This window comes from Tamlana crocina, from assembly GCF_012037625.1.
In genome coordinates, this window is record NZ_JAAVJS010000011.1 from 57,672 (window position 1) to 157,141 (window position 99,470).

At 38.7% G+C, this 99,470-nt stretch carries 81 protein-coding genes, 2 tRNA genes and 1 pseudogene (1 of these 84 only partly in view); 43 read left to right on the top strand and 41 right to left on the bottom strand.

Annotated features, from left to right (window positions below):
• The 8 genes from HC176_RS09325 to HC176_RS09360 all read left to right on the top strand — a co-directional run.
• Positions 1–415: the 3' portion of an NAD(P)H-dependent oxidoreductase gene (locus HC176_RS09325; RefSeq protein WP_167917919.1), read on the top strand. Its footprint begins 260 nt before the window's first position; the window shows 415 of its 675 coding nt (coding positions 261–675); its start codon lies off the left edge, out of view; its stop codon occupies positions 413–415.
• A 7-nt stretch (positions 416–422) separates the two neighbouring features.
• The gene (locus HC176_RS09330) at positions 423–1,256 is read left to right on the top strand and encodes a DUF4437 domain-containing protein (RefSeq protein WP_167917920.1); all 834 of its coding nucleotides are present in this window, start codon (positions 423–425) and stop codon (positions 1,254–1,256) included.
• A gap of 108 nt (positions 1,257–1,364) precedes the next feature.
• On the top strand, positions 1,365–1,526 hold the full coding sequence (locus HC176_RS09335; RefSeq protein ID WP_167917921.1) for a hypothetical protein: 162 nt from the start codon (positions 1,365–1,367) through the stop codon (positions 1,524–1,526).
• A 27-nt stretch (positions 1,527–1,553) separates the two neighbouring features.
• Positions 1,554–2,147: an NAD(P)H-dependent oxidoreductase gene (locus tag HC176_RS09340; protein WP_167917922.1), complete on the top strand. Its 594-nt coding sequence runs from the start codon at positions 1,554–1,556 to the stop codon at positions 2,145–2,147.
• 3 nt (positions 2,148–2,150) lie between these two features.
• Positions 2,151–4,037 (top strand): monovalent cation:proton antiporter-2 (CPA2) family protein, encoded by a 1,887-nt coding sequence (locus tag HC176_RS09345; protein WP_167917923.1) that lies wholly within the window; start codon positions 2,151–2,153, stop codon positions 4,035–4,037.
• 69 nt (positions 4,038–4,106) lie between these two features.
• On the top strand, positions 4,107–4,679 hold the full coding sequence (locus HC176_RS09350; protein WP_167917924.1) for a Crp/Fnr family transcriptional regulator: 573 nt from the start codon (positions 4,107–4,109) through the stop codon (positions 4,677–4,679).
• A gap of 125 nt (positions 4,680–4,804) precedes the next feature.
• Complete coding sequence (locus HC176_RS09355) at positions 4,805–5,557, top strand: type 1 glutamine amidotransferase domain-containing protein (protein WP_167917925.1); 753 nt, start codon at positions 4,805–4,807, stop codon at positions 5,555–5,557.
• Positions 5,558–5,594: 37 nt separating this feature from the next.
• Entirely contained in the window at positions 5,595–6,110 is a 516-nt protein-coding gene (locus HC176_RS09360; RefSeq protein WP_167917926.1) for a lactoylglutathione lyase family protein, read from the top strand.
• A gap of 123 nt (positions 6,111–6,233) precedes the next feature.
• Here HC176_RS09360 and xylA read toward each other — a convergent pair whose 3' ends face one another.
• The 5 genes from xylA to HC176_RS09385 all read right to left on the bottom strand — a co-directional run bounded on the left by xylA (position 6,234) and on the right by HC176_RS09385 (position 12,902).
• Positions 6,234–7,559 carry a xylose isomerase gene (xylA, locus tag HC176_RS09365; protein ID WP_167917927.1) on the bottom strand — a complete coding sequence of 442 codons (1,326 nt, stop codon included), beginning with the start codon at positions 7,557–7,559 and terminating at the stop codon, positions 6,234–6,236.
• A 26-nt stretch (positions 7,560–7,585) separates the two neighbouring features.
• Positions 7,586–9,073 carry a xylulokinase gene (locus HC176_RS09370; RefSeq protein WP_167917928.1) on the bottom strand — a complete coding sequence of 496 codons (1,488 nt, stop codon included), beginning with the start codon at positions 9,071–9,073 and terminating at the stop codon, positions 7,586–7,588.
• A 3-nt stretch (positions 9,074–9,076) separates the two neighbouring features.
• Positions 9,077–10,093: a GntR family transcriptional regulator gene (locus tag HC176_RS09375; RefSeq protein ID WP_342448678.1), complete on the bottom strand. Its 1,017-nt coding sequence runs from the start codon at positions 10,091–10,093 to the stop codon at positions 9,077–9,079.
• Positions 10,094–10,170: 77 nt separating this feature from the next.
• Entirely contained in the window at positions 10,171–11,760 is a 1,590-nt protein-coding gene (locus tag HC176_RS09380) for a solute:sodium symporter family transporter (RefSeq protein WP_167917929.1), read from the bottom strand.
• Positions 11,761–11,810: 50 nt separating this feature from the next.
• A complete protein-coding gene (locus HC176_RS09385; RefSeq protein ID WP_167917930.1) occupies positions 11,811–12,902 on the bottom strand; it encodes an aldose epimerase family protein in 1,092 nt (363 codons plus the stop codon).
• A 680-nt stretch (positions 12,903–13,582) separates the two neighbouring features.
• Between HC176_RS09385 and HC176_RS09390 the strand changes: the two genes are divergently transcribed.
• Complete coding sequence (locus tag HC176_RS09390; RefSeq protein WP_167917931.1) at positions 13,583–14,653, top strand: LacI family DNA-binding transcriptional regulator; 1,071 nt, start codon at positions 13,583–13,585, stop codon at positions 14,651–14,653.
• 88 nt (positions 14,654–14,741) lie between these two features.
• Here the strand turns inward: HC176_RS09390 and HC176_RS09395 are convergent, their stop codons facing one another.
• The 6 genes from HC176_RS09395 to uxaC form a co-directional block, all read right to left on the bottom strand.
• Complete coding sequence (locus tag HC176_RS09395; protein ID WP_167917932.1) at positions 14,742–16,349, bottom strand: UxaA family hydrolase; 1,608 nt, start codon at positions 16,347–16,349, stop codon at positions 14,742–14,744.
• A gap of 25 nt (positions 16,350–16,374) precedes the next feature.
• On the bottom strand, positions 16,375–17,820 hold the full coding sequence (locus HC176_RS09400) for a tagaturonate reductase (protein ID WP_167917933.1): 1,446 nt from the start codon (positions 17,818–17,820) through the stop codon (positions 16,375–16,377).
• A 24-nt stretch (positions 17,821–17,844) separates the two neighbouring features.
• Positions 17,845–19,146, bottom strand: a complete 1,302-nt coding sequence (locus HC176_RS09405) for a TRAP transporter large permease (protein ID WP_167917934.1) — start codon at positions 19,144–19,146, stop codon at positions 17,845–17,847.
• Between the two features lie 3 nt (positions 19,147–19,149).
• Positions 19,150–19,608, bottom strand: coding sequence for a TRAP transporter small permease (locus tag HC176_RS09410; protein ID WP_167917935.1), 459 nt, complete (start codon positions 19,606–19,608; stop codon positions 19,150–19,152).
• A gap of 44 nt (positions 19,609–19,652) precedes the next feature.
• Entirely contained in the window at positions 19,653–20,630 is a 978-nt protein-coding gene (locus tag HC176_RS09415; RefSeq protein WP_167917936.1) for a TRAP transporter substrate-binding protein, read from the bottom strand.
• A 91-nt stretch (positions 20,631–20,721) separates the two neighbouring features.
• Positions 20,722–22,125 carry a glucuronate isomerase gene (gene uxaC / locus HC176_RS09420; protein WP_167917937.1) on the bottom strand — a complete coding sequence of 468 codons (1,404 nt, stop codon included), beginning with the start codon at positions 22,123–22,125 and terminating at the stop codon, positions 20,722–20,724.
• Between the two features lie 818 nt (positions 22,126–22,943).
• Between uxaC and HC176_RS09425 the strand changes: the two genes are divergently transcribed.
• On the top strand, positions 22,944–27,602 hold the full coding sequence (locus HC176_RS09425; protein WP_167917938.1) for a LamG-like jellyroll fold domain-containing protein: 4,659 nt from the start codon (positions 22,944–22,946) through the stop codon (positions 27,600–27,602).
• A gap of 78 nt (positions 27,603–27,680) precedes the next feature.
• Here the strand turns inward: HC176_RS09425 and hisS are convergent, their stop codons facing one another.
• From hisS to rpsF, 5 genes are all read right to left on the bottom strand, one after another.
• A complete protein-coding gene (gene hisS / locus HC176_RS09430; RefSeq protein WP_167917939.1) occupies positions 27,681–29,057 on the bottom strand; it encodes a histidine--tRNA ligase in 1,377 nt (458 codons plus the stop codon).
• Between the two features lie 313 nt (positions 29,058–29,370).
• Entirely contained in the window at positions 29,371–29,841 is a 471-nt protein-coding gene (locus HC176_RS09435) for a DUF6495 family protein (RefSeq protein WP_167917940.1), read from the bottom strand.
• A 63-nt stretch (positions 29,842–29,904) separates the two neighbouring features.
• The gene (rplI, locus tag HC176_RS09440; RefSeq protein WP_167917941.1) at positions 29,905–30,366 is read right to left on the bottom strand and encodes a 50S ribosomal protein L9; all 462 of its coding nucleotides are present in this window, start codon (positions 30,364–30,366) and stop codon (positions 29,905–29,907) included.
• 13 nt (positions 30,367–30,379) lie between these two features.
• Complete coding sequence (rpsR, locus tag HC176_RS09445) at positions 30,380–30,676, bottom strand: 30S ribosomal protein S18 (protein WP_019388303.1); 297 nt, start codon at positions 30,674–30,676, stop codon at positions 30,380–30,382.
• Between the two features lie 2 nt (positions 30,677–30,678).
• The gene (gene rpsF / locus HC176_RS09450) at positions 30,679–31,017 is read right to left on the bottom strand and encodes a 30S ribosomal protein S6 (RefSeq protein WP_167917942.1); all 339 of its coding nucleotides are present in this window, start codon (positions 31,015–31,017) and stop codon (positions 30,679–30,681) included.
• Positions 31,018–31,228: 211 nt separating this feature from the next.
• Here rpsF and HC176_RS09455 point away from each other — a divergent pair, with 211 nt between their 5' ends.
• Positions 31,229–31,924: a LytR/AlgR family response regulator transcription factor gene (locus HC176_RS09455; RefSeq protein ID WP_167917943.1), complete on the top strand. Its 696-nt coding sequence runs from the start codon at positions 31,229–31,231 to the stop codon at positions 31,922–31,924.
• 142 nt (positions 31,925–32,066) lie between these two features.
• On the opposite strand, the gene priA is transcribed toward HC176_RS09455, so the two are convergent.
• The 3 genes from priA to nadC all read right to left on the bottom strand — a co-directional run bounded on the left by priA (position 32,067) and on the right by nadC (position 36,465).
• On the bottom strand, positions 32,067–34,520 hold the full coding sequence (gene priA, locus HC176_RS09460) for a replication restart helicase PriA (protein ID WP_167917944.1): 2,454 nt from the start codon (positions 34,518–34,520) through the stop codon (positions 32,067–32,069).
• Between the two features lie 23 nt (positions 34,521–34,543).
• Positions 34,544–35,503: a YihY/virulence factor BrkB family protein gene (locus HC176_RS09465; protein ID WP_167917945.1), complete on the bottom strand. Its 960-nt coding sequence runs from the start codon at positions 35,501–35,503 to the stop codon at positions 34,544–34,546.
• Positions 35,504–35,604: 101 nt separating this feature from the next.
• On the bottom strand, positions 35,605–36,465 hold the full coding sequence (gene nadC / locus HC176_RS09470; protein ID WP_167917946.1) for a carboxylating nicotinate-nucleotide diphosphorylase: 861 nt from the start codon (positions 36,463–36,465) through the stop codon (positions 35,605–35,607).
• Positions 36,466–36,596: 131 nt separating this feature from the next.
• On the opposite strand from nadC, the gene rlmH reads away from it, so the two are divergent.
• Positions 36,597–37,070, top strand: coding sequence for a 23S rRNA (pseudouridine(1915)-N(3))-methyltransferase RlmH (rlmH, locus tag HC176_RS09475; RefSeq protein ID WP_167917947.1), 474 nt, complete (start codon positions 36,597–36,599; stop codon positions 37,068–37,070).
• On the opposite strand, the gene hpf is transcribed toward rlmH, so the two are convergent.
• Positions 37,067–37,396, bottom strand: a complete 330-nt coding sequence (hpf, locus tag HC176_RS09480; RefSeq protein WP_425338198.1) for a ribosome hibernation-promoting factor, HPF/YfiA family — start codon at positions 37,394–37,396, stop codon at positions 37,067–37,069. The two genes, rlmH and hpf, sit on opposite strands and share 4 nt — an antisense overlap.
• 131 nt (positions 37,397–37,527) lie before the next feature.
• Between hpf and HC176_RS09485 the strand changes: the two genes are divergently transcribed.
• From HC176_RS09485 to HC176_RS09500, 4 genes are all read left to right on the top strand, one after another.
• Positions 37,528–38,103, top strand: coding sequence for a non-canonical purine NTP diphosphatase (locus tag HC176_RS09485; RefSeq protein ID WP_167917948.1), 576 nt, complete (start codon positions 37,528–37,530; stop codon positions 38,101–38,103).
• A 63-nt stretch (positions 38,104–38,166) separates the two neighbouring features.
• A complete protein-coding gene (locus tag HC176_RS09490; protein WP_167918013.1) occupies positions 38,167–40,392 on the top strand; it encodes a RelA/SpoT family protein in 2,226 nt (741 codons plus the stop codon).
• 27 nt (positions 40,393–40,419) lie between these two features.
• Entirely contained in the window at positions 40,420–40,875 is a 456-nt protein-coding gene (locus tag HC176_RS09495; RefSeq protein ID WP_167917950.1) for a Fur family transcriptional regulator, read from the top strand.
• A 13-nt stretch (positions 40,876–40,888) separates the two neighbouring features.
• The gene (locus HC176_RS09500; protein WP_167917951.1) at positions 40,889–42,163 is read left to right on the top strand and encodes an adenylosuccinate synthase; all 1,275 of its coding nucleotides are present in this window, start codon (positions 40,889–40,891) and stop codon (positions 42,161–42,163) included.
• Between the two features lie 356 nt (positions 42,164–42,519).
• On the opposite strand, the gene guaB is transcribed toward HC176_RS09500, so the two are convergent.
• The 6 genes from guaB to HC176_RS09530 all read right to left on the bottom strand — a co-directional run bounded on the left by guaB (position 42,520) and on the right by HC176_RS09530 (position 52,689).
• Positions 42,520–43,992, bottom strand: coding sequence for an IMP dehydrogenase (gene guaB, locus HC176_RS09505; protein ID WP_167917952.1), 1,473 nt, complete (start codon positions 43,990–43,992; stop codon positions 42,520–42,522).
• Positions 43,993–44,049: 57 nt separating this feature from the next.
• Positions 44,050–44,376 carry a hypothetical protein gene (locus tag HC176_RS09510; RefSeq protein WP_167917954.1) on the bottom strand — a complete coding sequence of 109 codons (327 nt, stop codon included), beginning with the start codon at positions 44,374–44,376 and terminating at the stop codon, positions 44,050–44,052.
• 225 nt (positions 44,377–44,601) lie between these two features.
• Positions 44,602–47,364: an outer membrane beta-barrel protein gene (locus HC176_RS09515; protein ID WP_167917955.1), complete on the bottom strand. Its 2,763-nt coding sequence runs from the start codon at positions 47,362–47,364 to the stop codon at positions 44,602–44,604.
• A 98-nt stretch (positions 47,365–47,462) separates the two neighbouring features.
• Complete coding sequence (locus tag HC176_RS09520) at positions 47,463–49,889, bottom strand: TonB-dependent receptor domain-containing protein (protein ID WP_167917956.1); 2,427 nt, start codon at positions 49,887–49,889, stop codon at positions 47,463–47,465.
• The gene (locus HC176_RS09525) at positions 49,870–51,252 is read right to left on the bottom strand and encodes an HTTM domain-containing protein (protein WP_167917957.1); all 1,383 of its coding nucleotides are present in this window, start codon (positions 51,250–51,252) and stop codon (positions 49,870–49,872) included. The genes HC176_RS09520 and HC176_RS09525 overlap by 20 nt, the downstream gene beginning before the upstream one ends.
• Positions 51,253–51,618: 366 nt before the next feature.
• On the bottom strand, positions 51,619–52,689 hold the full coding sequence (locus HC176_RS09530) for an FKBP-type peptidyl-prolyl cis-trans isomerase (RefSeq protein ID WP_167917958.1): 1,071 nt from the start codon (positions 52,687–52,689) through the stop codon (positions 51,619–51,621).
• 166 nt (positions 52,690–52,855) lie between these two features.
• On the opposite strand from HC176_RS09530, the gene HC176_RS09535 reads away from it, so the two are divergent.
• Positions 52,856–53,227 (top strand): RNA-binding S4 domain-containing protein, encoded by a 372-nt coding sequence (locus HC176_RS09535; protein WP_167917959.1) that lies wholly within the window; start codon positions 52,856–52,858, stop codon positions 53,225–53,227.
• Positions 53,228–53,253: 26 nt separating this feature from the next.
• The gene (locus tag HC176_RS09540) at positions 53,254–53,757 is read left to right on the top strand and encodes a phosphoribosyltransferase domain-containing protein (protein ID WP_167917960.1); all 504 of its coding nucleotides are present in this window, start codon (positions 53,254–53,256) and stop codon (positions 53,755–53,757) included.
• On the opposite strand, the gene HC176_RS09545 is transcribed toward HC176_RS09540, so the two are convergent.
• A complete protein-coding gene (locus HC176_RS09545) occupies positions 53,749–54,270 on the bottom strand; it encodes a shikimate kinase (RefSeq protein ID WP_167917962.1) in 522 nt (173 codons plus the stop codon). The genes HC176_RS09540 and HC176_RS09545 overlap by 9 nt on opposite strands.
• Before the next feature lie 146 nt (positions 54,271–54,416).
• On the opposite strand from HC176_RS09545, the gene HC176_RS09550 reads away from it, so the two are divergent.
• From HC176_RS09550 to HC176_RS09580, 7 genes are all read left to right on the top strand, one after another.
• Positions 54,417–54,489: transfer RNA gene (locus HC176_RS09550), tRNA-Lys, on the top strand.
• Positions 54,490–54,551: 62 nt separating this feature from the next.
• Positions 54,552–54,636 (top strand) — tRNA-Leu (locus HC176_RS09555).
• A 115-nt stretch (positions 54,637–54,751) separates the two neighbouring features.
• Entirely contained in the window at positions 54,752–55,651 is a 900-nt protein-coding gene (locus tag HC176_RS09560) for a MerR family transcriptional regulator (protein ID WP_167917963.1), read from the top strand.
• A gap of 41 nt (positions 55,652–55,692) precedes the next feature.
• Complete coding sequence (locus HC176_RS09565) at positions 55,693–57,165, top strand: phytoene desaturase family protein (RefSeq protein ID WP_167917964.1); 1,473 nt, start codon at positions 55,693–55,695, stop codon at positions 57,163–57,165.
• Entirely contained in the window at positions 57,162–58,001 is an 840-nt protein-coding gene (locus tag HC176_RS09570; protein WP_167917966.1) for a phytoene/squalene synthase family protein, read from the top strand. The genes HC176_RS09565 and HC176_RS09570 overlap by 4 nt, the downstream gene beginning before the upstream one ends.
• Before the next feature lie 9 nt (positions 58,002–58,010).
• Positions 58,011–58,460, top strand: a complete 450-nt coding sequence (locus tag HC176_RS09575) for a sterol desaturase family protein (RefSeq protein WP_167917968.1) — start codon at positions 58,011–58,013, stop codon at positions 58,458–58,460.
• Between the two features lie 8 nt (positions 58,461–58,468).
• Entirely contained in the window at positions 58,469–59,614 is a 1,146-nt protein-coding gene (locus HC176_RS09580; protein ID WP_167917969.1) for a lycopene cyclase family protein, read from the top strand.
• A 62-nt stretch (positions 59,615–59,676) separates the two neighbouring features.
• On the opposite strand, the gene HC176_RS09585 is transcribed toward HC176_RS09580, so the two are convergent.
• From HC176_RS09585 to HC176_RS09615, 7 genes are all read right to left on the bottom strand, one after another.
• Positions 59,677–60,546: an anti-sigma factor gene (locus tag HC176_RS09585; RefSeq protein WP_167917970.1), complete on the bottom strand. Its 870-nt coding sequence runs from the start codon at positions 60,544–60,546 to the stop codon at positions 59,677–59,679.
• Between the two features lie 81 nt (positions 60,547–60,627).
• The gene (locus HC176_RS09590; protein ID WP_167917972.1) at positions 60,628–61,293 is read right to left on the bottom strand and encodes a Crp/Fnr family transcriptional regulator; all 666 of its coding nucleotides are present in this window, start codon (positions 61,291–61,293) and stop codon (positions 60,628–60,630) included.
• 105 nt (positions 61,294–61,398) lie between these two features.
• Positions 61,399–61,830, bottom strand: a complete 432-nt coding sequence (locus HC176_RS09595; protein ID WP_167917974.1) for a DUF5606 family protein — start codon at positions 61,828–61,830, stop codon at positions 61,399–61,401.
• A 54-nt stretch (positions 61,831–61,884) separates the two neighbouring features.
• Entirely contained in the window at positions 61,885–62,475 is a 591-nt protein-coding gene (def, locus tag HC176_RS09600; protein ID WP_167917975.1) for a peptide deformylase, read from the bottom strand.
• 77 nt (positions 62,476–62,552) lie between these two features.
• Positions 62,553–62,963, bottom strand: coding sequence for a Holliday junction resolvase RuvX (gene ruvX, locus HC176_RS09605; RefSeq protein ID WP_167917977.1), 411 nt, complete (start codon positions 62,961–62,963; stop codon positions 62,553–62,555).
• Between the two features lie 116 nt (positions 62,964–63,079).
• On the bottom strand, positions 63,080–63,358 hold the full coding sequence (locus HC176_RS09610) for a hypothetical protein (protein WP_167917978.1): 279 nt from the start codon (positions 63,356–63,358) through the stop codon (positions 63,080–63,082).
• Between the two features lie 362 nt (positions 63,359–63,720).
• A complete protein-coding gene (locus tag HC176_RS09615) occupies positions 63,721–63,999 on the bottom strand; it encodes a hypothetical protein (protein ID WP_167917979.1) in 279 nt (92 codons plus the stop codon).
• 325 nt (positions 64,000–64,324) lie between these two features.
• Between HC176_RS09615 and HC176_RS09620 the strand changes: the two genes are divergently transcribed.
• On the top strand, positions 64,325–65,140 hold the full coding sequence (locus HC176_RS09620) for a 2,3,4,5-tetrahydropyridine-2,6-dicarboxylate N-succinyltransferase (protein WP_167917981.1): 816 nt from the start codon (positions 64,325–64,327) through the stop codon (positions 65,138–65,140).
• Between the two features lie 163 nt (positions 65,141–65,303).
• Positions 65,304–66,356, top strand: coding sequence for a glycosyltransferase family 9 protein (locus tag HC176_RS09625; RefSeq protein ID WP_167917982.1), 1,053 nt, complete (start codon positions 65,304–65,306; stop codon positions 66,354–66,356).
• Here HC176_RS09625 and HC176_RS09630 read toward each other — a convergent pair.
• Positions 66,353–67,177 (bottom strand): glycosyltransferase family 2 protein, encoded by an 825-nt coding sequence (locus tag HC176_RS09630; protein WP_167917983.1) that lies wholly within the window; start codon positions 67,175–67,177, stop codon positions 66,353–66,355. The two genes, HC176_RS09625 and HC176_RS09630, sit on opposite strands and share 4 nt — an antisense overlap.
• 41 nt (positions 67,178–67,218) lie before the next feature.
• Here HC176_RS09630 and HC176_RS09635 point away from each other — a divergent pair, with 41 nt between their 5' ends.
• A complete protein-coding gene (locus HC176_RS09635; protein ID WP_167917984.1) occupies positions 67,219–67,992 on the top strand; it encodes a glycosyltransferase family 2 protein in 774 nt (257 codons plus the stop codon).
• Here the strand turns inward: HC176_RS09635 and HC176_RS09640 are convergent.
• The 3 genes from HC176_RS09640 to HC176_RS09650 are packed head-to-tail and all read right to left on the bottom strand — an operon-like array spanning position 67,978 to position 70,465.
• Complete coding sequence (locus HC176_RS09640) at positions 67,978–68,991, bottom strand: glycosyltransferase family 4 protein (RefSeq protein ID WP_167917986.1); 1,014 nt, start codon at positions 68,989–68,991, stop codon at positions 67,978–67,980. The genes HC176_RS09635 and HC176_RS09640 overlap by 15 nt on opposite strands.
• A 15-nt stretch (positions 68,992–69,006) precedes the next feature.
• Positions 69,007–69,807 carry a lipopolysaccharide kinase InaA family protein gene (locus HC176_RS09645; RefSeq protein WP_167917987.1) on the bottom strand — a complete coding sequence of 267 codons (801 nt, stop codon included), beginning with the start codon at positions 69,805–69,807 and terminating at the stop codon, positions 69,007–69,009.
• A 7-nt stretch (positions 69,808–69,814) separates the two neighbouring features.
• Positions 69,815–70,465: a class I SAM-dependent methyltransferase gene (locus tag HC176_RS09650; protein ID WP_245234869.1), complete on the bottom strand. Its 651-nt coding sequence runs from the start codon at positions 70,463–70,465 to the stop codon at positions 69,815–69,817.
• 130 nt (positions 70,466–70,595) lie between these two features.
• Here HC176_RS09650 and HC176_RS09655 point away from each other — a divergent pair, with 130 nt between their 5' ends.
• The 6 genes from HC176_RS09655 (at position 70,596) to HC176_RS09680 (ending at position 76,303) form a co-directional block, all read left to right on the top strand.
• Entirely contained in the window at positions 70,596–71,519 is a 924-nt protein-coding gene (locus HC176_RS09655) for a glycosyltransferase family 2 protein (RefSeq protein ID WP_167917988.1), read from the top strand.
• A gap of 7 nt (positions 71,520–71,526) precedes the next feature.
• Positions 71,527–72,636, top strand: a complete 1,110-nt coding sequence (locus tag HC176_RS09660) for a glycosyltransferase family 4 protein (protein WP_167917989.1) — start codon at positions 71,527–71,529, stop codon at positions 72,634–72,636.
• Entirely contained in the window at positions 72,629–73,198 is a 570-nt protein-coding gene (locus HC176_RS09665; RefSeq protein ID WP_167917990.1) for an L-threonylcarbamoyladenylate synthase, read from the top strand. The genes HC176_RS09660 and HC176_RS09665 overlap by 8 nt, the downstream gene beginning before the upstream one ends.
• Before the next feature lie 87 nt (positions 73,199–73,285).
• Positions 73,286–74,710: a CCA tRNA nucleotidyltransferase gene (locus tag HC176_RS09670; RefSeq protein WP_167917991.1), complete on the top strand. Its 1,425-nt coding sequence runs from the start codon at positions 73,286–73,288 to the stop codon at positions 74,708–74,710.
• A 12-nt stretch (positions 74,711–74,722) separates the two neighbouring features.
• Positions 74,723–75,748 carry a COX15/CtaA family protein gene (locus tag HC176_RS09675; protein WP_167917993.1) on the top strand — a complete coding sequence of 342 codons (1,026 nt, stop codon included), beginning with the start codon at positions 74,723–74,725 and terminating at the stop codon, positions 75,746–75,748.
• A 39-nt stretch (positions 75,749–75,787) separates the two neighbouring features.
• Complete coding sequence (locus tag HC176_RS09680; protein WP_167917994.1) at positions 75,788–76,303, top strand: IS1096 element passenger TnpR family protein; 516 nt, start codon at positions 75,788–75,790, stop codon at positions 76,301–76,303.
• Between the two features lie 92 nt (positions 76,304–76,395).
• On the opposite strand, the gene HC176_RS09685 is transcribed toward HC176_RS09680, so the two are convergent.
• Positions 76,396–77,463, bottom strand: a complete 1,068-nt coding sequence (locus HC176_RS09685; RefSeq protein ID WP_167917995.1) for a hypothetical protein — start codon at positions 77,461–77,463, stop codon at positions 76,396–76,398.
• Positions 77,464–77,633: 170 nt separating this feature from the next.
• Between HC176_RS09685 and HC176_RS09690 the strand changes: the two genes are divergently transcribed.
• The 6 genes from HC176_RS09690 to uvrB all read left to right on the top strand — a co-directional run bounded on the left by HC176_RS09690 (position 77,634) and on the right by uvrB (position 94,612).
• A complete protein-coding gene (locus tag HC176_RS09690) occupies positions 77,634–78,539 on the top strand; it encodes an ABC transporter ATP-binding protein (RefSeq protein ID WP_167917997.1) in 906 nt (301 codons plus the stop codon).
• Between the two features lie 2 nt (positions 78,540–78,541).
• Complete coding sequence (locus tag HC176_RS09695; RefSeq protein WP_167917998.1) at positions 78,542–79,366, top strand: ABC transporter permease; 825 nt, start codon at positions 78,542–78,544, stop codon at positions 79,364–79,366.
• A 30-nt stretch (positions 79,367–79,396) separates the two neighbouring features.
• Positions 79,397–82,144, top strand: a complete 2,748-nt coding sequence (locus HC176_RS09700; protein WP_167917999.1) for a T9SS type B sorting domain-containing protein — start codon at positions 79,397–79,399, stop codon at positions 82,142–82,144.
• 145 nt (positions 82,145–82,289) lie between these two features.
• Complete coding sequence (locus tag HC176_RS09705; protein ID WP_245234870.1) at positions 82,290–87,191, top strand: T9SS type B sorting domain-containing protein; 4,902 nt, start codon at positions 82,290–82,292, stop codon at positions 87,189–87,191.
• 169 nt (positions 87,192–87,360) lie between these two features.
• A complete protein-coding gene (locus HC176_RS09710) occupies positions 87,361–92,493 on the top strand; it encodes a T9SS type B sorting domain-containing protein (RefSeq protein WP_167918000.1) in 5,133 nt (1,710 codons plus the stop codon).
• Positions 92,494–92,608: 115 nt separating this feature from the next.
• Positions 92,609–94,612, top strand: a complete 2,004-nt coding sequence (gene uvrB, locus HC176_RS09715; RefSeq protein ID WP_167918001.1) for an excinuclease ABC subunit UvrB — start codon at positions 92,609–92,611, stop codon at positions 94,610–94,612.
• 86 nt (positions 94,613–94,698) lie between these two features.
• On the opposite strand, the gene HC176_RS09720 is transcribed toward uvrB, so the two are convergent.
• Positions 94,699–95,112, bottom strand: coding sequence for a TerB family tellurite resistance protein (locus HC176_RS09720; RefSeq protein ID WP_167918002.1), 414 nt, complete (start codon positions 95,110–95,112; stop codon positions 94,699–94,701).
• 371 nt (positions 95,113–95,483) lie between these two features.
• On the opposite strand from HC176_RS09720, the gene HC176_RS09725 reads away from it, so the two are divergent.
• On the top strand, positions 95,484–95,741 hold the full coding sequence (locus HC176_RS09725; protein ID WP_167918003.1) for a DUF1456 family protein: 258 nt from the start codon (positions 95,484–95,486) through the stop codon (positions 95,739–95,741).
• 39 nt (positions 95,742–95,780) lie between these two features.
• Here HC176_RS09725 and sucC read toward each other — a convergent pair whose 3' ends face one another.
• Positions 95,781–96,971 carry an ADP-forming succinate--CoA ligase subunit beta gene (gene sucC / locus HC176_RS09730; protein WP_167918004.1) on the bottom strand — a complete coding sequence of 397 codons (1,191 nt, stop codon included), beginning with the start codon at positions 96,969–96,971 and terminating at the stop codon, positions 95,781–95,783.
• A 204-nt stretch (positions 96,972–97,175) separates the two neighbouring features.
• Between sucC and lysA the strand changes: the two genes are divergently transcribed.
• Together lysA and HC176_RS09740 are read left to right on the top strand one after the other, a co-directional pair.
• Positions 97,176–98,414 (top strand): diaminopimelate decarboxylase, encoded by a 1,239-nt coding sequence (gene lysA, locus HC176_RS09735; protein ID WP_167918005.1) that lies wholly within the window; start codon positions 97,176–97,178, stop codon positions 98,412–98,414.
• A 92-nt stretch (positions 98,415–98,506) separates the two neighbouring features.
• Positions 98,507–99,296 (top strand): annotated as a pseudogene (locus HC176_RS09740) (transposase family protein).
• Positions 99,297–99,470: the final 174 nt, after the last annotated feature.

Genomic DNA, 99,470 nt, shown 5'->3' on the forward strand with positions numbered 1-99,470 from the left:
AGGTTTAGCCATGAAAGCGCCTATGGTAAAACACGATGCAGCATATATTGAGCACATGATGAAAGAGGTTAAGCAAATGCCTGAAGATGTTGTAGAAATGTACTCTAAATTTTATAGAGAATTCCAAGAGCGCGATTTTAATTTAGATTCAGATAAAAAGTTATTCGATTGGTCATCAAAGCAAACATATATAGCTTTAGGTAATATGATGACTGCTGCTGCATTAACAGGAATCGATTCTTGTCCTATTGAAGGATTTCATATTGAAGAAACCGAAGCTTTATTAAGAGATAAGTTTGATGTTGATACTGATAAATTCGGAATTTCATTTATGGCTGCATTCGGATACAGAAAAGCAGATCCTGAATTCCCAAAATCTAGAAGAGATTTTGATGAGATTGTAACTTGGAAATAAAATAATAATGAAATCAATCACAACAACATTAGTAATGCTGTTATTAAGTGTTACGGCTTTTGCCCAAACGCCAACAACAGACCACCGACAATCTAAAAACGAAGTCGTTACAATAGACCAAGTAGAGTGGAGCTGGCTAAACCCATTACGCGGTGATAAAAGTCCGGCTGCCGGAAAACTTTGGGGCGATCGCACAAAAAATGAACCCGCTGGTTTTTTAGTGAAATTTAAAAAAGGTTTTTCTTCGCCCGCCCATATCCACAACATTACGTATCGCGGGGTGGTGATAAAAGGTTTATTGCACAATGATGATGAAAAGGCCGAAAAGCAATGGTTGCCATCGGGTTCTTATTGGCAACAGCCTGCTGGCGAAGCTCATATTACCGCTGCTAACGGTGATGATAATTTAGCATTACTGGATATTCAGGAAGGTCCATATTTGGTAAAACCAACGTCAGAAGCGTTTGATTATGGCGAACAACCTGTTAATGTAGATAAAACCAATTTAGTTTGGTTAAGCGCTAACGATATCGAATGGGTTTCTGGAAAAAGTAAGGTTGAAACCGCATTTTTATGGGGAAGCCACGATAAAAATCAACTACGCGCCTCATTAATAAAATTACCTGCTGGATTTAAAGGGAAAATCAAAAATTTAAGTCCCAATTTTAGAGCTGTGGTTATATCAGGTAAAGTAACGCATCAATTTTCTAAAAAAGCCACCATAAACGTATTAGAACCAGGCTCATATTTTGCCGCCAAAAAACATGTTTCACCCTGCTTAAGTACTGATACTGAAACGGTAATTTACCTCCGTACCAACGGTGAGTTTAAGGTTAAATAGAAATTCAAAAAATTGATTGAAGATTAGTTTAATAATTGGTTAATAGCAGAAAAGCCACCAAATGTAAAATACATTCTGTGTGGCTTTTTTATTTTATAAACTTTATATATGAAAATAAGTAAAGCCCAAAATACCTGTTTTGAACAAAAGCTATCAAGTACGTATTTTGACAACGACAGAGGAAGTTCTAATAACGCACACCCCGATGCGTATAATGAAGATAAAATTAAATTATTACTAACTTTAACTGAAGAAATTACAAGTCAGTAACCTAATAAAATCAACCAAATACAGCCAATGAAAAAGGTACTCATACTCTTTGCGCACCCAAAATTTGAAAAATCTAGGGTCAATGCAACGCTCATCGAGCGGTTAAAAAACAAAACTCACGTCACTTTTCACGATTTGTACGAGCATTATCCCAGCTTTCACATTAATGTGCAACACGAACAAGAATTATTACTACAGCACGACATCGTCATTTGGCACCATCCATTGTACTGGTACAGCAGCCCAGCTATTTTAAAGCAATGGAAGGATTTGGTTTTAGAGTTTAATTGGGCCTATGGCCCGAAAGGAAAAGTACTTCATAACAAAACAATCTTTAACGTGATTACCACAGGCGGATCGCGTGAGGTGTATTGTTCTGAAGGCTATAACACTTACACCATAAATGAATTTCTGCGACCTTACGAGCAAACCGCTAATTTATGCGGCATGAATTATTTACCACCTTTTGCCGTTATGGGCACGCACCATTTATCGGATGAAGATTTATTGGATTACGCCAACCAATACGAACAATTAATCGATTTGTTGCAAGGTGATTTTAACACCGCGCAATTATCAAACTGTTCTTTTCTTAACGATTTAGAAATTTTAACTGCTTAACGTATGTCTGGAGGTTTATTATTTGAAGCGATTGTTTTTCTAGCCGGTGCCATTATTTGTGTATCCATAGCAAAACGATTAGGATTAAGTTCGGTGATTGGTTATTTGTTGGCCGGTGTACTTATTGGTCCTTATGTATTAGGTTTTATTGGTGAAGAAGGTGAAGATATTTTGCATTTTGCCGAATTTGGTGTTGTGGTGATGCTATTTTTAATCGGACTTGAAATTGAACCCAAAAATTTCTGGAACATGCGAAAATCCATCCTCGGTATGGGCGGCATTCAAGTTACATTAACCATTGGTTTAACTTATATGTTATTTGCTTTTTTAGGTTACGAATGGCAAGTAGCACTAGCCATTGGTATGGCTGTGGCGTTATCATCAACCGCAATTGCCCTACAAACCATCAAAGAAAAAGGCTTGATGAACACCACCTTTGGTTCCAGTTCATTTTCCATACTATTATTTCAAGATATCATCGTTATATTTATGATTGGTGCTTTACCATTGTTGAGTAATTCATCGGAACAAGCTAGTAATGACACTTCACATTCTGCATCAAGTTTAATTCAAAATTTACCTATTGGATTACAAACCTTAGCGATTATATTATCGGTAGCCCTTATTATTTTGGCAGGTCGTTTTGTAGTGGTGCCCATGCTACGTAAAGTGGCAAAAACAGGTGTTAGAGAATTGTTGATTGCGGCTGCATTTTTAATAGTATTTGGAATTTCATATTTAATGGAATTTGTCGGTTTAAGTCCAGCATTAGGTGCCTTCTTAGGTGGTGTTGTATTGTCAACTAGTGAATTTAAACACGAGTTAGAAAGTACGCTAGAACCGTTTAAAAATCTATTACTCGGACTCTTTTTTATGGCGGTTGGTGCATCCATAAACTTTGTAGTAATTGCTAATAGTCCGTTAACCATTGGTGGAATTTTACTCGCCATTATTGCTATAAAAGCATTGGTGTTGTTCATAACAGGTCGCATTTTCAAATTAAAACTCGATCAAAATGTGTTGTTGACTTTTAGTTTGGCGCAGGTTGGTGAATTTGCTTTTGTATTACTATCGTTTGCCTTTCAGCTTAATATATTAGAGCAAGAACAAATGGATATGATGTTGGTGGTTACCGCAGTATCCATGTCTTTAACACCAATTTTAGCTGTGGTAAACGAACGTTTAATTCTTCCGAAGGTTGGTACTAAAGAATCTATAAAACGACCAATGGATCATATTGCTAAATCGCAAAAAGTCATTTTGGTTGGTTTTGGTCATTTCGGTAGTACCGTTGGCCGATTTTTACGTTCTCATGGTGTGGAAGCTACGATTTTAGATTTCGATTCTAATCGTGTTGATTTCCTTCGTAAAATGGGATTTGAGGTGTACTATGGTGATGCCACACGTGAAGATTTGTTGGAATCTGCAGGAATTGCCGAAGCTAAATTGCTCATTTGTGCCACTAACAAAGTGTCTGTTGCCAAAGCCATAAGTAAAATTGTGAAGGAAAAACATCCTCATGTAGAGCTTCTTGTGCGCACTAAAAACCGTTACGATGCTTATGAATTATTAAATCTTAACGTTACTAATATTTACCGCGAAACTTTAGATACCTCCTTGGCTTTAGCCAGTGAAGCACTTAATAAATTAGGCTTTAGAAAATACACCTTAAACCGTCAAGTTCAAAATTTTATAAAGTACGATGAAGCCAGTTTAAAACGATTAGCATCAGAACCCAAGCGAGATGAAGACTATGTATTTATGGCGCGAAAAGAAATAGAACAACAGGAAAAACTACTGAACGAAGATTTTAAACGAGGCATTGTAACCTTTGACAACCACTGGGACGGTGAACACATCAGGAATTTATTGAGCAAAGAAGCTAATTAATAAGCCTTAGTTTATGGATTTTGTTAAGTTTTCTCAAAAATTATTATCTAAAAATAATAATTTTGCCAAATGCAGGACCAATACGAACTCTTAAGGCAACATTTTGAAGAAATTGTAACGCTTACAGACGAAGAGTGGGAATTTATTGCGCCTCATTTTGAATATAAAAAACTAAAAAAACATCAGTTTTTAATTCAAACCGGGCAGCCCGTAGATTGCGAATTTTGGATTATAAACGGGCTCGTAAAATCGTATGCTGTAGACGACAAGGGAGACGAACACATACTGCAGTTCGCTATGGAAGAATATTGGGTAAGCGACTATTATGCGTTTCAAAATAAAGTACCAGCCACAACAGTGGTAGACTGCATTGAAGATTCCGAGTTCTTTTGTGTGTCATTCGAATCTAGAGAGCGTATTTGCCAAAACGTACCGGCCATAGCCAATTTTTTCAGAATAAAAGCGAATTACGGTTTTATTAATTTACAGCAACGCATTCTTTCCTTATTAACGCAAACAGCAGAAGAACGCTACGATAATTTGCTATTTAAACTACCTAAATTAGTGCAACGCATTCCAAAAAAATTAATAGCTGCTTATTTGGGTGTGTCCAGAGAAACCTTAAGCCGATTTAAGGGTTAAAAAAGTGATATAAATCACACTTTTATGTTGCGCTACATCACTTTAAAATCGTGATGTACATCCTCGCTCTCCCTCTTGTTTTTGCTGAAATTTGCATCAGAAATTTAAAGCAAAAAATGAGAACAATGAAAACACGGTTATACCCATTAGTATTCGCTTTACTGTTAAGTATTTCAGTTTTAGCACAAACGAAAAACGACGCTCCAAAAGTGTTAATGGTTTTATCCAGTCACCAAGAATTAGGTAAAACGGGTAAAGAAACAGGCTATTATTTAAGTGAAGTAACTCACGCTTACGAAGTGTTTCAAACAAACAACTACCAGATTACCTTAGTAAGCCCTAAAGGAGGAAACCCACCGGTAGATGGTTTTGATCTTACAGATGAAGTGAACAACAAATACTGGAATGATGCTACATTTCAAAATAAACTTCAAAATACTTTAAAACCTTCAAAAGTAAAAGCTAAAGATTACGATGTTATTTATTATGCTGGTGGACATGGAACCATGTGGGACTTTCCAAATAACAAAAAACTAGCCAAAATAGCCGCTCAAATTTACGAAAACCAAGGTATTGTAGCAGCCGTTTGCCATGGTCCTTCAGCTTTGGTAAACATTAAATTATCCAATGGAAATCATCTGGTAGATGGTAAAACGGTTAGCGTGTTTACCAACGAAGAAGAAACCAATGTAAAGTTAGAAAACGTGGTGCCATTTTTACTAGAAGATAAACTTATAGCACGAGGAGCCACCGTAAATAAAGCGGCAATGTGGCAAGAAAAAGTAAGTGTTGTTGAGCGTTTGGTAACGGGTCAAAATCCTGCTTCCGCAAAACTAGCTGCTGAAAAAATTGTAGAACTCATAGAGGCAAAACATTAAAAATGATATATTCTTAACTTACAAAAAAAATAATGACATGAAAGATTCAAAATACCCAAAAGCCTTTTCACACATAGGCATAACTGTTCCAGACATCCAAAAAGCAGTTGAATTTTACCAGAACGTAATGGGCTGGTACGTAATCATGCCACCTTCAACGGTAAAAAAAGAAACCGACACCGCTATTGGGCAAATGTGTATAGATGTGTTTGGAAACGATTGGGAAACCTTTGAAATTGCACATTTATCAACGTCTGACGGGATTGGAATTGAACTCTTCGCTTTTCCTCACGGCAAAAAAGGAGCTCCTGAATTTAATCCTTTCAACACGGGGCTGTTCCACTTTTGCGTTCAAGACCCAGACATTGAAACACTCACAGAAAAAATAGTTGAAGCCGGCGGAAAACAGCGAATGCCAATACGCGAGTATTACCCCAACGACAAGCCCTATAAAATGGTTTATGTTGAAGACCCTTTTGGGGTTGTTTTCGAAATTTACACGCATAGCTATGAGTTAACCTATTCGTCTGGTGCATATGCCCACAATCAATAGTATTTAGTCCATTATCTGCATGCAAAACCAATCCATAAAACTGGGTAAAAACACTAAAGTTGCAAAACAAAAAAAGGTTTAGCTTTCACTAAACCTTTTTTTATGCCTCTCAATTTTATACCATTAAATATATTGATTGATGATATTCTCAAACAACTCTTGTTTACCACTCTTTAAAGGTAATTCACCATTTTCTTGAGCTATTTGGTAAAGGTCTTGCAAGTTCAATTTCCCTGCCTCAAAATCCTTTCCTTTTCCAGAGTCGAAAGAGGCATAACGCTCTTTACGTAATTTTTCGTACGGTGAAGATGAAATGATTTTATCGGCAATCAATAAAGCTCTAGCGAACGTATCGGCACCACCAATATGGGCATGGAACACATCCTCCAAATCTGTAGAATTTCTTCTAATTTTAGCATCAAAATTTACACCTCCGCCTTGTAGGCCTCCTGCTTTTAAGAATACCAACATCGCCTCGGTTGTTTCCTGAATGTTATTGGGGAATTGATCGGTATCCCAACCATTTTGGTAATCACCACGGTTGGCATCAACGCTGCCCAACATACCGGCCTTAGCAGCCACCTCTAGTTCGTGTTGGAAAGTGTGCTGTGCTAAAGTGGCGTGGTTTACTTCAATATTAATTTTGAAATCCTTATCCAATCCGTATTCTTTAAGGAAACCAATAGCTGTAGCGGAATCAAAATCATATTGATGCTTGGTAGGTTCCATAGGTTTTGGCTCAATAAAGAAGTTTCCTTTAAAACCTTGTGCTCGGGCATAGTCTCTCGCCATGGTTAAAAATTGCCCCATGTGGTCTAGCTCACGCCCCATATCGGTATTAAGCAAACTCATGTAACCTTCGCGGCCACCCCAAAACACGTAGTTTTCACCGTTAAGGGCAATAGTAGCATCTAAGGCCAGTTTTACTTGACCACCAGCTCGAGCAACCACATTAAATTCTGGATTGGTTGCCGCTCCGTTCATATAACGAGGGTTAGAGAAGCAGTTGGCGGTTCCCCAAAGTAGTTTTACGCCAGAATCGGCTTGTTTTTGTTTTAAGTATTCTGTAATGGTTTTCAATCGGTCTTCAGATTCTGAAAACGTTGGAGCTTCCTGCACCAAATCAAAATCGTGGAAACAGTAATAACCAAATCCCATTTTTGTGATAAATTCGAATGCCGCATCGGCTTTATCTTTTGCAGCTTGAATAGGGTCTGATGATTTATCCCATTCAAAACTTTGCGTGCCCGGTCCGAAAGGATCGCTACCTTGCCCGCAGAATGTATGCCAATACGCTACAGAAAATTTAAACCATTCGCGCATGGTTCTTCCTGCAACCACTTGATCGGGGTTGTAGTATTTAAACGCTAACGGATTGTCTGATTCTTTACCTTCAAACTTAATCTCACCGATACCTTTATAGTACTCTTTGTTTCCTATTAATGCCATAATATATTGTTGTTTTTAATGTTTATTTATTGTTTTGTATTTAAAATAATTTCTAATTCGTTTTTCCAGCTGTTGTAAGCCTTTAAGTAAGCCGATCGGTCATTCAAAGGCTTATAGGTCATCACATAATCATTGTCGATTATATTTTTTCCAAAGCTCTCAAAATCCCCCTCATGTAAACCAGCTGCACGGGCCGCGCCAATAGCTCCTGTGGTATTATAGATTTCAATTTCCTGCTCAATTAGCGTTGCCACGGTATTGGCAAAAATTTCTGAACGGAATAAATTATCGTTGCCGGCACGGATAACGCTCGGTTTTATTCCATCGGATTTTAAGATTTCCATACCGTACACAAACGAAAAGGCTATGCCCTCTAAAGCGGCACGGCAAAGGTGGCCTTTATGGTGGTTATTTAGGTTGATATTGACCACGCGCGTGCCAATTTCTTTATTGTTAAGCATGCGTTCTGCGCCATTTCCGAAAGAAATCAATACGACGCCATCCGATCCCACGGGAATATTTTCGGCTAAGCTGTTCATTTCGTCATACGACTCTACGGCCAAATTATTTAACAACCAACGGTATTGAATTCCAGCTCCATTGATATTTAAAAGCTTTCCTATGTTTTTATTTTGTAAAGTGTAATTAACGTGGGCAAAATTATTTACACGAGTACTTTCCTTTCCGGACAAGTTATCGGTAACAGCATAAAACACTCCTGAAGTACCTCCGGTAGCAGCGACTTCACCTGGATTGAACACATTAAGCGACAAGGCATTGTTGGGCTGGTCTCCCGCACGGTAAAAAATAGGCGTGCCCACGGCCAAACCACTTTCGGCTGCCCCCTCACGGCTAACAGCAGATTGTTCCCCAAACGTATCAACGATATCTGGCATCAAACTTTTATTGATACCGTAATGCTGTAAAAGGAAATCGGCCACGTTGTTATTTTTGAAGTCCCAAAAAATACCTTCTGAAAGTCCAGAAATGGTGGTATTAATTGTGTTTGAAAATTTAAAAGCAATATAGTCCCCAGGCAACATGAACTTGTGTATTTTTTCAAAAACCTCTGGCTCGTTGTCCTTAACCCACTTAAGTTTTGAGGCGGTAAAGTTTGCCGGAGAGTTTAGCAAGCTTGTTGAGCATTTTTCTGTTCCTATTTCAGCGAATGCTTTATTACCGGTTTCTACCGCACGGCTATCGCACCAAATAATGCTTTTTCGCAGCGGCTGCCCAGATTTATCGACCACAACCAAGCCATGCATTTGGTACGAAATACCTATGCCCTGGATTTGTTCTGCTGAAATATTATAGGTCTGCTTCAGTTTTTTAATGGCATTGCAAACGTGCTGCCACCAATCGTTTGGGTCTTGCTCTGCCCATCCATTTTTAGGGGCGTGCATACTCATTTCTTTTTCTGGCTCTTGGGTTACGCCCACACTTTTACCTGTAGCCATTTCCACTATTGCAGCTTTAATTGACGAACTCCCTAAATCTAATCCTAAATAATACATGGTTTATAATGATTCTCTTAAAGTTAATGTTGTTTGTATATATTTTTGTAACGGTTTATTGCTTGTAACAAAGGATGCCGCCTGTGCACCCATGGCTTTAAAATCGGTTGAAACTACCGATATACCTTTGTAGATAAAGGGCTTCATTGGCGTTTCGTTGTAAGACAGAAAACCAACATCTTTACCCGGCTCGAAATTTTTATTTCTACACTGTTCTAAAAACGCCCCAAGAATTCGATCGCTAACGCTTATGTAGGCTTTTCCCTTGGAAACAACAAATGCCTCAGCATCGGTAACCACGTTGTATTTGAACTCATGCAATTCACAAAATTTTTTAAAATAAGAAAGTGATTCGGTGGGGTGCTTTGTAAACGTAGGATACACAAATACCAATTTTTTATACTTTCGAAATAGGGCGATAGCGTCTTCCAAAGCTTCAAAAAACGACTTTCCGAAATCTTGAAAAACGAAATTGTTACTTGCTTTTGAGTGCACTCCCCAATCTATCAATAACAAATTGTTATTTTCAATTTCAGCCAAAATGGAAGGCACTTCTTTGTGATTGAAAGTCATCACCACATACTTAAAGTATTTCCCTTTACTATTGTTTAGAATGGTTTTGAAATTGGAAATGTTATAATGATGAAACTGTACATCGACAATAATGTTTTTAGGCAGGTTATTGACGAAGGCATGATAGAGCACTTCTTTATAAGCCTTAAAGGTATCTAATACCAAAAGTACTTTTCGCGTGGTTTGCGCCACAAAATAGCCTTTATTGGGTACAGCCTCCACTACCCCATTATCCTTTAAAATAGTATAAGCCTTGAAAACCGTATCGCGTGATAAATTATAATCCTTACATATGGCATTTACCGAAGGTAACGGATCGCCACTGGAAATAGTGTTATTGGCCAAAGCAACATTAACAGCATTAATCAATTGCTGATATTTTGGAATTTCACTATTAAAATCGAAGTCGAAAACCATCAATCCGTTCTGTTCTGTTCTGGTATGCAAATATATGATTTTTTTTAATAAAAAAAGGGAAGCTTAAAACAGCTTCCCTCTAAATATCCTTTTATAATTTTATATGGTCAAGACAGGTAAATATATAATCCTATAACGGCTGCCACCACAGCATAACCAACTGGTTTCAAGAATTTCCAAGGTGTAATATCCACTTGCTTGGAATACTCTTGTAAATAATCGGTTTCTCTAGGATAAAACTTGCTTACCACAAACATGATAATTACTACAAGTACAAATAGAGCCCCCATTAAATGAAGGAAGTGCGGAAAATAGGCTCCAGACTCAATGCACATTGGACGAACTACGTACAACAACAACAAGTAAACAATGGCACTGAATAAAATCGCAATATTGGCTGCCTTACTAGATACGCGTTTTGTAAATATCCCCACAACCACAATCGCTAAAATAGGAACACTGTGCGTACCGTTAAGCTCCTGTAAATATGTAAACACACCACCTTGCACACCGTATAAAAGCGGTGCAATGGCCATGGAGAACAATGCCAAAACAATACCGAATGTTTTACCGGCTTTTACCACTTGCTTTTCGGTAGCATCTTTATTGATATATTCTTTGTAAAAATCCAGTCCGAATAATGTTACCGAACTGTTCAGGGCACTGTTGAAAGAACTTAAAATCGCTCCGAACAATACAGCAGCAAAAAAGCCTATGAATGCCAATGGCAATACAGCTTTTACCACCATCGGGTAAGCTTCATCGGCATTTGCCAAATCGCCATTAAAAAGATAAAATGCAATAATCCCGGGCAATACAACAATAAATGGTCCAAGAATTTTAACGAAAGCGGCCAAAAGTAATCCTTTTTGGCCTTCCTTTAAATTTTTCGCTCCAAGTGCTCTCTGGATAATCGCTTGGTTGGTCCCCCAATAATAAAAGTTAACGATTATCATTCCCGTAAACAGTGTTAAAAACGGCACATCAGAATCTGGTCCTCCAATAATATCGAATTTCTCGGGCAATGCGGTCGTTAAGGTTTTTAGGCCTTTAAATACGTTTCCGTCTCCTATTTTCATCAAACCGAAAATGGGAATCAATGAACCGCCCACAATTAAACCTACAGCATTAATGGAATCGGAAACGGCAACCGCCTTCAACCCACCAAAAATAGCGTAAATACTACCAATAATTCCAATGGCCCAAACCGTTATCCAAAGCGTTGCTTTTGGACCTGTGCCCAACATTTCCGGAATATCGAACATGGTATTAATCGCCAATGCCCCGGAGTATAAAACCGTCGGCAACATGGAAATGGCATATCCCAACAAGAATAGTAACGATACTATGGTTTTTGTTGATTTGCCGTATCTGTCTTCCAAAAACTGAGGAACGGTAGCAATACCACTCTTTAAATATTTTGGCAACAGTACAAATGCTGTAAACACCATGGCTATTGCCGCCAAAACCTCGTAGGCCATAATAGGTATTCCGTCTCTAAACGATACACCATTCATCCCTACAATCTGTTCGGTGGAGAGGTTAGTAAGCAACAAAGACCCTGCGATAACGGGGCCTGTTAAGCTTCTTCCTCCTAAAAAATAGCCATCGGAAGATGTTTCATCGGTCTTTCTTGTGGACCACCATGCTATTACGGCAACCAAAAGTGTAAAGGCTGCAAAAGATATCAATCCCATAATTTAAATAGTTTAGTTGGTAAATTTTAAAATCGGATCACAAGATACATTTATTCTTCTTTTTTCACAGAAAATTTGAATGAAGTTTTTGATGTATAGGTTTCTCCAGGATTTAAAACCACTGAAGGAAAGTCTTTTTGGTTTGGCGAATCTGGAAAATGCTGGGTTTCAAAACAAAACCCTGAACGCTTGGCATAAGTACCTCCGCTGGGAGCAGCCAAAGTTCCGTCCAAGAAATTCCCCGTGTAAAACTGCATACCCGGTTCGGTTGAAAAAACCTCCATAACACGTCCACTTTCTTTATCGAATGCTGATGCCGCCAAACGCAAGTTTCCGTTTTCACCATTTAACACCCAACAATGGTCGTAACCATTACCCAGTTCCAATTGCTTGTTTTCGGCGTTGATTTCTTTTCCAACGGTTTTTGCAGAAGTAAAATCGAAGGGCGTGCCTGCAACTTTTCTAATTTCTCCAGTAGGAATCAAAGTGCCATCAACCGGCAAAAACGCATCGGCATTAATAGCTACCTCATGGTTTAAAATATCTTTACTGAAATCTCCTGTAAGGTTGAAATAAGCATGCTGCGTTAAGTTGATTACCGTAGCCTTATCGGTTGTTGCGCTGTAATCCACTTCCAAAGTATTGTCGTTGGTCAAGGTATACACTACGGTAACGTTTAGGTTTCCGGGGTAGCCCTCTTCGCCTTCAGCACTTAAATAGGTTAATTTTAACGCTGGGCTTTCGCCATTTTCTATCGGTTCGGCCGACCAAACTACACGGTCGAAACCTTTTAATCCTCCGTGCAAATGGTTCGGTCCATTATTCGTTGCTAAACTGTATTCTTCACCATTTAATGAGAATTTACCTTTGGCTATACGGTTTCCAAAGCGGCCGATAAGCGCTCCAAAATAAGGATTGTCTCCTAAATAACCATCTAATTTATCAAAGCTCAAAACCACATTTTCAAATTCGCCATTTTTGTTGGGTACTTTTAAAGATGTAATTCTTCCGCCATAGGTAATCACGGCCATTTCAACGCCATTGGCATTTTTTAGCACATATTGTTCTACGATGGTGCCATCTGGCATTTTTCCGTATTCGGATTTGGTAATTGCTGATGTCTTTTCTGCTGGAACTTCCATAGTTTCGCTCTGATTTTCTTTTTTTAATGTTTTTACAATAGGTAGTTAGACCTATAAATGCGAGGAGCAAAATACTAAAAAAAGAACGTTTTAAAACTTTCATGACGGCTATTTGTTCTGTTTGATTTATTTAGGTTAAACTTATATCAAGTTGAGTCTTGTATCATTTATAACCATTCGCTTTTCTGACATAAGACCGAACTCATTGACGTACATCTTTGAAACATATAATAAGCTGCATAAGTAAGCCACCTACAATGCTCGCTTTTAAAATTAATTCGGTAAGAACCTTTTATTGAATATTATTTTCCAATCTGGGCACCTGTTCTTTTAGTTCTGTCTAAGTTAATTTGGCTACTTCGTGGCTCTCAATTTTGATAAATGGGTACTATCTGCTTTACCCCATCTTTATAATAGGAGTACTCACCATGGGTAAATGTAAGTGCAATTTTTTCGATTCTTCAGCACTATATCCGTAAGACATTGAAGCCCTTAAAAGGCACATCATATTTTAAAGTTACCAATATAACCTCCAATGAGTTACCGATATACATACTGCAAAATCCTAATTAAAGCGCTATATTCATGTAATCGATTACTAGCAATGTAACAGTTAAGTTTTATTCGCCATGCAAACCTTTTTTAAAAAAGCCTATTTTTGCAAAACGATTTGACTTCTTATGAGCAAAAAAACCACCATTTACGACATAGCAAAAAAACTAAATATTACTGCTGCAACCGTTTCCAGAGCATTAAACAACAACCCTAAAATAAGTGAAACCACAAGAGCACTGGTGTTAAAAACAGCGGCCAAGATGAACTACGAGCAAAATAAATTAGCTCTAGCTTTAAAAAGCGGTAAAAGTTTTAATGTGGGCGTAATTGTTCCGCGTATCGACTCTAATTTCTTTGCCTCGGTTATCCGTGGTATTGAGGAAGAGTTGCATCCTGAAGGATATCATGTTATAATTTGCCAAACCCACGATCAGAAAAGTCAGGAATTAACAAATGTTAACTCCCTGTTAAATGCTCAAGTTGATGGTATCCTTATGTCCATTTCTAACGCAAACGATCCTAATAAGCCAGAAAACAAAAAAGATATTAATTCAGCTGAAAATGATATTTTTAATAATATACTTAAAAAGAACGTTCCACTGATATTTTTTGATAGAAAAAAGGATATAAAAGGAGTAAGTTCTGTGATTATTGATGACTTTAAAGGCGCTTATGATGCCACACAACATTTAATAGACCAAGGAAAAAAGCGTATCGCTCACCTTTCCAACAACCGAGAAATTGCTATATTCAATAACCGATACTTAGGCTATAAACAAGCACTTTTGGATAATGACTTTGAATTTGACGAAAATTTGGTTATAAACTGTTTTAGTAAGGTTGATGAAGGCCGAAAAGTAGCCAAAAAGCTTTTAGAAATGAAAGAACCGCCCGATGCCATTTTCTCTGTAAGTGATTTTTCAGCGTTGGGAGCCATTCAGGAAATTTTGGAACAGGGCTATAAAATACCTGAAGATATAAGTGTGGTTGGTTTTAGTAACGAACCTTTCACCAAGTTTATGGAACTTTCCATTACATCCGTGGATCAATCGCCAACCGAAATGGGACGAATTGTCGCCAAAGTATTTTTAGAAGAAGTGAATAACGACAGTAAAATTAAATCTGAAAAGCATGTAGTACTGAGTCCAGAATTGATGATTAGGAAATCTTCCCTTTCACCGGCAGTAACAGCGTAAATCCCTATTCAATTACATATAAGCAAAAAACCAAGATCATTACTAATCTTGGTTTTATATTTACATTAGTTTTTTGTTTTTAAAACTATTAAAGCGATACGCCTCTTTTCCAAGGAATAAAGTCGTCCTGGCTCAACAGTTTGGCTTTGGTTTTTATTCTTCCGCTAGCCACCTCGATAATGAAATCCAGCATTTCTTCAGCCATTTCATCAATCGTTTTTTCACCTCGTATTACCCCACCGGTTTCAATATCTATAATATCAGACATTTTTTCCTTTAGTTCGGTATTAGATGACACCTTAATAATCGGTGCAATAGGATTTCCTGTTGGCGTTCCCAAACCTGTTGTAAACAACACTACGTTTGCACCAGAACCTACTAAACCTGTTGTACTTTCCACATCGTTACCAGGAGTACATAATAAGTTTAACCCAGGTTCGTGAATATATTCGGCGTAATCTAAAACACTAACAACGGGCGAAGTGCCTCCTTTTTTTGCTGCTCCGGCCGATTTCATGGCATCGGTAATCAATCCGTCCTTTATGTTTCCTGGCGACGGGTTCATATCGAAACCTGAACCTGCAGCGACAACCGATTTTTCATAAGACTTCATCAGTTCTAAAAACTTCTCGCCATCTTTCTCATCAACACATCGGTTAACCAATTCTTGCTCCACCCCGCATAATTCTGGGAATTCGGCTAAAACAGCTGTTCCTTTTAAAGCCACCAATAAGTCTGAAACCGCTCCCAAAGTCGGGTTTGCAGAAATACCTGAAAAACCATCAGAACCTCCACATTCCAAACCTACCTTTAATTTTGATAATGGTGCTGGTTTACGTTGTATGTTGTTGGCTTCTTTCATCGCTAGGAACGAATCTTTAACGATTATTGATAGCATTTCATCTACCGTCCCCATTTGTTGCTGTTCGTATATTAAAACAGGCTTATTCAGATTAGGGTTAATGGCATCTAAAGCATCTTTAAAAATACTTATTTGTAAATTTTGGCATCCTAAACTTAGTACTGTCGCACCCGCTACGTTAGGGTTGTTAACATAACCGGCCAAAAGTTTGGCCAACACTTCTGAATCTTGACGGATACCACCGCATCCTCCGGGGTGGGTAATAAATTTTACGTCCAGGTTTTCAAAAACGTCTTTCGATTCTTCAACAACCTCAACATCATCTCCGCCGCTTACCAATGAACGTAACAACATTTGATGCGGATTCACTTTTTTCTTTAAAAGCTCTCTTTCAAATATTTCCTTTAGTTTTTCAATATTCTTGTTTTCGCAGAATACCAATGGGAAAAACAACCAAACGTTCTCGGTTCCTACTTGTCCGTCTTCCCTATGGTAGCCCATAAAGGTACGGTCTTTCCACTTATCAACATTTGGTGGTGTCCAGCTAAAGGATTCGGTTTTTCCGAAAACCTTTTCACTTTGGTGCTTTACGTTTTCGGTAGTCAACACGTCGCCTTTTTCAATAACACCGTTTGCCGAACCAACCAACACACCGTACATGATAATACGGGCGCCCGATTCAGATTTTTCCAAAGCTATTTTGTGCTTCGATTTAACATCGGAAAGAATCTTTATATCCTCGCCCTCAAAGGGTATTACTTCACCAGCCTTCAAATTCACCAAAGCAACGGCAACGTTATCGGATGAATTTACTTTTATAAGTTTCTTTTGCATCCTGTAAATGGATTAAATTTATTTTTTAATATGTTTTACTATAGTTAGCAAAACCTTCCTCTACTCCATTAGCTTCAATTTCTTTTAAAGCTAAGGCTACTGCGCTGGTTAAATTTTTAACTTTTGTTAAATCTTCACCCCAGTATTCTTCTATGCTCAAGGCTTCTTTGGCTACTTTTTCGTAGTCGTTTGATCCCCAAATTTTTGCAAAATTGGCTACAATATCGTCGCCATCCTGTACTGGAAGGTTCCCTCCTTTCCAAGTCCCTTTATAAAATCTAATCAAGCAGGCAAACGCAAAGGTTAAGTTTGTTGGTAATTTACCGTGCACATCAATATAGCCCAATAAACTTGGCAACACTCTAACTTTGAATTTTGAAATGGAGTTTAAGGCAATACTTGATAAGTTATGAATAATAAATGGGTTTCTAAAACGGTCGAAAATTTCATCTGCGAAGCTGTTCAACTCCTCACGGTCCATTTCCAATGTATCGATAATTTCGTTAAAAACGGCTTCGTTGATAAACTTCCCTGTAAACTCATTATCAACAGATTGTTTTACCGTTTTGTTTCCGTAAAGCAACGAAAAAGGCACCATAGCGGTATGCGCTCCGTTAAGAATACGCACCTTTCTGGTACGGTACGGCTGCATGTCATCAACAATTTTAACGTCCAAATCGGTTTTATGGAATGGCAATTGGGCTTTCAGGTCGTCACCACCTTCAATAACCCATAAAAGGAATGCTTCGGCTGCTACTATTAAACTATCTTGATAATTTAACTGAGCATTGTAAGCTTCAATCTCGTCTTTTGGGTAGCCCGGTACAATTCTATCAACCAAAGTACTGTGGAAACTGTTGTGATCTAACAACCATGCTTTAAAGTCATTACTTAAATTGTAATCGATTACATGTTTTAATAAAATTTCTTTTAAAGTTTCCGAATTATGGTTAATTAATTCACATGGAATGATAGTTAATCCTTTGTTTGGATCGCCATTAAAATGTTTGAACCTTTCGTGCAAAAACAAAGTTAATTTTGCAGGAAAGGAACTTGGCGGTTGCATATCTAGCGTATCGGAAGCCACGTAAGCAATACCAGCTTCAGTAGTGTTCGAAATAACAAACTCCAAAGACTCTTCTTTTGCTAAACTTAAATAATCGTTAAAGTTGGCATAAGGATCTACTCCCTTCACAATATTGTCAATCAATTCAACTTCTTGTATTTCCTCCCCTTTTTTCACACCTTTCATAAAAAGGGTGTAAAGCCCGTCCTGATCGTTAAGCATTTTAACCAAACCCTTGCCTATGGGCTGTACTACGGCTATGCCGGCATTAAAATCGGCCTTGTTATTTAATTCGTGAAAGGCGTAACCTACAAACGCCCTTAAGAAATTACCCTCACCAAACTGCACTATTTTTATTGGACGTTTTTCTTCCAGTCCAACATTTGCTCTATTTAACTTTTTCATTTTAATTTATGTTGAAACATTTTTTTAGTCTATTAAACCAAATACTCTAGGTAACCATAAACTTAATTCTGGGAAATACGTTACCAAGAACAACGCCAGTACCATGGCCAAAAACAATGGTAAAAGCGGCTTTACTACTTTTTCTATCGTGGTATTGGCCACACCAACTCCAACAAATAATACCGAGCCTACCGGTGGTGTACAGAGGCCGATACATAGGTTGAGTACCATAATGATTCCGAAGTGGATGGGATCCATACCCAACTCGGTTACCACAGGTAGAAATATGGGGGTAAAAATTAATACGGCCGGCGTCATATCCATAAAGATACCAACGAACAGCAATAATAAGTTGATGATCAACAAAATCACTATTTCGTTTTCACTGATACCCAATAATACTGTACTGATACTTTGTGGAATACTTTCATAAGACATTACCCATGACATACTCATCGAGGCTCCAATCAACAGCATTACAATAGCAGTTGTAGCAGACGATTCCAGTAAAATTTCCGGCAATGTTTTAAAGGAAATTTCTTTGTAAACAAAACCGAGAACCAAAGTGTAAAGTACAGCGATGGCTGAAGCTTCGGTTGCGGTAAAAATTCCTGATACAATTCCTCCTATTACTACTACTAATAAAAATAAACTTGGTAAGGCATCGATAAAGGTTTTTACAACATCTTTAAATTTGCTGCGTTCGCCCAACTTATATTTTTTCTTTTTAGCCCAAAACATGGCCACAAGCATCAAAAACAATCCAGTTAAAATACCCGGAATGTAACCTGCCAAGAACAATGCTGCAATAGACACACCGCCACTAGCCAATGAATAAACAATCAATACGTTACTCGGCGGAATAATCAAACCTGTCGTTGCCGATGTAATATTTACGGCAGCTCCAAATTCCTTTGAATATCCTTCTTTTTCCATTTCTGGACCTAAAATACTTCCCATGGCCGATGCCGATGCCATAGCCGATCCTGCAATCGCACCCATTAACATGGCACCAATCACGTTGATTAGAGCCAAGCCTCCCGGTAATGAGCCAACCAATGTTTTAGCAAATGCAATGAGCCGGTGTGCAATCCCCCCCTTATTCATGAGCTGTCCAGAGAGGACGAAAAAGGGTATGGCGAGAAGCGCAAAACTGTCGAGCCCCGTTCCCATTCGCTGCGATACGGTTGTAAATGCTGCCAACGGCGATATACTCACCAACATGGTCAATACTGCAGAAATGGCGATACTCCATGCTACGGGTGTTCCTATAGCCAATAGGAATAAAAAACTAATTACTAATACAAGTACTGGTATATATTCCATAATTTATTTTTTTATAAGATCTAAAGTTTTGTAAAAAATGATTAATAGTCCACTAATGGGAATGGCTAAATACACCAATGCCATTGGGATTTGTAAAGCTGCTGAAGTTTGCCCCAGTAAATAACTGATATAAACCAGTCTGAATCCGCCAACAACCAATGCTAAAAATGAGAAGATGATAATAATGACATATACCAATTTTAAAATCTTCTTTTGCATAGGGCCACTTGCTTTTGATGGCAATACATCAATAGCCACATGCATATTGCGGCCCGATACATAAGCGGCCCCCAATACACCAATCCAAATCATTAAATACCTTGCCAATTCATCTGTAAATGAACTTGGCGTTCCCATTACAAACCTTGTAAATACTTGCCACAGTACATTAATAACCATAATGGCCATTATGACTACAAGTACTTTTCCCAAAATCTTGTCTACTTTTTCTCGAAGTTTCATTTATATTAATTTAATCTTGTAAAAGAAATGCTTACGGTCTTTCTTTATTTTAGTTGTTGGATGTCTTGAATTAATTTATTTATCACAGGGTTGTCCTTATACCCGTCATAAACACTCTGTACTCTTTCCTTAAATAAGGTTTTGTCAGGTCTAATAATTTCAACACCTGCCTTTTCTACCTCTGCTAAAGCTTCGGCTTCTGCCTCGGCCCAAAGTTTCCTTTGGAAAGTAACCGATTTATCTACCGATGCCTGCAACCACTCCCGCTCTTGTTTGGAAAGCTTGTTCCATGTACTGGTACCTATTACCAAAACGTCAGGTAAAACGGTATGTTCATCAAGGGTGTAAAATTTACAAACTTCGTAGTGTCTCGATAAATAAAAACTTGGCGGGTTATTTTCTGCACCATCAACCACACCTTGTTGTAAAGACGTGTACAATTCGCCCCAAGAAATAGGCGTTGGCGACCCACCTAAACTTTTAACCATATCAATAGCCGTTACACTTTCCATCACCCTAAGTTTTAGTCCTTTTAGGTCTTCGGGAGTATGTACCGCTCTATCCTTTGTATAAAAACTTCTACTGCCCGCATCATAATAGGCCATTCCCTTAAGCCAGTATTTTTCACCGTCGTCCAAAATTTCCTTTCCTATGTAACTGTCTAAAACATCAAACGAATGTTGCCTATCCCTAAACAAAAAGGGCACCCCAAATACTTTCATCTTAGGGGCGAAATTTTCCATTACCCCAACAGAAACCTTGGTCATATCCAAACTTCCTATTTGGAGCAATTCCAGGCATTCTCGTTCTGTTCCTAATTGCTGACTGGGGTAAATTTGAAGTTTCATTTTTCCGCCAGAGCGTTTTTCTAAATCCTTCCCCATTTCAACCATCGCTTGATGTACCGAGTGCTTGGTATCTAAACCGTGGGCAATTTTTATCACTCTGGTATTACTCATTTCGCCACAGCTGGACAACAATACGACGAGCAAAAGTGAAAAGACTTTTAGGTTTTTAATCATCTTATTTTAAAGTTTTTTAGGTTTAGTGGTCTGTCTTTATTAAAGAAGCAAACCTGCTATTGGACAAAAATAACAGGTTTACTGATAAAATTTAAAAATCGAAATAATTCTTGGCATTAAAATAACTGATATCCGAAACCATTTTTCCAATCCACTGCATTTCTTCTTTCGGCAGTTCCCCTCTTTGGATTTCATCGCCTAAAAGGTTACAAAGAATTCTTCGGAAATACTCATGCCTTGGGAACGACAGGAAACTTCTGGAATCGGTTAACATACCAACAAAACAACTGATAAGCCCCATGTTTGATAGGGCATTCATTTGTTTGGTCATTCCATCTTTTTGATCTAAAAACCACCATCCGGAACCCCACTGAACTTTTCCTTTTATGCTACCATCGTTAAAGTTTCCAATCATGGTGGCCATAACTTCGTTATCTGCTGGATTAAGGTTGTATATTATCGTTTTGCAAAGCTTATCGTTACTATCAAGAGCATTTAAAAAGGCTGAAAGCTTTTGTGCCTGCGGGTAGTCTCCAATAGAATCCCAACCTGTATCTGGCCCTAAAATGCGGTGCATACGGGCATTGTTATTTCTTAAAGCTCCAAGGTGGAATTGTTGCACCCAACCAAACTCATGGTAAGTTTCACATAAGAAAACCAATACGGCACTTTGGAATTTCTGGACTTCTTCATCAGAAACTTCTTTTCCTGAAAGCTTCTTTTTAATTATGGCATTCAATTCACTTTCGGTGTAGTCTTCAAAAAAGATATGCGATAATCCATGATCACACAAACGGCATCCGTTATCGTGGAAATGCTGTATACGATTTCTCAAAGCATCGCACAGGGTTGAAAACGAGCTCACTTCAATACCCGATACTTTGCCCAATGAAGCTAGATAATCGGTATAATCTTCAGCCGAAATCAAAATGGCCTTATCTGGTCTAAAAGCGGTACTCACTTTAACACCAAAATCTTCCTTGGCCAATTGTTGATGATATTCCAAAGTATCCAAAGGATCTTCAGTGGTACACACCAATTCGGCATTTACTTTTTTAAGCAAGCCCCTACAGCTATAGCTATCTGAATTCAATTTTTCTTGTGTAATATCCCAAATTTTTTCAGCCGATTTTTCATTCAACAGATCGGTGATTCCAAAATATCGGGTAAGCTCCATGTGAGTCCAATGATACAAAGGGTTACGCATAGTGTAAGGTACCGTTTTGGCCCAATTTAAAAACTTTTCCTTATCGGAAGCATTGCCTGTTATGAACCTTTCATTTACCCCTAAGGTTCGCATGGCTCGCCACTTGTAATGGTCGCCGTTGATCCAAACATCGGTAATATTGTTAAAAGCCTTGTCCTCTGCAATTTGCTGGGGCGGCAAATGGTTGTGGTAATCTATTATCGGTTGATTTTTAGAATAGTCGTGGTATAATTCTTCAGCGTATTTGCTTTCTAGCAAAAAATTATCGTGAATAAACGGCTTGCTCATTTTTTATATTAGTGTAATTAATTTGATTCTTTTATTTCGTATGTTCCATAGAAGCATTTGCTCCTAAGTGTTTCATTGTGCAACACTTAATTCGTTAACAACATTTTCTTTTCTAAACCTCCTTCATCAAATAGCCTGTTGATAATTTAAAAAAATTAATCGATTACGAAGAAAGTAAGTGATTCATATTTAAATATCTCAAATTTTTATATTTATCTTAGTTTGAACTATAGACAAATTAAAACCTCTTTATTTAAACGTTTAACCAGTTTTAAATAATCTCATTTCCGCAAAGATAAAAGCCTAAGTAATAATAGCAAAAACCTAACTGCCAATTACATTTTAAAAACTTCGAATATAAAGCATATTTTCCGATTTTAAACAGGAAAAGATAACCTTTTTCAATGAATGTGCCTGAAATTTTATCTAAATGGATAACCAATCATCTCACGCTTATAAATCCATCCTTGTTAAAAGACAAAAATACCGATTAATAATTTTCCCTAATTTAAAAAATTAACCCAACAATTATTTCACAAACTAAAAATTCGCCCCTTAAGCCCGATTTAAAGCATCTAAATTAACCTCTTCATTAGTCACAACATAAGCCACAAAACTCTTGTTACATTCCAAAAACATTGAAGCTACATTATTTTCATAATTCTTCCCTCAGTTTTTTTAGAATAATTGTAATCCTTAAAACTAAGCTATTTTAACAGTAGTGTAAAATTACTTTTAATGCGTTTTGTCGATTATTTTTGCGTTTCATAGAGTTTTAACATACATTTGACCATGAATATTTTAGCCCCAAACTAAAATTGATCAACCTAATTATGAAAGTGCCCAACTACCATTTGAAGGCAGCTGTATCTTTTTTGCTGTATTTATCTTTAGCATTTACACCGCTTAAAGGCTTTACTAGCTCTATATACAGGAATATTGCAATGGCCTTATCAAGCGCTCCCGAGATAAATATTACGGGAAACAGTAACACTATTATTGGCAACGGCAGCAACACCCCCATTTTAACGGACAATACCGATTTCGGAAAAGTTCAAATTGTATCTGAAACCGTTACGAAAACGTTCGTTATTGAAAATACCGGAGCGGCCAATCTAACTCTTGGCAATATATTACTTTCCGGCACTACAGATTTCTCAATAATCAGTAAACCGGCAAACGGTACTGTAATTTCGGCTGGCAACTCCGAAAGCATCACCATTTCCTTTGCTACATCAACCGAAGGCACACAAACCACGGTACTAAGTATCGCTTCCGATGATTCAGACGAGGCCACTTACCAAATAAATCTCACCGCGGAAGGCGATAAAGTATTTTTTGACAGTGATAATGACGGGGTTTATGACGACGTTGATATTGACGATGACAACGACGGCATCATGGATTCGGACGAAGAAAACGCCTGTAGATTATCCAACGGCGCATGGCAAGCAGACTATAAATTTCTGAACGAAACTTTCGGCACAGGCACTGGACGAGGCACCGGAATAAGCTCGCTTTATACCGTGTCTACTTCCTATTGTTTAGAAGATGGCTCACCAGGGTCAAGCTGTTCTGGCTCAAATGCCGGTGTAGGCGATGGCGAATACACCGTTACAAGCTTTATCACTTCTGGTGTTTCCGGCGAAACCGTTGGTCCTAACGATGCCATTGCTTCATGGGCATGGTATGCTTGGGCGCCCATTGAGGATCATACCCCTGGAGATACCGATGGCAGAATGGCTGTTTTTAACGCCGATTACGATCCCGGTATTTTTTATGAAACCCAAATTACAGGTACATTAGCCAATGTACCCGTAACTTATAGTTTCTGGGTAATCAATATTGATAACGACGATTCTCGGTTTTCGGCCGGCGAGCTACCTAGAGGTAATCCCAATGTAACCGTAAACTTCCTAACTTTAGACCGAAGCACTGTAATCGCCACTTTCGATACAGGCGACATTACACGTTGCTCTGGAGCAATAAACGATCCGAACGACCCCGCTTACGATCCGTCAGACCCGTCGTTCAACACTTGTACGACCTCAGAATGGAAACAATTCACGGAAACCTTTTCCACTTCCGAAACCGCTTTTATTGTTCAGTTCGTTAACAACGCACCTGGTGGCGCTGGAAACGATTTGGCTATTGATGATATTGAAGTAAGACAAACCCTTTGCGATATGGACAGCGACGGGGTTGCCGATGTTTTCGATTTGGATTCTGACAACGATGGTATTCCCGATGTGGTTGAAGGCAACCCAACAAGCGCCAGTTTAAGCGAAGGCAAAGCCAGCCTTACCGGTGTGTCCTCGTGGGTGGATGCCAATGGCAACGGTATGCATGATTTGGCAGAAGGCATTTCTCCAATAAATTCCGATACCGATTTAATTCCCGATTATTTGGATTTGGATTCCGATAACGACGGGCTATTCGATATAGATGAGTACGGCATTGTTAGTTCCAGCGCTCCGCTCCTTTTTCAAAATGGCGACGGAGACGTAACTGGTAATGGTGTTGGAGATGGAGCAGAAACCGAAGCCTTTAGGGAGAAAGATTCCGAAGGCGATGGTTCAATAGAATATTACGGTGACGGTATTTTAGACATTTTTGATTACCACAGCGACGCAGCTACCTATGCAGATGCTTATGGAAATATTGGGCAAGGCACCGGACCTTTGTATGCTTTGGATTCCGACGGAGATGGCACGCCAGACTACCGCGACCCCACAAATGGCACCACAAATGACATAGATACTGTTGAAATTTATGCGCACCTTCCCAACACGGCAGGGGTTTTAGATAACACCACCGATGCAGATGGTGATGGTATTGTAGCCTCGCGCGATGGCAACGATACTGTTTTTGGCTCACCTCGTAATTTAGATAACAGCTACAGCCTATATTTTGACGGTCGGAATGATTATGTTGAAGACACCAATGTCATTTCCTCAGGAAGTGCAACCATTATGGCTTTTATAAAATCTGATGGCACAAACACCGATGCTGACAACAGAGTTATTGCAGGGCAAAATGATTTTTACATCAGAATAAACGAGGCCGATAACTCGGTTACAGCAATTTCTGAAAGCGTTAGTTTATCCTCTACTACAAACATAACCGATGGTATTTGGACCCATGTGGCGGTGACTACCGAAACTGGTGGCGATGTAGTACTTTTTATCAATGGTATTGAAGAAGCCCGAGACACCTCAAGCTTAGGCGGAATTACAGATGCCTCCAGTTTTATGATTGGAAGAGCCACCACAGACAGCAATTATTTTAAAGGAGGAATTGACGAAGTTAGGGTTTTCAACAAAGCGTTGACCACTGAAGAACTTCAACGTATGGTTTACCAAGAACTTGACGATTCCAATAATTTCAACAGCGGAAAAATAATTCCAATCACTATTTGTGCTTCATTGGGCAGCAATCTTGTTAAATACTACAAAATGGATGGCTACCAAGATGACATTCTTGACGATAAAAAAACAGGGAGTATTGATGTTTCCGGAGCAAAAATGTACAATTTCAAAGACATTTATTTCCAAAAAGCACCGCTGCCTTATGAAACGGTGGCCGACGGAAATTGGACGGACAGCGCTAATTGGTTATATGGCAGCGAATGGGACATCACAACAAAGACTGACAACCCTAATGGCGCATCCATTGTTCATATAAAGAACAACATCACGCTTAACGGTGCATACAACGAACAGGGTATGACAGGCTTAATTGTAGATTCGGAAAAAGAATTTTCTATTGAAGGTGACAAAGGCCTATATAACACTTGGTATTTAAAACTGGACGGACTGATAGATTTAGAAGGCGAATCGCAATTAATACAAATCCAAGGCAGTGTTTTAGACCCCACGAGTTCTGGAAAAATTGAACGCGACCAACAAGGCACAAAAGATTTTTATACGTACAACTATTGGTCATCTCCTGTGGGGGTAAGCAATACCTCCAGCAACAACAATAGTTATAAAATGACCGACAATGTTTTTAAAAACGGCACACTGCCCACATCGCCAAGCAACATCACCTTTACCAGTTCTGGCTACAACGGCTGTGTTAACGGAAACGACATCACGGTTGCCGATTACTGGATTTGGAAATATTCCAACTCCACATACAACAGCTATTACGCATGGCAGCACGTTAGGCGAAATGGCACTATTTTACCCGGCGAAGGCTTCACCATGAAAGGTGTAGATAACACCAGCGGCAATATTTCGCTGACCCAAAATTATGTTTTCGACGGAAAACCCAATAACGACGAAATAACCCTGCCTTTAACAGTTAACAATGAATATTTAGTGGGCAACCCCTATCCTTCAGCATTAGATGCCGATGAATTTATTCGGGATAATATAAAAGATGGCGGAAACAACACCAAAAATGTTATAAACGGCGCTATATATTTTTGGGAACACTTTGCCAGCAACTCACACATATTAAAAGAATACCAAGGCGGCTATGGTGTTTACACCCTAATGGGCAGCACTCCCGCTATAAACAGTGATACCAGAATAAACTACACTGGTGGGTTGACTAGTACGAAGGGTGCGCCCGAGCGTTACATCCCGGTTGGGCAAGGCTTTTTTGTTAGGGCTATTTTAGACCCCGAGCTTACCGGCGAAAGTAACGACCCGAACTTAACAAGCTCCATCGACGGCGGAAATATTGTATTTAAAAATAGTCAACGGGTGTTTCAAACCGAAGCTTCAGGTTCGTCCATATTTTTAAAATCGAATGAACCAAAAAGCAAAAAGAAAATAAACAACACCAATTTAGACACACGACCTAAACTGAGATTGATGTTCGATTCACCGAAAGGGTACCACCGACAACTTTTAACCGGAGTTGATGAAAGTGCCACAAACCATTTCGATTTGGGCTACGATGCGCCATTAACCGAAGACAATGTTGAGGATATGTTTTGGTTGATTCACAATAAGGAATTTGTAATCCAAGCGGTAAATCATTTCGAAACTGACCAAAAATTACCGTTGGGTGTAAAAATCAAAAAAGCGGGAATGGCCACTATCAAAATCGAAGCTTTGGAAAATATTACCAACAGTTTGATTATTTATCTACACGACAAAGCTCTCGATGTGTACCACAATCTTAAAACGAATGATTACAGCATCCATTTAGACCCGGGTACTTATTTAGACCGTTTTGAAATCACGTTTGGAAAAGAAGAAAGTTTGAATACCGAACACAACATGAGCGAAAAAATCGGCGCTTATTTTTCAAACGAAAAGAACAGCATTATTGTAAACAACCCCGCTTCCATGTATATTGAATCTGTTGAACTACTCAACATCATTGGGCAGTCGGTATTTAAAACGTTGCCAAAAACTAACCAAAACAACTTAGAATATTATAACCATTTAAAGCCTGGAAACTATATTTTAAGAGTAAGAACCAAGCATCGTAGCATGTCTAAAAAAGTGCGCGTAAAATAAACAGGGTACATTAAGATTATTTGGAGTTAGTCACCTAAAAAACTTCTTTTACCCTTGTTTCAAGTCCTGAATTGACGTTCAGGACTTTTTTATGGTTGCAACCAAAGTTTCCAATGGTACTTTTTCCTGCTCGCCAGACACCATGTTTTTAAGTGCATACGTGTTCGAATTGATTTCCTCTTCGCCCACCAAAACCACAAACGGAATGTTTCGTTTGTTGGCATGGTTCATCTGCTTTTTCATTTTGGCTGAATCGGGGTACAATTCAGCATTAATGCCCTGTTGGCGCAATTGTTTGATGGCCTTTAAACTGAATAACGCTTCCTTGTCACCAAAATTGATGAACAAGACCTCAACGTTTTTGTTTACGGTTTCTGGGAAAAGCCCCAGTTCTTCCAATACCAAATAAATGCGGTCCAAACCAAAACTAATGCCCACTCCACTTACGTTTTTCATTCCGAAAATACCGGTTAAGTCATCGTAGCGTCCACCGCCACCAATCGACCCCATTTTTACGGATTTTGGTGCGGCCACCTCAAAAATGGCTCCTGTGTAATAATTCAATCCGCGGGCCAGAGTGACATCCAGTTGCAACGCTGCGGTTTTTAAACCCAATTCGGTAATCGCTTTATTGATAAAATCGAGTTCGTCGATGCCCTTTTTTCCTTCTTCGGAAGTATTTAAAATATCTTTTAAACTCTCGATTTGCGATTCAAAAGAACCCGACAACGTAAATAATGGTTGCAATTTAGAAATCCCTTCTTCTGAAATCCCTTTAGCAAGCATTTCTTCTTTCACCTTTTCTTCGCCAATTTTATCGAGCTTATCCAAAGCCACGGTAAAATCAATCAACTTATCGGAAGCACCAATCACTTCGGCTATGCCCGAAAGTATTTTTCGGTTATTGATTTTTATGGTAACACCTTCCAGTTTTAAGGCCGAAAAAACGGTGTCGTACAATTGAATGAATTCCACTTCCTGCCACAACGAATCGCTACCCACCACATCTGCATCGCATTGGTAAAATTCTCTAAAACGCCCTTTTTGAGGTCTATCGGCGCGCCAAACTGGTTGAATTTGGTAGCGTTTAAAAGGAAATTCAATCTCGTTTTGATGCTGCACCACGTAACGGGCGAAAGGCACGGTAAGGTCGTAACGGAGGGCTTTTTCGGAGATTGAAGCTGTCAATTTATTGAAATCTCTTTTTTCATAGGCCTCCTTATTGGCTTTAGCCAAGTAATCTCCTGAATTCAAAATCTTAAAAATCAAGCGATCGCCTTCGTCACCATATTTTCCCATTAGGGTATCAGAGTTTTCAAAACTTGGGGTTTCAATGGGTTGAAATCCGAAGGTTTCAAACGCAGCGCGAATGGTATTGAAAATATAGTTTCGTTTGGCAACTTGCTCAGGGTTAAAATCCCTTGTGCCTTTTGGAATGCTTGGTTTTTGGGCCATTTGATAGTTTTAGTTTATATGCGCTTCAACTGTGCTCAGCGTAACAACGTAATAAAAGTGGATTCCTGTTTAAATTAGAAACGACAAAAATAACAGATTAATTTGAAAAAGATTCACGCTTGCACGGGAATGACAAAATAATAACGGGATTTAAAAGTAATATAATATATTACTTTTTATACCCTAATTTGAGTTAGAAAAAAACACCTCGTCACTTCGTGACACCCCTCCTACAAAAGGAGGAGAACTCCTTCCCTTAAAAGGGAAGGTGGATTTCGGTTTCAAAAAACCGAAATCCGGAAGGGTTAAATTCCTAGTTTATCAACTTATTAAAATAATGGTACAGTTCGCCTTTGGTAATTACTGCGCCCTGCTCAATCATTTTGAATTTATCGGCGTTTTTATCGTCGGTGTACTCTTTATCGGCTTGTAAAAACTCTACGCTTTCATCCAAAAGATTTTCGCGTAGCCAGTCATAGCCTTCTTGTGTGGTGATATCGACGCCATCTTTTGTAACGTTTACCACAATAGCGTGCATTTTATCTTCACCTAAACGGAACAAATACATATGCTGTGGGGCAAAATGCTCTAAATATTCGGCTTGGTTCAAAACACCTTCCCAAATTAAGTCGCTAAACACATCCAATTCGGTTTCGGCCAGTTCGGGTTTGTTGGCTTTAAGGTTGGTCCACTCGTCGTTGGTAATGGACTGTGTGGCCAAAAAATTGATGAACTCTTGGTGCAGTTCTTCAAATTGTTCTTTTGTAAGTCTTCTGTATTTCATTTTTAATATGTCATAAAAAAAGCCCCAACGATGTTGAGGCTCCTTATTTTATTTCAAAATGGATTAAGCTTGCGCTATAACCTCAAAAGGAAAATCGAAAACTACTTCTCTGTGTAAACGCACTACAGCAGTGTACTGCCCTAAACGCTTAATGTTTCCTCCTGTAATTGTAACAAATTTTTTGTCAACTGAATGTCCAGCTTTTTCAAAAGCCTCAACTAAATCGGCCTTAGTTACAGAACCGAATAATTTATCACCGGCACTAGCACCTTCAGTTGCTTTTGCAGTAATTTTAACATCCAATCCTTTAATAGCTTCAGCAGTTTTGTTTGCTTCCTCTATTACTTTCTTTTCTTTAAAAGCTCTTTGCTTCAAGTTTTCTGCCAATACTTTTTTAGCAGATGGCGTAGCTAAAATAGCTTGCCCTTGAGGAATTAAAAAGTTTCTACCATAACCGTTCTTAACTGTTACAACATCGTCTTTAAATCCTAAATTTTCAACGTCTTGTTTTAATATAAGTTCCATCGTTATGAGTATTTTATTTTAATAAATCTGCTACGTACGGCATTAAAGCTAAGTGACGTGCTCTTTTCACGGCCACAGATACTTTTCTTTGGTACTTTAATGAGGTTCCTGTTAAACGACGTGGTAAAATTTTACCTTGCTCGTTTACAAACTTCAATAAGAAATCTGGATCTTTGTAATCAATGTACTTGATTCCAGATTTTTTGAAACGACAGTATTTTTTTTGCTTATTAGTTTCAATGTTAAGCGGAGTTAAATATCTGATTTCTCCGTCTTTTTTACCTTTTGATTGTTGTTCTATTGATGACATAATTAAGCTTTTACTTTAAGTTTTTCTCTTCTTCTTTCTGCCCAAGCTACAGCGTGCTTATCTAACTTTACAGTTAGGTAACGCATAAAACGCTCATCACGTCTAAACTCTAGCTCTAACGCATTAATTACTTCACCATCTACGGTGTACTCAAATAAATGGTAAAAACCACTCTTTTTGTTCTGGATTGGGTAAGCTAATTTTTTTAGCCCCCAATCTTCTTTTGATACCATCTTTGCACCGTTAGAAACAAGAAAATCTTCGTATTTCTTTACTGTTTCCTTTATCTGCTCTTCAGATAAAACGGGATTCAAGATGAAAACAGTTTCATAATGATTCATAAAAATCGTTTTTATTGTTAAAAATTGGCTGCAAAAATAATTAAATTCTATATATTACACAACTATAAGTTATTCTATTTTGCACACACAAATCTCCCCCTAAAATAGTGTTAAAAAAAAATTAAAACATGTATTTTAACGATGTTTTTTGGTTTTTAACCGAATTATTCGTACTATTGTCGATATCTTAACCGAAATAATATAAAATGTTATGACTTTAAACTGTGTAGTAGTAGACGATTCAGCAATACAACGTCTCTCCATCGTTAAGTTGGTAGAAAATCATCCTTCACTTAACCTTATAGCAGAGTACAGTAGTGCCCTAGAAACAAAAAATGGTTTAAACACGCACCAAGTCGATCTTATCTTCTTAGACATTGAAATGCCAGTGCTTAATGGATTTGAACTTTTGGACGTTTTAAACAACAAGCCCCAAATTATTTTTGTAACCGGCAAAACCGAATACGCCTTTAAAGCGTTTAATTACGATGCCACCGATTATTTACACAAACCCATCACCAGAGAACGTTTTAATACTTCTGTTGAAAAAGCTTTGGAACAACATAGATTGACCCAAGACTTTAACGAAGAAGATGGCGAACATATTTTTGTCAAAAGTAATCTAAAAAAACGTAAAGTTTACATTAAAGATATTAAATGGATTGAAGCCCTAGGTGATTACGTAAAATTGGTTACCGAAGAAAACAGCCTAGTGGTTTTATCTACCATGAAAGCTTTTGAGGCCGAATTGCCAGAAGGTAAATTTTTAAGAATTCACAAATCCTATATCGTCAACTTGGATAAAATTGACCGATTTAATAGTAAAAATGTTGAAGTGGGTGCTTACGAAATTCCTTTAAGCCGAAACAAGAAAACCCAATTGGTTGACGCGTTGAATAATATTTAGAAGCGTAACCTCTGTAGGCTACCCCAATAGCTAACTGTGTGTTTTCAGCTTCCATATAATATTACAACAAAGACAAGAATGAGATTCCGACTTACGTGTGGACTAATTCAATCACGAAATTTGTTTTCAAATTTCTATTTCATTAGAAGTTATCGACATTTAGAATAACCCTAACCGACCGAAAATCTTTTATACTCTGGAAGCTATTATTAACCTTAATAATGGCTTCTTTTGTTTTTGATAACGATTGTTTTTTAGGAATCTTTACCAAAATATTTTTATGGAACTGATTTCGAATTCTGGCAATGGGCGGCGACTCGGGCCCCAAAACATGGTCGCCAAACAACTGTCTCAACGATTTGGCATACCAAATGGAAGCCGTTTCTACCCTGTTGTAATCTTTATGTTTTAGCGTAATTTTTATTTGTTTGTAAACTGGTGGGTACTTAAAATTATAACGGTCGTTCATTTGCTCGTTGAACATATCGATATAATTATTCGTGGATACCTGCTGCAAAATATTATGGTGCGGATTGTAGGTTTGAATCAACACCTTACCGCGCTCTTGCGTGCGTCCCGCCCTACCCGACACCTGAAGCATCAATTGGAAACTCCGCTCGTGTGCTCTAAAATCGGGGAAGTTCAGCATGTTATCAGCGTTCATAATACCCACTAATCGCACGTTCCTAAAATCCAACCCTTTGGTTAGCATTTGGGTCCCAACCAAAATATCGATTTCCTGCTGCTCTAAAGCCGTAATGATTTTTTCATAGCCATACTTTCCGCGCGTGGTATCTAAATCCATTCGCGCCACCTTATGGTTTGGAAACAGCACTTTCACCTCTTCCTCTATCTGTTCGGTACCAAAACCTTTACTGTCCAACTCTGGGCTTCCGCAAGCTGTACAGCCTTTAATCATAGCCATAACATAACCACAATAATGGCAACGCAGCTGGCTTCGGTATTGGTGGTAGGTTAAACTTACATCACAATTGGGACACTGAGGCGAATGCCCACAAGTGTTACACTCTACAATAGGCGAAAACCCTCTACGATTTTGAAACAGAATAACCTGTTGCCCAGCCTCCAATGTTTCGGTCATTTCTTCCATCAATCGGTCACTGAAATGCCCTTTCATCCGTTTCTTTTTCCGCTTTTCTTTAATATCCACCAATTCTATATCTGGCATCAGCACATCGTTGTGTCTGTACTTCAGCTCCACAAAACCATATTTGTTCTGCTTAGCGTTAAAGTAACTCTCTAAACTTGGTGTGGCAGACCCCATAAGCACATTTGCCTTGTGCATATAGCCCAGCACCACAGCGGTATCGCGTGCTTGGTAACGCGGCGCGGGATCAAACTGCTTGAACGATTGCTCGTGCTCTTCATCGACCACAATCAACCCCAAATCACTGAATGGCAAAAATATGGACGAACGTGCCCCAAGAATAATTTGCGCTTTCGCAGAATTTTGCAAAACATTGTTCCAAACCTCAACCCGCTCGTGCGATGAATATTTGCTATGGAACACCGATACTTTTTCTCCAAAATAATCCTGAAGCCTGTTAATCAACTGGGCTGTCAAGGCTATTTCGGGAAGCAAATACAATACCTGCCTTCCTTTGGCGATGACCGCTTCGATCAACTTCACATAAATTTCGGTCTTCCCTGAAGAGGTGACCCCGTGCAACAACGTAACTTGTTGATTTTGGAAAGCGGATTTTATTTCGGTCAATGCCGTTTCTTGATACTCATTAAGCTTCTTAGAAGCCTCGGCCTCTTCACCTTCAAATTGCACCCTATCCATTTGAATATGGTATTCTTCAAGAATTCCTTTATCAATTAGCGTTTTTATAATCGCTGAAGACCCGCCGCTCTGTTCGCTTAAATCAGAAACTTTTACTGGCTTTTTGGTTTTGGCCGAAATAGAAAACAAGGTGAGCACCACCTCACTTTGTTTGGGCGCTCGGCTTAATTCTTCCAACAGGTTTTGCAGCGCACTTTCTGAAGCATAATTATTGTGCAGCTTTACAAAACGCACCAATTTGGGCCTGTACTTTTCATAAACCTCCTCTTCAACCGAAACGGCATTCTTTTCAATGAGCCGTTTTATAACGGGTAGTACATTTTTCTTATCAAGAATGTTCGAAATATCATGAATTTTCAACGACGATTGATGCTGAAGTGCTTCATAAACCAAAAACTCATCATCCTTTAAATTGGATTCATCGATGGTTTTCAACTTGCTTTTGGTCACCACGGTTTCACTTTCCAAAATAAAGGCATTGGGCAGTGCAGCCCGCATCACATCGCCCAAAGTACACATGTAGTAACTGGCTATCCATTCCCACAACTTCAACTGCGGCGGGTTAACAATAGGTGCTTCGTCTAAAATCTGCTGAATATCTTTGGCTTCATACGCTGTTGGTTCGTTATTATGCACTTTAAACACAATACCCGTATATATTTTTGATTTTCCGAAGGGCACGGCAACGCGCATACCTGGCTTTAAAAACTGGGATTCGGCCTCAGTAACGCTATACGTGAATAGCTTTTGAAGAGGAACGGGTATAATGACATCTATAAAATGTGGCATAAATTAATCGGAAATTTTTAGAGTCATTGGTCTTCTTCTCTTTTTGGATATTTTTTCAAAAACTGAATGGAAGCATTAAGCTCGTAGCCCAAAAGTAAAATATTTGCATTGAGCCAGAGGTAAAATAGCAGTATCAATAGTGCGCCAATGGAGCCATATAGTTTGTTGTATTGACTGAAATTTTCAATGTAAAGTCCGAACAAAAACGAGGTTAACATGATTAACAATGTCGTAAAAATAGCCCCGACCGAAAAGAACCGCGATTGACGCCCTTCACGCGTTCCAAAATAATATAATGTGGCCGTTGCCAAATAAACCATGAGAACGAAAAACAAGTATTTTACCACACTAGTCCAAAACACGCCGCTCGACTCCACTTGGTAACCTCGGTTTTCGAGTGCTTGCAGCAGCCCCTGAACCACATAAATTTGAATATACCCCAAAACGGCAATGGCTACAATAAGCAAAAAAGCCAAAATGAGCGCAATACCTAAAGCAAACAAATACTGTCTTACCACATTACGGGAAAGCTGTTCATGATATGAATTTTCAAAACCCGAAAACACCGCATTAACCCCGTTTGCCATCAAAAGCAACGATAGCACAAATACCGAAGATAACAACCCACCGCGTTGCGATTGGTCTATATTTTCAAAAATATTCTCGAAGAAAAAATCAGAGGTCGTTGGAGGTAAAAATGACTCTAGAAATCTTAAAAATTCAATTTTAAAATCGTCGATGGGCACATACGGAATGATAATAAGGACGAACAACAAAAAAGGAAAAATGGCCGTAAAAAAACTAAATGCAATGGCACTCGCCCTTGTGGTTAGAGCTCCACGAACAATGCCCGTTAAATAGAGTTCCAACAAATCGTAAAACGACAAACCTTCAAGACCGGGCAGTTTCAATTGCTTAAAAAACCGCACCACAACATTAACTACAGGAATTTTATCGAGTTTTTCTTCCAGGGCTTTTGCCATTAATTATTTGCTTTTACCAGTATAAGCAAAGTTATTAAAATTAACCTTGCTTTATAAAGCTTTGTAAAGCAATTTTTGGATTACCGTTTCCTTAAAGCAACCTACTTTACAGCCTTTAAACTTAAATCCATGTTGTGTACCGAGTGGGTTAAAGCACCGCAAGAAATAAAATTAACTCCACATTCTGCGTAGTGGCGAATGGTGGCTTCGTTAATATTTCCAGAAGACTCTGTTAGGCATTTATCACCAATTAATTTTACCGCTTTTCGGGTGTCTTCATAATCAAAATTATCCAAAAGAATTCTGTAAACGCCGTCGTTCTGCAGGATTTCTTCAACCTCAGAAAGATTTCGCGCTTCAACCATAATCAATAACTTCTTGCCCGTTTCATCCAAATATTGCTTGGTCATTTCAATAGCTTTTGTAATTCCGCCGGCAAAATCTATATGGTTATCCTTTAGCATAATCATGTCGTACAACGCGAACCTGTGGTTTTCACCACCACCTATTTTAACCGCCCATTTTTCCAATACACGAATACCGGGAGTGGTTTTTCGGGTATCTAGAATTTTGGTTTTGGTGCCTTCAACCAAGTTTACAAACATTCTGGTTTTGGTGGCAATGGCACTCATGCGCTGCATAGCGTTCAACACGGTACGCTCTGCTTTTAAAATAGACTGAGACGCCCCTTCAATGTACATGACCACATCGCCGTAAGTTACTTCAGTGCCATCCTCAATTCGAACATCGAGCTTCAAGTTCTTATCAACATAGGCAAACACTTTTTTTGCAAAATTAACACCGCCAATCACCCCTTTATCCTTCACTAAAATTTTTGCTTTTCCTCTGGCATTTTCAGGTATACAGGCCAGTGAACTGTGGTCGCCATCACCAACATCTTCCCTGATGGCATTGGCTATTATACCTTTAACTTCGCTATCAAACTGTTCTTGTGTAATCATTATTTGTTGATTAGTTTTTGAGCAAAAATAAGAAATTGATTCACTTAATTAAACTTAAATTTTATCAAATCTGTATTTTTTCCGTTATTTAGATGCGTTTTTCATAAACAGATAGCACTAATATTGTTTTTATGACCATTAAACTTTTAGCCATTGGCAAAACGGACAGCAAGCCACTTAACTTACTTATAGAGGAATACAAAAAAAGATTGGGCTTTTACGTTAAGTTTAATTTGGAAATCATTCCAGATATAAAAAACGCCAAAAACCTTAGCGAATCCCTTCAAAAACAAAAAGAAGGCGAACTGATATTAAGCAAGACCAAACCAACCGATGCGCTAATACTTTTAGATGAAAACGGTAAACAGTTTACCTCGGTGGGGTTTTCAACCTATTTACAAAAACACATGAACTCTGGCATAAAACAATTGGTTTTTGTTATTGGCGGTCCGTATGGTTTTTCAGATGACGTTTACCAAAAAGCAAATGGGAAAATATCATTGTCTAAAATGACATTTTCCCATCAAATGATTCGTTTATTTTTTATCGAGCAGCTGTATCGCGGGTTCACCATTTTAAGAAACGAACCCTACCACCACCGCTAATACGTTTTGTAAACCTCTTTGCGCTTTTTTAGCTGCCGCTCTAAGTCGCTAATGGTTTCACGAACGGCGACTTCAAAATTGTGCTCTTCGGAAGTGGCAAATATCCTTGGGCCGGGCAAACTCAGCTCCATATTACAAATTTTACCGGCATCGTGGTGGTTTTCATCCTTTTTAAAATGCACCGTAGCACCAATTAAAAATTCATATCTATTAAACAGTTTTTCTAACTTTTCTTTAGTAAAAGCCGAAAGGGTTTCACTTACATCTACACCTACATACTGAATATTTACTACCATAACTATTTGGTTTTTGTTAATTGATTTCATGTGAAAGATACGAGTTTTTTATTCAACTAAGGCTGACCAAAATCATAAAATTATCCGAAAAGAATACAGTTTAAAGACTTGTAAAAAATCACTTTTAAACCTTACTTTTGATGCCCAAAACCATATAAAATATGAAAATTGTATTTGCCACCGGAAACCAAAATAAAGTCAAAGAGGTGCAAGCATTAATGCCCAGCCACATTACTTTATTGAGCTTAAAAGATATTGATTGCCACGAAGACGTCCCAGAAACCCAAAACACCATTGAAGGCAACGCGATACAAAAAGCCGAATATATAAAAACACAATATGGTTACGATTGCTTTGCAGACGATACGGGCTTGGAGGTTGAAGCCCTGAACGGGGCACCCGGAGTTTACTCTGCCAGATATGCCGGTGAGCAAAAAAATGCGGAAGACAACATGCAAAAACTCCTTTCTGAACTAACAACAACAAAAAACAGAAACGCACAATTCAAAACCGTTATCGCCCTACACTTAAACGGAAAGCTGCACACATTTACAGGCATTTGCAAAGGAGAAATAACGGAAAAGAAACACGGCGAAAAAGGTTTTGGGTACGACCCCATTTTTAAACCCGAAGGCCACGAACAAACCTTTGCGGAAATGGATTTAAAACTCAAAAACAGAATTGGCCACCGCGGAAAAGCCGTAGAACAACTTGTTAAATTTTTAAACCAACTATAAATAGCAATAAAAACAAGAACGCCTGTTGCCTGTTAATTATCTTTATGTTATTTTTAATTTATGATGACGAATATTGACATTGAAAAAGAAAATGCCGCGATTACCAAAGCGTACAAAGAGCTTTTAAAAGTTAGCTACACCACATTGACCGATGACGACAAAAAGCTAATTAGAAAAGCCTTTGAAGTAGCTATGGACGGCCATAAAGACCAACGCCGAAAATCAGGCGAAGCCTATATATTTCACCCGTTGGCAGTAGCCAAAATTGTAGCTCAGGAAATTGGGCTAGACGGCACCTCTATCGCTGCTGCCCTGTTGCACGATGTGGTTGAAGACAGCCCCGATTACACCATTGAAGACATAAAAAAACTGTTCGGGCAAACCATCGCTACTATAGTTGATGGGCTCACCAAAATATCGTCGTTGAGTAAAGAAAAGGACATGGACGTGTCCTTACAGGCCGAAAATTTCCGAAAAATGTTGCTCACGCTTAATGATGATGTTAGGGTGATCATCATTAAAATTGCCGACCGTTTGCACAACATGCAAACTATGGACTCGATGCGAACCGATAAGCAGGAAAAAATTGCTTCGGAAACACTTTATATTTACGCACCGTTGGCACACAGAATAGGCCTGTACAACATTAAAACCGAACTCGAGGATTTGGGGCTAAAATACACCGAGCCCGAGGTGTACAACGACATCCTAAGTAAAATAAAGGAAAGTAAGACCGAACAAGATGCCTATATTGAAAAGTTTAGTGCAGTAATAAAAAATTCCCTCGACAGGGAAAACCTTAGCTATACTATTAAAGGGCGTCCAAAATCCATCTTTTCCATCAGAAGGAAAATGATAAACCAAGGCGTATCGTTCGATGAAGTTTACGATAAGTTTGCCATTAGAATCATCTACAAATGTGATGCCGACCCACAAAACGAAAAGTTTTTGGCTTGGAAAATCTATTCGATTGTTACCGATCATTTTAGGCCCAACCCCATCCGTTTGCGCGATTGGATATCCTCACCAAAGTCAACAGGTTACGAAGCCCTACACATTACCGTTATGGGACCCAAAGGCCGATGGGTAGAAGTGCAGATTCGAAGCGAACGCATGAACGAAATCGCCGAAAAAGGCTATGCTGCCCATTACAAATACAAACAAGGTAACGAAAAAGAGGATAATCTAGAAAGTTGGATCAACAGATTACAGGAGGCCTTAGAAAACCCTGAAACCAACGCCGTAGATTTTGTAGAACAGTTCAAACTCAATTTATATTCAAAAGAGATTTTCGTCTTCACCCCAGCCGGCGATTTAAAATCCTTACCCAAAGGTGCTACAGCGCTTGATTTTGCATTCCACATCCATACCGAAATCGGTATGAAAACCCGTGGAGCAAAAGTAAACAGCAAATTGGTCCCGCTTAGCCATGAGCTAAAAAGCGGTGACCAAGTGGAAATTTTAACTGCAGATAACGCCAAACCCAACCCCAACTGGTTAGATTATGCAACTACGGCTCGGTCGCGAAGCAAGATAAAATCGGCGTTACGCGAAAACAAAAAACTAATTGGAGAAGACGGCAAAGAACTCTTACGCCGAAAACTAAAACAGTTAAAAATCACTTTAGACGAAGAATCCGTCAATGACATGGTGCGGTTCTTCAAACTAAAAACCAGTCTCGATTTATTCTATCGTGTTGGCGTGGGCACCATAGACAACTACATGCTTAAAAGCTATGCTTCATCGAGAAGCAATGCTTTTATGAGTTTCATTAAAAACCGAATTTCCAAAAAAACGCCGATTAAAAAAGAGGAGTTGGAAAAAGAGGAAATCACCTTAAAATACGATTCACTCGTTTTCGGCAGAGAAGAAGAAAAACTGGACTACAAATTGGCCAATTGCTGCAATCCCATTCCTGGTGACCCGGTTTTTGGGTTTCTAACGGTAAATGAAGGCATAAAAGTTCACAAAAAAAATTGTCCTAATGCCGTGAGTTTACAATCCAATTATGCTTACCGTATCATGCAAGCCAAATGGATCGATTCTACCCAACAGGAATTTTTGGTAAAAATCGTCCTTGCCGGTATCGACCACATCGGCCTTGTTAACGACATTACCAAGGTCGTTTCTGAAAACATGCACGTTAACATGAAAAGCATTAGCTTTGAAAGCCACGACGGTTTGTTTTCCGGAAAAATCAACGTTGTTGTTAAAAACAATACCATTATTAGAAAACTTTTGGAAAAACTTAAAAAAATTAATGGTATAGATAAGGTTACTAGAGTGTAAAAAAAGTGTAAATTTGCCACGAAAATTATGGATGCTAAACCCGAAAACAAAAACCAAGAGATTGTAAAAAACGTTTTTACAACGTTTCTAGAAGCTAACGGACACCGCAAGACGCCCGAACGCTACGCCATACTTCAAGAAATTTACAACAACAACGAACATTTCGACATAGAATCACTGTACCTCAACATGAAAAATAAGAAGTACAGGGTATCGCGTGCTACACTTTACAACACTATTGAATTGCTCTTGGAATGTGGATTGGTAAGAAAGCATCAGTTTGGCCAAAACCAAGCTCACTACGAAAAATCGTATTTCGATAGGCAGCACGACCACGTAATTCTTACCGACACTGGCGAGGTTATCGAGTTTTGCGACCCAAGAATTCAATCCATAAAAAAAACTATCGAAGAAGTTTTCGACATCAAGATCAACAACCATTCACTCTATTTCTACGGAAACAGAAAATCAACAAACAAATAACTATCTTTTTACAATGGCAGTAGATTTACTACTAGGACTACAATGGGGAGACGAAGGCAAAGGAAAAATTGTTGACGTACTAACATCAAACTACAATATAATAGCCCGTTTTCAAGGCGGCCCAAATGCTGGGCACACTTTGGTTTTCAACGGAAAAAAACATGTATTGCACACCATACCGTCTGGAATTTTTCACGACAATGCTACCAATCTAGTAGGCAACGGTGTAGTAATAGACCCCGTAATCTTTAAAGGCGAACTCGACAAACTGGAAGAGCAAAATGTAGATTACAGAAAATCGTTGCTCATTTCGCGCAAAGCACACATTATTTTGCCAACACACCGTTTGTTGGATGCTGCCAGCGAAGCCTCAAAAGGCAAAGCAAAAATTGGATCGACACTTAAAGGTATTGGTCCAACTTATATGGACAAAACCGGAAGAAACGGTATTCGTGTGGGTGATTTGGAGCTTAGCGATTGGAAAGAGCGCTACAGAAATTTGGCCGACAAGCACGAAAAAATGATTGCCTTTTACAATGTAGATATTGAATACGACTTAAAGGAATTGGAAACCGAATTCTTCAAGGCTATTGAAACGTTGAAATCTTTGACTTTTATTGATTCGGAAGAATACATCTATAAAGCACAAAAATCGAACAAAACCATTTTGGCCGAAGGCGCTCAAGGTTCTTTGTTGGATATAGACTTTGGTACTTATCCGTTTGTAACCTCAAGTAACACGACTGCTGCCGGTGCTTGTACTGGGTTGGGCGTTGCTCCAAACCAAATAAAAGAAGTATTCGGTATTTTTAAAGCCTATACTACCCGGGTGGGTTCTGGCCCATTCCCAACCGAATTGTTCGATAAAGACGGTGCTACCATGGCTAAAGTTGGCCATGAATTTGGCGCCACTACAGGTCGTCCACGCCGTTGCGGATGGTTAGATTTGGTGGCTTTAAAGTATGCTTGCCAAGTTAATGGCGTTACCCAACTCATGATGATGAAGGCCGATGTGCTTTCTGGTTTTGAAACTTTAAAAGTTTGCACCGAATACAAATATAAAGGTGAAACCATTTCACATTTACCATACAATATTGAGCCAGAAAATGTAGAACCCGTTTACACGGAGTTTAGCGGTTGGGCAGAAGATTTAACGGGCATGTCTGAAGCTTCAGAATTACCAAAAGCACTTAACGATTACATTGCTTTTTTAGAAAAAGAATTGGAAACACCAATCACTATCGTTTCGGTGGGACCAGACAGAAAGCAAACTATTTTCAGAAAATAGAATCTTATTCAGAATTTGAGTCGTCCTAAAATAGGTTGACGGCTTATAAATGGCATAAAAAAACCTGTGAAGCTAGTTTCACGGGTTTTTTGTTGTTTATAAAATTATCCTAAATTGTAGTCTTTGGTTCATTCCATTCTAAGCCATCATATTTTCTTAACCATACCAAAACGGTATTTCTACCCTGGGTACTATAGACCTTTTGAATCTGCAGTTGGCTTTTCGAAACTCTGACTCGACAGCTAATCTAAAGCCTAAATTGTAATCGCACTCCGCAGGATGGATCACATGGTGAGAACAAAAAAAGCCTTTCATCGTAAAATGAAAGGCTTTTTAATGTATTTAAAATATAAGGACTATCTCGAATAATTAGGCGACTCATTAGTAATCGCAACATCATGTGGGTGGCTTTCATTAATACCACTTGACGTGATTTTAACAAACTGCCCTGTTTCCTTTAAAGTTTCAATGTCTTTGGCACCACAGTAACCCATTCCGGCACGTAAACCGCCAATAAACTGGTGAATACTTTCAAACAACTCACCTTTGTATGGCACTCGGCCCACAATACCTTCGGGTACTAATTTTTTAATATCATCCTCTACATCTTGGAAATAACGGTCTTTACTACCTTCTTTCATCGCTTCAACAGACCCCATACCTCGATATGACTTGAATTTTCTTCCTTCGTAAATAATGGTTTCACCTGGCGATTCTTTGGTTCCCGCCAAAAGCGACCCCAACATTACCGTATCGGCTCCTGCTGCAATGGCTTTGGGGATATCGCCCGTATAACGGATACCACCATCAGCAATTACAGGAACTCCCGAACCTTTTATAGCTGCCGAAACTTCCAACACCGCAGAAAACTGAGGAAAACCAACACCAGCAACCACACGCGTAGTACAGATGGATCCGGGACCAATACCTACTTTTACCGCATCGGCACCGGCTTCAACCAAATATTTGGCTGCAGCGGCAGTAGCAATATTCCCTACAATAACATCTAATTCCGGGAATTTAGCTTTTACTTCTTTTAACACTTTAACTACACCTTGAGTATGCCCGTGAGCGGTATCAATCACCACAGCATCAACACCTGCATTTACCAAAGCTTCAGCCCTTTCAATAGCATCGGCCGTAACACCCAAAGCCGCGGCCACACGCAGGCGTCCGAATTCATCTTTGTTGGCGTTTGGCTTTTGACTTACTTTAGTAATATCTCTAAACGTAATTAATCCCGATAATTTATAATTGTCGTCTACAATAAGTAGCTTTTCAATTTTATGTTCCTGAAGAATAATCTCTGCATCCCTTAGCGATGTCCCGATAGGAGCAGTCACTAAGTTTTCACCAGTCATCACTTCTGCGATCGGCTTTTTATTTTGGTGCTCAAAACGTAAATCGCGATTGGTAACAATACCTTTCAGTTTTCCGTTTTCATCCACAATAGGAATTCCACCAATACTATGCTCGGCCATAGAGTGTTTAGCATCGCGTACTGTGGCGGTTAGAGGTAAAGTAACTGGATCGATAATCATACCACTTTCTGCACGTTTTACTTTACGCACCTTAAGCGCTTGTTGCTCGATGGTCATGTTTTTGTGTAACACACCAATACCACCTTCTTGCGCCATGGCAATGGCCATTTTACTCTCGGTAACGGTATCCATAGCTGCCGAAATAATGGGCACATTGATGGTAATGTTACGCGTAAGTTTGGATTTAATACTCACTTCTCTAGGAAGTACTTCGGAATAAGCGGGAACCAAAAGGACGTCATCGTAGGTCAAACCTTCTCCTACTATTTTGTTTTGATGTGCAGTCATGATGCAATTACGATTATAATTGCGTGCAAATATACAACTAAAATTTAAGATAATGTGTTAACTTTTATATCTGTTTTCACAATACAGTTTTAGGGTTTTAATAGCATAATCAAATCTATTTTGTGCATTTACCAATTCTCCTTTGTACCTAATGGGTTTGGGCACCATTATTTTGTAAAAACATTTTCCTTTAGCAACTCTTCTTAAAGTTTTCAAACTTTTGGAATCCATAGTTTTATAAATGGGTTCTATCCATTTAAATTGTTCTAGCTTTAAAATGGCTGAATCCCAAGTATCCGCTTCTTTTCCTTTTAATATTTTCTTTGAAAAATACAGCGTGTTAAGTTCAGCAAAAGCATTATTGAAAACAGTTGTGTTACCCATTTGCCCATAGTTTTTTATTTTTTTTCCTATTAACAGCGAAAACGGAAACTGTTCCATGACATGGATTTTTTTGGAAATGAAATGTCATTTTAATCCAAATAACTTCGTGCCCTCCCCTCTCTAGGGTTTTGCAAAGCCATTTATAAAAATCTCGACGCTCAACAATTTTATGATATTGACCATAAAAATTGTTTTTTAGATTGTAGGCATTGGCAGCTCATGCTTCTATAACCTTCTTGGTTTTCCCATACGTACTTTTCCTCTACCTCCTCTACCATCACTCATATTCTGACCTGCAAACTTTCCAAACTTATACACAAAGGTTAGCATAAAGTACTGTTCTAAAATTTGGTTTTCCACGTCGCGAATGGCCGTTTCTGTTACCGATCGGCTAAACCCGTTGTTCATCCCCAACATATCGTAGCCCACCAAAGTAAGCGTGCCTTTTTGTTTGAAAATCTGTACGCCCAAACCGGCATTCCAAAACACGGCATCGCCATCAAAATCGTCGCCCACTCTACTGTTATATCGATATGACAGTTTGTTGTTGAAAAACACATTTTTCAAGAAAAATAACGTAGACTCGAACCGCACATTTTGAACAAAATAGTCGTTATCGTTAAATGCATCGGTATTGTATTCTGTGCTGGTAGTGCTGTAACTGTACGAAGTATTGATTTCTATTTTTTTATCGTAGGAATAGCTCAACGAAACCGACGGGCTTAACGTATTGGTTTTTGCCGTAAATTTCACCCCATTCTGAATAGATCTGATATTATTATAATTTCCCGATAGCCGAACGCCTAAATTGTAATTTGTCTTTTGGTTTAAAAACGACTTGTTCACTCCTAAATTTCCAGATAATCTATAATCGCCATCAATATTTTCGTAGGTGGTGTAACGGATTAAATCCTCATCAGTAATGGTTGAATTTATAATCTTATCGTTTACAAAATCGGCATTGGCACTTCCATTAAAACTAAGTTTATTGGCGGCCAAATTGTTTTGGTACCTAAAACGGAAGTTGTGGCTAACGCCTGGTTCCAAATCGGGGTTACCTGTAACAATATGCGTAATATTGCTCACATTGGGTACGGGTTGCAACTGACTAATTGACGGCAAATCAACATTCTGCCTATAATCCAACGAAATATTTTTATACCCGTTTTCGTCTCGGTAGCGAATTCTACCCGAATAGGTTAAATATTTAAAATCATTTTTAAAATTTCTGTCCTCAATAATGTCGTCAACATATTTTCTGAACGTGTTGGTGTAAGCCCCCTCCAGCTCAAAACGGATATCTTTGTACTGATAACGCAAACGTAACGACGGACGTACCGTAGTAGAGATATAACGGCTATCTGTACTTATTAGGGTATTGAAATTATCGTATTCTTCGGTGTCCTCATTGTAATCATAAATACTTTTTTTATTAATATCTGTATTCACCGTGGCACTGTAGCCCGGCATAATTCTGAAATTTTCCAAAATTTCCTTGCTTAACCTTCCAAAGAAATTAATTCTTGAAGAATTGTTTCGAGTGCTCGAAATTTGATCCTGCACCACCACATTGCCTCTGTTTGCCAGTTCGTTTCTGGAATAATTGGCACTCTCGCCGTCCTCTTTATCAAAAGAGGTATTGACGCCCATAAACAAAAAGTCTCTTCGGCCACCAAGCCGTGCAGCAACACGGAATTCATTGTCAAAAGAATAATTTGAATTTGAAGATTCGTTGGTTGAAAAATATTGACTCACCAAATCACCATTAGTAAGCTCTGAAATACGATCTGAGGTTGAGTAGGCATCGTTGTACCTCGCATCAAAATCCATTTCATTGGAGATTCTTACTTGCCTATTGGAAGTTTTGTTTTTGGGATCGGTTAAAAACTTCACTTCGGCCCCAGCATCGTGGCGTTCAGAATTGTTAAAGCTGCTACTGTTGGAGTTGGTAATATAATGTCTGTCTGGCAGAAAGTTTTCGGCATAACTTTTCTGTCCCCTTTCAGTGTCTTGAGCACTGTATCGGTAATCGGCCTTAATTTGGGTTTCGTCCCATTTTCCTTTTGAAAAATTAGTACCTACAAAATCAGATTCAATCAATCCATTACTCGATGTGGCATCCGGCAAGGCATTAAACCCACGCCCCATATTAATGTTGTTGCTTCCCATAATAACGCCAAGCTGTTTCCCTTCTATGATTTGGAACAGATTGGCATTGGCCTGATACCGATCATCGGTACCGTAGCCCACATTAACATCACCGAAGTAAGCCTTATTTCTACCTTTTTTAATTTTCAGGTTGATTTCTTTGGTACCCGAATCAGATTCCTCGCCCGTAAATTTTTGGTTTTCGGTTTTAAAATCGGTTACCTGCACTTTGCTCACCGCGCTACTGGGGATGTTTTTTAAAGCTACTTCCCCTTTTTGGTCGCCAAAAAACTCCATACCATCCACATTAATCGCCTCAACCTCAACGCCGTTTACGGTAATACCGCCATCAACATCAATTTCAATACCCGGAATTTTCCGCAGTAAATCTTCCACCATATCGTTGGGCATGGTTTTAAAACTATCAGCATTATATTCAATGGTGTCCTTTTTAATCACCACGGGCGGTGCTTTCCCAACAATTGAAACGGCATTCAAGGATTCCATTTGGTCTTCCAAAAAAATGGTGCCCAGATTTAATAATTTACCCTCGGGAACGGCAACATCCTTTTTAAAAGGCTTATACCCTAAATAGGCAATGTTAAAAATAGCCTGCTTGTCGTCCTCTGCATTCACTTGTAATGAAAATTCACCGTTTTTATTGGTAATGCCGTAGGACATCGGAACGCTATCGGCAACGCTTTGCAGGTACACCGTTGCGCCTTCCAACACCAACGAATCTTTATCTTTTACAATGCCTTCTAATGAAAAACGCTGAGCAAACAACGCTGTACTAAACAATACGAAAATTAATGTTGAAATGCCTTTTAAACTATTCAAAACTATCGGTGGTTAAATGATTGGTTTGTTAGACCACTAAATTTTGATAAGGTTTAATTTAAAAAGCAGAAAAAACACACTTTTTTTTCTGAACACCGTTATATTTTAATTTGAAGCGTGGCGTACCAATTTCGAGGTGCTGATGGAATGATGCCCGGCCCGGGATACCCCGTTGCACGGCGTGTAAAATAGGCATTATCCAAAAGGTTATTGATGCCCGTTTCCAGTTTGAAGTTTTTGTAACTGTAGGATAGCGATACATCCAGAATATCGTATGCCGGAATTTCGCCCACAATACCACTCACATCAACGTTGTTTGAGTTTTCAGCATCTGTGAATTGTCTATCCAAATAGGTGTACTGAATACTTGATTTCAAATTTTTATAAGCAAAATGTACTCCTGTTTTTAAATTCACATCCGGAATAAATTCAACTTTATTTCCCTTTATACCGCTCGTAACAGCCCTTGTATATTCTGATGTAATAAAGGATGTGTTTATAAAATAATTGAAACTAAATTTTCTTGGTAGGTTAAAGGCTTTAATAAAATTGAAATCCAACAGGGATTCCACACCTAAAATTCTGGCATCACCTATATTGGTTCTTAATTGCCCTACATTGTTTACGGGTGGAATTGTAGTCACCAAAAAACCTATGCGATCTTTATAAAATAATCCAAAAGCACTCATATCGTAAGACAGCCAATTATTCCAATTCCCTCTAAGTCCCAAGTCTACAGTAAAGCCATTTTCATCCTCTAAACTGGAATCTACGGCGTTGGAAGGATTTACAATATTAACGTCTGAAAATGTAATTGAACGATAATTTTGGGAAATGTTACTATACATCTCTACGGAAGGACTGGGTTTGTAGCTCGCCCCAACACCAAGCAACACAAACGACCGCTCCTTTAATTCATTGGTGATTTTGTCTTCATTACCTATTGGATTGCCTGCCGCGTCAAAATTAGTTCTTCTCGACAGTCCATTACTTTCAGTTTGTATATACTCAAATCGCATTCCTGGCGTTACCGAAAATTTATCTGAAAAATAAAATATATGCTCACCAAATAAAGCTATGTTTTCATTAGGGTTATTAAAATCACCTTGAAATCTATAGTCTGGATATTGGCCTAACGCCGAATTAAAATTAGCATTAGTGCCATCGGTTCCTGGACCTTGCGACTCCGAGTTATTGGCTTTATAAAATTTTGCCCCTAGTATATAGGTAGCTTTTTTACCAAACAGTTCGTACTTGCTTAATAGTCGCCCCTCAAAGCCAAAATTTTTAAAATCACCTACCAACAGTTCCCTTTCTTCTCCGGTATCCTCAAGGTCAACCCTTCTAATTCTAAAGCCTATTGCCTTCCGAGAAGCGTTCAATCCGAAAAAATTAAAAGTAAAATTGGTGTTTTCCGAAAACTCATGTGCAAATTTGAGATTATACAGCAGCCAATTCACCTTAAACCAGTTACGAGCCCGATTGCTTTGGTACGGGTCGCTGTAAAACATATTATCGGTCAATCCGCCAGCTTGTTGCGCCAAATAATGCAAGTGGGTAAAATTACCCGTCAACGATGTTTTTTCACTGAACTGATACCCCAAATGGGCAAACACGTTTTTCGATTCGAACTCAGAATTGGGGCGAAAACCATCCCCTTTTTTATAGTTGAAATAGCCGTAATAGCTAAATTTATCCTTCGTTCCGCTTAAACTGGTAAAATTGGTGTAAAGCCCGTAACTGCCCAACGTGTTTCTTGTGATAACTTCTAAAGATTTGTTAGGGTTGGGCTCTTTCATTTTAAAATTTATCAATCCGCCAAACTGCGTACCGTACTGCAACGAAGCCGCGCCACGAATCACTTGAATTTCAGAAATACCTTCGGAAGCCGGAGTATAATAGCTTTCGGGATAACCCAACACATCGGCACTGATGTCGTAACCGTTTTGGCGGGTATTGAAATTGGCTGTTCGGTTAGGGTCCAAGCCTCGGCCACCGATATTCAACTGCAAACCGGCATCGTCGTTTTGGTAGATATTCAAACCGGCTACCTGGCTGTAAATTTGCCGAGCGTTGTTGGTTGCTAAATTTGCCATCGACTCATCCAGCAGCACCACTTCGGTTTTCTTTCCGGCGTAAATGGCTGTGCCTTCCACATCGTTCAATCGGCGTAAATCAAAAACGCGGCGTTTTCTGGCTGTGATTTCAACCTCACTCAATGTGGTTGTTAAATCCTTTAAAGTGATATTTAAATTCTGGGATTCTTCTGTATTTATCGCGATTTCTTCAACTTCGTATTCAAAGGAAAAGAATACCAAGGTGAGGTGCTTTTTTATGGTTTCGAACTGAAATTCCCCCAAACTATTGGTCGTGGCCACCAAGCCGGATGTTTTGTCGTAAACCTCAACCCCTGCTATGGGCTTGTTATTTTTTAAAAGATAAACCGAACCATTTACGCTATTTTGCGCATAAAACGACAAGCTAAAAAGTAGTGCGGCGATAAGTTTAAAGGCCTTTAATGTCATCAGTAAAAGGTAAAATCCAGGTTTTGTGTTTAAACGATTCTTTTTCGGCGTACAAATCTACGGTTTTATCAATAAACGGCGCACTCAATCGGCTATTTAATGCCACGTAACTTTCTACAAAAACCTGAACATTTTTATGACCTTGCGATGTAAAGTGGTCGCCCAGAAAATGGGCATATTCCAAAATGAAATCGGGCTGAAAACTCATTTGTTTCTCCTGAAAGGATGTTAAAAAATCGGCGTTGTTCACGTAAAAGGAGTCGCCCGTTTCGGCATTGACAATCTTAAAGGTTGAGATTCCCATTTTTTCCATGAGCATCACGCGCCATGAAAAGCGGTAGCCTTCTTCGGTCCAAAACAATTCGCCGGGATATAGCAAATAACGAAACGGAAATAATAATTGGATAACAAAAAATACGCCAACGATTGGCAACACTAGTTTTTTTCGTTTGATGTTGAAATTTTCTTTGACAGTGATTGATTTGAGACTTCTCGACTCCGCTCGAAGTGACCATTTTTTCAGAATTTTTCTTAAAAAACCGATAATTTTTTCATGGAAGCCAGCATCAAAAAATATCAATGCGGAAACAATCATAATGAACGGAAACATGCCGATGGGGAACAACACCCGTGTAAATACATGAAAAAACACCACCAGAACAAAGGCAAACATTCGGGTGCGTTTGTAAAGCAGTAAAAACGGAATGGCCAAATCGTAAAGCATGCCACTCCAGCTCATCGCATAATGGAACCAATTTTGATGCATCAAAGTATCACCGAGTAACGGCAAATCGTATTTTGAGGGCAGCCATATTTTTAAGGGCTGGGCACGGCAGAGCCAATCGGAATTTATTTTGGCCAAGCCGGCGTAAAAATATACAATGGCTAATAGAAATTTTATGCTATCGATGCTCCATTTCGGAACGTTTCTATAGCTTTGCTTTTTGATTAAATTATCAACGGCAAAATAAGCGTTAGCCGGCAAAAAAATCATCAAAAAACTGAGCAGACTGATAAAATAATAGTGGTTTAGGTAAGTGGTTTTATCCATCAATTCGATGTAAGTAAAACTTAAAAAGAAGGTGATGATGGCTAAACGATATTTGAGCCCCATGGCAATCAAAAGGGCAGATATTCCGCAGATAACAAAAAGTAAATAGGTATAATTGCCCAAAGGTTTTACCCACTCGAAACCGTAATACGAAAAATGGAATTTGGGCTGAAGATATAAAGTTTCAATCCACCCATGGTACCAAAACCGAACAATACTCAAACACATCATAACCCCAAAAGCCATCCTAAAAACAGCCAAAGGTGCCGCATGCGTATTTTGGTTTAGGTATATTTTGACGTTAAAACTCATTTTTGAATTTTCACCTGCTTATAGTAGAAATAGCGATTTTAACAATCCGTTGTGCATTTGGAAAATTCGTCAATTCGAGTGGATTTTTCGATTGAAACAAGAAAAATCTGCACTTCAGCTGCGCTCAGCATAGCTGTCGATAATTAGAACTTTAGCAACCAAAAAGTTCTCGATATGATTTTTTAAGCTTCGCTTAGGTATCTTCAATCAAAATATATTTTGATTTCGATAATCTCAAAATCACTCGAACTGACGACTAACTAAATTTTATGTTCAAAATATACAACGGTCTTTTATGTTACTCATGTGATTGATTGCCTTAATACATCCAAACAAAAACGGCAGCCAATGGCTGCCATTTTTTTATTAATCGTTGCTGTTTCTTATTTTAATGGTATCGTCAAGATAATCCCATTTATCATCACCATTAGAATCAACCAGTTTCTTAGTTTTTATGGTAATAACACCATTAGATTCTGTTCGACTCTGCACAAACTCTATTGCATTACCTTCAAAATTTGGCTCCTCTTCTCCAATATTAGTGTTAATCGTGTAGGTTATTGACTCCAATTCATCTCGGGTTGGGATGCCATCGTTGTCGTCGTCGGTATCAAAGTAATCTAACAAAGGAGCTATAAATCCAGAAGAATTCCTGAATGTATCATCATCTGTATTATCGTCTAGTATGCCATTTTTATCAACATCTTCTATATAAGACGGAATACCATCTCCATCATGGTCATTTACAAATGTTTGATACAACTCAAACTTAAAGCAAATCGGGTGGTAAGAAGGAATTCCTGGTCTAGATTGAGAAAAGTAAGCCAATCCAGAAGGCAAAAACATGACACCTACTCCTGGATCAACATAACTCACTGTACCATCGTTATTAATTTCAAAGTTAGATGCAGCTTTAAAAAACGGCATTGCCTTTCCCCAACCACTAATTAAACTTCTATTTTGAACCCCAGGGGCAAGGTCGCTCTCTACGGGAGAAGAGGTTTCATCAAAAATCGCGTTATCTAAAGTGAACCCTTCATAAATGTATCGAATATTGTCAGCAAAAGTTGGTGTTTTGCCCCCGCCTTTGTTTATTTCTAAAATATAAAACTGATAATCAACACCTTCGTAAACCGTGCTTTTTGGATCTCCGACAGCATTAATAAGCAATGAGTCGGCTTCTGGTGGAATAACTTCATTGGTGATTTCGGTAATAACCAAATCGGCAATTCTTGGATCACTATTTCCTGTAAAATAGCTTTTGTTATAATAATGGTTTCTTAGATATTTATTAATAGAATCCATATCGGCTGCTTGTTGCTCGGCACGGTCTCTAATTTCAATTACCGGAACATCTGAAGCATCATCATCTTTTTTACAGGCCGTAAAAACCAAAAGGGCAGCAACAACAAGTAGGCTAAATTTCTTTATATTCATTTTGAAACAATTATTTTTTTGATGGAATACGTGCAAAACCAGAAACTGAATTTTGAAACCTTTTTCGGCAAAAAGAGTCTTTTATATTCCTTATTTTTGAGGTCGCAAGATACAATTTTAATGGCATCTTGCGCAATAACATTAACGTAGTTTTATTAATTATTGTATGCGTATAGATAAGTATTTATGGTGTATTAGGTATTACAAAACCCGAAGTATTGCCACTACGGCCTGTAAAAAAGGCCATGTAAAAGTGAATGGCGATACGGCAAAGCCCAGTAGGGAAGTTTACCCACAAGACCATATTGAATTGCGAAAGGACCAAATAAACTACCAACTGAAAGTTAATGACATTCCCGAAAGCCGTGTAGGTGCCAAATTGGTAGACATTTACCGTACCGATACCACCCCAAAAGAGCAGTTTGAAGCCCGCGAGCTTTTAAAATATTCGAAAGATTACTATCGAAAAAAAGGCACTGGCCGCCCTACCAAAAAAGATAGGCGCGACATTGATGATTATACTAACGAAAATGAGTAATTTTATACCTTAATTTTACAAAAAATATGGCCGTTAACAGCAACGTGATTTTAAACCACACCGAAATAACCAATAAAATAAGGCGTATTGCTTTTCAGATATACGAAAGTAACGTTAACGAAACCGAAATCGTTTTGGCGGGAATTGACAAGAACGGCTATGTTTTTGCAAAAAAAATAAAATCTGTACTACAGAATATTTCAGACATGAATGTGGTACTCTGCAAGGTTAGCATGGACAAAAAAAATCCGTGGAAAGCCATTAGCACTTCCATTCCTGAAAAGGATTACGAAAACAAATCGTTAGTGTTGGTTGATGATGTTTTAAATTCCGGAACCACATTAATTTATGGCGTTAAACACTTTTTGAATGTGCCATTAAAACAGTTTAAAACGGCTGTATTGGTAAACCGAAACCACAAAAAATACCCTATTAAAGCAGATTTTAAGGGTATTTCGTTATCTACGTCGTTGCACGAACATGTGCATGTGGTTTTGGAAGGTAAAACCTTTGAGGCTGTTTTAGAGTAATTTTTCTGCGACTTCTTCAGTTACTTCATCTTTATCTTTACCATCAATGGATACATGCGTTTCTGCCTGCTCGTAAAATGGCATACGCTCAAACAGGTGTTTCCCGATAAATTCCGTCATGGCTTCCAGAGTTTCAATATGGGCAATTAGCGGTCGCTTGGCTTTTTTCTCCATCAATTTATTGGCCAAAGTAGGCAACGAAGCTTTTAAATAAATGCTTTTTACCTCATCGGCTCCCAAAATAAGTTTCATGTTATCGCTGTAGCAAGGTGTACCTCCACCAACGGCCAATATCATGTTTTTGTCCTTTTTAAGCAGTTTCTTTAAATAATGGCTTTCCTGCTTCCTAAAATATACCTCTCCTTTTTTCTTGAATATTTTTGAAACGGACAAATTTTCTTTGTCTTCGATGTAATCATCCAAATCAACAAACTTATAATTTAGCTTTTTGGCCAATCTTTTGCCTATTGACGACTTTCCTGAAGCCATATATCCAATTAATATGATAATCATTTTTTGTGTTATATATTGATTATTAAAACCCTAACTATTTGCAGGGCAAAAAAACGAAAATTTATTCGAAAAAAGGCTTGTTTAATTAAAAATAGGTTTTATATTTGCACCCGCAAACAGCAATACAATTGCTCTAGCAAAATCAAGACCGGGTAGCTCAGTTGGTAGAGCATCTCCCTTTTAAGGAGAGGGTCCTGGGTTCGAGCCCCAGCCCGGTCACAAAAAAAGTTAAGCATATTTGCTTAACTTTTTTTATTTTTAGTGGGATTTTTTAATTGAAGGCGCACGTGGCGGAATTGGTAGACGCGCTGGCTTGAGGGGCCAGTATCCGTTTAGGATGTGGAAGTTCGAATCTTCTCGTGCGCACTTTAAATCACTTCAAAGAAACACCTACCTCCCTATACCTCAACTCTTTTTATCCCTATTTACTATATTATTTTGATAATTATGCTTATTTTTGTTTAACGAAATTAAATTATCAATGAACAATATAAAAGTTAATTTCAGCATAAAGGACTTAGAGAACCTCAGTGGAATAAAAGCGCACACCATCCGAATTTGGGAAAAACGCTACCAACTTTTAAGCCCAAACCGAACGGACACGAATATTCGAAACTACAATTTGGCCAGCTTGCAAAAGTTGCTCAACATCTCCTATTTAAACAACAACGGGATAAAAATCTCTAAAATTGCAAAACTAGATGAAAACGAAATCCCGATAAAAGTTAGAGAAATTGCTTCGCGCTCCAAAGTTGAAGACCATGCCATCAACGCCCTAAAGCTAGCGATGATCAATTTCGATCAAACTTTATTTTACAACACTTATAACAATCTACTGGAAACTAAAAGTTTCAATGACATTTTTTACAGCGTGTTCCTTCCGCTACTAGAGGAAATTGGTCTTTTATGGCAAACCAATACCATAACACCCGCACACGAACATTTTTTGTCCATACACATAAAACAAAAGATTCTCCTTAATATTGAAAGGCTTCAGATTTTAGAGCCGCGACCAGATTCTAAAACTTTTGTACTGTTCTTGCCCGAAAATGAAATCCATGATATTGGTCTCCTTTTTATAAACTATCAATTGCGCAGTAAAGGTTACCATACCATATTTTTGGGAGAAAGCGTACCTATGGACAGCTTGTTGGGCGTATTGGAATTCTTCAGCATTGTCACTTTCATTTCCTATTTTACCATTTACCCCGAAACCCAAGATATTCAGGACTACCTTCTCCAGTTTAACGAATTATTACTCAAACAAGAAAACACCAATCTTCTTATACTTGGAAAAAAATTCAAAGAAACTAATATAAATAGCATTCCTGAAAAAATTACTATTTTTAATTCCATTGAAGATTTAGTTAAAACAATTTAAAATTTCATTTTTGTTTAACTTTTACATATATTTATTGAACAATGAAATTAAAAGCAAACATTATCGGGTCTGGATTTTCGGCATTGGCAGCCTCCTGCTATTTGGCGCAATCGGGGTACGATGTTACCATTTTTGAAAAGAACCCCACTATTGGCGGACGAGCCAGACAATTAAAAAAAGATGGATTTACATTTGATATTGGCCCCACTTGGTATTGGATGCCTGATGTGTTTGAGCGCTTTTTTGCAGATTTCGACAAAAAACCTTCTGATTTTTATACTTTAGAAAAACTCAACCCGGCCTATAGTGTTTACTTCGGAAAGAACGATTATGTCACTATCGAGGACACTCTCGATAAAATAGCTATTGCCTTTGAAAAAGAAGAACCCGGAAGCTCAAAACAACTTTACAAATTCATTAGCGAAGCTAAAAGCAATTATAAGATTGCGATAAAAGACTTGGTTTACAATCCTGGCGTTTCACCTTTAGAATTAATAACACCAGCAACCATTAAAAAGCTGAACCAATTTTTCAGCACCATCAAAAAAGACGTTCGAAAAGAATTTAAAAACGAGCGTTTAGTTAAAATATTGGAATTCCCAGTTTTATTCTTGGGCGCTAAACCCAGCGACACCCCTTCCTTTTACAATTTTATGAATTATGCCGATTTTGGACTCGGCACCTTTCACCCTAAAAAGGGGATGTACCAAGTTATTTTGGCACTTGAAAAGCTAGCATTGAAACTCGGTGTAAAAATAAAAACCCAAAACCCCATCGATAAAATTATCGTAGATAATGGCAAAGCTATTGGAGTGATGTCTAACGGAAAAACATATCTTTCGGATATTGTGGTGAGCGGTGCCGATTACCATCACAGCGAAACCCTTTTGGATAAAGCCCACAGACAGTATTCTGAAGGCTATTGGGAAAGAAAAACGTTCGCTCCCTCTTCTCTGCTGTTTTATGTTGGTTTCAACAAAAAACTAAAGAACGTTAACCATCATACTTTATTTTTTGATGTGGATTTTGACACCCATGCCGAAGCTATTTACGACCATCCAAAATGGCCTGAAAACCCATTGTTCTATGCCAGTTTCCCGAGTATTACCGACCAAAATGCTGCACCTGATGGCAAGGAAGCCGGAATTTTTTTAATTCCGCTCGCCCCAGGCTTAAAAGACACGCCGGAATTACGCGAAGAATATTTCAATAAAATCATTACACGATTTGAAAACCTCACTTCTCAAACCGTAGAAAACGATATTATTTTCAAGGAAAGCTTTTGCGTTAATGATTTTATAAAAGATTACAACTCATACAAAGGCAATGCCTATGGTATGGCCAACACCCTATTGCAAACCGCATTTTTAAGACCAAAACTGAAAAGCAAAAAAGTAAAGAACTTATTTTTTACCGGACAATTAACGGTTCCCGGCCCAGGAGTTCCCCCTTCTTTGATTTCAGGCAAATTAGTAGCCGATTTAATAACCAAACACCATCCCGTTTTAGTATGAAAGCTTTATTCGACACCATATCGTACCGCTCCAGTAAATTGGTAACGCAAACTTACAGCACATCGTTTTCTTTGGCTACTAAAATGCTGTACAAAACCCTTAGAAACGATATTTACAACATTTACGGTTTTGTGAGATTTGCAGATGAAATTGTAGACTCGTTTCATGACTACCCTAAAGAGATGCTTTTCAACAGGTTTTCGGAAGATTTGGAATTGGCATTAGACAACAAAATCAGTTTAAACCCTATCTTAAACGCCTTTCAGCATACGTACCATAAATACAACATCGACAAAAGTTTAGTGGATGCCTTTATGAAAAGCATGCGTCAAGATTTACATAAATCGACTTACCTTTCTGAAGAAGAATTCAAAGCTTATATTTATGGATCGGCCGATGTGGTTGGGCTTATGTGCCTAAAAGTATTTGTAAAAGGAGACCAGCAAAAATATGACGAACTTAAAAAAACAGCTATGGCTTTGGGCTCGGCTTTTCAAAAAGTGAATTTTCTACGAGATTTAAAAGCCGATTTTGAGGGCCTGGACCGCACATACTTTCCCAATACCGATTTAAAAAACCTTGACGAAGCTAGTAAAAAAGAAATCATTGATGACATTGAGTCCGATTTCAGGAAAGGCTTAAGCGGTATAAAAAAACTGCCAATTGAAGCTAAGTTTGGCGTATTTATGGCGTATCGCTATTACAACCAATTGCTCAAAAAATTGAAACGTACACCCGCTCTTAAAATCAAAGATTCCCGAATACGCGTTTCAAATCCCAAAAAAATCGAACTGTTAATGCGTAGTTACGTAAAATATCAATTAAATTTATTGTAAATTATAGCTATGCAAATCGTTTATTGGATATTGATTTTTTTAGGAACCTTTTGTTTTATGGAGTTTATGGCATGGTTTACCCATAAATACATCATGCACGGATTTTTATGGCATCTGCACAAAGACCACCATAAAAAAGACCACGATAGTTGGTTTGAGCGCAACGATGCTTTTTTTCTTTTCTATGCAGCTGTAAGTATTGTTTGCTTCTACATTTGGGGCTACGAAAACGTTTGGTTTTGTCTTCCCATAGGTTTGGGCATTTTCGCCTACGGAGCCACCTATTTTTTGGTTCATGATATATTTATCCATCAACGCTTTAAATTATTTAGAAACGCCAACAACTGGTACGCCCGTGGTGTTAGGCGCGCGCACAAAATGCACCATAAACATTTAGGAAAAAAAGATGGTGAATGTTTCGGGATGCTTTTTGTGCCTTTTAAATATTTCAAAAAATAATTCCTAGAATGGAGCAGCACGCCCATTTCGATTATATTATTATTGGCTGCGGATTGGCCGGACTGCAACTGGCATTAAAAATGAGCGAAGATGTTTTTTTTTCTGAAAAGCGAATCGCACTGATTGACCCTTCTGAAAAAAACAACAACGACAAAACCTGGAGCTTTTGGGAAATCGAACCATCACATTGGAACAATATCGTTTCTAAATCTTGGGGAAAAGCTTCGGCAGTCACTTCAACAGAAAACATTTCTTTTTCGTTAAAACCCTATAAATACAAATCTGTTCGAGCTATTGATTTTTACAATGAAGCTAAAAAGCAACTCGCCAAGCATCCCCATTTTCAATTTATAACTGAAACCGTAACATCTGTCCAAGCCATAACAAAACCAACCGTTACAACAGAAAACAACACCTATTCGGCTAACCATATTTTCGATAGCCGAATTCCTGAATCGTTTTATAAAAATTCAAAAAAACACATTTCGTTAACCCAGCATTTTAAAGGGTGGGTAATCAAAACTGAAAAAGATTGTTTTGATGAAGAAACATTTACCATGATGGATTTTAGGCTGAAAGACGACGAGCAAACCACCTTCACTTACGTTTTGCCATTTTCTAAAAATGAAGCCTTAATAGAGTTCACTTATTTTACCGAGCACCTAGTTTCTGAAGACACTTACGATGGTTTTATTGAAAATTATATACGCAACTATTTGAAAGTTGACCACTACTCCATTACCGAAACCGAAACAGGGCAAATCCCCATGACCACTTTTCCGTTTTACAAATTCAACACCAACCATGTTACAAAAATTGGCACTGGTGGTGGTTGGGTAAAACCCTCAACCGGTTATTCTTTTAAACATACCGAAAAGAAAGTTTCCATCATTATTGAAAATTTAAAGTTGAACAGCACGCCCTCAAAAGGGCTTTTTAAAAGGCGTTTTTGGTTTTACGATAAAGTATTTTTAAAAGTACTGAAAGACGATAACCACAAAGGCGAATGGCTGTTCGGCCAATTTTATAAAAAAAATCATCCAAAAATCATTTTTAAATTTTTGGATGAAGAATCTAACTTTTGGGAAGAACTCAAAATTATGCAATCGCTTTTTTCGTGGCGATTCATAAAAGCTTTTTTAAAAACGCTTTAAAAAACAAAACAAGAGAAATTTTAACAAATCTCCCTTGTTTTTTTACTAATTATCAACACTACTTACCGGCTAACCATTCCTTCAAGATACATCACAGGCCCAGCTCCCATATCAATGGTAAAATGGTGGTCTGCACTGGCAGGTACCATATGCGCCAAAGGTTTGAGAGTAAATGGGGCAGGGCTATTATCTGGGTAAGGCTCAACCGAAATCACTACTGTAGCCCCACGCAAATCGGTTGGAAAAGTCAGCCCCGACGGTGCATTTTGCAAATAATCTTCTCCCGGATATGGTGGTCCATCATTTAAATCACCCTTAAACGGTGTAGTCATCGCATTATCATCAAAATCAGCAACATCAGTAAAAGTTCCAGAACTTACGGGCACACCATCGATTACCGCCCAGCCTTCGTACTTCCAACCATCAGACAATGTAGGCAAATCCAATCCAACTGCTGGAGAACCGCTGGTTAAATCCAAAAACCAAACACCACTAAATTCATTGTTATCTTCTCCATCGGTTGGCGTGGCCAAAATATATTTTCCGGAAGCGTCTCCAAAATCAGCGACTATTCCAGCTGAACTCACATTAGCTTGATTTCCTGAAAAATCTCCAGCCAATATTTTAGTATCTGCTGGAGCTGGATCTGGGTCAATGGCTGGCTCAATAGACAATACAAAGGTTGTGGCTTTTTCCAATTGATCTGCATCAACATTAAAAGATTGCGGAAACACTACCGAAGAAAATGTTCCCGTTGAAACGGGGCTACCGTCAACAATTATCCATCCTTCGTAAACAAAATCATCACCTAATTCTTCAAGTCCGTTCAAATTCAAAGTTAAACGTGCAGTAGTTTGCCCATCGTCACTTTTACTACAGGACGTTACAAACACCAACAATGCCGTAAAGGCAAAAATCATTTTTTTAATCATAGCTTTTGGTTTTAATGTTTAATATACTCCAAAACTAAAGCATGATTTTATCTCAAAATGTTAGCCAGCTAACATTAAGCATTATTTTTTATAAATCTTTATCTGTTTTCTTGAAAATTCCAACTTGTTTTCTTCTTGAAGTTCTTTAAGTAAAATATTAAGTGTTGGCCTTGAGGTACCTATTAGCGAAGCGATATCTTTTTGGGTATAGGGGTGTTGAATAACTTTATCTCCTGTTTTTTCGCAATCATAGCCATAATCCAGACAAAGTTCTTCAAGGAATTCCAAAAGTCTTGTTTTGGCATCTTTAAAAAGTAAAATCTGCAATCGTCTTTCGAGCCTTTTTAGCTTGACCCCGATAAACTTGTAAATCTTAAAACTAAAGGTTTGGTTTTCTCGCATTAAATTGTACATGGTATCGACGCCTACCGGACAAATGCTTGTGTTGTTATCTATGGATTGTGCAAACTCCTCGCGTTTGGATTCGCCCAAAATGGCCGTTTCGCCAAACAACTCTCCACGGGTTAAAATGGCTTTTATCACTTCATTAACATCTTCACTATAGTATCCCAACTTTACCTTTCCTTTTTCAATGAGATATACCTTGTTAGCCGAGTCTTCCTGAAAATAAATGTAGTCCTTCTTTTTGTAGGAATCTAAAGTATGAGCGGATTTGAAGGTTTTGAATTTATGGGGGCACAGTATTTTAAAAAGATTTACATCATCAAAAAACCACAACGATTTCATAAGGCTTGATTCTTAATTAAAACTTGTGGTCGTAATTTATCAGCAAAACTTACACCTAAAAAAACAAAACCTCCTTTTTCAAGGAGGTTTTCAGTCTATCATTTTCTATTCTTCTTCGTCTGCCGACTCACTTACTGTTTCTTTTTCGCTTAAATCGTTAAGCATATCGTGTTTTTGCAACAAATTGTACCATTGCAGCACTTTCTTAATGTCGCTGGCATATACCCGGTCTTCATCGTACTCTGGCAACACTTCAAAAAAGTACTCTTCCAACTTATCTTTGCTATCCTTTGGGCTAACGCTTGATGGTTGCCCATTTTCTTTTTCTTTTATTTTTTCAAAAACTTCCCTAAGCGGCACCTCTTCGGTCAATGTGTAAATGGCTATTTCGCTTAACACGCTAACGTTGTTTTGTACGCTTACCGAAATGCGTTTTTTGTCCAATAAAGATTCGGCTACAAAACCAGCTCGCGTTTGGGTTATTAATTTGTATAGTCCAGGTTTTCCTGAAATTGAAATGACTTTTTCTAAACTCATATTTTATTTTTTGAAAGGCACAAATATCAACTGTTTATTGATGTTTTGCAAATGTTATCTTTTCTTTTTAATGGCTGGAAAACGCATACGGTAATCCACCTTGATTTTACCTTTTGAAATGTTGCTCAATCGCCCTTTAATCAAACGTTTTTTAAGCGTTGAAAGCTTATCGGTAAACAAAACACCTTCAATATGATCGTACTCGTGCTGAATCACTCGGGCTATCAACCCATCAAAAGTTTCTTTTTTAGGCTCAAAATTTTCATCGAGATACTCGATAGTGATTTTCGGCTTTCTGAAAACATCTTCCCGAACATCCGGAATACTTAAACAGCCTTCATTGAACGCCCACTCCTCACCTTCTTCTTCAACAATTTCGGCATTTATAAACACACGCTTAAAACCATCGAGCGCTTTTTGATCTTCTTCCGATAAATCTTCGTCTTCAGAAAACGGTGTAGTATCGACCAAAAACAATCTAATAGGCAAGCCAATTTGCGGTGCCGCCAAGCCAACGCCATAGGCATTGTACATGGTTTCGAACATGTTATCTATTAACTCGTTAAGCTTTGGGTAATCTGAATCTATTTCGGTGGCCACCTTTTTTAAAACGGGGTCGCCGTAAGCAACTATGGGTAAAATCATTCTTTTTTTATTAGAATTGCAAAAATACAACTCTTATTATTTTGGCATCCTATTTAACGGAATTTTATTCATTGGGTTTATTTGGAGTACAGGTAGCTTTGCAGAATAAGCGTGGCACTAATTTCGTCTACCAGGGCTTTGTTTTGACGCTGCTTCTTCTTAAGTCCGCTATCAATCATAGTCTGTACCGCCATTTTTGAAGTGAAGCGTTCATCCACCCTCTGTATTGGAATTTTCGGAAATTCTTTTTGAAGCTTTTCTATAAATGGTTTTATGTACTTTTCGCTTTCAGATTCGGTATTATCCATTTGCTTGGGCTCTCCAATTAAAAATAGTTCAACCTGTTCTTTTGAAAGATAATCTTTTAAAAAAGAAAGAAGTTCTTTAGTGTTTACCGTGGTTAATCCGGAGGCGATAATTTGCAGTTCGTCGGTTACCGCGATACCCGTTCGTTTGGTACCAAAATCTAGTGCTAAAATACGTGCCATAGTTTCTTTTTGCAAAGATAACATTATATAGTGCAACAAAAAAGGCTGCCTTTGCAGACAACCTTTTCCTCACAAAATTTAACCTTAAATATTAATTTGAATTTGAATTCCTTTTATTAAGCCTTTACCGCTTTGTTGATTTTAGGAAACACTAAAGTAATGTTACTTACCTTTCTTTCTTTGTTCAAATAGATTCTGATATCGCTAGATGAACGCGCTACAGTTTCTTTAAGCTCGGCAGCATCAATCAACAAAGTATCGTTGTTTACAGTTTCGTTAGCTTCAACAGTAACAGTCTTAGCCGTTTCTACAGTGGCAACCTTCTCGGCATCTTGAGCGTTTCCTAAAGTAACTGTCAGTAAAAAAACGATTAGTATGTAAAGATTGGTTTTCATTGTTCTTTGTTGTTTGATGATTCAAATATATATCCACAACAAGCCCTGAGCACAAAAAATTAGTTGTACAAACCCGTATTTTCGTTTATAAGAACAATGACTTTTTTCACCGATAAACCGTTTAAAAACACCGTTTTCCCGATTAAAAACAACAATTTGCGCATTTCATCCAGAACGTCCACGGACGAAAAGACAAAGTGCATATTTCACCCTTTTAAATGCACCTCGAAAAAGTCGTTTTTTTGCATTTAATCGAGCTGTTCAACTCCTAAAATTTTAGCCATTAAAAGGCTGCCTTTGCAGACAACCTTTTCCTCACAAAATTTAACCTTAAATATTAATTTGAATTTGAATTCCTTTTATTAAGCCTTTACCGCTTTGTTGATTTTAGGAAACACTAAAGTAATGTTACCTACTTTTCTTTGACGGTTTAAATAGATTCTGATATCGCTAGATGAACGCGCTACAGTTTCCTTAAGCTCGGCTGCATCAATCAACAAAGTATCGTTGTTTACAGTTTCGTTAGCTTCAACAGTAACAGTTTTAGCTGTTTCTACAGTGGCAACCTTCTCGGCATCTTGAGCGTTTCCTAAAGTAACTGTCAGTAAAAAAACGATTAGTATGTAAAGATTGGTTTTCATTGTTCCTTGTTGTTTGATGATTCAAATATATATCCACAACAAGCCCTGAGCACAAAAAATTAGTTGTACAAACCCGTATTTTCGTTTATAAGAACAATGACTTTTTTCACCGACAAACCGTTTAAAAACACGGTTTTACCGATTAAAAACATCGTTTTTTGCATTTCATCCAGACAGACAACAGACGAAAAGACAAAGTGCGTATTTCGCCCTTTAAAAAGCAGTCCAAAAAAGTGTAGTTTTTCGAATAATATTCTGGTTATTATGCCCTGTTATTTTCCCTTTTTAAATGATACCTCTTATATTTGCTGAAAATTTATTTTAGATGACAGAGTTAAAGCAAATCATAGAAAAAGCGTGGGACAATAGAGACCTACTGAAAGAAGAAAGTACCGTAGCGGCCATTAGAAAAGTGGTAGACCTTTTAGACAAAGGCGAATTACGTGTTGCCGAACCAACCAACGACGGATGGCAGGTTAACGAATGGGTAAAAAAAGGTGTAGTCCTTTATTTCCCTATCCAAAAAATGGAAACCATTGAGTGCGGGCCATTGGAATTCCACGATAAAATTCCATTAAAAACGGGCTACCAAGAAAAAGGCATCCGTGTGGTGCCACATGCTGTTGCTCGACATGGCGCTTACATTTCGGCAGGAACCATTTTAATGCCTAGCTACGTAAACATCGGCGCTTATGTTGATGAAGGCACTATGGTTGATACTTGGGCCACTGTTGGTAGTTGTGCGCAAATTGGTAAAAACGTACACCTTTCTGGTGGTGTTGGCATTGGTGGTGTGTTAGAGCCATTACAAGCCGCTCCTGTAATTATTGAAGATAACGTATTTGTTGGTAGCCGTTGTATTGTGGTGGAAGGCGTTCGCGTTGAAAAAGAAGCCGTTTTGGGTGCTAACGTGGTATTGACCATGAGTACTAAAATTATCGATGTTACTGGTGATGAACCAATTGAAATGAAAGGTCGCGTGCCAGCCCGCTCGGTAGTTATTCCCGGTAGCTACACTAAAAAATTCCCAGCTGGCGAATACCAAGTACCTTGTGCGTTAATCATTGGAAAACGAAAAGAAAGCACCGACAAGAAAACCTCACTGAACGATGCGCTTCGTGATAACGATGTGGCGGTTTAATTGAATATAAGAGGCTGTCTAAAAAGTCGTCATTCCGAACAACGTGAAGGAATCTCAAAACAATCAAGTTACTGATAAAGAGATTGCTTCGAAATAAAATTTCTCGCAATGACGTTAATTAATTACTTTTTAGACAGCCTCTACTCTTAATCTCGATTATTGGGTGAAGATTTTAGTGATACAACAAAAAATGATTGGCGATGTGCTAACCAGCAGCATTCTGTTTGAAGCCCTTCGCCGTAAATACCCCAATGCCCAGTTACATTACTTAATTAACGAGCACACCTTCCCTGTTGTACAAAACCACCCTTTTATAGATCAATTTATCTTTTTCACCAAAGCGGCCAAAAACAGTAAAAAAGAACTCCTTAAACTAGCTCTATCGGTAAAAGCATCAAAATACGACGTGGTTATTGATGTTTACAGTAAACTATCCAGCAATATCATTACGTTGTTTTCAGCCGCTAAAACCAAAATTTCTTATCACAAAACCTACACCACTTTCGTTTACACCCATAATGTAAAACGAAAAAAGGCTTCCGAAAGCAAAAGCTTAGCCATTGAAAACAGACTGCAACTTTTAGAGCCTTTGGATATTGATACACAGTTGATAAAACCGAAGATTTATCTATCGGACGACGAAATTGAGCAAAGTAAAGTTTTTTTAAAAGCGCATGGCATCAACCTCGAAAAACCGATTGTTATGATTGGCGTTTTGGGCAGTGGCGCTAACAAAACCTATCCGCATCAATATATAGCCGAGGTTATCGATACCGTTTTCACGGAAACCAATGCGCAAATACTGTTCAATTATATTCCGAAGCAAAAAGAATTGGCCGAGGACATTTATAACAATTGCAATAAGGAAACCCAACAAGCTATTTTTTTTAATGTTTTTGGCAACAGTCTCCGAGAGTTTTTATCCATCACCCACCATTGCAATGCTTTAATTGGTAATGAAGGCGGCGCTGTAAATATGGCTAAAGCTTTAAGCGTACCAACGTTCAGCATTTTTTCTCCATGGATCGATAAAGCCACGTGGAGTTTGTTTGAAGATGAAAAAAATATCAGTGTTCACTTAAAGGACTTCAAACCTGAAATTTACACCAAACCCGAAAAAACTTTTAAAAACGACGCCGATAAACTTTACAAAAAATTCACCCCCAACTTGTTTAAAGAAAAATTGGTGTGTTTCTTAAAAAACATCAAAAACTAACCTGATTTTACAATGCCATAAGACGTATAAACCGATTTTCTTTTTTTCGTTTCCTCTCTTATTGTTTTGTTTTTCGCTAAAGCCTTTTCATTTTTATAAGGGCGCTCGTGGTACAAATGCAAGCAAATGGTACTGTACCGTACCTGTATAAATTTAATGCCACTGTTCATCAAGCGTTCGCCCAACTCACGGTCTTCACCACCGTACTGCATCCGTTCGTCAAATCCGTTAACAGCAATTATATCACTTTTCCAGCCCGAAACATTCATGCCGTCGAATGTCGCTTTTGTTGGCGTAAACGTGTTTAAAAACCAAGCCCTCAGTCCAAATGCTGTCAGTTTATTGGTTTTAAATGTTTTTTTTATTCCGTGTTTCAGCAACCAATCCAAATTAAAACACTCTTGATTTTCAATCACTTCTTTTGAAATGATATTCGAAATATCTTCGGGAAGTTTAAAATAGCCTCCGGAAAGAAAACAGTTTTTCCGACTCAATTTTAAATGGGTAGCCACAAAATCGCTCCTTGGAATGCAATCGCCATCGGTAAAAATTAAGTATTCCGACGAGGACGCTTCAATGGCTTTATTTAAAATTTTTGTTTTTTGAAATCCGTTATCCTCCTGCCAAACATGTACAATTTCTAATGCTGAATCCTTTTTAAAACGTTCAACTACTTGTTCGGTATCTTCACCAGAACCATCATCGGCTATAATGATTTCAAAACTTTTTTCGGTTTGCACCGTATAACCCCACAGCACTTTCTCCAACCATTCGGGCTGGTTGTAAGTGCTTATAATTACCGAGGTCTTTAAGGCTTCCATTGTAACAAAAATAGCTATTTTTGCTTTACCAAAACAGCAATATGATCAAACTATCGGGCGTTATTATCACCTTTAACGAAGAAAGAAACATTGAAAAATGCTTACAATCCTTGGTGCCTGTGGTTGATGAAATTGTGGTGGTCGACTCGTTTTCAACCGACAACACCAAAGCTATTTGCGAAAAGTACAAAGTTAACTTTATTGAACAAGAATTTTTAGGCTATATCGAGCAGAAAAACTTTGCCGTAAATCAAGCAAAATACGACTTTGTAGTATCGCTCGACGGCGACGAAGCGCTTTCTGAACGTTTACAACAATCCATCATAAAACTAAAAAGCAATTGGAAATTTGATGGCTATTACGCCAACCGATTCAATAATTTTTGCGGACAGTGGATAAAATATTCTGATTGGTACCCCAACAAAAAATTGCGTGTTTTCGATAGGCGAAAAGCGCAGTGGAAAGGCAATAAAGTTCACGAAACCGTACAAATGAATAGTCCATCAGCTTCAGTAGGGCAACTTAAAGGAGACATTCTACATTACACCTATCAGAGCTACTCAGAATTCAACTTAAAAACCGAACATTTTTCAACGCTCTCTGCACAGGCCTATTTTGAATTGGGCAAAAAAGCGCCGATTTGGAAAATCATTTTCAACCCCACTTGGGCATTTATAAAATCGTACGTTTTACGATTGGGGTTTTTGGACGGATTGAACGGCTTTATTATTTGTGTGCAAACTGCCAATATCACATTTTTAAAATATACTAAACTGCGGGAGTTGCAGCGAAAAGAAACCTTAATTCAAAAATAAGTTATCTATAGTTTTGGCGCAGTTCTCCCAAGTATAAGGTATAACAGTTTCCCGTATATTTGCTTTAAGCTGAAAGGCCTTTTCAATTAATGGAATGACATCCTTATAAGTTGCATCCACATCAAATAAAAATCCGTTCTCACCGTGGTTAATCAAATCGGTGCAATAACCTGTTTTTGAAGCCACAGGCACACAATTAGACATCATGGCTTCAAGTACCGGAACCGGGCCGCCTTCCAGCAATGAAGGTGAAACGAACACATCTAATTTACTATACATTTCTGGATATTTTTCATACGGAATCTCTTCGTGATATGTGAAATTCGGTAAATTTAAAATCTCCTGAAACCCATCATAATTATCCCAATTTTGCCCAATAAGATGAAACGTTCTATTCGGCATGTGCTTCACAATATTATAAAGCAGTTTTGGGTTTTTCCTAGCATGAAAACTGGAACAGAACCCAATATCACCAGTTCCGCGCTCGTGGCTGTAAAAAAACTTCGAAGAAGTCCCGATATGCAGCACTTTTAACAATTCGGGCCTCACCCCTATTTCAGTCAAATAGTTTTTAATTTCAGAATTCAAACAAATAATATAATCGGCCTTATTCAGGCACCACACCACATGTGTTTTTGAGTATTTTTTATCCCAATTGGGGTGAGTGAACATGACAATGTTTTTTTTATTCAAAATACTGGGTTTACTCCTTATGCATCGGCAAAAATAATTTTGATAAATAAAAAAATAGCCATCGGCATCGGGCAAATCGCGTAATTTATTATGGTAATGTGTTGTGGCATTAAGTGAAGAATTTCTTGAAAGCCTACGTACTTTGGCTCCAAAAATCCATTCTTTATCCAACTCGCGCGCTACGAAAACGACATCCTTTATTTTTTTTGAGGCCGATGCTGAAAATTTAGCCACTAACATGGCCCATAAATATTTCCATTTATGTACCAATGTGAAGTAAACCTGCTCTCCCAAATTGCCTTTCATTCTCAATTTAAAGTTTTACTGAATGGGCGACCTGCTTGGACGCGATTTATATTTTTTCTTCCAAAAGAAAACACGCTTTTTTAACCGTATTTTTTTATAAAACTGGTCTTGAAAATCGACCGTAGCTTGCCACATGACATCGAAAATCCGTTGTTCGTCCTCGCCTGAACATTTAGTATATTCATTGCTCATTACCTCAATCATCGGCTTATGGATGGTGAGTTTGGCAAAATTTTTAATTCGCGTTTCAAAATCCATCTTACCGAATTCCATTCGGTTTAAATCGACCAGATAAAATTCGTAACCATCCCCCGTTCTTTTTATCAAAGTATTTCCTGGTGAATGATCTAAAAAATTAACGCCATTTTCGTGCAGCTTATAGGTAAATCTTGTAAACGCCCGCAATATTGCCTCATGGTCTTCAATGCTGAAATCGGTTGTGAGTTCTCGATAGGTTAAGTCGCAATCTACCAACTCACTTACATAATAGCTTTTTTTGAATAATAACGACGTGGTTTCCAATTTATAAGCTACTGGATGTGGTGTTTTTATGCCTAAACCCAATAATTTTTCGGCATACTCAAATGAACGCTGCGCCTTACTTTTTCTAAAAAAGCGATACACCAATTGGTTAATCGCATTGGGTATTTTAAAAGATTTTATAGTGAGCTTTTCTTCCCCAATGTCAACAATTTTAATGACGTTGCGTTCGGCATCACCCAATATTTCTTTGTGGGTTTCAAAATTGTTGATTACTGCTTTTACAGCTTCAGATTTTGATCTATATTTTTGGGAAATAATAAATTTAACAGCCACTATTCTATTATTTTTTATCGAATTGAGCTACCGTAGCATATTGGGGATATCTTATATCCAATTGCGAAAACAATAATGGAATATTGTACAAATAAGGCTTTATGGATTTGCTGCGGTTTATCCCCTCATGGGTTATTACAGAATATCCTAAATCTAAGTACATTCTCAAAATACTCTTTTTTGTAAAAAAACGCAGGTGGGTTCTGTCCATCACTCCAAAATCTTCATATTTCCAGTCTTTATTTACCAAAAGCCGCATAAAAGTATTGTGGTATCTTACATTTGGTATCGAACTAATTATACGTCCGTTTTTAGATAATTTCGACTGGATTTTTTTCAAAACCTCATAAGGATCCACTAAATGTTCTAAAACATCATTAAAATAAATAACATCAAAATAACCATCTGGCAAATCGTCAATATAATCTTCGCAACGCCCCGAAAATACTTTGTGCAATTTTTCTTTTGCCACCATAGCCTCTTTGTCCATATATTCAATACCCCAAACTTCGGCTCCGGTTTGTTCCTGTAAAACTACTGCAAATGCACCATTGCCGCAGCCAATATCAATTATGGTTTTTGGAGATTCCGGCAGATATTTAATCATTTCGTCCCTAACATTGTCATAATATCCTTCGGGCTTGGTTTCGTAATCCATGGTCGTGTATTTCGCCCAAATATATAAATAAAACTCAAACAGCATGTCTTACAATTCACATAACAACCAATTATATTATTTGTTTTATCTGCCCTCAACTTGTATTTTTGGCCGATAACCTTACATGCTCATGAAAGACATTTCTGCAATAGTTATAAATTACAATTCTTCCAGTTTTACCATAAATTGCATTAAGTCTATTTTAGAAAAAACTTCGGAAAACGTTTCATACGAAATTATTGTAGTTGACAATGCTTCAAAAGCTGAAGATTTCGAAACACTGAAGCTTGGCATTGAAGCCCTCAAAAAAACACACATAAAATTAGTACGAAGCCGATACAACACAGGGTTTGGCGGCGGAAACATGTATGGCGTACAATTTGCCAACGGAAAACATTATGCTTTTATAAACAACGATACCGTTTTAAAGAACGACTGTTTAGATATTGTCCTTAAGTTTCTTGAAAGCCACGCAAACGCAGCGGTTTGTTGTCCGCAACAATACAATGAAAAAGGCGAGGTTCAAAAATCCTTCGACCATTTTTTAACTTTGAAGCGCGAACTTTTTGGCAGGAAAATATTGGAAAAAACCAACCCGAAAAAATATCCCCAGCGCCAAAAAGTTTACAACGCACCTTTAAAAGTGCAAAGTGTGCCGGGGTCGTTTTTGGTGGTCAAGGCCGAAAACTTTCATAAAGTGGGCGGTTTCGACACCAATATTTTTCTCTATTACGAAGAAACCGATTTATGCTACCGCATAGCAAAAAACTCAAACAACGGTGACTGCTATTTGGTTCCTGAAGGGCAATTTATTCATTACAAAGGGCAAAGCACAGCAAAGAGTATGGCCATAAAAAAAGAGTTAAAAATTTCATTGCTATACGTGTTGCGTAAAAACTCGGGCTATTGGCCTTACCAAATTTTAAGATGGTGGCTAACAGTAAAATTCTTTTTTAAGATGCTTATAAAACCTAAAAGCTTCCCGCTATTCATGTCGTTTTTAAAAGGTGCGCCCATAAGCGATTCGTTAAAACAGAAACAAACCATTGCATAATTAAAAGATGAACATTTTACACTTATCGGCTGTTTCAAACTGGGGCGGTGGCGAAAACCATATTGAAAACTTATGCACCGAATTGGCCACTACCCACCCCGAAATAAACAACACTGTTTTTTGTGTAAAAAACGGGCCGTTTCATGAGCGTTTAAAAAAAACGTCAATAGAGCACATTGCCGCTCCTTTGGCCATAAAAATCGATTTAAGGTTTTCACTCAAACTCGGCAGAATATGCAAGTCCAAAAAAATCGATTTAATCCACATACACGATACCACAGCTATTCAATTGGCTATTATTGCCGATAAATTTTACAATTTACCGCCGTTCGTTTTCAGCAAAAAAACATCATTCGACATTAAACAACGCAAAAAAACACTTTACAAATACAACTATCCAAAAATTAAAAAGATACTTTGTGTTTCGGAAGAAACAAAAAGGGTTTCTAAAAAAGCCATTGAAGACCATAGCAAATTGGTTACCATATACCACGGCACCAACTTGAAAACCAAAAGTGACGAAACACCATTTAAGCTTCGCGAAAAATTCGAAATAGGCAATGATAAAGTGATTATTGGCAACGTGGCCAACCATATTCGAGCTAAACATTTGGATACTTGGGTAAACGTAGCCAACCGAATTATTAACGAAGAAAAGAAAACTAATTTCTTTTTTGTACAAATAGGCACTTTTACCGAGCGCACCCAACCTTTGTTAGATCGCGTTAAAGCACTGGGACTAAACGAACAGATGGTATTTTTAGGCTACACGCCCAACGCTTCAAATTTCATCCCACAGTTTAACATGTCGTTGATGACGTCTCAAAGCGAAGGGGTTCCGCAATTTATTTATGAATCGATGTACCACAAAGTCCCGGTGGTTAGCACCAATGTTGGAGGTATTCCTGAAATTATTGAAAACGAAGAAAATGGACTGCTTGCGCCTATGCATGACGATAAAAAACTAACTGAGTTTGTTTTGAAACTTGCCAATGATTCCGATTTAAAAGATAAATTTGTAACACAAGCGCACAAAAAACTCATCGAGAATTTTACAACAAGCCAAATGGCTCAAAATACGGTTAAAGTTTATAAAGAAATTTTAAATCATGCCTGATCAAAATACCGAAATAAAAAACGCACTGCAAGTTTTAAAAAACGGAGGCCTAATCCTCTACCCCACCGATACCGTTTGGGGCATAGGTTGTGATGCTAGTAACCCTGAGGCCGTTAAAAAAGTGTACAATTTAAAACAGCGAAAAGATAGCAAAGCCCTAATTTGTTTGGTGGCCGACGATAGGATGTTGAAAAAATACGTAAAACAAGTTCCGGCAGCAGCACAAAACATCATTGATGTAACCGACAAACCCACCACCATTATTTACGATGAAGCCCAAAATTTAGCCGAAAATTTAATTGCCGACGATGGCAGCATCGCCATTCGCATCCCCGATGATGACTTCTGTTTTTGGCTATCCAGAAAATTTAATGGTGCCATTGTTTCCACTTCAGCCAATATTAGCGGAGCCCCCACTCCAAAGTCATTCAAAGAAATAGCACCCGAGGTTTTAAAAGGTGTGGACTATGTTGTAAATTTGCAGCGCGAAAAAATTTGCGACAAACCATCCTCAATTATTAAGCTGAGTAACAATGGTGTTGTAAAGATTATTCGGGAATAAAACTAGAATTGTCAAAACCTAAATTCCAAGTGCCTATTTGGAATTTGGAATTTGGAATTTCAATATTTGGAATTTGACATCATACCAATGAATTACAAAGGAGCACTTGACCACCCTATTTTTAAAGTTATATCTAAATCTGCTTCAGAGTTAAATCTGGAAAGCTACGTAATAGGCGGTTATGTTCGCGATTATTTTTTAAAGCGTGGCACGGCGAAAGATATTGATGTTGTTGCGGTTGGCGACGGCATTAAACTTGCCAAACAAGTCGCCAAAAATTTACCCAACACGCCCAAAGTTCAGGTGTTTAAAACCTACGGCACGGCCATGCTCCGCCATGATGATATTGAAATTGAATTTGTGGGCGCACGAAAGGAATCCTATACCGAAGACAGTCGCAACCCTGCCGTTGAAAATGGCACGCTACAAGACGACCAAAACCGACGCGATTTCAGTATAAATGCGTTGGCTCTAAGTTTAAATGAAAATACGTTTGGGGATTTACTAGATCCGTTTGAAGGGATGGCCGATTTAGATAAAAAAATAATCCGCACGCCATTAAACCCAGACATCACTTACAGTGACGACCCATTGCGCATGCTCCGAGCTATTCGATTTGCATCGCAACTCAATTTTAAAATTGAAGACCAATCGCTTAAGGCAATTACCAAAAATGCGAAACGTATTAAAATCATTACCAACGAACGCATTGTTACAGAACTGCATAAAATTCTGGAAAGTGAAAAACCGTCCATCGGGTTTTTATTGTTGGAAAAAACAGGTCTGTTAAAATACATTTTACCGGAACTCACTGCTTTAAAAGGCATTGATGAAATTGAAGGCCAACGCCATAAAGATAACTTTTACCACACCTTGGAGGTGGTGGATAACATCTCTGAAAACACCGATAATTTATGGCTACGTTGGGCTGCTTTGTTACACGATATTGGCAAAGCTCCCACAAAAAAATTCAGTAAAAAAGTGGGTTGGACCTTCCATGGTCACGAATTTGAAGGTTCAAAAATGGTGTATCGTTTATTCAAACGCTTAAAAATGCCTTTGAATGACAAAATGAAGTTCGTTCAAAAAATGGTATTGATGAGCTCGCGCCCCATTGTTTTGGCTCAGGATATTGTTACCGATTCGGCCGTGCGCCGTTTGGTTTTTGATGCCGGCGATTATGTGGAAGATTTAATGACCCTTTGCGAGGCCGACATCACTACAAAAAATCCAAAACGCTTCAGAAAATACCATAACAACTTCAAAATTGTTCGTGAAAAAATTGTGGAGGTAGAAGAGCGCGATCATGTTAGAAATTTCCAACCGCCAATTTCGGGCGAGGAAATCATGGAAACCTTCAATTTGCAGCCTTCCAAAGAAATAGGCATCATCAAAGAAGCGATAAAGGAAGCTATTTTAGAGGGCGAAATACCCAATGAATACGAAGCAGCCCATCAATTGATGTTGGAAAAAGGTAAAAAAATGGGACTAAATGTGGCTAGTAAAAAATAAATTCGTGCGCTCATGGTAAATTCAAAAAAAGACAATAAAAAGGTTATATATTGGTTGTTAACCGGCTGTCTGCTAATTTTTATAATGGTCTTTGTTGGTGGCATTACCCGTTTAACCGATTCTGGGCTATCCATTTCCAATTACAAATTGATAACCGGCACCATTCCGCCACTTAACGAGGCCGAGTGGCAAGAAGCCTTTAACCTTTACAAACAATACCCAGAATACCAAAAACTAAACTACCACTTTGAGCTCGACGATTTCAAGGAAATTTATTTCTGGGAGTGGCTGCACAGAGTTATTGGTCGGTTAATTGGCATAGTGTTTTTCATTCCGTTTTTGTATTTCTTAATAACAAAACAACTTAGCAAAAGCACCATTAAGAAAAGTTTGGTTTTAATGGTACTTGGTGCGTTTCAAGGCTTTTTAGGATGGTACATGGTTAAAAGTGGTTTGGTAGACCAGCCCGATGTTAGCCACTTTAGGCTCGCAGCTCACTTAGTTACTGCCTTTTTAACGTTTGCTGCGACACTATGGGTGGCGCTAGACTTAATTTACCCAGACAGAAAACCTATTGCGTTTCCTAAATTTAGAAAGTGGATTATTTTTAGTTTTTTCATTTTAATCATACAAATTATTTACGGTGCTTTTGTGGCCGGTTTAAAAGCAGGATTGCTACACAACCATTGGCCTTTAATGAACGAGGGGGAGTTTATTCACCATACGGTTTATGTGCTGCAACCGTTCTATAAGAATTTATTTGAAAACCCAAGCGGCATTCAATTTGTACATAGAACTTTGGCATATTTAGTTGTTGCGGCATTAATATGGCTCTGGATAAAATCGAAAAAATTACCACTCTCCAGTATTCAGCAAAAAAGTGTTCTCAGCTTAGTGGTTATCGTGTTTGTTCAGTTTATTTTGGGGGTTTTCACTATTCTATTGAGCGTGCCCCTATGGTTAGGTCTAGCTCATCAAATTGGTGCATTTTTATTGTTGAGTGCCATGACATTTACCCTGCACCGTTTTTCGAAATAACATAAATAACCTACCTTTGCAGTTCAACTTTTTTATCCCATGATTTACAGATTTAGAGTTATTTTAGACAACGACACCACAGACGAGGACGTTTTTCGCGATTTGGAGATTCGTGAAACCGACACCTTAGAAGACTTGCACAACATTATTACGCAATCGTTTGGATTTGATGGTACTGAAATGGCTTCGTTTTACATAAGCAATGATCAATGGGATCAAGGTGAAGAAATTTCATTATTCGATTTGAGCGACAATAATTCGGCGCGTTTAATGAACGAAACAGCTTTGGACAGCGTGGTACACGAAGCCCAGACCAAGTTGATATACGTGTACGATTTTTTGAGCATGTGGACTTTTTACGTTGAATTGGCCGAGATTGTTGAAGAGGCCGAAGGCCAAGACTACCCCAACCTCATGTTTGTACAAGGGCAAGTACCAGACACCGCTCCAGACCGTGTTTTCGAAGCCGATGAAGATGATGATTTCAATGAATTTGAAGATGGCCTAGACCTCGACGATTACGACAACCTCGACTTTGAAGAAAACTGGAATTAATCCTTTAGGCACCCCAACTGTTTCTGCCAATTCAAAAGATAACAATTTGGCGAACGGAGTCGAGCAGCCTTTAAGGCGAATCCTATTCAACCTTACTTCTGCTTCAACTTATCCAAACTTACGTTTTCGTAATTATGGGTTAAAAACTCCAAAGAACGCTTAAGGATTTCACCCATATTTTTACATCTTTTGAACTTCACATCTTGGGTGTATTCAAAAATCTTCATCTTTAAAAGATGGATGTGTTCATCGGTAGAAATCACATCATTTTGCATGCAATCCAACAACATATCGATACGATCGTGAAAACTTTTCAAACGTTTTACCAAAATGGAACGCTCTTCGGTTTTGTATTGGTTAATGGATAGTTTTTGCATACCTTCGGAAACCAATTCCACCATTTTCAAATTCTCTTTAAAAAACTGCGGACGGTAAATATTGAATTTCCCCTCGTAGGACTGCTGATCAAAATCGATGGCACGAATTTTATACACCACGTGATCAAAATCGTGTGTGGGTACAATAACATAATTATACGAACGCATGTCGCCCAAAAGCCGAATCATACAGCGTTCATTAAATTTCACAAACTCTTTGGCTATTTGAGATTTTTCAGATTTGTCGCACTTTGGTAAAAAATCCTTAATAAACTCATCGCCCGGAATACCAGCAATGTGCTCCTCGATCAAAGTATCTTTGTAAACCAAAAAGTTCAAATTATACGGCGACAGCATGTGTTCCAACTCCAAACCATAAACCCGAGAAGCATCGGCCGTTTTTACGTAAAAGTATGTATAGTTGTCATTTAAAATATTCCGAACTTTAATCCTAAAAGGCTTAGAATTTCCGAAGGTGCAATAGTCAATAGCATCAACGCTTAAAAATGGTAATACGCTTTCATTACCATCGGAATGCAAAATGGTGTACACTTTTTTTAATGACAGCTCTATTTCCTCGCGCTCAAAATCGTTGTAATACACCCTGATCCAAAGCGTATCGTTATCATCTTTATCATATACCACAATAGAGCCCTGAAACCGCAACAAATCATCATAAAAAATAGGGATTTTCATGTCGCGATTATACTCTGAAAGATAATCGTGCAGTTTAGGCGTTATGGGAAACGAAGGCTTTTTCTTCGAAATTTTTAAATCTTGCATAGCGTAAAGTTATTCGAAAAAAGCAATTTCTGTTGCAATTTGCTTTTAAACTTGAAAATAATAAAACTTTATGACTTTATGTTGTTGTGCTGTAAAAAGCCAAAAGAAATTGCTGTAACAAAAACGTTGAAGCATCGTCGAACATAAAAGTCCAGCAAAAACAATACAACTTGGAACCGATACTTACCATTAACAACCTCACCAAAAAATTTGGCTATTTAACAGCCGTAAAAGACTTATCGTTCACCATTAACAAAGGCAATGTTTACGGTATTTTAGGGCCGAACGGCAGCGGAAAATCTACCACTTTGGGTATCGTTTTAAATGTAGTAAACAAAACGCACGGCAACTTCCATTGGTTTGACGGCAATACCTCCACGCACGATGCCCTAAAAAAAGTAGGCGCCATTATTGAACGCCCCAACTTTTACCCCTACATGACCGCTTTACAAAATCTAAAATTGGTGTGCAAAATAAAGGGTGTGCCATACCATAAAATAGACGAAAAATTAGAAATTGTTGGGCTTTCTGAACGTAAGAATAGTGAATTCAGCACATATTCTTTGGGAATGAAACAACGCTTGGCCATAGCTTCAGCGCTACTTAACGACCCTGAAATTTTAATCCTGGACGAACCCACCAACGGATTGGATCCGCAGGGCATACACCAAATACGCGAAATCATCAAACAAATTGCCGCCAATGGCACCACTATTTTACTGGCCTCGCATTTATTGGACGAAGTTGAAAAAGTGTGTTCACACGTAGTGGTACTGCGTAAAGGCGAAAAACTGTACTCGGGTCGTGTGGACGAAATGATTTCAAGTCACGGTTTTTTCGAACTAAAATCCAACCATCAAAACGAACTGATTCAGCTTTTGGAAAACCATCCCACATTTGGAAAAATAAAAATCAACAACGACTTAGTCACCGCCTTTTTAAACGAACCCCTAGAGGCCGAAAATTTCAATAAGCTCCTTTTTGAAAATAACATTGTACTCACCCATTTGGTAAAACGCAAGGAAAGCTTGGAAGAGCAATTTTTGCAATTGACCAATAACCACCAAAACGCCTAATAATGCTTCGACTTTTAAACTTGGAACTGCAAAAACTGCTGCTAAACCGCACCAGCAAAGTGCTTATTTTTATTTCGTTTGTATTACCATTTTTCATCATTTTATTATCATCGTTAAAAATTAACGTTTTTGGCTTTTTCACCCTCGAACTTGGCGAATTAGGCGTATTCAACTTCCCGATTATTTGGCATTTAACGACGTTTTTTTCATCGCAGTTTAAATTTTTCTTCGCCATTGTTGTGGTGAGCATGATTGGAAACGAATACAGCAACAAAACCTTAAAACAGAATTTAATTGATGGATTGAGCAAAAAGGAATTCATCCTTTCAAAATTCTACACCATAATTTTCTTTTCGTTGGTTTCAACAGTCTTAACAGCCTTTATTTCGCTTTGCATCGGGCTTTACTATTCCAGCTATACGGAAGTTGGAATTATTTTGATGGAAACCGAATTTCTGTTGGCCTATTTTGTAAAATTGGTCGCTTTTTTTAGCCTATGTTTATTTTTTGGTATGTTGGTAAAACGTTCGGCGTTTGCACTGGCTTTTTTGTTCATACTTTTTATTGTGGAGTGGATTGCTTTCGGACTCATGGCTTGGCAGTGGGATGCCAATGTTGCCGAAAAAATCCAGAATATTTTTCCGTTAAAATCGATGTACAAATTGATAGACCAACCTTTTCAGCGTATTGCCATGACGAAATTTCCAGACAAAGCCGAATTAGCTTACGATTACGCCGTGCATTGGCACGAAATGGCCTTGGTTTTGGGTTGGACTGCTCTATTTATCTTTTTATCGTATAGATTATTAAAAAAGCGCGATTTATAATATCTTTGATAGCATTGCTATTGAAAAAAGATGAAAAAAACCGCCCTCATTCTAATATACTTTGGCTTAGCCATTACCTGTGCTTTTGGTCAAGAGGAAGCTTCCAACTGGTATTTTGGCGAAAATGCTGGAATACGATTCAATCCAGACGGCACTGTTTCTCCACTCTCTAGCGGCAAACTTAACACTATAGAGGGCTGCGCAACAATATCAGATACCAACGGAAACCTGTTATTTTACACTGACGGCATTTCTGTTTGGAACAAAAACCACGACCGTATGCCTAACGGATTTGGTTTATACGGGGACCCCTCGAGCACCCAATCGGCAATAATTGTACCTCAACCAGAAGCCCCAAACATGTATTACATTTTCACAGTCGATACACAAATACATCAGAACGATTCAGATTTTGGCTTTAATTATTCAATTGTCGATATGAGTTTGGAAAACGGTTTGGGCGATGTAACCATTAAAAACTACAACTTGCTACCAACAACGTCTGAAAAAGTTACTGCCGTTGTAAAGGACTGCCAAACACAATCTATTTGGGTGATCACACTCGCACAAGGAGACTCCGGTTTTTTCGACACCTTTTATGCTTATGAAGTGAACACTTCAGGTCTAAACACCTTACCCGTAACCAGTTCCTTTTCAAATAACATCACCAACCGAAGGGGCTACCTAAAATTATCGCCCAATGGTTCAAAACTGGTCTGTGCGAATACCACTTCGGGTTTGTTTATTTATGATTTTGATAAAACTACCGGTAATATTAGTAACGAACAGGAAATTACAATTACTTTTTCTCTAAACGGCAAAAAACCACAAGTAGCCTATGGGGTGGAGTTTTCGCAAAACAACCAACTGCTTTACGTGTCATCCTTTTACCAAACCAATGAACAAGAAGGCAGTGCTCCCTCGGCGCAATACGGCGCTTTACTGCAATACAACATAACGGCCACCAACATTAGTAACACCGAATATGTTATAGACCACAGACAAATGTACAGAGGTGCACTGCAATTGGGTCCAGACGGAAAAATTTATCAGTCGATGAACCTCAGCTACGACCAAGGGCAACCCTTTCTGTCTACCATTAACACTCCTAACATTTCTGGTCCGGGCTGCAACTATGCCTATAACAGTTTGCAATTGGGATCGAACGGCAGGCAAGGTTTGCCCCCCTTTATAACGTCTTTTTTCTCTGAGAAAATAGATATTACAGGCAACAACTCAAGCTCTTCTGAACTATTTTTATGCGAAAATGACACTTACACGCTAACATCGCCTGATATTCAAGGCGCCACGTACAACTGGTTTAAAAACGGAATTCCTATTACAAATACCACTTATTTTCTTGATGTCGATGAAGAAGGCTTGTACAAAGTATTTATCGACCCAAATACTGGAGACTGTAGCCAAACTTTAGAGGGTTTGGCAAAAGTCACTTATTTTGAATCGCCCGTAACCAACAACCAAACGCTTACACAATGTGCCGCTAGCCCAAACCTTTCTGGAACAACAATCTTTAATTTAACCGAAGCCTACGAAGCTATTTTACCGACTTATAATCAAGATTATAGCATTTCATTCCATCAAACCGAAAATGATGCGCAGAATGGTGATAATGCCATTACTAATCCTGAATCTTATGAAAACACAGTGCCCAACGAAATATTATACACCCGTACTGTACATAACTTCAGTGGATGTTTTGATACAGGATCACTCAAACTGCAAATAGCAACCACCGAAGTCCCTGTTTATCGCGCCCCTCAACAATGCGATGAAGTAGCGTCTCCCGACGGCATAAACCTATTTAATCTCGAAGATTATAAGTTCGATATCGCAGCCCAACTGAACACCTCCCTTAACGACGTTTCCATTACATTTTACGAAACCCTAGAAGACGCACTCACTGAAAACAATAGTGTTTCTCAATACCAAAATAAAACACCTTACACCCAAAGCCTTTATTACCGGGTTGAAACCGTAAACAATAATACCTGCTTCGGGATTAACGAAATAATACTCAGTATAGCGGAGTTACCTCAAATAGAGAAAAACGAAAACGTACTTTATTGTGTGAATCACTTCCCTGCACCCATAAAAATCAATGCCGGTTTTTTGGTAGGTTCGCCCAACAACTACTCCTATATATGGAGTACTGGAGAAACCGCCTATGAAATCGATATTAATGAAATTGGCACCTATACTGTTGAAATCACGAATCAAGCAGGCTGCTCAGACCAGCGTACCGTCGTTGTTGAGCCCTCTAACATCGCCACTATAGAAAATGTAGAAGTTACCGATGCATCTACAAACAACACCATAAACATAATGGTTTCAGGCGAAGGCATTTACGAATATGCATTATTGGATATCAACATTCAAATTATTAGGCCCTACCAAACAACTACGTTATTCGATAACCTCTATCCCGGTTTGTACAGCATTCAAATTAGGGACACAAAAAATGACTGTGGTACAATTACCGAACCCGTTTCGGTAATTGGGTTTCCAAAATATTTCACCCCAAATAATGATGGCGTTAACGATACTTGGCAAGTGTACGGCGTATCCGAAATTTTTCAGCCAAATACTAAAATACAAATTTACAACCGCTATGGCAAACTCATAACAGAGCTTAATCCTTTAGGTGAAGGCTGGAACGGCATGTTAAATGGACAAAAATTACCAAATGACGATTATTGGTTTTCAGTAAAACTGGAAGACGGCAGAATATTTAAAAATCATTTTACGTTAAAGTATTAAAACCGATACCAAAACAGCAAAAACAAACATTTAATCGATTTATTTTGCATTTCATCTAAAAAACATCTACTTTTCGACATTAAATTGTCCTAAACAAAAAACTGTTCTTTAATCCGTTAACACAAACAGAAACCACCTACTTAGTATGAGATTATTTTATTTCATTTTACTTTTTCTTATTGGCGGAAACATGCTGTTGTTTTCACAACAAATCACGGTAGATGATTCTGTTGATTTACAATCCTTAATTCAAAACAACCTCGTTGATGGCTGTGTGGATATTTCTAACATCAGTTCTTCCGTTAACGGTGCAAATACAGGCTTAGCAAGTTATGGCTATTTTGAACGGGGCAGTTCCAATTTTCCTTTTGAAAGGGGTATTATGTTATCTACCGGAGGGGCTCGATCTGGGGGAAACTCTCCCATATCCCCAACATTGAGCGAAGGTTCCAACGCTTGGGGCACCGACCCTGATTTGGAGACTGCTTTGGGGATTACCAATACGGTAAATGCCACTTCCATCGAATTTGATTTTGTATCTATATCCAACCAATTTCAATTTAATTATCTATTGGCTTCTGAGGAGTACTTTGGCATCAACCCGTGTCAATTTTCCGATGGTTTCGTTTTTCTAATTAGAGAAGCGGGAAGCACGGGGCCCTACCAAAATATTGCTGTGGTTCCGGGCACAACCACACCAGTTAACACCAATACCATACACGATGAAATTTTTGGTGTTTGCCCTGCACAAAACGAACAATATTTTGAAGGCTACAACGTGGGCGACACCAACTATAACGGACGAACTATCGTTTTAACGGCATCGGGCACCATTCAGCCTAATGTTACCTATCATATAAAACTCATTATTGCCGACCAAACCGATAATACATTCGATTCGGCTGTTTTTATTGAAGGCGACAGTTTTAGGGTATTGGAATTGGGCGACAATATAACAACCTGTGCCAGTTCGGCCGTTCTAGATGCCGATTTGGAGAATCCTTTAGCTTCGTATGCTTGGTACCTCAACGGTAATTTAATACCTGGCGCTACAGGTTCTAGCTACACCGCTGTAGCAAACGGCACTTACCGGGTTGAAGTGTCTGTTCCGGTTAACGGCTCGGCATGTGTGGAGGAAGACGATATTGAAGTCGTCTTAAATACCGAAGAACCCATTGACCCCATTACCGATTACGAAATTTGCGATGATGCCAGCGGCGACGAAACAGAAGTGTTCAACCTATCCACCAAAAATGCAGAACTGGAACCCAACATTCCGTTTACCAACTACGATTACAGCTATCATTATTCAGAAGCTGAGGCTAGGGCAAACCTTAACCCGATAACCACCCCTATTTCAAACACCGTTAATCCGCAACCTATTTTTGTAAGAATTCAGGATTTAGACAGTCCTTGTTTTTCATACACCAGTTTTAACCTTATTGTACACAGTCTACCAGATATTGTTGCTCCCACTCCATTGGAAACCTGTGATGGCGATGACAACCCAGATGGATATGCCGTAATAGACCTTACCGAAAAAGATGATGAGATTACTCAAGGCAACGCTAATTTATTCGTCACTTATCACTACAACGCATTGGATGCCAGCACAGGCAACAACCCCATACCCAGCCCTTATATTAACACCAACACGCCAACAGATAATGTTTTTGTTAGAGTCGTTAATACCACAACCGGTTGCGTAAACAATACCACTTTGCAAGTAAATATTGAAGTTAGCCCCATTGTAAATAGAGACACCCAATACCTCGATGCTTGTGATCGCGATTTGGACGGTTCAGCAAACTTCGATTTAACCGAAGTCATCGCCCCTATTTTGGCCGGTTTAACCGATGTGACCACTACTTTTCATACCACTTTGGAAGACGCACAAACGAATACCAATATTATTGCAAACGAAACCAATTACGAATACAATAATGCCGTTACCGAACCTGGATCGGGAACCATATACTTAAGGATTGAAGATAACGACACGGGCTGTGCTACCATTGTTCCTTTTGAAATTCACACCAATCTATTGCTCACGGGCACCGACACTGGCGATTATGCGCTCTGCGACAACAATGCAGATGAAAACGACACCTTAGATTTTAATTTATTTACCGTTGAAAGCTATATTGCCAACGATTTACCCTACCCCATTACCGTTACCTTTTACGAAACAGAAGATGACAGGGACAACGACACAAACGCACTACCCAAAACACAACCCTATGAGGCAGCGAGTCCGCAAGTATTGTACATAACTATTGAAAACACTGACAGTGGCTGCATTGAAGACTCTGAAATCACACTGCTCATTAACCCGATATTGCTATTTGATAATGTTACCGTACCCTATTGCGATGATGATAACGATGGCTTTGCTAGCATAGACCTCGCTTCGCTTGATGATACCATCACAGGAGGAAACGATGATTTTACGGTACGCTATTACGCCACCCAAACCGATGCAGAAAACACGCAAAACCAACTGCCTCCGTTTTACAATAACACCAATTCCGTTGAAACACTTTATGCGCGTATTGAGGCCACCAACTCAGGATGCTCTACTGTAAATCCTTTTCAAATTGAGGTACTGGTTGCTCCGGCAACCAATCAGCCCACCGATATTATTATTTGCGATGATGACCAAGATGGATTTTCCATTATCGACCTCAACGCTAAAATTTCAGAAGTGGTTCCTAGCACCACAGGTTTGGATATTGACTTTTTCACCTCTTTTGAAGATGCCGATGCCAAAACCAACGAAATACCCGAAACCGATCGCGATGCCTACAACACCAACACCCAAACCATTTTTATTCGTGTGGAAGATGTGGTTAGCGGCACGGGCTGCTATGCGATAGAATCGTTTGAAGCCATTATTAATACATTGCCTGATTTTCCTAACATAAGCAACTATCAAATCTGTGAGGATGATAATGACCGTACCGCAGAATTTTTACTTTCTGAAAAAGACGACGAAATTTTAAACGGCCAAACCGGAAAAGAGGTTTTTTATTTTGAAGATGCTGCCTTTACAATTCCAATCGATAAAAACACGATTTATCAAAACACTAGCAGCCCACAAACCATTTATGTGCGTGTTGAAAATATTACAGACCCTAGTTGTTTTGGTACTTCGGCATTCATCCTGCAAGTATCTCCTGATCCCGTTTACAATCCAATTATTGATTATTTGATTTGTGATGACGATAGCAACGACGGTAGGCACGAATTTAACCTCGCCGAAAAAGCCAATCAAATTAGTCAAGGCACACCAGATGTACTAAATATTTCCTTCCACTTAACCCGAAACTTGGCCGAAGAAAACGTTAATCCGTTGCCTGCCACTTACACCAACGTGGTGAATCCGCAAAGTATTTATGTAAGGATTGAAAGCGACGATTCGCTCTGTTTCGTGGTTGAAGAATTAGGAATCAATATTATCGCCGCACCCGATATTTTAGTGGGCACACCGTCGTTGACCGAATGTGCTCCCGATTATAACGGGCAAGCCAATTTCGATTTAACCTTTTACAATATCGATACCCAAACCCAAGATTTTGAAGTTTTGGATCGTGTAAAAAGCAACTTGAGAATAGACTATTTTGAAAACGAAACCGACATAAACCCCAATGACGGATTAGACAATACAAATGCCATTGTTGATCCTGAAAATTTTGTTTCAGAAGCTAAAACCATTTACATCAAAGTGGCCAACACCTTAACCGGCTGTTATACGGTCGTGCCGCTTCAACTTAATGTAAATCCGCCGCCACCAACAAATACAGTGGGCACAGTTGAAATTTGCGACAACGACACCAACACCTACGATTTATCTTTAGTTGACAACATGATTGTTGATGATCCCTCAGTGGTAAATATATCCTATCACGACACCCAAACCGATGCCGAAGACAATACTGCGATTTTAAGCAACACTTATAATTACACCAATAACAACCATACTATTTACGTAAGGGCTTCAAACCCTACAACAGGCTGTTTTATTGTACAGGCTTTCATTTTACAGATCAATGAAAACCCTGTTGCCAATACCCCGCCGGATTTAATTGACTGTAACGATGATTATGATGACTTTTTAGTATTCGACCTCACACAAAACAATAGTGCTATTTTGGGTTCACAAAATGTTTCAAATTTCAATATTACTTTTTATAATACGGAAGAAAATGCCGAAAGCGGAACCAATAGAATAAACACTTCTTACCAAGCTACTAATGGCGAAACCATTTTCGTGCGCGTTCAAAATATAAGCACGGGGTGTTACAGCACTACTCAGTTCAATACGCGGATTAACCCGTTACCCGTTATCCCAATCAATGATATTGTGCCATTGTGCAATGACGTCCCCTTGGTAGTCAGTGCGGAAACTGGCGTTGCTGGCGACACCTATCTGTGGTCAACCGGTGCGACTTCTGCTGAAATTCTTCTCGGCCCAAACGATATTGGGAATTATAGCGTTACTGTAACCCGCCCCAATACCACGGCTCCAGACTGTTCGTACACCCATAATTTTAGCGTCGTGGAATCGGATAGCGCCATAATCAATTTCACCCAAACTGTCGATTTTGCCGATCCCAACAGCATTACCGTTGATGTATCCGGTATTGGCGATTATGTTTTTGTTTTAGATGATGGTGAGCCGCAAACCTCAAATGTGTTTGACAATGTGTCTTTTGGTTCGCACTTGGTCACGGTTCGAGATTTAAACGGTTGTTTGGATGTAACACGCGAAGTATTTGTAATTGACATTCCAAAGTTCGTTACTCCAAATAACGATGGGGCTTACGATACTTGGCACATTGTGGGTGCTAGTCAACTGCCCGGTACCATTGTTTACATATACAATCGCTACGGAAAACTGTTAAAAACACTGCCTCACACTTCAGTGGGCTGGGATGGTACTTTTAACGGACAAAACATGCCCTCTGATGATTATTGGTTTGTTGCCAAAATTATGCAGGATGGCGAATCGTTCGATATAAAAGGACACTTTGCTTTAAAACGATAAATAATAAATTTACATTTCAACTTATTTTTTAAACCTTTGAAGGTTTAATGAGTCAAATGACATTGATTAATCTATTTTAGTATAAATCATATTAAAGTAACTTTCATTTCATTCTATGCTTAAGGCTTTACCTCGAATTTGTTCTCTAAACATTTTCACCATTCTAATAATGCTTTTCTTTGGATATAATGGTTATTCTCAACTTAGTAAAAAGCACTATATCCCGCCATTAACCAATGCCTCATTTGGCAATGCAAACCCTGAAGACCAGTACATTTACCTTTCTACGCCGAGCAATTCAAACGTACCTTATACTATAATTCCCATTGGGCAACCAGCTACAAATTTTATTACAGGAACGGTATCGAACACTACCCCTAGAGAAATCGCTATTGGCTCTGGTTATGGACAGTTATTTATACTTTCAACACAAACCAGCTTGGTTTCAAACAACAAAGGTTACATTATTGAAGCCGAAGCGCCTATTTACGCATCTGTAAGAATGAATGCTGGTGGTGGAGCGCAAGCCGGTGCCTTGGTAAGCAAAGGGCTTTCGGCTTTGGGAACCACATTTAGAGTAGGTAGCTACACCAACCAAAACCCGCAAGATAATTATCTAAATTTTGTTTCGGTAATGGCTACGGAAGACAATACCACCGTAAACTTCAGTAACCTTCCCGCAGGTTTAATCATTAAAAATTATTCGGGTGCTACACCAATCAATACTATTTTAAACGAAGGGGAAAGCTATACCATTGCCACAAATAGTTTCGATTCGACCGTAAACAGAGATGGCTTGATTGGTTGTTTAGTCAATTCCGACAAACCTATTGTTGTTAACTGCGGGTCTGCTAACGGAAGTTTTGGTTCAGGTAACGGCAGGGATTATGGAATAGACCAAATTGTAGATTTAAGTAAAGTAGGCACTGAATATATTTTTGTACGAGGCGATGGCGATAATGCATGGGAAAATATTTTGATTGTTGCCCATACCGACAATACATCCATAAGTATTAATGGCAACGCACCCATTGCAAATATAAACTCAGGTGAATATTACGTTATTGAAGGCAACCAATACAGTTCCAATGGCAATATGTATGTTGAAACCTCTCGACCTGTTTTTGCCTACCAAGGTGTAGGAGGACTTGGAAACAACGGCTCACCAAACGAGGCCAACCAAGGTATGTTTTTTGTACCGCCATTAAGCTGTGAAACCCGCGGAAACCTAAATAATATTGCCAATATTAACGATATAGGGAGCACGAATTATTCTGGGGGTATATCCATTGTAACGAAAGTAGGTGCTACTGTAACCATAAACAACAATCCTATTTCGGTGAGTCCAAGCCCCGTAACCGGCAAGCCCGATTACATTACTTATAAGGTTAAGGGGTTAAACGGAAATATTTCAGTGGAAAGTGACGACGAGTTATATTGTGCCTATTTTAACTACAACGGTGCAGCAACTTCGGGCAGTTTTTACTCGGGATTTCCTTCGGCTCCCGAAATCAATTTTGATGCCCAGTTCACCACACTCGGAAACTGTATTCCCAACATTACATTACAAGCTGCCAACACCCAAAATTTTGATAGCTTTAAATGGATGTATGACGACGGATCGGGTAGCGGTTTTGTGGATTTAATGGTTTCAAACCCGAAAATCACTCCGGCACAACCGGGAAAATACAAACTTATTGGCGTTATTACCTGTACCGGCGAAGAATTGGAATCGGTAGAAATCCCGATAAGCATTTGTCCGGATGATGTGGATAACGACGGAATTATTGACAATTTGGATATCGACAACGATAACGATGGTATTTTAAATTGTACCGAATCCAAAGGGAATGCCGCCATTAACTTAAGCAATTTAAACACCCCCGAGTTAATTTTTGAAGATGGCTCTCGAAATAACACCATAGCCAGTGGTAACTTTACCCAAACAAACAACTCAGGAAACATGAATACCTTCAGCGGAAACAGTTCTGGAGGGTTTACCAGCACCCTGGGCAATGCCACAAGTGCTGAAAACAACTATGAAATCACATTTTCGGAATCTGTAAACATTAAACTCGAGGAAACCATTTCGCTTCCAAATACCGATATTGAAGACGAATACTATATTGTTAGTATTCAACCCATAAATAAAAACATCACCTTGGTCGACCCCAGCGACCATTTACTAATCGACACCAATTTCGATGGAATTTTTGAATCTGGTATTACACAAATTTCTGGCTCCGAAATCCATTTTAAAATCAACCCAAACCCAAACGGAGCCGAACCTTATCAGTTCTTAGCCAATCAAATTGACGGCTTCACTTTCATTCACAAACTAGAAAACGGAACGGTTTCTTCCATTTTTAACGGCGGGCTTTCAGTAACTTGTTTCAATAACGACCACGATTTTGATGGTATTCCAGACAGTTTGGACCTTGATAGTGACAACGATGGCATTCCTGATATTGTAGAAAACCAAGGCACCTTAGTAACTCTATCTGGAACGGATGCCGACAACAATGGTTTAGACGATATCTTCGATGCTACGATAATGCCCCTTGATACTGATAATGATACTATTTTTGATTTTTACGACCTCGATAGTGATAACGATGGCTTAACCGATTTGTATGAAACTGGGCAATTAGGCCTTTTATCAGATACAGATCTAAACGGGATTATTGACAGCGGCGGAAACTTTGGCTCCAACGGCTGGTTTGACCATGCAGAGACTTCTCCAGACAGCAATATTATTGGATACACGCTCGACGATACCGATAACGATGGCATCTTCAATTATATAGATTTCGATAGCGACGGCGACGGCTGTAGCGACGTCTTAGAAGCAGGGTTTTCAGATGACAATGGCGACAGCTACCTTGGCGACACTACCGTAATTGTTGATACTACTCCAGATTCGACAACCGGCACAGGGCTGGTCATTAATGCTTCAGATGGTTACACACTGCCAAACAGCGATTATTTAAATAATGCCCCCCTTTCCATAGCGTCCCAAACGGCTGTATTGGCCATTTGCGAAGAAACCGATACCACGCTATCCATATCCTCTCCCGAAGCCGAAACCATAAAATGGGAAGTCTCTAGCGACAATGGCACTAACTGGAATTTGGTATCCGATGACGCCATTTATAGCGGATCCAATTCATTCAACCTGAACATATCGAACACACCGCTTTCTTTTGATGGATACTTGTACCGCGCATTTATAAATAGAAACGGAAATAGTTGTGGCTTATATTCCGAAGATATCAACTTTACGGTCGCACCAAAACCAACAGTGTCCGCTTCTGTAACGCTTGTTCAGTGCGATGACGAAGACTCCGCAAATTTAGGTTACAGTGCCTTCAATTTAACTGAAGCCAACAACGAAATTTCCGCTAATGCGGCCAACGAAAACTTTAGCTACTATTTAACGGATGCCGCCGCAGCGTTGGGAGATGAAAACAGCAGCGATTTTATTGCAAACCCCACCACTTTTGAAAATAGAACCGTTAATAACGATGTAGTTTGGGCTCGCGTTGTAGGGCAGAATGGTTGTGCTTCAGTATCCGAAATTCAATTAAGCGTCTCTACCACATCGGTACCTTCAAGTTTTGTGGCTACGTTCAACCAATGTGATGACTTTTTGGATGCCAACGGAAACAACAACGCCAATAACGACAAGCGCGATGGTATTGCTGCGTTTGATTTTAGCAGTGTAACAGCTTCTATTATGAGTTTTATCCCAGCCGGACAAAACCCCATGCCACCGCGCTATTACCGAAATGAAGCTGATGCCTTGGCAGAAATTAATGAAATCACCGATATTTCTAACTACCGAAATATAGGCTACCCGAATTCACAATATATTTATGTTCGCATAGACAGCTCTATTTCGAATGACTGTTTAGGCTTGGGGCCACATGTTTTACTAACCGTTGAACCGCTACCTATTGCAAATCCTGTAATCATTGCACCAGAATGTGATGATGATTTTGACGGTGTTTTTGCTTTCGACACCTCTCAAATTGAAAACGAAATTTTAGGGGCACAAAACCCAGCAGATTTTACGGTGTTGTATTTTGACGAAACAGGTTCTGCTTTGCCCAGTCCGCTTCCAAATCCTTTTTTAACCCAAAGCCAAACCATTACCGTTCGTGTAGAAAACAATACTACTTCGGCACCCGAAGGCCCTTGTTACGATGAAACCACCGTTACTTTTACGGTTAACGAGCAACCCATAGCCAATCCTGTAGCAGACCAGGTATTTTGCGACGGTAGCGCTGGCGACATAGATAACGATGGCTATTATCCGTTCAACACCGCCACTTTTACAAGTACCCTTTTAGGTACTCAAACCAACATGGAAGTGTATTATGACTATGTTGACGAAAGCGGCAACCTAATCACTAATGCCACAAGCTTGCCCAATCCCCTTATTTCAGAAAATCAAACTATTACGGCCAGGATAGTGAATCCCAACAACATCAAGTGCATCGCTACAACCCTTATCGATTTAGTAGTTAACCCATTGCCTGTTTTTACCGTGGATACGCCTAGAATTGTTTGTTCTTCAGACCCGACATTCTCCATCCAACTTGAACCTTTTGAACAAAACACTTCTGAAACTTTCACCTACGAATGGCTATGGAGCAGTTTAGATGGTAGCGAAACCAACCAATTCATTTCAAACAACAGTACCATTACGGTTTCTACCCCGGGCACCTACACCATTACGCTAACCAAAACCGATGGCACAGGATGTTCAAAATCCGAAAACATTTATGTTGATGCATCAGAACTGGCCACCATCACGCCAGACGACGTTACCGTAATTGATATTTCAGAACGCAATTCAGTCAGTATAGATACCACAAACTTAGGTCGTGGCAATTATCAATTTGCCCTGCAAAGGGAAGACTCTAATATTGTCGAATATCAAGATGAGCCCTTTTTTGAAAATGTTGAAGCTGGTTTTTACACCATCCATGTTAAAGATGATATTTGTGGCGTGGCTACATTAAACATTTCGGTAATTGGCTATCCTAAATATTTCACGCCAAACGGCGACGGCATTAACGACCTTTGGCATATTAAAGGAATTGATGCAAATGTACAGGCCAACAGCACAGTTTACATTTACGACCGCTACGGTAAACTAATTAAACAGCTCGCAGTACAACAAGAAGGCTGGGATGGCACATTTCGCGGAAAAATATTGCCCACCAACGATTATTGGTTTAAAGTATTTTTAGAAGACGGACGCGTTTTTTCTGGTCATTTCACCTTAAAGCGATAGCCATTTATTTTGTTTAATTTTGTAGAATGAAATGAGCATACCCGCACCTCGGATATAATTTAAAGATTTAATATGCGAATTACATCTGACAAATAAATTGCAATAAAAACAACAGATGAAATTTAAAGTAGCTTCTGAATTTAAACCCACCGGCGACCAACCTCAAGCCATAAAAAAATTGGCCCAAGGCATTGAAACGAACGAAAAATACCAAACCCTACTTGGTGTTACCGGATCGGGCAAAACCTTTACCGTAGCAAACGTTATTGAAGAAGTGCAACGCCCTACTTTGGTATTGGCGCACAACAAAACTTTGGCCGCCCAGTTATATTCAGAGTTCAAACAGTTTTTTCCAGATAACGCGGTTGAATATTTTGTGTCATACTACGATTACTATCAGCCCGAGGCTTATATTCCTGTTTCTGGCGTTTATATTGAAAAGGATTTATCCATTAACGAGGAAATAGAAAAAATGCGCCTCAGCACAACGTCATCGTTACTAAGCGGGCGACGCGACGTTTTAGTGGTGGCTTCCGTTTCTTGCCTTTACGGTATCGGAAACCCTGTCGAGTTTCAAAAGAACGTGATTACCCTAAAACGCGATCAAGTAATTTCTCGAACCAAGTTGCTCCATCAGTTGGTGCAAAGTTTATATTCCAGAACCGAAAGTGATTTCCGCCACGGAAATTTCAGAATAAAAGGGGATACTGTGGATATTTTCCCTAGTTATGCCGATGATGCCTTCAGAATTCATTTTTTTGGTGATGAGGTTGAAGACATTGAATCGTTCAACATTCAAACTAATAAAATTGTTGAAAAATACGACCGATTGAATATCTACCCGGCCAACATGTTCGTGACGTCGCCCGAGGTGCTTCAAAATGCTATAAAGGCCATTCAGGACGATTTGGTTAATCAATACGATTATTTCAAAGACATTGGAAAACATTTAGAGGCCAAAAGATTGAAAGAACGCACCGAATTCGATTTAGAAATGATTCGCGAATTAGGATATTGCTCAGGTATTGAAAACTATTCGAGATACTTGGACGGCCGCCAGCCCGGCACTCGCCCGTTCTGCCTATTGGATTATTTCCCGGATGATTATTTAATGGTAGTGGATGAAAGCCACGTAACCATTTCGCAAGTGCATGCCATGTACGGTGGCGACCGCAGCCGAAAGGAAAATTTGGTAGATTATGGGTTTAGATTACCTGCTGCGATGGACAACCGCCCCTTAAAATTTGAAGAGTTTGAAGCACTACAAAACCAAGTGATTTATGTGAGCGCTACCCCTGCCGATTATGAGCTGCAAAAAACAGATGGGGTTTATGTGGAACAAATTATCCGCCCCACCGGATTGTTAGACCCCATAATTGAAGTCCGCCCAAGCTTAAATCAAATCGATGATTTAATCGAGGAAATCCAGCAACGGGTTGAAAAAGACGAACGCACCTTGGTAACCACGCTTACAAAACGCATGGCAGAAGAGCTGACCAAATATTTAGACCGTATTCAAATTCGTTGCCGTTACATCCACAGTGATGTAGACACTTTGGAACGGGTTGAAATAATGCAAGATTTACGAAAAGGCCTATTTGATGTTTTAGTGGGCGTAAATTTATTACGCGAGGGCTTGGATTTACCCGAAGTATCGTTGGTAGCCATTTTAGATGCCGATAAAGAAGGCTTTTTACGCTCCACAAGATCTTTAACCCAAACCGTGGGGCGTGCCGCCAGAAACCTCAACGGAAAGGCCATAATGTATGCTGATAAGATTACCAACAGCATGCAAAAAACCATTGATGAAACCAATTACCGCCGCGAAAAGCAAATGGCCTACAATACTGCCAACAACATCACCCCAAAGGCATTGAACAAAAGTTTAGATAATGCTTTATCTAAAAACTCTGTGAGTACCTATAGCTATGAGCTGCAAGCAGCCAAAGCCGCCGAACCGGAAAGCGAGTACTTAAGCAAACCCGAGTTAGAGAAAAAAATACGCGAAAAGCGAAAAACTATGGAAGAAGCCGCCAAAGCTTTAGACTTTATTGTAGCTGCCCAGTTACGGGACGAAATTAAAGTATATCAAGAAAAACTAGAAAAGCTAAAAGTTTAACCTTTTAGCTTTTCATTTTTTACAACTATTGTTGCGCTATCAACACTATTAATTAGTACTTAGATAACATCTTAGTACAAAAGGGATTAATTATACTGTGTTTTAAAAATGTCTATTAAGACATCTGGTGGAACTATTTTATTCGGGAAGCTGTCCATCAAGTACAAAACCTTAGTAATGGACTCATGGCTCAACCCCATTCTCAATCCAAAATTATAAAGTTTGGTTACTCCCGCTTTTTCGTTTTCACCTTGGTATTCCTGTTCAATATTCATTAACAGCACCAATCTATGGAACTGAACTATACGCTCGCTGTGCGATTTTAAATGGGTATATGAAACGGGGTTTTCCAATAAATAATCGAAATCCTCGCGGGCTATATCAAGTTGTTTTGCCACTCCCAGCAAAAAATTATACTCTATTCTACGTATGTCTTTATCATATTTTGCAAAAGCAATCATTTCAGATAAAAGACTTAATTTTTCTACTCTATTAATCATGTTGTCGATGGATAAATCAATTTATCATAAAGTTACGCACCAGAGGCTCTTTTATAATCGTAGATATAATGTAGCTTATCGAAAAACAATACGTATTTAATCGTATATTTTATTTATTTCATCATTAGCGAATTTTATTCAGCTAATAAAATTGCATTTGGTCAATTCTAAAAAAATAACAAAAATGCAACATTTAATTATAAAATACTGACTCATAGCTTATTATTGTTTTTTTGAGTTGATTTTCAACACAAAACGTGGCAATACTAATTTTAAGGTATCTTTGCTACTGTTGAAAACGTCAATTCTTAGTGCCCTTCAGGTAAAAATCGATGAAATGCACTATCCACATAACATAAACTAGAGAGCACATGACAAATAATGATATTTTGAAAAAATTACGCGTGGCGTTAAAGTTGCGCGATGACGATATAGTAAAAATTTTGGCATTGGTTGATTTTAGGATTTCGAAAAGTGAACTCGGTGCGTTTTTTAGGCGGGAAGACCACCCCAAATATATGGAATGCGGTGACCAGATTTTACGAAACTTTTTAAACGGACTGGTAATACACCTACGCGGGCCAATGCCCAAAAAGGGCGAAAAGAAAGCACAAAAAAAGAGCAACTAATTTATAGTTGCTCTTTTTAATATTTTATTACCTAAAAGCTTAAGACAATACCTCCTGTACTTTATCGGCAGCTGCTTGGAATTCAGTGGCACTTAAAACGTCCAAACCTGAATTGTCAATCAATTCTTTTGCAACATCGGCATTGGTACCTTGCAAACGTACAATAATTGGCACGTTAATGTTACCCATATTTTTGTAAGCATCAATAACGCCTTGCGCTACTCTATCGCAACGTACAATACCTCCAAAAATGTTAATTAAAATCGCTTTTACAGCTGGATCTTTTAAAATAATTTTGAAAGCGGCTTCAACACGAGCTGCATCGGCAGTACCACCAACATCTAAAAAGTTTGCAGGCTCACCACCAGCTTGCTTAATTAAATCCATAGTTGCCATAGCTAAACCAGCACCATTTACCATACACCCAACGTTTCCGTCAAGGTCAACATAGTTAAGTCCTTTTTCTCCAGCCTCAACTTCAATGGCACTTTCTTCACGAATGTCTCTAAGGTTAACATAATCCTTGTGTCTGTAAAGGGCATTGTCATCAATAGTTACTTTGGCATCAACCGCCATAATCTTGTTATCGCTGGTTTTTAAAACCGGATTGATTTCAAACAACGAAGAATCAGACTTCACATAAGCCGTATACAAAGCTGTAACGAATTTGGTCATTTCCTTAAACGCCGTACCAGACAAGCCCAAATTAAAAGCTACACGTCTAGCTTGGAATGGCATAATGCCAACAGCAGGATCTATCTCTTCTGTAAATATTAAATGAGGCGTTTCTTCGGCTACGGTTTCAATATCCATACCTCCTTCGGTAGAATACATGATCATATTACGCCCAGTACTTCTGTTAAGTAAAACAGACATGTAAAACTCGCTGGTTTCGCTTTCGCCAGGGTAGTAAACATCTTCAGCCACTAAAACTTGGTGTACACGCTTACCCGCTGCAGAGGTTTGCGGGGTTACCAAGTCCATACCAATTATTTGGCCTGCTAGCTCTTCAACTTCCTTTAAGTTTTTGGCTAGTTTTACACCGCCACCTTTTCCACGACCACCTGCATGAACTTGTGCTTTTATAACATGCCAGCTGGTTCCAGTTTCATTTGTTAATTGTTTTGCTGCAGCTACGGCTTCTTGGGCATTTTGTGCCACAATACCACGCTGAATGCGTACGCCAAAACTGCTTAGTATTTCTTTACCTTGATATTCGTGTAAATTCATAATGTACTTGATAAGTTTTAAGAATCACAAATGTATATAATAGCAATAACTTACCCTAATAAATAATGCCGAAAACCGCTAATATCCAATCCTGAAATATTTCGAATTGTTAAATAATTAACTTTCTGTTTAATTATATAAATTTTTTAGATGAATTCTTTGTTATAAGGTTTTATGAAATATCTTTGGCGAAAATTTGAAATCATGACAGAAAATCAATTGCTGAAAATTGCACAGGAGTTTGGCAGTCCCGTTTACGTTTACGACGCCAACAAAATTGAAGCACAATACAAAAGACTTACCGGTGCTTTTAAAAATGTAAAGCACTTAAAATTAAACTATGCAGTTAAGGCATTATCGAACATTTCTGTTTTAAAACTATTGAAATCCCTTGGCTCTGGAATTGATACGGTTTCAATTCAAGAAGTAAAATTGGGATTGGCTGCTGGGTTTTCGCCCGATCAGATTATTTTCACACCAAACGGCGTGTCTTTAAACGAGATTGAAGAAGCCGCCAAATTGGGGGTTAAAATCAATATCGACAACCTTTCTATTTTAGAGCAGTTTGGTACCAAGCACCCAAAAACTCCGGTTTGTATCCGCATCAACCCGCATGTTATGGCTGGTGGAAATGCTAATATTTCAGTGGGGCACATCGATTCTAAATTCGGAATTTCCATTCACCAAATACCGCACATTTTGCGTATTGTTGAAAATACCAAAATGACCATTAATGGTATACACATGCATACGGGTAGTGATATTTTGGATATTGAAGTATTCCTGTACGCCAGCGAAATTTTGTTCGAAACGGCCAAGCAATTTAAAAACCTCGATTTTATCGATTTCGGTTCTGGTTTTAAAGTACCTTACAAAGAAGGCGATATTGAAACGAACATTGAAGAATTAGGTCAAAAATTAAGTGAACGATTCAATGAATTCTGCAAAAACTACGGAAAAGATTTAACCTTAGCATTCGAGCCCGGAAAATTCTTGGTAAGCGAATCGGGTTATTTTTTAACGCAAGTTAATGCCGTGAAGCAAACTACCTCAACAGTATTTGCGCAGGTAGATTCTGGCTTTAACCATTTAATCCGTCCTATGTTTTACGGGTCGCACCACGACATCAGCAATATTTCCAACCCTAATGGCCGTGAGCGTTTTTATACCGTAGTAGGTTATATTTGCGAAACCGATACTTTTGGCAGCAACCGAAGAATCAAAGAAATCACTGAAGGCGACGTACTTTGCTTTAAAAATGCGGGCGCTTATTGTTTCTCGATGGCCAGCAATTATAACTCGCGGTTCCGCCCTGCTGAAGTACTTTGGCATAACGATAAAGCCCATTTAATTAGAAAGCGCGAAACGTTTGAAGATATTATGAAAAATCAAATTGAAGTAGATTTTTCTAATAAAAAAGAAAAAGCCGTTTCGGCTAAATAAAACTTAAAAAATATGAAGTGATTTAAACTTTTTTTTGTATCGAAAGAAAGGGCTACGGACATTTGTGTCGCTGAACATAAATCCCATAGCTCATGTACAAAGTACTCGACAAAGATACAACAAAAATGGAAATAGTGCCCAACATCCCCTTTCCCAAACGAGGATTTCCCCCTACGGTTCTTTGCGAGATCGTCAATGCGATTCTCCACAAGATGAAACGGGCGTGCAATGGGAGTTTTTGCCCGTAAGGCCCTATGCTGGCAATCGGTCTATTACCATTACCGAAAGTGGTGCCTTGACGGAACGTTCCAAAACTGCTGGACAGCGATCCTACGGAGGTACAAGGGCGAACTCGACCTTTCATGGCGGCCACACCACGGCCATAAGGGGCGGCGAATCAGTGAACTATCAAGGCCGCAAGAAGCGCAAGACCACCAACGCCCTCTATCTAGCCGAAAGGCAGGGGCTGCCCTTGGCCATGTCCGAGCCTGTTTCGGGAAACCACAACGACCTGTTCGATACCGAAGTCCAGTTCGAGGTGGTCACATAACGCAGGAAAGGGCCGACATCAAAATCGAAGGCCTGTTCCTCAATGCCCATGCGGGCTTCGACTCCAAGGATTTCAGAGCGGCCTGTTCCAAAAAGGAAATCAACGCCAATATATGTTTCAATAAAAGGAACGGCAGCAGCGATAGGAACGAATATTTCGACAGGGATTTGTACGATGAGAGGTATGCCGTGGAACGGACAAACGCATGGATGGACAGTTTCCGCTCCCTGCTCAATAGGTTCGACACGACACTGGCCAGATGGAAGAGGGCCAACTATCTGTCATTCATCGTATTGACCCTAAATAAAATCAAAACAAAAAAGTTTAAATGAGTTCTATTACTAATCTGATTAAAAGATAAGAAAAAGTAATTATTTAAATTGGCAGTATCTCACTAAGTGTGTAAAGTTTAAATATCGAGGGTTGCAACCCTCGATATTTTTTTTTGTTTAATTTTAAATTTTATACACTTATGAAGAAAGAAGATTTTCTGAACGATGATTTTT

What these genes read in the sequence shown, in the direction of transcription:
- sucC (WP_167918004.1), bottom strand. Translation starts at nt 96,971, where the DNA reads ATGAATTTACACGAATATCAAGGTAAAGAAATACTAAGCAGTTTTGGC.
- HC176_RS09520 (WP_167917956.1), bottom strand. Translation starts at nt 49,889, where the DNA reads ATGACATTAAAGGCCTTTAAACTTATCGCCGCACTACTTTTTAGCTTG.
- hisS (WP_167917939.1), bottom strand. Translation starts at nt 29,057, where the DNA reads ATGGCCCAAAAACCAAGCATTCCAAAAGGCACAAGGGATTTTAACCCT.
- HC176_RS09685 (WP_167917995.1), bottom strand. Translation starts at nt 77,463, where the DNA reads ATGCAAGATTTAAAAATTTCGAAGAAAAAGCCTTCGTTTCCCATAACG.
- HC176_RS09580 (WP_167917969.1), top strand. Translation starts at nt 58,469, where the DNA reads ATGGAGCAGCACGCCCATTTCGATTATATTATTATTGGCTGCGGATTG.
- HC176_RS09345 (WP_167917923.1), top strand. Translation starts at nt 2,151, where the DNA reads ATGTCTGGAGGTTTATTATTTGAAGCGATTGTTTTTCTAGCCGGTGCC.
- HC176_RS09720 (WP_167918002.1), bottom strand. Translation starts at nt 95,112, where the DNA reads ATGATTAATAGAGTAGAAAAATTAAGTCTTTTATCTGAAATGATTGCT.
- HC176_RS09465 (WP_167917945.1), bottom strand. Translation starts at nt 35,503, where the DNA reads ATGGCAAAAGCCCTGGAAGAAAAACTCGATAAAATTCCTGTAGTTAAT.
- HC176_RS09595 (WP_167917974.1), bottom strand. Translation starts at nt 61,830, where the DNA reads ATGAGTTTAGAAAAAGTCATTTCAATTTCAGGAAAACCTGGACTATAC.
- HC176_RS09640 (WP_167917986.1), bottom strand. Translation starts at nt 68,991, where the DNA reads ATGAAAGGCAATTTGGGAGAGCAGGTTTACTTCACATTGGTACATAAA.
- HC176_RS09620 (WP_167917981.1), top strand. Translation starts at nt 64,325, where the DNA reads ATGACAGAGTTAAAGCAAATCATAGAAAAAGCGTGGGACAATAGAGAC.
- HC176_RS09615 (WP_167917979.1), bottom strand. Translation starts at nt 63,999, where the DNA reads ATGAAAACCAATCTTTACATACTAATCGTTTTTTTACTGACAGTTACT.
- HC176_RS09525 (WP_167917957.1), bottom strand. Translation starts at nt 51,252, where the DNA reads ATGAGTTTTAACGTCAAAATATACCTAAACCAAAATACGCATGCGGCA.
- HC176_RS09330 (WP_167917920.1), top strand. Translation starts at nt 423, where the DNA reads ATGAAATCAATCACAACAACATTAGTAATGCTGTTATTAAGTGTTACG.
- HC176_RS09355 (WP_167917925.1), top strand. Translation starts at nt 4,805, where the DNA reads ATGAAAACACGGTTATACCCATTAGTATTCGCTTTACTGTTAAGTATT.
- HC176_RS09535 (WP_167917959.1), top strand. Translation starts at nt 52,856, where the DNA reads ATGCGTATAGATAAGTATTTATGGTGTATTAGGTATTACAAAACCCGA.
- HC176_RS09360 (WP_167917926.1), top strand. Translation starts at nt 5,595, where the DNA reads ATGAAAGATTCAAAATACCCAAAAGCCTTTTCACACATAGGCATAACT.
- HC176_RS09495 (WP_167917950.1), top strand. Translation starts at nt 40,420, where the DNA reads ATGGATGCTAAACCCGAAAACAAAAACCAAGAGATTGTAAAAAACGTT.
- HC176_RS09490 (WP_167918013.1), top strand. Translation starts at nt 38,167, where the DNA reads ATGACGAATATTGACATTGAAAAAGAAAATGCCGCGATTACCAAAGCG.
- xylA (WP_167917927.1), bottom strand. Translation starts at nt 7,559, where the DNA reads ATGGCATTAATAGGAAACAAAGAGTACTATAAAGGTATCGGTGAGATT.
- HC176_RS09400 (WP_167917933.1), bottom strand. Translation starts at nt 17,820, where the DNA reads ATGAAAAAGTTAAATAGAGCAAATGTTGGACTGGAAGAAAAACGTCCA.
- HC176_RS09565 (WP_167917964.1), top strand. Translation starts at nt 55,693, where the DNA reads ATGAAATTAAAAGCAAACATTATCGGGTCTGGATTTTCGGCATTGGCA.
- HC176_RS09410 (WP_167917935.1), bottom strand. Translation starts at nt 19,608, where the DNA reads ATGAAACTTCGAGAAAAAGTAGACAAGATTTTGGGAAAAGTACTTGTA.
- uxaC (WP_167917937.1), bottom strand. Translation starts at nt 22,125, where the DNA reads ATGAGCAAGCCGTTTATTCACGATAATTTTTTGCTAGAAAGCAAATAC.
- HC176_RS09435 (WP_167917940.1), bottom strand. Translation starts at nt 29,841, where the DNA reads ATGAAATACAGAAGACTTACAAAAGAACAATTTGAAGAACTGCACCAA.
- hpf (WP_425338198.1), bottom strand. Translation starts at nt 37,396, where the DNA reads ATGAAATCAATTAACAAAAACCAAATAGTTATGGTAGTAAATATTCAG.
- HC176_RS09540 (WP_167917960.1), top strand. Translation starts at nt 53,254, where the DNA reads ATGGCCGTTAACAGCAACGTGATTTTAAACCACACCGAAATAACCAAT.
- def (WP_167917975.1), bottom strand. Translation starts at nt 62,475, where the DNA reads ATGATTTTACCCATAGTTGCTTACGGCGACCCCGTTTTAAAAAAGGTG.
- uvrB (WP_167918001.1), top strand. Translation starts at nt 92,609, where the DNA reads ATGAAATTTAAAGTAGCTTCTGAATTTAAACCCACCGGCGACCAACCT.
- HC176_RS09545 (WP_167917962.1), bottom strand. Translation starts at nt 54,270, where the DNA reads ATGATTATCATATTAATTGGATATATGGCTTCAGGAAAGTCGTCAATA.
- HC176_RS09390 (WP_167917931.1), top strand. Translation starts at nt 13,583, where the DNA reads ATGAGCAAAAAAACCACCATTTACGACATAGCAAAAAAACTAAATATT.
- HC176_RS09695 (WP_167917998.1), top strand. Translation starts at nt 78,542, where the DNA reads ATGCTTCGACTTTTAAACTTGGAACTGCAAAAACTGCTGCTAAACCGC.
- HC176_RS09350 (WP_167917924.1), top strand. Translation starts at nt 4,107, where the DNA reads ATGCAGGACCAATACGAACTCTTAAGGCAACATTTTGAAGAAATTGTA.
- HC176_RS09650 (WP_245234869.1), bottom strand. Translation starts at nt 70,465, where the DNA reads ATGGATTACGAAACCAAGCCCGAAGGATATTATGACAATGTTAGGGAC.
- HC176_RS09500 (WP_167917951.1), top strand. Translation starts at nt 40,889, where the DNA reads ATGGCAGTAGATTTACTACTAGGACTACAATGGGGAGACGAAGGCAAA.
- HC176_RS09455 (WP_167917943.1), top strand. Translation starts at nt 31,229, where the DNA reads ATGACTTTAAACTGTGTAGTAGTAGACGATTCAGCAATACAACGTCTC.
- guaB (WP_167917952.1), bottom strand. Translation starts at nt 43,992, where the DNA reads ATGACTGCACATCAAAACAAAATAGTAGGAGAAGGTTTGACCTACGAT.
- HC176_RS09385 (WP_167917930.1), bottom strand. Translation starts at nt 12,902, where the DNA reads ATGGAAGTTCCAGCAGAAAAGACATCAGCAATTACCAAATCCGAATAC.
- HC176_RS09670 (WP_167917991.1), top strand. Translation starts at nt 73,286, where the DNA reads ATGAATTACAAAGGAGCACTTGACCACCCTATTTTTAAAGTTATATCT.
- HC176_RS09485 (WP_167917948.1), top strand. Translation starts at nt 37,528, where the DNA reads ATGAAAATTGTATTTGCCACCGGAAACCAAAATAAAGTCAAAGAGGTG.
- HC176_RS09560 (WP_167917963.1), top strand. Translation starts at nt 54,752, where the DNA reads ATGAACAATATAAAAGTTAATTTCAGCATAAAGGACTTAGAGAACCTC.
- HC176_RS09575 (WP_167917968.1), top strand. Translation starts at nt 58,011, where the DNA reads ATGCAAATCGTTTATTGGATATTGATTTTTTTAGGAACCTTTTGTTTT.
- rpsF (WP_167917942.1), bottom strand. Translation starts at nt 31,017, where the DNA reads ATGAATCATTATGAAACTGTTTTCATCTTGAATCCCGTTTTATCTGAA.
- lysA (WP_167918005.1), top strand. Translation starts at nt 97,176, where the DNA reads ATGACAGAAAATCAATTGCTGAAAATTGCACAGGAGTTTGGCAGTCCC.
- HC176_RS09570 (WP_167917966.1), top strand. Translation starts at nt 57,162, where the DNA reads ATGAAAGCTTTATTCGACACCATATCGTACCGCTCCAGTAAATTGGTA.
- HC176_RS09660 (WP_167917989.1), top strand. Translation starts at nt 71,527, where the DNA reads ATGAACATTTTACACTTATCGGCTGTTTCAAACTGGGGCGGTGGCGAA.
- nadC (WP_167917946.1), bottom strand. Translation starts at nt 36,465, where the DNA reads ATGATTACACAAGAACAGTTTGATAGCGAAGTTAAAGGTATAATAGCC.
- HC176_RS09370 (WP_167917928.1), bottom strand. Translation starts at nt 9,073, where the DNA reads ATGTATTATTTAGGATTAGATTTAGGGAGTTCGTCAATTAAAGCTGCA.
- HC176_RS09510 (WP_167917954.1), bottom strand. Translation starts at nt 44,376, where the DNA reads ATGGGTAACACAACTGTTTTCAATAATGCTTTTGCTGAACTTAACACG.
- HC176_RS09530 (WP_167917958.1), bottom strand. Translation starts at nt 52,689, where the DNA reads ATGAATATAAAGAAATTTAGCCTACTTGTTGTTGCTGCCCTTTTGGTT.
- HC176_RS09700 (WP_167917999.1), top strand. Translation starts at nt 79,397, where the DNA reads ATGAAAAAAACCGCCCTCATTCTAATATACTTTGGCTTAGCCATTACC.
- HC176_RS09710 (WP_167918000.1), top strand. Translation starts at nt 87,361, where the DNA reads ATGCTTTTCTTTGGATATAATGGTTATTCTCAACTTAGTAAAAAGCAC.
- HC176_RS09705 (WP_245234870.1), top strand. Translation starts at nt 82,290, where the DNA reads ATGAGATTATTTTATTTCATTTTACTTTTTCTTATTGGCGGAAACATG.
- rpsR (WP_019388303.1), bottom strand. Translation starts at nt 30,676, where the DNA reads ATGTCATCAATAGAACAACAATCAAAAGGTAAAAAAGACGGAGAAATC.
- HC176_RS09610 (WP_167917978.1), bottom strand. Translation starts at nt 63,358, where the DNA reads ATGAAAACCAATCTTTACATACTAATCGTTTTTTTACTGACAGTTACT.
- HC176_RS09630 (WP_167917983.1), bottom strand. Translation starts at nt 67,177, where the DNA reads ATGGAAGCCTTAAAGACCTCGGTAATTATAAGCACTTACAACCAGCCC.
- HC176_RS09585 (WP_167917970.1), bottom strand. Translation starts at nt 60,546, where the DNA reads ATGATTAAAAAAATGATTTTTGCCTTTACGGCATTGTTGGTGTTTGTA.
- rplI (WP_167917941.1), bottom strand. Translation starts at nt 30,366, where the DNA reads ATGGAACTTATATTAAAACAAGACGTTGAAAATTTAGGATTTAAAGAC.
- HC176_RS09395 (WP_167917932.1), bottom strand. Translation starts at nt 16,349, where the DNA reads ATGCAAAAGAAACTTATAAAAGTAAATTCATCCGATAACGTTGCCGTT.
- HC176_RS09635 (WP_167917984.1), top strand. Translation starts at nt 67,219, where the DNA reads ATGATCAAACTATCGGGCGTTATTATCACCTTTAACGAAGAAAGAAAC.
- HC176_RS09335 (WP_167917921.1), top strand. Translation starts at nt 1,365, where the DNA reads ATGAAAATAAGTAAAGCCCAAAATACCTGTTTTGAACAAAAGCTATCA.
- HC176_RS09380 (WP_167917929.1), bottom strand. Translation starts at nt 11,760, where the DNA reads ATGGGATTGATATCTTTTGCAGCCTTTACACTTTTGGTTGCCGTAATA.
- HC176_RS09680 (WP_167917994.1), top strand. Translation starts at nt 75,788, where the DNA reads ATGATTTACAGATTTAGAGTTATTTTAGACAACGACACCACAGACGAG.
- HC176_RS09415 (WP_167917936.1), bottom strand. Translation starts at nt 20,630, where the DNA reads ATGATTAAAAACCTAAAAGTCTTTTCACTTTTGCTCGTCGTATTGTTG.
- rlmH (WP_167917947.1), top strand. Translation starts at nt 36,597, where the DNA reads ATGACCATTAAACTTTTAGCCATTGGCAAAACGGACAGCAAGCCACTT.
- HC176_RS09590 (WP_167917972.1), bottom strand. Translation starts at nt 61,293, where the DNA reads ATGAAATCGTTGTGGTTTTTTGATGATGTAAATCTTTTTAAAATACTG.
- HC176_RS09405 (WP_167917934.1), bottom strand. Translation starts at nt 19,146, where the DNA reads ATGGAATATATACCAGTACTTGTATTAGTAATTAGTTTTTTATTCCTA.
- ruvX (WP_167917977.1), bottom strand. Translation starts at nt 62,963, where the DNA reads ATGGCACGTATTTTAGCACTAGATTTTGGTACCAAACGAACGGGTATC.
- HC176_RS09340 (WP_167917922.1), top strand. Translation starts at nt 1,554, where the DNA reads ATGAAAAAGGTACTCATACTCTTTGCGCACCCAAAATTTGAAAAATCT.
- HC176_RS09725 (WP_167918003.1), top strand. Translation starts at nt 95,484, where the DNA reads ATGACAAATAATGATATTTTGAAAAAATTACGCGTGGCGTTAAAGTTG.
- HC176_RS09675 (WP_167917993.1), top strand. Translation starts at nt 74,723, where the DNA reads ATGGTAAATTCAAAAAAAGACAATAAAAAGGTTATATATTGGTTGTTA.
- HC176_RS09655 (WP_167917988.1), top strand. Translation starts at nt 70,596, where the DNA reads ATGAAAGACATTTCTGCAATAGTTATAAATTACAATTCTTCCAGTTTT.
- priA (WP_167917944.1), bottom strand. Translation starts at nt 34,520, where the DNA reads ATGCCACATTTTATAGATGTCATTATACCCGTTCCTCTTCAAAAGCTA.
- HC176_RS09665 (WP_167917990.1), top strand. Translation starts at nt 72,629, where the DNA reads ATGCCTGATCAAAATACCGAAATAAAAAACGCACTGCAAGTTTTAAAA.